The organism is Parajatrophihabitans canadensis, from assembly GCF_053764775.1.
This window is the reverse complement of the sequence record NZ_CM132445.1, coordinates 3,486,743-3,602,085: the sequence shown is the minus strand read 5'-3', so window position 1 is coordinate 3,602,085 and position 115,343 is coordinate 3,486,743. Positions and strand designations below refer to the sequence as shown.

Sequence of the window (115,343 nt, the reverse complement as noted above, 5' to 3'; positions counted from 1 at the left end):
CGATCAAATCGCAGAACGTCAGGATGCCCTGGCGGGTGAAAGGGTCCGCTGGACCGGCTGGCACCGGTACGGCCACAGTCGACCAAGACTTCACGCTGCACATGATCGACACCCCTGGGCACGTCGACTTCACCTACGAAGTTTCTCGATCGCTCGCGGCGTGCGAGGGCGCGGTCCTTCTGGTCGATGCGGCTCAGGGTATCGAGGCGCAGACGCTGGCCAATCTCTACCTGGCTCTGGAAAACGACCTGCAGATCATTCCGGTCTTGAACAAGATCGATCTGCCTGCCGCGCAACCTGATCTGTACGCCGCCGAAATCGCGCACATCATTGGGTGCGAACCCGACGATGTGCTGCGCGTATCGGCTAAAACGGGACAAGGCGTCGAGCAGTTGCTCGACGTCATCTGCCGCGACGTACCGCCGCCTGTCGGGGATGCCAACGCGCAGGCCCGGGCAATGATCTTCGATTCGGTCTATGACATCTACCGGGGCGTGATCACCTACGTCCGGGTCATCGACGGCAAGATCACCCCCCGCCAGAAGATCAAGATGATGTCGACCGGGGCTACCCACGAATTGCTGGAAGTCGGCGTCATCTCGCCGGAGCCGGTCCCCTCACAAGGACTCGGTGTTGGCGAGGTGGGTTATCTGATCACGGGTGTGAAAGACGTCCGCCAGTCGAAGGTCGGCGATACCGTGACGGACGCCGCAAAGCCCGCGACGCAAGCTCTCGGCGGCTACCGCGATCCGAATCCGATGGTCTATTCAGGGCTGTTCCCCATCGATGGTTCGGACTTTCCCCTGCTGCGTGATGCACTGGATCGCCTGCGGCTCAACGACGCCGCTCTCGTTTACGAGCCCGAATCATCCGGTGCCCTCGGATTCGGGTTCCGCTGCGGTTTCCTGGGTTTGCTCCACCTCGAGATCACCCGTGATCGGCTCGAGCGCGAGTTCGGCCTCGACCTGATCTCAACCGCGCCGAACGTCGTCAACCGAGTCGTGCTCGAAGATGGCCGGGAATTCATTGTCACCAATCCTTCTGATTGGCCTTCTGGCCAGAAGATCGCCGAGATCCACGAGCCGGTCGTCAAGGCGATGGTCATCGCTCCCAGCGAGTACATCGGGGCAATCATGGAGCTCTGTCAGACTCGTCGGGGCAACCTCATGGGGATGGACTACCTCTCCGAGACCCGGGTCGAGTTGCGTTACACCTTGCCACTGGGCGAGATCATCTTTGATTTCTTTGACGCGCTGAAGTCACGAACGCGTGGGTACGCATCGCTCGACTATGAAGAGGCCGGCGAGCAAATCGCAGATCTGGTGAAGGTCGACATCTTGCTGCAGGGCGAGGCCGTCGATGCGTTTTCCGCGATCGTCCACAAGGACAAGGCTTATGCCTACGGCACGATGATGACGACCAAGCTTCGAGAGCTGATCCCACGCCAGCAGTTCGAGGTGCCGATCCAGGCCGCGATCGGTTCCCGCGTGATCGCACGCGAGAGTATCCGGGCGATACGTAAGGACGTCTTGGCCAAGTGCTACGGCGGTGACATCACCCGTAAACGCAAGTTGCTCGAAAAGCAAAAAGAGGGCAAGAAGCGTATGAAGATGGTCGGTCGGGTCGAAGTCCCGCAGGAGGCCTTCATCGCCGCGCTCTCAACCTCCGAGTCGCCAGAGTCGTCGAAGAAGTAGTCGTCGAAGAAGTAGTCGTCGAAGAAGTAGTCGTCAAAGCAGTAGCCGGAGGTTCGGACGCCGATTGCCCGAGCAGGCCGGCTTCGCCGGACAACGTGGCCTTCCCGCTCCGATCAGATCTCGATGACGATCTTGCCGAGTAGGTTGCCCGACTCCATTGCTGCCAGACCCTCGGCAACGTCTGCCAATGGCAGCGTGCGATCGATCCGTGGCCGGATGCCGGTGGCAGCCATGAAACCCATCAGATCGAGTAACTCCTGACGCGTCCCCATGGTCGAGCCGACAACCTGCAACTGCAGGAAGAAAATCCGATTGAGCTCGGTCGGAGCCACCATCCCTGAGGTTGCGCCGCAGATGACGATTCGCCCACCCGGACGCAGCGATCTGACCGAATGGGACCACGTCGCGGCGCCAACTGACTCCATCACCGCATCGACCCGATCGGGCAGGCGTGCACCGGAGGCAAACGCCTGATGTGCGCCGAACTCGAGGGCCGCGGCCTGCTTTGCTTCGGTACGGGCAGTTGCCCAGACTTGGAATCCAGCTGCTCTGGCGAGCGTGATACAGGCAGAACCGACGCCACCCGAGGCGCCCTGAACCAGCACGGTTTGCCCTGGCCGAAGCTCAGAATTGACGAACAGCATCCGGTAGGCGGTGAGCCATGCGGTGGGAAGGCAGGCAGCCTCGCCGAAGGTGAGATCGGCAGGCTTGGCAACCACATTCCGGCTCGGCACGGTAACTAGCTCGGCGAGGGTGCCCTGGTACTTCTCGCTCAACAGCGTCCGGCGCGGGTCGAGGGTGTCGTCGCCTGACCAGCCTTCGTCGTTGATGACAGAGTGCACCACCACTTCGTTTCCAGTTGCGGTGTCGATGCCTGCGGCGTCGCCGCCCAGAATCATCGGCAACTGGCCTTCGCTGATCCCCACGCCGCGAAGCGTCCACAGATCGTGGTGGTTCAGGCTGGCCGCCTTGACCTGCACGGTCGTCCAGCCCGGCTGGACCTCGGGCTCAGGTCGGTCGCCGACGACCAAACCATCAAGCGGGGTGTCTGAGTTCAGGGCGGAGGCATAGGCGGCACGCATCGCTCGACCATATCGTCTTGGCGTGCAACCCCATCTGTGTTTAGAACCTCATCTGGCTCACCACCGAAGCCGCTCGCCCTCGACGCGTGAACCCTCCTGTTTGATCTGGCGCAGTCCCAGCGACGTCTCGACGTTGCGGACGCCTTCGATACCACCGATTGAATTAGTCACGTATCTGTAAAGGTGATCCAGGTCGCTGCACCTTACCGAGGCCATCGCATTGGAGCCTCCGGTGATCGCAGCTGCGAATGCCACCTCGGGATGGTCCCGCAGCGACTCCCCGGCCCGTTCGAGAGCCGCAGGCTCGATCGTCAACCACAGGTAGGCCGAGATCGGGTAGCCCAGCATCGCCGGCGCCAGGTCGACCTCGAAACGGAGTGCGCCGGACTCGACCATTGCCTCCAGCCGACGTGTGGTGCGGCCTTCGGTCAGCGCACACCGCCTGGCCAGTTCGGTGACGCTGATCCGGCCGTCGCCCGAGGTGGCGGCGATCAGCGTTCGGTCGGTTTCATCGACCTCGCTGGCTTTGTCCGAGCGTGCGGTCTGATCCAGAAAGGGCATCTGCAGATCGTCCGGACGGCTTGCTTTCTTCAGATCCGGCTTGAGATCCGGCTTGAGATCCGGGCCTCCGCTCAGCAGGCGTCGACGCTGCTCGTCGCTGAGCAAGCCGCCGAACCCCGTCCAGTCGTCCGGTTTTCCTCCTCGGAAGATGTGGAGGACGGCATGCGCCGAGATACCGAGCACCTCGGCCGTTCGAGGCAGCTTCTGTAGCAGTAATTCGTCCCCGCCGGTGTCGTCCATGGTCCGAACCGAACAGACGATCTCCGAGCCTGCGGCGACGAGGGAGACCCACGAGGTGTCCCTGCGGCGCGCCAGTGCGTCCGCTACGGATGATGCATTGCCGGGGCGACAATGGACCCGGACCATGTACGCGGTACGGATCCGATCGGCTCCGGGCGCGCCGATCACCCGAAGCAGGCCGGCCTCTCGTAACCGGCGGTACCGCCGCGCTGCAGTCTGTTCACTCACTCCCACCACCTCCCCGATAAGTCGGAACGCGGCCCGGGGATGCAGCTGCAGGCAGTGCACTATCTGGCGGTCAATTCCATCAATCTCAAGATCACTGGCGGTTTTCATCGCCATGAGGTTGGTCATGGCGGAAATGTACCCGGTCGCCGACAGCACTGGTCTGTTGTCGTACCCGACGAGCAAGCTGTACGAAACGCCGCCGGAACAGGGCGACGAACCGGGCTTGCCGAGCCGGACGTCGAACATCGTCGGCATCGAAAAAGGAGTGCTCATGCGTAAGTGGTGGCCATTGGTGGCCGTTAGTCTCGGGACGTTCATGCTGCTGGTGGACATCACCATCGTCAACGTCGCGTTGCCGGCGATGGCGGCCGATTTGAAGACCTCCTACACGTCTCTCCAATGGGTTGTCGACATCTACGCGTTGGCCCTGGCAGCCCTGCTGCTGGCGGCCGGTACGGTTGCTGATCGCGTCGGGCATCGGCGCGTCTATCTGATCGGCCTGGGCCTGTTCGCGCTTGCGTCGTTGGCGAGCGGGTTGTCTCCCAACTCGGGGTTCCTGATCGCGGCCAGAGGGCTGCAGGGCATCGGCGGCGCGGCGATGTTTGCCACGACCTTCGCGTTGTTGAACAGCTCGTATCAGGGCCGCGATCGCGGCACTGCCTACGGCATCTGGGGCGCAGTCGGCGGTGCATCCGCAGCAATCGGTCCGATCGTTGGTGGCCTGCTCACCGAATGGTTGTCGTGGCGCTGGATCTTCTTTGTAAATCTGCCGGTTTCGGTGATCACCGTGGCGCTCGTCCTGACGGTTCTCCAGGCGGATCGGCCTGAGGGCAAGCGAACCAACCTCGACCTGCCGGGTCTGCTCACCTTCGGCCTGAGCACCGGTGGCCTGACCTACGGCCTGATCGTTGCTGGCGAAGACGGCTGGGGCTCGGCAGCCGCCGTCACCTGGTTCGCGATCGCGGTGATCTCGGCCGTCGTGTTTGTTGTCGTCGAGCGCCGGGTAGCAGCACCGATGCTGGATCTGCGACTGCTCGGCAATGCCTCGTTCAGTGGCTCGCTCATAGCGGGCTTCTTCCTCAGCGGGGCCGCGTTCGCCGGGCTTGTCTACAGCTCGATCTGGCTTCAGTCAGTGCTGGGAATGAGCCCGATTCAGGCTGGCCTGGCTGGTGGCCTACCGCTGAGCGCTGCGGCGTTCGTGGTGAGCGCGGCTGCCGGGCAGCTGTTGCATGATCGCAATCCCGGTCTCGTCATCGGCGTCGGGCTGCTGTTCATCGGAGCCGGTGGTGTCGTCGAGGCCATTCAGCTGCATGGCGATGCGGACTGGACGGCACTGCTGATCGGCTTGATCTTGGTGGGGATCGGAGTGGGTGCGGCCATCCCCGTTCTGAGCTCGACGGCGATGTCGGCCGTGCCCTTGCAGCGCGGAGGTATGGCCGCCGGCGCGGTCAACACGGCACGCCAGCTCGGGCTCGCGGTCGGTATTGCGGTGCTTGGCAGCGTCTTCGCCAGTCGAATCGGCGCCAGCTTCGCAGACAGCGGCCTGCCCTCGGCCGAGAAGCTTGGCCATGCGGTCGCGGGAGGTCAGGGCCCGATCGTGTTGAACAGCCTTCCGCCTGCTCAGCGACCGGCCTTCGATCAGGCCCTGCACACCGCATCTTTGTCCGGCCTGAGCTGGGTCATGGGCATCGCAGGAGCCGCGGGACTTGTCGCGGGAATCATTGTGCTGCTCATGATTCGGCCAACTCGGTCAGCGTCGGCTGTCGCCGGGCCGACCGAGCATGGCCATTCGGCGAGAACCGAGCTCGTCGAGTCCTGACCGTCAGCTGAGCATGCCAGCGGGAACGCTATCCAACGCCCGCTCGATCGCGGCAACAAGTTCCCGAGCCGCGTCAGCGTCGAGTTCCAACGCGATGCGGCCGGAGGGCCCTGCAGTGGGGTCAGCGAAGTCGATGTTGAGGGTGTGAACGGACTGCGCATGCACCGGATGATCGAAATAAACGGTGGCGTCTGTCAGCGCGAACCAACCATTGCGACCCTTCGCGCTGCCACTCAAGACTGCGTGTTCCGTGGAATATGTGCACATTGTGTGTGACTCCGATCAGGCGAGGTGCTGGGCGAAGAAGGCGTCGATCTTGGTGTAACCGTCGGTCGCAGCTTCGACTCGGTATGCGGGCCGATCGGTTCCGAAGAAACCGTGTCCGGCACCCTCGTAGGAATGAAAATCGTGCTGCTTGCTGTGACCGGTAAGCAGTCGATCGAGCTCGGCCACCTGATCGGGTGACGGGTAGGTGTCCTCGATGCCGAACATCCCGAGCAGAGGGCAGCTGAGGTTCGCCAATTGATCTTCCAGGCCCTTCATCTTGACGGGGAAGCCATCTGGTGCGGTACCCACTACGAATGCGCCGTAGCAATCGACGGCCGCGTCGACGTGCAGGTTGCAGGCGGCGAGGACCGTTTGCCGCCCTCCCGAACAGTGCCCGATCAAGCCGACCTTGCCGTTCGAGGTCGGCAGCGCACGCAAGTAGTCGACTGCTGCTCCGACATCGCCCACCAGGCGGTCGTCCGGAACTCCGCCTCTGGCCCGCGCGGCTGCCGCGGCATCGTCAGGGTCAGCTCCGGGAGCGTCGCGCCAGAACAGGTTGGGTGCGACCACGTTGTAGCCGTCGACGGCGAAGCGTCGCGCGACCTCCTTGCTCCACCGATCGAAGCCAGGCATGTGATGAATAAGCACGACGCCGCCACGACCACCCGGGGGCGTCGCGTCGGCCGGGACTGCGCCCGGAATGGCGTTCGAGTCGGTGTCCGGCTGAGCGAAGTAGGCCGAGATCTCGTCACCGTCGGCGCCGGCCAGCCGTATCTCCGCGGTACGAATCGAATCCGTCATGCACGCTCCCAAAGTTCATTGTCAGTAGCCATCTAGGCTGGCGACATGGTGAAGCTCCGGACGCTGTTGCGTAGACGTCCGTTGCTGGCATTGATCGTTCTCATCCTGCTACTCGTGATCGGTTATGCGTCACGTGCCCTCGATCACAAGGACAGCGGGACCGCGAGTAAGACAGCAGGGACAAGCTCTGAGTCTGTCGCCGCCGGGCCCGCGCGTTCGGCAACCGGCACGTTGTCAACGTTGCCTTCTCAGTCGACTCATAAGCAATCGGAGCACGAGACGACGTTGTCTGCGCTGCCGGTCCAGGCGCGCGATACCGTCGCCTTGATCCAGCGTGGCGGACCTTTTCCTTACAGCCACGATGGGATCGTCTACAACAACCTCGAACGACACTTGCCGATCAAGCCGACGGGTTACTACCACGAGTACACGGTGGTAACGCCTGGCTCGACGGATCGTGGAGCGCGACGGATCATCACCGGCTCGGCAGGTGAGTTCTACTACACCTCAGATCACTACGCCTCGTTCGTCACGATCGACTTGTCCCGTTGATCGTGGGGACCTCACTCCGCCCAACGCGGCACCCGTTTCGCGGCAAAGGCGGCAATGCCTTCCTGCGCCTCCGGGCTGGCAAAGTAGCGGGCGGAGAGCTTGCCCATCGCGTCGAAATCCTGCGCCATGCTCAGGCCTTCTCGCCCGCGGCGCAGCATCACCTTGGTTGCCGCGAGCGCCTTCGGCTCGCACTTGCGCAACATGCTCGTATAGCGGCCTACCTCGCCATCAAGGTCCTCGCTGATCGAGTTGAGCAGTCCAATGTCACGTGCTCGCTGCGCGCCGAACGTCTCGCCGGTCAAGAACAATTCGTGTGCCTGGCGCGGGAGCAGCCTAGGCAACAATGGCACCGAGATCACCGCCGGGACGATTCCGAGTCGAACCTCGGTGAAGGCGAAGTCTGCGGCAGGGATCGCGATGGCCAGGTCACACGCCGCAAGCAGGCCTATTCCGCCGGCCCGGGCCCTGCCGTTGACCCTGGCGATGACCGGTTTGTCGAACTCCCAGATTCGCAGCAGCAACGCGGGAAAGGCAACGATGGGTTGTTGCTCGGCGGGAACATCGGCGACCTGGGTCAGGTCCATACCCGAGGAGAACGCCGGTCCGGTGTGAGACAGCACCACCGAGCGGACGTCCGGATCGGCGTCAGCGCGATCCAGATGGCGCCCAATCTCTGAAATCAGCTGTGCTGACAATGCGTTTCGCCGTTCCGGGGAATTCAGGGTGATCGTCGCGACGGACTCGGCGACCTCGTAGGTCGACATGGGAGAGGCCTGAGCGCCGGTATCGGCGCCGGCATCGCTCGATGGTGTATCTGCCATGACTCCTCTTAGTCCCGAATTCGGTGCCGGTTTCATCACTAACCGGCGAGTCGGTCGTGCGCCGGTCCCTCCGGCATTCAACACTGGTGTCATGCCCTCCGCACTGCCAATCGGCGATCCAGCGCCAACGGATGGCCGATTGAGCGAATCTGCCCTCCTCACCCTGCGCGGCCAGGATCTGGGCTTCTACATCCACGTGCCGTTCTGTGCCAGCAGATGCGGCTATTGCGACTTCAATACCTACACGGCCGAGGAGCTCGGCAGCGGAGTGAGCCGTGGCTCCTATGCGGACACGGTGCTCGCTGAGATCAGGCTGGCCCGCGATGTTCTGCCTGCCAGCGCCCCGCCGGTTGCGACCGTTTTCTTCGGCGGCGGGACCCCTACCTTGTTGCCGGCCGAGCACCTGGGCTTGATCCTGCGCGAGATATCGGAAGAATTCGGGCTCGCGCCTGACGCCGAGATCACGACGGAGGCAAATCCGGAATCCGTCACGCCCGCTTACCTTGTTCGTCTGCGCGAGGCCGGTTTCACACGAATCTCCCTGGGAATGCAATCGGCAGTACCTCATGTGCTGTCTGTGCTCGATCGAACCCACCGGCCGATTCGAGCCATCGAGGCAGTGGCTGACGCGCGAGCGGCCGGGTTCGAGCACATCAACGTCGATCTGATCTACGGCACACCGGGGGAGAGCGAGCTCGACTGGCAGCAATCACTCGACACCGCTGTCGAGGCCGGTCCCGACCACATCAGCGCCTACGCGCTGATCGTCGAGGACGGTACCGCCCTGGCCCGCAAGGTCAAGTCGGGGACGATCGCCGCACCCGATGACGACGTGCTCGCCGACCGTTACCTGCAGGCCGACGACGCCTTGGCTCGACACGGCTTTTCCTGGTATGAGGTTTCGAATTGGGCGAGAACGAGGGCGGCCGAATCGCGGCACAATCGCCTGTACTGGTCCGGAGCGAACTGGTGGGGCGCTGGGCCTGGCGCACACAGTCATGTGGGCGGTGTGCGGTGGTGGAACGTTAAACATCCCACCAGGTATACGGCCGCGCTCGATGCGGGCCGAAGCCCGGCGGCGGGTCGAGAAACACTCGGCTTGCGGGCCCGGCTGACCGAACGGCTGATGCTCGAAGTGCGGATGCGTGACGGGCTCGATCTGACCTCGTTGCCCGAGTCGGCGACCCGACAGGCTGAACAATGTGCAAAGTGGGGTCTGGCGGACCGGGCGGCGATAGCTTCCGGGCGGCTGGTCTTGACCCAGCGGGGCCGCTTACTCGCAGATGCTGTCGTGCGGGACCTGCTCGAAGTCGTCTGAGGCGTCATCCGATTCGTGCGAGTCGTCCGAGTCGTCCGAGGAGTCGGGGGCGTCTGACGGGACGTGCCCCTCGCTGGACCGTCGCTCCAACAGAACTGTCGTAGCCGCTTGGGAGAATCCCCATGTGACCGTTGCTGCTTTCGCTACTCCCGTGGCTGCTGCCGTCCTGGCCTTCGCCGGTTCGGTGGTCGGCCAGTGGTGGGCACGGCGATCGGCGAAAGAGCTTGATCACTGGCGTCGTCGCGAAGAGACCATGCGCCTGCTGCGCTGGGCAGTCGAGCTGATCGTCGATGAGAATGCGCTCAAGAGCGATGCCGGTGTAGCAACTCTGGTCGCCCTGAGCAGCTCGGAGCTGCTGCAACCTGAGGACAAACAGCTGCTCGTGGCGTTGACGAACACTCTCGTAGAAACGGAGGTGAGCACTTACGATGAAAGCGATACGGCCAGCCCTACCCAGTACGCAGAAGTTTCAGGGGCCTCAGAGGTTTCCGAGGCCGCGGATGTTTGAGGAGGCGGTGACTTTGTTGGCTCACGGCGACCGCACACCCGACGCCGACGTCTCTGATAGCGGCCGGAACGGCAAGAGCGTGACGGTGACCCGATCGCAAATCAATGCCGCACGACTCAATGTCATGTTTCGGCGTGATCTAGGCATGCCGGTGCCACCAGCGATGGAGGCAATCGCGAATGCCCGCCCCGCCCGCCGCGAAAAGCCGATAGTCAGAGCGTCTTAGGCCCCCTAGCCGCCCGCCGTCGGTCAGCTGTCCTTCTTGGTCGCGCTTTTCTTGGGCCGCAATTCGTCGAGGTCAAGCACCCTCACATGCAGGGTGTGTCGTTGTTGCAGCGCCGCCCGGACCGCGCGATGCAACCCGTCCTCCAGATAAAGCTCGCCATCCCACTGCACCGCGTGCGGGAACAAATCGCCATAAAACGTCGAATCCTCGGCAAGCAGTTTGTCGAGTGCGAGTTCACGCTTGATCGTGGTCAGCTGATCCAGCCGAACGGATCGAGGCGGAACGTTCGCCCAATCGCGAGATGAGAATCCGTGGTCTGGATAGGGCTTACCGTCCCTTACCGCCTTGAAGATCAGAAGATCACCTGCCGAACCCCACATCACATCGTGTAAAAGCCGCGTCTCAGACCCCGCACCTTACCGCCCAGGGGTTCCGACGGCTGGTTACCGACGAGTTAGGTTCCTGTACATCTAAGCTGAAGCGAGGTTTCACCGAGATCGTGCAGGCGAGACCGTTAGGGCAGACCGTGAGGAAGGGGATGACATGAACGTCGATGATCGCAAGCTCGAAGTGCTTCGGGCAATCGTCGAGGATTTCATCGCCACAAACGAACCGGTCGGAAGCAAAGCGATCGTGGACAGGCACAACCTCGGGGTGTCGCCGGCGACGATTCGCAACGACATGGCCGCCCTGGAAGACGAAGGACTTATCCACCAGCCGCACACTTCGGCCGGTCGGGTGCCGACCGATGCCGGCTACCGGATGTTCGTCGACCGGTTGACATCGTTGAAGCCGTTGTCGGCCGCCGAGCGGCGGGCCATCGAGAAGTTCCTGAACGACGCCATAGACCTGGACAGCGTCCTGCACAACGCTGTTCGCGCGCTTGCTCAGCTGACCCGAAATGTCGCAGTCGTGCAGTACCCGTCGCTGTCGCGGTCGCGGGTGCGCCATCTCGAAGTCGTACTCCTGTCGCCGACCCGATTGATGCTCGTCCTGATCACTGACACCGGACGGGTGGAGCAACGGGTCGCAGAACTTGCCGGCCCGGTCGAGGCTGACGACGTCGCGGATCTGCGGACCGTGCTGAACGCCAAGCTGATGGGCCAAAGACTTGCTGACGCACCAGGGATCGTGACGGACCTGCCGTCGTTGGTCCCGGCGCACCTGGCTGGTCTGATCGCAACGCTGAGTTCGGTACTGCTCGAGGCCTTGGTCGAGCACCCATCCGAAAGGATCGTGCTCGCCGGCTCGGCCAATTTGACCGAACACACCCTAGATTTTCCGGCGATCCGCCCGGTACTCGAGGCGCTCGAGGAACAGGTCGTGCTGTTACGTCTGCTCGATCAGCAGACGACCACTGCTGGCCAATTGACGGTCCGCATCGGCAACGAGAACAACTACGAGGGATTGCAGACGGCGTCGGTCGTGTCAGTGGGCTACGGCTCGAGCGGGATCTCCTTGGGCGGCGTCGGAGTGCTCGGGCCTCGACGGATGGACTATGCGCACACGATGGCACGCGTAGCGGCTGTCGCTCGTTATGTAGGCGACATGCTTGCCGAGAGCTGAGCGAGCCTTCATCACGAGTTCATAAGGGGATGCTGCCGTGGCGTTGTCCGTGAGCCTCGCCGGAACCGCCACCAAGGCAGCCACCTTGCCGGCAAAATACCTCGCCGCAGCCGGCCTGACCGCTGCGAGTGGCGAGTCCGTCTTCATCGCGAAGTCGTTCGCGGAGGACCCGTGGGTGCAGCTGACGCTCGCCGGCCTCGTCCTCGCCTCTGCGCTGTTGTGTGTGCCGTTGGCGCGGCTCAGCACTCGAGGCAGTGGCGAGCGGCTCGGTGCGTCGAGGATTATCGTCAGCGCGCTGTTTTTGCTGTCGATGAGCGGCATTCTCGCCTTGACCGTCGTACCCGGCGGCGGCTGGGCTGAACTACTGCACGGCAGTTACGGCACTCGCCAATCGCTGGCGGCGGTGAAAATGGCCTTGGATCCTCGTGACAATTACGGTCTCCAGAACTGGAATCAAGGCGTGGACGGACCGCTGAACGTAGCGCTGTACGTCCCAGCTGGGCTTTTCGGCGCGCTGGTATTTCGGCGGCATCGAATCGCGCTCGTCGTCGGCCTCGGCCTGCTTTCCTTCGTCATCGAGTGCTACCAGGCCTACACCGGGACGCGTATCGGCTCCATCGCCGACGTACTCTCCAACTTCGGTGGCGCCGCGCTTGGAGTGCTGACAATCGTCATGATCGCCTCGCCGTTTGGTGGCGAGCACACTCGCGCGGGAGGGCGTGCTGAACTCGGTAGGCAGGCATGAGACGGTTGCCACGAAGGTGAGGACACGCCGAACCATCTCGCGCACGGGAATTAGCACCGCACGCGTTTGAGTTCCAAACCGGTATGCGGCCACTTTCTCGGAATCACACATTTTGGCTCGCAGGCATCGCACTGCTGGTCGTGATGGCTGCTTCTGGGGCACCCTCCCCGCTATATGTCGTATATCAGCAGAAGATGGACTTTTCGTCCACAGTGCTTACCGAAATCTTCGCGATCTACGCTCTGGCGCTGCTCACAACCCTTCTCACGGTCGGGTCGTTGTCAGATTTCGTCGGCCGCCGGCCGGTACTGCTTGCCGCGCTTGCGCTGGAGGTAGTCAGCCTCGCGCTGTTCTTGCCTGCGGATAGCGTCGGGTGGCTACTGCTGGCGCGAACCGTTCAGGGCGTAGCAACCGGAGCCGCTATCGGTGCCTTGGGCGCAACCCTGGTTGACACTCAGCCAGCAGGGTCGCAGATCGGATCGCTGATCAACAGCGTGGCGCCCGGGCTCGGCTTGGCGTTCGGCGCCCTTGGTGCGGGCGCCTTGGTGCAATTCGCACCGGCTCCGACCACCGTGGTTTTCGTCGTTCTGATGATTCTGGTCGGGCTGTGCGCCGTCGGCGTGCTGGTGATGCCGGAGACGGCCACCCACCAGCCGGGCGCCGTTGCGTCGCTGCGTCCGCGGATCCACGTTCATCGCGAGGTCCGAGGCGTCTTTCTGGCCGCGTTACCCGCTTTCGTCGCCAGCTGGGCGGTCGGTGGGCTCTACCTGTCCCTCGGCGGCTCAGTCGCCGACGCCGTCTTCGGCCTGCACAACCATCTGGTGTCGGGCGTCGTCATCGCCGCCATGACTGGCACCGGCGCGGTGGCGTCGATCTTGCTTCGGGCTCAATCCCCGGCGCGAACTATGGTCATCGGCACCAGCGTTCTCGCCGTCGGCCTGGCCGGGACCGTGCTTGCGATCTCCGAGACCAGTACCCCAGTCTTTTTCCTGGGTACGGTCGTGGCTGGATTCGGATTCGGGGCCTCGTTTCTCGGGGGTCTACGTAGCGTGCTCAGCCGAGTCGCGGCCGATGACAGAGCGGCAACGCTGGCAGCCATCCTGACCGTTAGCTATCTCGCGTTCAGCGTGCCTGCAGTGGTGGCCGGAATCACCGCCACCCACATCGGCCTTCGTGACACCGCGCTTTGGTACGGGGCGGCAGTCATTGTGGTCAGCCTGCTGGCGTTGGCAGCCCAGGCTGCCCAGCGCCGGCGGACCCAACCAGAGGCGGTCCCTCCGCGGGTCGGTCTCGCTCACCGCTCACTCTGACGAGAACGCTCGGCATCAACAGCGCAAGGGTCCGATCGCCGAAGTCCGAGGCGTGCGCGAGTACGTACACTGAGTTGTTGGCACTCAGTTCTTCTGAGTGCCAATAACTGAGTCCAACTGCTGAGTGCAAACAACGATGGAAAGTCCACCTTTCAGACTGAATGAGGTTCGCTGGTGTCAAGCCCAGTTCGGGATTACTACGCCTTGCTCGGGGTCGGGCAGGATGCAACGGCCGAAGAGATCAAGCGTGCGTATCGCAAACTGGCTCGAGAACTGCACCCCGACGTCAACCCTGACGCAGGCGCTCAGGACCGTTTCAAAGAGATCACTGCCGCCTACGAGGTGTTGTCGGATCCGGAGAAGCGCCGGATAGTCGACCTTGGAGGCGACCCGTTGTCGCCCGGTGGTGGCCAGGGTGGTGCGGGCAGTCCGTTCACCGGTTTCGGCGGCTTCGGCGACATTTTCGAAACGTTCTTCGGTGGTGCGGGCGGTTCAGCAGGTCGTGGTCCTCGCAGCCGCGTCCGCCAGGGTGCCGATGCGCTGCTGCGGATCGAGCTGACCCTGAACGAGATGGCCTTTGGCGCGAAGCGCGATATCGCCGTCGAGACCGCGGTCATCTGTCAGACCTGCCACGGCGATGGCTGCGCACCGGGCACCTCGCCGCGGACCTGTGACACCTGTGCCGGCCGAGGTGAGGTGCAATCCATGCAGCGCTCGCTCCTCGGGCCTGTCATGACGAGTCGGCCGTGCCCTACCTGTGGTGGTACCGGCCAGCAGATCCCGTCGCCGTGCCCGAACTGCTCCGGCGAAGGTCGCGTGCGTGCTCGCCGGACGATTTCGGTCGACGTGCCCGGTGGCATCGAAGACGGCATGCGGATCCGGATGTCGGGTCAGGGCGAGGTTGGTCCGGGCGGCGGCCCGGCGGGCGATCTCTACATCGAGGTCAGCGAGGAGCCGCACGAAGTATTCACGCGCGAAGGTTCGGACCTGCACTGCACGATCGGCGTGCCGATGACCGCGGCCGCCTTGGGTACCGAGTTGCCGCTCGCGACCCTCGACACAGATGAAACGGTCGAGATCCGTCCCGGCACCCAATCAGGCGCCGTGATCACCCTGAGGGGTCGTGGCGTGCCCCGGCTGCGCAGCACGGCACGCGGCGATCTGTACGTCCACATCGAGGTGCGTACACCGACCAAGTTGGATGAGAGTCAGGAGCGGCTGCTGCGCGAACTGGCAGAACTTCGAGACGAGGAAGTCAGCGTGTCGCACCCTCGCGGCGGACTGTTCTCGAAGGTCCGCGACGCCTTCAACCCACGGTGACAGCAAGTCGATGACGCTGGCGCTGTACCTCGTCCCCGAGCTGGATCCGCAGCTCGGGCCGGGCGACGTTGTCGAACTCGAAGGCGCAGAGGCGCGGCATGCCGCGAGTGCGAAGCGCCTGGTTATCGGCGAACATGTCCTGCTCGCCGATGGTCAAGGCGCGATCGTCGAAGTCGTGGCCGTCTCGGTTCAACCGGAGCGAATCCGCTTCGAGATCCGTACCCGCGGGTTCGACCCGGAGCCGGATCCGAGATTTGTCGTGGTGCAGGCGCTGCCAAAGGGTGACCGCGCAGACCTCGCGGTTGAGTCGCTCACCGAGCTCGGTGTGGACGAGATCGTGCCCTGGTCAGCCTCGCGCTCGATCAGCGTGTGGCGCGATGCCGACAAGATCGACAAGGGCGTGACCAAGTGGCGCAGAACAGCACGCGAAGCAGCGAAGCAGAGCCGTCGGGCGAGGATTCCGACAGTGGCCGGGCTGGCTTCGACCCCAGACATCGCGGCCCTGATTGCGGCCAGCGACGCCGCATTCGTGCTGCACGAATCCGCGACGCGATCGCTCGCACAATGCCCACTGCCCAAGACCGGCGCGATCGTCCTCGTGGTCGGGCCCGAGGGCGGGGTGTCGGAGCAGGAGTTACAGGCGTTCGGCGATGCAGGAGCTGCGGTTGTCCGGTTGGGCGATACGGTGCTGAGAACATCGACCGCAGGTGCGGCCGGGTTGGCCGTTTTGTCGGTGTCGACCGGGCGGTGGAACCAGCCCGCTAACGTGGCGACATGAATCCTGACTGCCTTTTCTGCAAGATCGTCGCGGGCGAGATTCCGGCCACCATCGTCTATGACGATGCCGGCACGCTTGCCTTTGCTGACCTCAACCCGCAGGCTCCGACGCACGTACTGGTGGTACCCAAGCAACACTTCGTCGACCTGACCGACCTGGCGGCTGACCCGGTCGCAGCCGCGACGATGCTCGGCGGAATTCGCGGGACGGTCACCGCTCTCGGCGTTACGGCGTACCGGACGGTTTTCAACACCGGCGCGGCGGTCGGACAATCGGTCTTTCACGTACACGCCCACGTCCTGGCCGGACGGGCCTTCACCTGGCCGCCTGGCTAGGCCGCAGAGAGGCTCAGAGCGAGGATCGGCTCGGCGATGCGCGTCAGTTTTAAAGCGTGCTGGGGAATGCCGCGTTCCCGGGTAAACTTTGACACATCAGAGGTTATTCACACCGGATGAGAAAGCAGCGCACACCACTTGTCGGAACCCAGTGTTGCCGGTCGTAGAAACTCCGCCGGAATTCAGAACGGTGCAGGCAATCACAGTGGCGCGCAGCCGCGGGTCTCAACTCGCTTCGTGGTTCCAGGCCAGGCCGCCATGGTCGGCCTGCTCGGACCGAGGGACGAACTCCTGCACGTGATGGAGGCTCGGCTCGATTCCGATATTCATGTTCGTGGCAACGAGATCACGGTGACCGGCGATCCCGGTGACAATGCGCTCGCCATAAGGCTCTTCGAGGAGTTGCTCCAGCTGATGGAAACCGGGCACAACTTGACCCCGGACGCCGTAGGCCGCTCATTGGCGATCCTGCAGGCAGACACCGAGGATCGCCCCGCCGAGGTGTTGAGCCTCAACATCCTGTCCCGACGCGGCAAGAACATTCGGCCGAAGACCGTGAACCAGAAGCGGTACGTCGACGCCATCGACGAGCACACGATCGTTTTCGGCATCGGCCCAGCAGGTACCGGCAAGACATACCTTGCCGTGGCCAAGGCGGTGCAGGCTCTGCAGGCCAAGCAGGTGAATCGGATCATCCTCACCCGGCCGGCAGTTGAGGCCGGTGAGCGGCTCGGCTTCCTGCCCGGGACACTCAACGACAAGATCGATCCCTATCTCCGCCCGCTCATGGACGCGCTGCACGACATGCTCGATCCCGAATCGGTTCCGCGCCTCCTGCAGGCCGGAACCATCGAGGTTGCACCCCTGGCGTATATGCGCGGTCGCACGCTCAACGATGCTTTCGTGATCCTCGACGAGGCGCAGAACACCACCGCCGAACAAATGAAGATGTTCCTGACCCGGCTCGGGTTCGGGTCGAAGATCGTGGTCACCGGCGATATCACCCAGGTCGATCTGCCGACTGGCACGAAGTCCGGATTACGGGTTGTCCGTGACATCCTCAGCGATGTGGACGACATCAACTTCGCCTACTTGGATGCCAAGGACGTGGTCCGCCATCAGTTGGTCGGCGAGATCGTCCAGGCTTACTCTCGGTTCGACGACGCCCAGTGACCGCGGAATAGTGCCAGGCAACCCACCTTCTACGGACGACCAGAGCTAAGACGGGCTGAGCTGACCAGTGAGCATCGAAGTCAACAACGAATCCGGTGTGACGGTCGACGAAATCGCGATCGCCTCCGTCGCGAGGCACGTCCTGGAGTCGATGGGTATCAATCCCATGGCCGAGCTGTCGATCCTCGTGGTCGATCCGGAGGCGATGACGACTCTGCACAAGCAATGGATGGATCTGGACGGTCCGACCGACGTGATGGCCTTCCCAATGGACACCCTTGACGACAAGCCCGGGCTTGAATCCGATCCTGGGCCGGCCTTGCTCGGCGATGTCATCCTCTGTCCTGACGTCGCTGCCGGTCAGGCAAAGTCCGCCGGTCACAGCACCGAGTCCGAGCTTCTTCTGCTCACCACGCACGGCATTCTGCACCTGCTCGGTTACGACCACGGCGAGCCGGACGAAGAGCGGGAGATGTTCGAGCTGCAGGCCAAACTGGTGAATGGTTGGGCCGCCGCCAACGGCAAGGCACGCGTCAACACGCCGCTGCCCGGTACCGGCGGCGAGGAGCGATCCAGCGGATGACAGCCCCGAATCTGGCGCTGCTGATCGTTGCCATCTGTTTGGTGCCGCTGGCTGGTGGCCTGGCCGCGATCGACGCAGCGGTTTCTCGCGTGTCCGCGGCGAGGATCGACGAGCTGGTCCGCGAAAATCGCCGTGGCAGCGCCTCGCTCGCCAAGATCGTCGCAGATCGGGTACGACACACGAATCTCTTGTTGTTGCTGAGAGTTGCTGCCGAACTGACGGCAACGGTTTTCGTCACCCTTGCAGCGGTGGCAGAATTCGACTCGCATTGGCCCGTCATCCTCGGCACGATCGCGGTGATGGTCGTCGTTTCCTACGTCCTGATCGGGGTCGGGCCCCGGACTCTTGGCCGTCAACATCCGTACACGATCGCACTGGCCGGAGCCAAACTGGTCTTGATCCTCGGCCGCATCTTCGGCCCGCTCGCGTCGCTACTCATTCTTCTGGGGAACGCGATCACACCGGGAAAGGGTTACCGCGAAGGGCCTTTCTCGTCCGAGGCGGAGCTTCGTGAGCTCGTTGACATGGCCGAGGCGCGGGGTGTGGTCGAGCGTGGCGAGCGAGAGATGATCCAGTCCGTTTTCGAGCTCGGCTCGACGATCGCACGTGAGGTCATGGTCCCCCGGACCGATGTGGTTTGGATCGAGAGCACCAAGACCGTTCCGCAAGCATTGGCGCTGGCGCTGCGATCAGGCTTCAGCCGGATTCCGGTAGTCGCTGAAAATATCGATGACGTAGTCGGCGTCGTCTACCTGAAGGACCTGATCCGGCGCGCCCAGGATCCTGAACGGGCGAAGCAGACGAAGATCGACGAGGTCATGCGGACGCCCACCTTCGTCCCAGAGTCCAAACCGGTCGACGAACTCCTGCGCGAGATGCAGGCCCGCAACTCCCACATGGCGATCGTCATCGATGAGTACGGCGGCACTGCGGGTCTGGTGACCATCGAAGACATCCTCGAAGAGATCGTCGGCGAGATCCGGGACGAGTACGACGTCGAGCGGCCGCCGATCGAGGAACTGCCCGACGGCGCCTACCGATTGACCGCGAGGCTCCCGGTGGAGGATCTGGGTGAGCTGTTCGATGTGGAGTTGCCGCGCGGAGATGACGTTGAAACCGTCGGCGGTCTGATGGCCCAATTGCTGGGTCGAGTACCGATTCCAGGTTCGTCGGTGGACGCCTTCGGCTTGCAGCTCACCGCCGTCAACGCCGGCGGCCGCCGAAATCGGATCGACACAGTGCTTGCCTCAAGATTGCCAGAACCCGACGCTGAGAAAGACGAAGATGACTGACCAGCCTGACCCACAAGGGAAGTCCGGTACCGAGCTGGATCCGGAGGACGCCAAGCTGGTGACGCTTGCCCGGGCAACTCGCGCTCGCAGCTCAGCCAGACAAGGGGCCGCGGTGCGAGACACCGACGGACGCACCTATGCGGCTGCCTCAGTTGCCCTACCGTCGCTCGAGCTGTCCGCCCTTCAAGTGGCTGTCGCAATGGCTGTGTCATCCGGCGCGCCCGGGCTGGAAGCCGCAGTGGTAGTTGCTGATCAGCCCGGCGACTCGGCCGGAGCAGGCGCGGTGCATGATGTGGCGCCCGCGGTGTCGATTTTCTTCTTCGACATCAACGGTAACCCGGCCGGCTGAGCCTCAATCTCCGAGCTCGGCGCGGTCGCCACTTGCTCAGATGCCCGCCCGGTGCGTCCAATTGCCATTGAGCAACGTGCCGGCAACAGGCATCGACCGCAGCTGATCGGCAGAGGCCGTAAACGGATCCAGATCCAGGATTGCCAGGTCGGCGGGATCGGCGGCCCTTACCGTCGCGCGAGCGGGGCCGGTCCCGCCGATTGCGCCGCCGGTCGAGGCGTGCAGCGCTTGTTCAAAGCTGATCTGTTGCTCGGGATGCCATGGCTGCCGACCGTCCCGGCTGCGATGCATCGCGGCAGCGATAGCGTGCCACGGGTCCAGTGCGGCGACCGGAGCATCGGAGCCGAGCGCCAGCTGTGCACCTGCTTCGATGAGAGCCCGCAGCGCAAATGCCCGGTTGGTCCGACCGGCCCACAATCGATCGGCGACATCCCGGTCGTCCAGGGCGTGCTCGGGTTGAACGCTCGCGATCAGACCGAGTTCGGCGAACCGGGGTAGGTCTGCGTCATCGAGCAACTGCGCGTGTTCGATACTTCCAGCAGCCGCGGTCTCGGCGAACGCTTCGATGGCCAGGGCGTTGGCGTGATCGCCGATGGCATGCACCGCACACTGCAAACCGGCTTGGGATGCCTTCCGCATCAACGGGATGAGTTCGGCGGGTGGTACCAGCAAGAGCCCCGTCGGATTCGCGCTGCCAGCCAAACCCGGGTAGGAATCATGACAATAGGCGGTACGGGTATTGAGCGAACCGTCGGTGATGACCTTGAAGGGCCCCATCCGCACCAGCGCATCGGTGTCGCCAATGACATCGCCGGTACGCAGGCCTCGCGCGATGGCCGCGTCGAGCTGCTCGGTCCACACTCCGCAGACGACCTTGAGATTGCGATTGCCGTCGCGGACGCGTCTCGTCCAGGCGTCGAGGGGCCACGGCTTCTCCAGATCGACAATGCCGACAACGCCGCGGGAGGCCGCAGCAAGGGCAGCCTCCAGAGCCCACTGGTCCGCATCGTCGTCACCGACCATCGACAGCTGTTCGAGTACCCGCATCGCGGCACCTTCGCGCAGCAGCCCGGTCGGGTCCGCGGTCAGTCCGTACAACGCGAGGGCAGCCGAGTTCAACCAGACGGCATGAAGGTCGCCGCTGACCATCGCCGCAGGCTCCGCGCCCGTGACCTCATCGAGCAGGTCGCGGTGCGGTGCGTCCGTCCAGAGCGCGTCGCGGAAGCCATAGCCGACGATCGACACTGCACCGTGACCACTGGTCCGCTGGGCCGGGCCGGGCCCGGCGGCGCGATGGGCCGCGACGAGCCGTACAACCTCAGCGGCCGACCTAGCCTCCGCGAGATCCAACCGTCGCTGGGCCTGCGCCCACTGATCGAAATGCACGTGATGGTCCCAGAGGCCCGGGACGACGAACCGCCCGTCGAGATCGATCGTGTCGAGCGACGCCGACGGGTTGTGGGAGGGGGCGGCCCCGGCGCAGAGCTCACTCGCCCGGGCGGCGAGGTCGGTCCCGATGGCCACTATCCGACCCTCGAAGACAAGCAGGTCTTGCGGCGCCGCGGCCGGGTTCAAGCGCGCAGAATGAAGCAGCATTGGTTCGGAGATGGTCACGAACCTACCTCAAGCGCGGGTTTTGATTGCGGGGCCTGCCGATGCCCTCAACGGCCTGCAGTCCTTGCGGAATTCAGATGCGGAATTCCGATTATGTGTCGGCTGGGAGAATGGTCATGTGACTGACCTCGGCGAGACGACCAATTCTGGCTTTCGATCAGGCTTCTGCGCGTTCGTCGGACGACCGAACGCCGGCAAGTCCACGCTCACCAATGCCCTGGTGGGTTCGAAGATCGTGATCACCTCGGATAAGCCGCAGACCACCCGTCGCGCAGTGCGAGGTTTGCTCAACCGGCCTGACGGACAACTGGTCATTGTCGACACGCCCGGCCTGCACCGGCCGCGGAACCTGCTCGGCGAGCGCCTCAACGACGTGGTGCGAGCCACCCTCGCAGACGTTGATGTCATCGGATTCTGTGTACCGGCAAATCAGAAAATCGGACCCGGTGACCGTTTCATCGCGGCGGAGTTGAAAGAACTGAACGCGCCGACGATTGCTGTGGTGACCAAGACGGACACGGTGGCCAAAGCGCAGATCGCGCAACAGCTTATGTCGATCAGCAAGCTAGGCGATTTCGCGGACATCGTGCCGGTTTCGGCCTACCGAAACGATCAGGTCGACCTGCTGGCCGACCTGTTCTTCGCGAAGCTGCCCCTTGGCCCACAGTTGTATCCCGCCGACGTGAGCACGGACGAAACGGACGAGGCTCGGATCGGTGAACTCATCCGCGAGGCCGCTCTTGCCGATGTTCGTGAGGAGCTGCCGCACTCGATCGCGATCACGATCGAAGAGATGAACCCCCGCGAGGTTGCGCCCGGCAAGGCGCCACTGTTGGACATCTTCGCGACTCTGCATCTCGAGCGTTCAAGCCAGAAGCCGATCATTCTCGGCCCCGGGGGAACCCGGCTGCGCGATATCGGCATCGAAGCTCGTCGAGGCATCGAGCAGTTGCTCGGTCAGCGCGTTCATCTTGACCTGCATGTCTCGGTTCTCGGCGAGTGGCAGCGTGACCCGAAGAAGCTCGATCGGCTGGGGTTTTGAGGCGTGATATCCCTTGTTGAATAAATACAAATCCGCCTTCGTTCGTCCGGGGGCGCGCTCCTTCGTCACCGCCGGTTTCATCTTCCGGTTTCCGATGGCGATCTACCCGATCGCCCTTGTGCTCATCATCTCCGGCCGGACGGGCGAGTACGGATTTGCCGGCGTCGTGAGCGGTGCATACGTGATCGGTGGTGCCATCGGCAATCCGGTTGCCGGCACGTTGGTAGACCGGCTCGGACAACATCGGGTACTGCCACCGTTTCTTGCGGCACAGCTTGCAGTGACGGCTGTCATGACGGTGCTGATCTCGAACAACGCGCCCTTGTGGACGCTGCCCGTGCCCTCGGCGCTCATGGGCCTCACCCTGCTCAACGTAGGTGCGCTGACCCGGGCGCGCTGGTCGCACCTGTGGCCGGGGGACGCGCCTGAGCGTTCCACCGGGTACTCAGTGGAGTCCACGTTGGACGAACTGATCTTCGTCCTCGGTCCATTGACGGCGACGGTACTGGCTACCCACGCCCGTCCGCTGGTCACGCTGGCAATTCCGCTCGTGCTCGTCGCCTTCGGGTCGATCTGGTTGACCCGCCTGCGCGATACCGAGCCCCCGGTGACCGAGCGGGTCGTGGGTGAGCCGCGCGATTTCGCCCTCAGGCACCGCGGGATGGTTCTGATCACCCTCGTCATGGTGTTCATGGGTGCGGTGTTCGGCAGCGCCGAGGTGGTCATGGTGGCCTTTTGTGGCCAGCACGGCAGCCGAGCCAGCGCCGGATGGGTCATCGCGTGTTTCGCCGGGGGCAGCGGTCTTGCTGGGCTGCTCTATGGAGCTAGGCATTGGCAAACGCCATTGCTGCGTCGGTTCGTGATCAGCTCAGTGATCTTCGGAGTGCTGCCGTTTCTGTACTTCGCGGCGACCAGTGTGCTCACGCTGGCCTTCTTCACGGCGATCATCGGGCTCGGGATCGCGCCGACCCTGATCAGCGGGTTCGGACTGGTCGATTCGATCGTCCCGGCCCGCTCACTCACCGAGGGACTGACCTGGATCGGTACCGGACTCTCGGTCGGCTACGGCTTCGGTGCAGCGTTGGTCGGCGGAATTGCTGACGCACACGGTGCCCGGCCGGCCTTTGCCGTTCCGGTAACCTGCGCGGTCATCGCCGCCGGATTCGCCCTGCTGCTGTCGGCTCGGCTCGGCTCGTCCGACGCGGCGGCAGCTGAACCGGCCTTGGTTGGCTGAGTTTGCTCGAATGAAGTCGGCCTGCTGACTTTGGTTCAGCCGCTGGCGTGACGCCGGTGGCAGCGAACGCGAGCGTATGTGAGTAGACTGTTATGTGTAGCCCGCAGAGTTCTGCCTCGGGCTGCGTTTCGTCGATTACCACGCGCCGCGACCCCCATGGTCTGCGCCGGGCAGGACGATCTCTTCCTATTTTTCGGAGTTGTTTCATGGCGGAATCCCGCCCTCGTACCACCGTGCCCGCGATCAGCAGGCCCACCACCGATAATCCTTTGACTGCCCTTACCACCGCGACCGCCACTGGCGACGCGCCCGTTACCTTCGCCGAACTCGGCGTTCCCCAGGTGTTGGCCGACGTATTGGCCGCCCAGGGAATAACCACTCCCTTTCCGATCCAAGCTGCGACCTTGCCGGACTCGCTCGCAGGTCGCGATGTCCTCGGCCGCGGACGTACCGGTTCCGGTAAGACCTACGCCTTCGTTCTTCCGATCCTCGCTCGGCTTGCGACCAGCGGCACGCAACGCCGTCCGAAGCGACCGAGGGCATTGATTCTTGCTCCCACTCGCGAGCTGGCGAGTCAGATCGAAGCCTCGGTCGCACCGCTCGCCGCGGCGCTCTCGATGCGTGCCATGACCGTGTTCGGCGGCGTCGGCGCAAACCCGCAGATCAACTCGCTCAAGGCGGGCGTCGATGTGCTCGTCGCGTGCCCCGGCCGTCTGGAGGACCTGATGTCGGGCGGTCACGTGAGCCTGGACGGTGTTGAGATCACCGTTTTGGATGAAGCTGATCACATGGCTGACCTCGGCTTTCTGCCCGCCGTCCGCCGCCTGCTCGACAAGACTCCGAGCAGCGGGCAACGGATGCTCTTCTCCGCGACCCTCGATGCCGGGGTGGACGTGATCGTCCGACGCTTCTTGACGAATCCGGTTACCCACAGTGTGGATTCCGCCCAGTCGCCGGTTGCGAAGATGGCCCACCACGTGCTGCATGTTCAGCACGACGACAGGTTGCCGGTGCTGGTCGACCTGACATCGGCGCCGGGTCGGACGCTCGTATTCACCCGTACCAAGCACGGTGCCAAGAAGTTGACCCGCCAGCTGATCGCCTCCGGCGTCCCCGCTGTGGAGCTGCACGGCAACCTCGCTCAAAACGCACGGACCCGAAACCTATTGGCTTTCGCCGATGGCACCGCGAACACCCTGGTTGCTACCGACATCGCCGCTCGCGGCATCCACGTCGATGATGTCTCGCTCGTGGTGCACGCCGACCCGCCGGTAGAACACAAGGCATATCTGCACCGATCAGGTCGGACGGCCCGCGCCGGCGCAGGTGGCACCGTGGTAACCCTGATGACCGATGACCAGGTTGCCGATGTACGCGACCTGACGCGCAAGGCCGCGATCCATCCCACCACCACCCGCCTTCGTCCCGGCCATCCGTTGCTGGCCGAACTCGCTCCTGGCGAGCGCACCTTCGTGACGCCACCGGTGCAGGTCGCGCCCGCTGATAGCGGACGTGGCGGCGAGCGTCAGCGCAGTGGTTCTGGGCAACGCAGTGGTTCTGGGCAACGCAGTGGTTCTGGGCAACGCAGTGGTTCTGGCCAGCATGGCGGGGCTCCCTCGACGCGAGGTACCGGGGGAGGCCGCGGTAAGGGCGCAGCCCGGAGCGGCGCCGGGGGTTCGTCCTCGGCTTCGCGCCCTGCACGTACCTACTCGACGAGCAGCAGTCCGGCTGCACCCCGTACCAGCGGGGCTGCGGCGTTTTCGGCCGGGGCCCGTCCGCGCGGCCACCGATCCGCTGGCTGACCCCAACGCAAAACCCCGAATTGTGTAGCGCTCGGCACCGTCACGGTGCCGAGCGTTACACAATTCGGGGGGCTTTTCTGAGACGATGGAGTAGTGCCCCTCTACCGCGACGAAGCAGTGGTTCTGCGCGTGCACAAACTGGGCGAGGCGGACCGGATCGTCACGCTACTTACCCGGCGACACGGCCGAATCAGGGCGGTCGGCAAAGGGGTTCGCCGAACCAGCTCTCGCTACGGCGCTCGACTCGAACCAGGCAGCCACATCGATGTGCAGTTGCACACTCGCACCGCGGAGCCTGATGCCGACCACGGACATCCGCGCTCACCTGGCCTTGACCTGGTAACGCAGGTGGAAACCGTCGAGAACTACGGGGCAAAGCTCTCATCGGACTATTCGGCCTGGACGGCAGCGGTTGCCATTTGCGAGACCGCCGAGCGGTTCACCGCCGAAGAGGGCGAGCCTGCCCTGCGCCAGTACCTGCTGCTCGTCGGAGCGTTGAAGTCCTTGGCGCGCGCCGAGCACGATCCCTCATTGATTCTCGACGCATTTCTCATCCGATCGATGTCGCTCGCGGGCTGGGAACCGGCTTTGAAGGAATGCGCTGTGTGCTCAGCACCGGGCCTGCACGCGGCATTTCATATCGCCGCCGGCGGGGCTGTCTGCCCGAACTGCCGTCCGGCAGGCAGCGCGCGGCCTCAGTCGGAATCGCTGGAGCTCATGGCGGCCCTGCTCTCCAGCGATTGGCCGGTCGCCGACACCGCGTCCGCGACGGCCTGCCGCGAGGCCAGTGGGCTGATCGCCGCACATCTGCAGTGGCACCTGGAGCGGGGAATCCGGTCCCTACCCCTCGTCGATCGCTGAGCGGCGGTCCGCTCGGACTACGGTTGGGCAATGTCTGCGAACTGGCCACCGCCCCCACCGCACCCATCTGGAGCCCGCCCGCCGGCTATTCCGTCCGAGCTCGTGCCCAAGCACGTCGCCATCGTCATGGACGGCAACGGACGATGGGCTAACCAGCGCGGCTTGCCACGCACCGAAGGTCACCGCGCCGGTGAAGGTGCGTTGATGGATGTGCTGTTCGGTGCGATGGAAATTGGCGTGAAGGTGATCTCGGCGTATGCCTTCTCTACCGAGAACTGGCGACGCTCGCCGGACGAAGTACGATTTCTGATGGGCTTCAACAAAGACGTCATTCGCCGCCGACGCGATGAACTCAACGACCTGGGCGTACGAATCCGGTGGGCCGGCCGGCGCCCGCGATTGTGGCGAACGGTGCTCAGCCAACTCGAGGATGCCGAGCAATACACCAAGGACAACGATCGATTGACCCTGCAGTTCTGCGTCAACTACGGTGGCCGGGCCGAGATCGTCGACGCTACCCGCAAGATCGCCGCACTCGCCGCACTCGGTCAACTCAAGCCCGACAAGATCGACGAGAAGATGTTCGCGCGCTTTCTCGACGAGCCTGACCTGCCAGACGTCGACCTGTTCATCCGATCCTCTGGCGAGCAACGGACCTCGAACTTCCTGCTTTGGCAGTCCGCTTATGCAGAACTGCTGTTCGTCGACACTCCATGGCCAGACTTCGATCGGCGCAATCTTTGGCAAGCCTGCGAGAACTACGCGCGCCGAGATCGCCGCTACGGGGGAGCCGTCAATCAACCGGTGCCCGAGGTTCCTACTGACGGGCAGGCAGTCCCCAGCCGGTCGCGAGCGGGCCGGTCGCGACTGGGCAGGGCGAATTCATGATCGCCGTGCTGCACTTTCGGCCCGCCGAGGACATCGAGCTGTTTCGAGAGCGCGGCCGAGTGGCTTTGGCCGCGCTGGCGGCGCGGCCGGGATTCATCCAGGGCAGCCTCGGCCGAGCAACTGATGACGAGTCCGCGTGGATCATGATCAGCGAATGGGAATCGGTCGGCGCCTATCGCAGAGGGCTCGGCGGCTACGAGGTGAAGTTGGCCGCCACCGGGCTGATGGCGCAGGCCATCGACCAGCCCAGCGCCTTCGAAATGCTCGTGACGATCGGCGCGGACGGCGCGATGACCCTTCGAGCCAGTGACCGAGCGCCCGACGCGGACTGGGTGGCCCGGGTTGCGGGCCAAGGACCGGGCCAGCAAACGGAACAGCAAATGGAACAGGAAACGGACGCTGGAGTGGAGCCGAACGACAGCGTCTGAGACAGTTGCCCAGGCAACAGTTAGCTGTCTGAACAATATTTGTGCGTTCAATGAGGCGGGACGACCGCGCGGAGGTGACTAGGTGTCGACGACCCGTGCCGGCGCCGCCTCGGTTCCGGTAGCCGCATACGCCCCGGTGGATTCTGAGGGCACCGAGCGCCGTGGCGGACCGTGGACGCGTCGGTTGAGTGCCGTCCCCGACGCGACGATTGTGATCTTCCTGTGTGCGGTCGTGGCGGTCGGACCGCTGGCCACCTTCGGTCAGTTCCGAAAGCTACCGGTGCTCTGTCTATTCGTGGCGGCCCTGTTCGTCGGTCGGCGCCTGTTGCCTGAGCCGATGACCGCCGAACGGCGTTCGGCTCGCTGGTCGGCGGTAGCGGTGATTGTGGCGATCGCGTTCGTCCTGGTCAATCTGGGGTACACCTCCGAGTACTACATCGTGGTCCGCGATCCCGCCGTTTATACGCTGCGGGCGATCTGGATGGTCCACCACGCGTCGCCGAACATCCCCAACGGTGATGCGGTAACCGGCGCGCAGGACGTGTCCGGTGCTTACGTCGATACGAGCGGTTTCTTCCAGGTCGGCAATCATTGGGAACCGCAGGGCTCCTCGCTTGTTCCTGGCCTCTTCGCCACAGGTGGCTGGTTCGCCGGCGAGAGCGGTGTGTTGGCCGCGAACCTGGCCGTCGGCGGGGTCGCCCTGATGAGTGTGTACGCCTTCGGCCGCCGCTTGCTTGGACCGGCCTGGGCGCTCGTTCCGATGATCGCGATGGCCACCTCACTGCCCATGATCGCGTTCAGCCGGTCAAGTTATACCGAACCGACGGCACTGATCCTCGGTATCGGTGGGTTGGTGTTGTTGCGGGCGGCGCTCAAGTCTCCAAGTCCGCTGCGCTCATCGGCGGCGGGTGTTGCGCTCGGTGCGACCTTCCTGTCCCGTACGGACGGCTTGATCTTCCTGCTGGGAGTTATTTTTGCCCTCGGGCTCGTGGCGGCCTTGGCCCGGTCAGCCAGCCGCCGCCGCGAGTTACATCAGTGCCTGCTGTGGGTGCTGTTTGGCGCCTCGGTGAGCGTCGGGCTGGCGTTCATCGATCTTGCTCGTAACAGCGCGACCTACGAGATGACGTCGTGGGGTCAGATCAGGGATTTGACGGCTCTGACCATCGTCGTGGCGCTACTTGCGGTCGGGTCCAGGTTCTTGCCCGGTCTCGAAGGCCTGCGGGCCAGGCTCGGCGGTAGCAGTTCGAAGTGGGTGTCGTGGACAGCGGTCGTGGTGTTGCTCGGGTTCGTCGCAATGGCGCTTCGCCCGCTCTTCTACGAGCGCCATGTCGCGGCGTCCGCGGCCATCGCAACGCGGCAGGCTGCGAATCACTTGGCGGTTGACGGCACCCGTACCTACGACGAGAACACCATCAGTTGGTTGGCGTGGTACTTCTCCTGGCCGGTCGTGGTGCTGGGAGCAATAGGCGTCTCGCTGCTGCTGGTTCAGGGTTGGCGGCGTCGCGACGTCTGGCTGACCGCGGTGCTGAGTGTGCAGGGCGCCGCCAGCCTGCTCTACCTCAATCGGTCCTTGATCACGCCTGACCAGATCTGGGCAATGCGGCGATTCCTACCAATAGTGATACCGCTCGGATTGGTCGCAGCCACCGGCGCCTTACGGATCTTCGGGCGGCGGTTTCCACGGTTATGGCCGATGGCTCTCATCGCGGGGCTGTTGGTGGCGACGGCGCCGCTGCTGTTCCTTCGACCGGTCGTCTCGACAACTCAGTACGCCGGAGCGCGGGCGTTCGTCGATTCGGTGTGCGCGCGGGTCGGTGATGATCATGTAGTCATCGCTGACAACACCGACGGCGGCCGGATTTTCCTGCCCGCATTGCGAATCAAATGCGGAGTGCAGGCGGTGCTGTTGTCCGAGTCGACACCGCAGACCTTGTTAGCGGTACGGTCGAATTGGACCGACAACCGTCCGATCACCGTTGTCTCATTTGTCGAAACGGCCGTTCCCTGGACGACGCCACAGCAGAATCCCGTGCTCGCCGGTGCATTTCCGGTGTGGGATGAGCCGTTGACCAGTCGACCCAAGAAGACCATCATTCGCACGATGTCGGTGTATCTGGGCGATTTGCAGCCGGACGGACGGGTCGCACCCAGATCCTGAGCACGATACGAGGTTTGCCAGGCCGATATCCTTGAGGGAAAGCAACGCTCGAATCGTCGGTAATGGAGTCCTCTCGTGCCCGTGGATCGCAATGATTCTGTAGTCAGCCTCGCGAAGCGTCGTGGCTTCGTCTTTCCGGCTGCCGAGATCTATGGCGGGACTCGGTCGGCCTGGGACTACGGTCCGCTCGGTGTCGAACTCAAAGAGAACATCCGCCGTCAGTGGTGGCGCACGATGGTCACGACCCGTGATGACGTGGTCGGGTTGGACTCGGCCGTGGTGCTCCCGCCGGCGGTCTGGGAGGCCTCGGGCCACGTAGCGACGTTCTCCGACCCGCTGACGGAGTGCACGAACTGCCACAAGCGCTATCGCGCAGACCACCTGATCGAGGAGTTCGAGGCGAAGAAGGGCCGCAAGCCGACGGCGGCCGACGGGAGCGCCGGTGGCGAATGGACGCTCGATGACATTGCGTGCCCGAACTGCGGCAACCGGCACACTTGGACGGAACCGCGCGAGTTTTCGGGCCTCATGAAGACCTATCTGGGCCCGGTCGAAGATGCCTCGGGCCTGGCGTACCTACGTCCGGAGACGGCCCAGGGAATTTTCCTGAACTTCAAGAACGTGATGACGACCGCCCGCAAGAAGCCGCCGTTCGGCATCGCGCAGACGGGCAAGTCGTTTCGAAACGAGATCACCCCAGGCAACTTCATTTTCCGAACCCGCGAGTTCGAGCAGATGGAGATGGAGTTCTTCGTCCCGCCGGGCACCGATGAACAGTGGCACGAGTACTGGCTGCAGGCGCGCTGGGACTGGTATATCGGCCTCGGGATCAACCCGGAGAACCTGCGCTTCTTCGAACACCCGAAAGAGAAGCTGTCGCACTACTCGAAGCGGACCGTCGACATCGAGTACCGCTTCGAATTTGGTGGCTCGGAGTTCGCCGAACTCGAAGGCATCGCCAACCGGACCGATTTCGACCTGACGACGCACTCCGAGCGTTCGGGAACCGACCTGAGCTACCTCGATCCGGAAACGAACGAGCGCTACCGGCCATACGTGATCGAGCCGGCGGCTGGTTTGACCCGGGCCACGCTGGCTTTTCTTCTCGATGCCTACGCCGAGGACGAGGCTCCCAACACCAAGGGCGGTGTCGACAAGCGCACCGTGCTCCGGCTCGACAAGCGGCTGGCGCCGGTCAAGGTCGCAGTGCTGCCGTTGTCGCGCAACGCCGACCTCTCGCCCAAGGCACGCGATCTGGCCGCGACCTTGCGTCAGCATTGGAATGTCGACTTCGACGACGCTCAGGCGATCGGAAAGCGCTATCGCCGGCAGGACGAGATCGGAACGCCGTTCTGCGTCACCGTCGACTTCGACACGCTGGAAGACCACGCCGTCACCGTTCGGGAACGCGACACGATGACTCAGGAGCGGATCTCCTTGGACAAGGTCGAGGGCTACCTGGCCGAACGGCTGATCGGCTGTTGACCGATCAACTGGCCGCGGTTGCCGGTCCGCTCGAATTGGGCGATCGGATCACGGTGGACCCACCAGTTGTGCTCGCTCCGCTGGCCGGTATCACGAATGTCGCCTTTCGACGGCTGTGCCGGGAGTACGGCGCCGGCCTCTACATCTGCGAGATGATCACGTCCCGGGCACTCGTCGAGCGCAACCCGAAGACGATGCGGATGATCTCTTTCGCCGAGGACGAGCGACCGCGCTCGATGCAGCTCTATGGGGTTGACCCGTCGGTGGTGGGGCAAGCGGTGCGGATGATCGTCGAGGACGATCTCGCCGATCACGTCGATCTGAACTTCGGCTGCCCGGTGCCGAAAGTGACCCGGCGCGGGGGCGGTTCGGCCCTACCCTGGCGAATCAATCTCTTCGATGATCTTGTCAAAGCTGCGGTCCAGGCCGCGGGCGGTCAGGTTCCGGTGACCGTCAAGATGCGCCTTGGCATCGACCATGACCACCTGACGTATCGCGAGGCCGCGCTTCGCGCACAAGACGCCGGCGTGGCCTACGTCGCTCTGCACGGGCGCACCGCAGCAGACTTCTACGGCGGCCAGGCCGATTGGGAGCCGATCGCCGAACTTGCCTCGTTGCTCGATATACCCGTGCTGGGCAACGGCGACATCTGGGAAGCTGCCGATGCGGTCCGCATGGTCCGCGAGACAGGGTGTGCCGGCGTCGTCGTCGGGCGAGGCTGCCTCGGGCGTCCATGGCTGTTCGGCGATCTGGCCGCCGCGTTCGGTGGAGCGAGTGAAATCCACCTGCCCGACCTCGCTCAGGTGGCGCGCGCCATGCTGCGGCACGCCGAATTGCTCGCGGAATGGCTCGGCGCGGAACGCGGCGTGATCGACTTCCGCAAGCACGTCGCCTGGTACCTGAAGGGCTTCAACGTCGGCTCGGAACTACGCCGATCGATGGCGATGGCGTCCGCTCTGAGCGAGCTGGATGAGCTACTTCACCAGATGGACCTCAGCCAGCCGTTTCCGCTCGAGGTGCTCGGCCGACCTCGGGGTCGCACGTCTGGAGCCCGCTCGGTGTCGCTACCCGAGGGCTGGCTGGCAGATCGCGGGTCTCGCGTCGTTCCCTTCGGTGCCGAACTCGCTGATTCGGGCGGCTGACTCCCGAGATGCGGATCACCGTCCGCGCGTAGGGTTAGGACCCAGGCTGTGTCGTAGCCGACATTCGTTGGCCAAATTGCACACCTAGCAAGGGCCGAAAAGGCTTACCTGGACTAGTCTAATTCGACTCTCTTATCCGACTCGCTTCTCGATCGAAACCCGGCGGTGCGTGCGATGACGAAATTTGTTTACGACTTTTCTGAGGGCAACCGAGACCTCAAGGACTTGCTTGGCGGTAAGGGCGCAAACCTTGCCGAGATGACGAAGATGGGTCTACCGGTGCCCCCGGGATTCACCATCACCAGCGAAGCATGCCAGGCCTATCTGGCCAGTGGTCGTGAGCCCGAAGAGATGGCGGCCGAAGTGGCCGAGCACCTCCAGGCCCTCGAGGTGAAGATGGGTAAGAAATTGGGTCAGTCCGATGACCCGCTACTCGTCTCGGTGCGCTCTGGGGCGAAGTTCTCCATGCCCGGCATGATGGAAACGGTCCTCAACATCGGTCTCAACGACCAGTCGGTACGCGGGCTAGCCGCCCAGGCCGGCAACGAGCGTTTCGCCTTCGATTCCTATCGGCGACTGATCCAGATGTTCGGAAAGACCGTGCTCGACATCGCCGGCGAACACTTCGAGGACGCTCTGGATTCGGCGAAGACCGCCAAAGGTACGAAGAACGATCTCGACCTGGACGCAGAGGACCTCCGCAAGCTGGTCGAGACATACAAGCAGGTCGTCGTCGAGCAGGCCGGGCGCGAATTTCCGCAGGACCCACGGGAACAGCTGACGTTGGCCGTGCGGGCCGTCTTCGAATCCTGGAATGCGCCTCGAGCGATCCTCTACCGCCGCCAGGAGAGGATCCCCGCTGACCTCGGTACGGCGGTGAACATCTGTTCGATGGTATTCGGCAACGTCGGCTCGGATTCGGGCACCGGCGTCGCCTTCACCCGCGACCCGGCCTCCGGCGCCAAGGGCGTGTACGGCGATTACCTGCAGAACGCTCAGGGTGAGGACGTCGTAGCCGGCATCCGAAACACCCTGTCGCTGGCCGACCTGGAGACCCTCGACAAGAAGTCCTACGACGAACTCATGTCGATCATGGCGCAGCTGGAAGAGCACTACCGCGACTTGTGCGATATCGAGTTCACCATCGAGCGCGGCAAGTTGTGGATGTTGCAGACCCGCGTGGGCAAGCGCACCGCGGGAGCAGCTTTCCGGATAGCCACGCAGCTCATCGACGAAGGTCTGATCGACGAGAACGAGGCGTTGCAGCGGGTTACTGGCGCGCAGTTGGCGCAGTTGATGTTCCCGCACTTCGACGAGCGGGCATCGACGCAGAAGATCGCTCAGGGCATGAACGCTTCACCCGGCGCTGCCGTGGGCAAAGCGGTTTTCGATTCCTATACCGCGATCAAATGGAAGCGCAGTGGCGAGCAGGTGATCCTGGTCCGTCGCGAAACGAACCCCGATGACCTCGACGGAATGATCGCTGCCCAGGGAATTCTCACCAGCCGGGGCGGTAAGACCAGTCATGCTGCCGTGGTCGCGCGCGGCATGGGCAAGACCTGCGTCTGCGGCGCCGAGGGTATCGATGTCGATACCAAGGAACGCCATTTCACCACCAAGGACGGCACGATCTACCCCGAAGGCACCCTGATCTCGATCGATGGCACGTCAGGCGAGGTCTTTCTCGGGGAGGTGCCGGTGGTCGACTCCCCGGTTGTGCGCTACTTCGAGGGCGAGCTCGATCCCGACAGCGCAGACGCAGACGATCTGGTTCGCGCCGTTCACCGGATCATGAAGGTCGCGGACGGATCGCGGCGGATGGCGGTGCGAGCGAACTCCGACACCGAGGAGGACTCGGCCCGGGCCCGCCGGTTCGGCGCTCAAGGTATCGGTTTGTGCCGTACCGAACACATGTTCCTGGGCGATCGACGCTCGCTCGTCGAGGCGCTCATCCTCGCTGATACCGACGCCGAACGGGAACGTCAGCTCGCTGAACTGCTTCCGCTGCAGCGTGACGATTTCCTCGGCATCTTCGAAGCGATGGACGGCCTACCGGTAACGATTCGGCTGCTCGACCCACCGCTGCACGAGTTCTTGCCGGACATCACGGAGCTCTCGGTTCGGGTGGCGGTCGCCGAGTCGCGGGGTGAACCGCGTGAAGGCGACTTGCGGATGTTGCAGGCCGTGCACAGGTTGCACGAACAGAACCCGATGCTGGGACTTCGAGGCGTTCGGCTGGGCCTGGTGATCCCCGGATTGTTCGAAATGCAGTCCAGAGCGATCTTGGAGGCTGCGGCGCTGCGCGTGCAGGCCGGTGGTGTCCCGCGCGTAGAGATCATGGTGCCGCTGGTGGGCGCTGTCCAGGAATTCGAAGCCATCAAGGACGACATCATCAAGGTCGCCCGCGAGGTGCGCCAGGAGACCGGCGCGCACCTGGAGTTCTTGATCGGCACGATGATCGAGCTACCCCGAGCGGCGTTGACCGCCGGTCAGATCGCCGAATCCGCGGAGTTCTTCTCCTTCGGCACGAACGATCTGACCCAAACGACGTGGGGCTTCTCGCGCGATGACGTCGAAGCCGCGTTCTTCTCGCACTACCTCGAGAAGGGCATTTTCGGCGTATCGCCGTTTGAATCGCTCGACCGTGAAGGTGTCGGTGAGCTCGTGCGGATCGCCACCGAACGCGGCCGTGCCGTCCGTCCGGGCCTGAAGTTGGGCGTTTGCGGCGAACACGGCGGCGATCCGGACTCGGTGCACTTCTTCCACGAGGTCGGTCTGGACTACGTCTCGTGCTCGCCGTTCCGGATTCCGATTGCGCGGCTGGAAGCTGGTCGGGCAAACGGTGGCGGCGGCAGCGACTCTCGCTGAGGTGGTGGTGAGCTCCTGCGGCGCACAGGCCGTACGGGTAATCTCGCAGGGGTGTCTGGTCGGTTTTCACGTATGGCTGCTGCGGCGGGGGCTGCTGCCCGCGCTGCGGTCGAGCATCGTCGTGACGGCGGCGCCAGCGACCGCGGTGGCTCGATCGATCCGGGTGTCGAACACCGCAGCCGCCGAAAGGCCGATCAAGCCGCCGAACCTCACCACGAGGAGATCGATCGGCGGCGGCTGATCGGGCTTGCCATCGGGCGTCGCGAAGGCCCAACTGTGTTGCCGGGGACAGCGGTGTTACAGCGCATCCTTGCCGACTACGGTCTGCGGTCGATCATCGACGATGATGGCGACCTTGCCGTCCGGTGGGAGAACTTCAGCGTCTACTTCTTTCACTACGGTCAGGACCAAGAGGTCCTTCAGGCCAGGCTGTACCTCAACCGTCGTTTCGACGTGGAACTGAGGCCGACGTTGGCGCTGGTGCTCGACGACTGGAACCGCAGCAAGCTGTTTCCGAAGGCCTACACGGTTCTCCCCGACGACGGCCTGGTCGGTGTGTGTGCTGAGCAAGCCTTTGATTTCGAAGGCGGCACCAGCCACGAGCAGCTGAAGTTCACAGTCGGCATGTGGCTGCAGAACCTGCAGCAGTTTGCAGAGTGGATCGAGGAGCACGTCTGAACGGCCCGCGCGGCCATGCCGATCGAGCCGATCGAGCCGATCAAGCCGATCAAGCCGTTCGAGACACCGGCCGTACCTTCGGCTACAGCCCGTCCGATGCTCAGCGGTTGGTTGGTGAAGCGGCCAAACGCGGCCAGTACGCCCCTATCGAGGTGACCGAGGCAGCCGATCGCGGCGAATTCCAACGCGACCGGGCGCGTGTGCTGCATTCCTATGCGTTTCGCCGGTTGGCGGACAAGACGCAGGTCGTTTCGCCGGGCCAGGACGACTTTCCCAGAACTCGGCTGACCCATTCCCTCGAAGTCGCGCAAATCGCTCGGGAGATCGGCGGTTTGCTTGGCTGCGATCCCGACATCACCGACACAGCCGGCTTGGCACACGACCTGGGGCATCCGCCGTTCGGTCACAACGGCGAAGACGCGCTCAACGAGGTCGCCGAGGACTGTGGAGGTTTTGAGGGCAATGCCCAAACCCTGCGGATCCTGACTCGGCTGGAGGCGAAAGTTCTCGATCCCGAACAACGTTCTGCCGGTTTGAACCTGACCAGGGCGAGCCTGGACGCGGTCTGCAAGTACCCCTGGCCACGCACCATCGAAGCCCGCAAGTTCGGCGTCTACACCCAGGATCTGCCCGCTTATCGATGGCTACGTGACTCTCGCCCGGATGGCCAGCGATGCCTCGAGGCGCAGGTGATGGATTGGGCCGATGACGTGGCTTATTCCGTCCATGATGTCGAAGACGGCGTGCACTCCGGCTACATCCGCATCGGCGAGCTGGATGATTCGGAGCTGGCCGAGTTGTGCGTACTCGCCGCGCAACACTATTCGCCGCTCGCCCCCAGGGATCTCGAATCGGTGCTCGCCGACCTTCTCGAGCTCCCAGCACTGCGAGATCTGACGGGCTATGACGGTAGCTATCGCGCGCAGGTGGCGTCGAAGCGGGCAACTAGCGAGCTCACAGGCCGATTCGCAGGCGCCGCAGTGGCCGCCACCCGGGCCGAGCACGGCACCGGTCCGCTCGGTCGGTACGCAGCCGATCTCGTCGTGCCCCCGGTCGTGGCCGCGGAATGTGCGTTGTTGAAGGCGATCGCTCTTCGCTACGTGATGCGACGCCCGAAGGTTGATGACTTGCTGGCCCACCAGCGACGGGTGCTCGCCGAGTTGGTGGGGGCGCTACTGTCCGCGGGGGAGTCGGCGTTGTCAGAGGTGTTGCGGCACGACTGGCGTCTAGCTGCCGATGACGCGGCACGGTTGCGGGTGGTCATCGACCAGGTCGCCCAGCTGACCGATTCGGCGGCTATTGCCTGGCATGCTCGGCTGGTACGCCCGCGCCGATAGCTCGGCCCGGTCGGTGCTGCCGCATAGACTGAGGCCATGGCCGGACGGATTCGCGACGAGGACATCGCGGAGGTCCGCGAGAAGTCCCGGGTCGACGACGTCATCGGCGAGCACGTTCAGCTGCGCAACGCAGGCGGTGGAAATCTCAAGGGCATCTGCCCGTTTCACGATGAGAAGTCGCCGTCCTTGTCGGTTTCGCCAGCACGGGGCCTCTATCACTGTTTCGGCTGCGGCGCCGGCGGCGATGTCATCAAGTTCGTCCAAGAGATCGAGCATCTGTCCTTCACCGAGGCGGTCGAGAATCTCGCCAGCCGAGCGGGCATCCAGTTGCGCTACGCCGAAGGTGGCAGTGGCCCGCAACGCCAGCCCGGTCAGCGAGCTCGCCTGGTGGAGGCCCATACCCTGGCGGCCGCATACTATTGCGACCAGCTCCTGTCGCCGGAAGCCCAACCAGCTCGTGACTTTCTGGCTCAGCGGGGGTTCGACGCCACGGTGGCCAAGCAGTTCGGTTGCGGTTACGCACCGTCCGGGTGGGACTCCCTCACCAAGTACCTGCTCGGCCGCGGCTTCTCACCGGCCGAACTGAATCTGGCCGGACTGGCGAAGGAATCGGGCCGCGGCTCGATGATCGATCGGTTCCATCGCAGGCTGCTGTGGCCGATCAAAGACATCAGCGGCGAGGTCGTCGGGTTCGGGGCGCGGCGGATCCACGACGATGACAAGATCGAAGCCAAGTACCTCAACACTCCCGAGACTCCGATCTACAAGAAGAGCCAGCTGCTCTACGGCATGGACGTGGCCAAGCGCGAGATCGCCAAGCAGAACACCGCCGTGGTCGTCGAGGGCTACACCGACGTGATGGCGTGCCATCTGGCCGGCATCACGACCGCTGTCGCCAGTTGCGGTACCGCATTTGGCGCGGAGCACATCAACGTGATCCGCCGGCTGTGGTCGAGTAACAGCGCTGAAGAGGCGCAGGCGAAAACCAAGGTGATCTTCACCTTCGACGGCGATGCCGCCGGTATGAAAGCGGCAGAGAAGGCTTTCGCGGACGAGCAAAAGTTCATGGCGCAGACGTTTGTGGCGATCGAACCGACCGGTAAGGACCCGTGCGAGCTGCGCCAGGCCGGCGGTGATCACGCCGTCCGTGCCTTGATCGAAGGCAACCGGCCGTTGTTGCGCTTCATGTTGGAGACGTTGATCAAGCGCTATGACCTCGACACGGTCGAGGGTCGCGCCGCGGCGCTCAACGAGGCGATTCCGTTGGTCGCACAACTCAAAGACCCTGCGCATCGGGTCGGCTACGCCGGTGAGGTTGCCAAGCTGGTCGGCGTCGCCAACCCCGACGACGTGTTGGCTCGGGTTCGTGGTCTCGTCCGCACGAATGAGCGCGGTGGCAATCAGGCCCGACAGCAGCCTCGCGGCGGCTCTGAACGAGCGTCGACAAACGGCAATCGGGCCGATTACGCCAACAGACAGGGTTATGGCAACAGGCAGAACGCGACGCAGGCGCCGTCCCAACGCGTTCAGCCGTCCAACGGTGCCCCTCCTTCCCAGGGTGCCCAGTCCTTCCAGGGTTCACAGTCGTCGGCGCCATCGCCGGTTGGCGTGGCGCCGAGGGTCGCCCAAACCGAGCGAGAGGTGATCAAGGCGGCACTACAGCTCCCCGATGTGGTCGCCGCGCAATTCGATGAGCTTGGCTCCGGCGCGTTTTTGGTCGCGGTTCACCAGCAGTTGCAGACCGCGATCGGCGCGGCCGGCGGTGCGGCGACGGCCACCGGGGGCCCGCTGTGGGTCGAACGCGTCTCAGAACATCTGCCGCCTGATTCTGAGGCTCGGTCCATGGTCAATGCCCTCACTGTCGAGCCGCTGCGATCTGGAACGGACGCGCAGAGTCGCTATGCCGAAGCGATGGTGAACAGCTTGGCTGAACAGGTCGTGGCCCGGCAGGTGGCAAACCTGAAGTCCAGGGTGCAACGATTGGACGCCAATGCCGATGCCGACGAGCAGGGCAGGTTGTTCGCGGAATTGATGCAGTTGGAACAGCGCCGGCGAGAGCTGCGCCTGCGGGCAATCGGAGGAGAGTAGTGCGTTTGTTGTCCTTTTCGGATAGGTGGATTCGTCCGCCTGCTGATCTCCGCAAGATGTTCGCCGGTCATGAGCGGGCCCTTGCCGTTGCCGATGTGCGTGATGAATCACAGCCGGTCGTCGTCGCGACGAACGTCGGTTTGTGGGTTCCCGAGTCGGTGTCGCAGGTTGGGGCGCCAGCTGAGCCGCCGGCAGGGTCGGGTTGGCGCCGGATCGGCTGGGATCGTGTGGTGAAAGCCAACTGGGCAGATGACAAGCTGGTGGTGATCGAGGGCGATCTCGCTACCGACTCGGACTTTGCCGGGTTGGTCACTGACCGACTGCCGATCAGCCTGGCGCTCACCGAACCGCGCAACCTGCCGGCCGTGGTCCGAACTCGCGTAGAGACGAGTATCGCTCGCTCGGAACAGGTCAATCTCCCGGGAGGCACCGGTCGAATCGTCGCCCGTCGGGTGCCCGGGGTAGATGGCCTGACCTGGACTGCCCGGTTCGATAGCTCGACGCCTGACACGCCTGCTGATCGTGCCGTATTGCTGAACTACCTGGCCAGAGCGACCAGCGCGCCGACCGAGTAGCGGTCGTCTGGGCGCCCAGCTCAGCTCAGTTTCGTGACGTCGACATTCACTGTCATATTCGAGCGGGCAGAATCGGTGACGATAACGCCTTTCAACGGCGGCACATCACCGTAGTCTCGGCCGCGTGCGACGACCAGATACCGGCCGTCGACCCACTGGTCGTTGGTCGGATCGAAGTCGATCCAACCGAGCTCCGGGACGAATACCGACGCCCACGCGTGCGAGGCATCTGCGCCCTGCAGTTTTGGTCTCCCTGGTGGCGGTGAGGTCTCGAGATAACCGCTCACATAGCGGGCTGCCAGCCCGACCGAGCGCAGGCAACCCACTGCGAGGTGGGCGAAATCCTGACAGACGCCGGTTCGTTGCCGCAGCAACTGCTCGATTGTGGTCGCTACGGTCGTCGATCCAGAACGGTATTGAAAGTCGGTGTTGATGCGATGACAAAGGTCGGCGATGACCTCGCCGGCCGCCCGTCCCGGCGTGAAAATCTCTTTGGCGTAAGAAGAAACTGCAGTCGAGGGCTTGATTCGAGTCGATGGCAGGCAGTATTCGACTACCTCATGGTGCTCTGGTAGCTGACCACGCAGCTGCTCCCAGCTGTAGTCATCCAATGCAGTCAGGACGGCTGTCGAAGGAGCTTCGCGGCTGACTTCCAACTCGCTGCGGGCCGTGACGGTGAGGCTGGTGTGTCGGCGTCGCACCAGGTAGAACGTAGAGATATTGCCGAAGTAATCGACGTGATCGCTAATGTCTGATGGCGGCGGCACGATTTCGAGCGTGGTGTTCAGGCAGCGTTGACCAGTTTCGTCGCCGGGTTTGAGATGGGCGCGGCCATAACTGCGTTCGACCGGCGACTGATACGCGTAGCTCGTTCGGTGAACGAGTGAATAGCGAGTCACAGGCTGCCGTCCAGTGGCTGCAGTCGGCCCTGTTTGGTGAAGTACGTGCCCTCGATGAGTTGATGAGCGGTATGCAGATCGTCGAGCACGCCGTCGAGCAGCCCGGCGAGCTCCGTCCGCGATGTAGCCTGGCTCGAGTTGCTGAGGGTGGCTATATCTGCGCCGGTGAGCCGCGATTTTGCTCTGCTGATGACGGCAGCGAGCTCGGGTGCAGTCGGGGGAGTTGGATGATCAGAAGAGGTCTGGGCCAGGTCGGCCTCGAGCCGGTCCAGTTGAAATGCCAGCGCTCGCGGGTTGCCGGTGTCACAGAGCAGGAGCTCGAGCACGGTGTCGACCCCGGCGTGGGCGGGATAGCGCCGCCGATGTGTGATGATGCTTTCCGCTGCAATCAGGACGGATTCGGTGATGAGGTTCTCGGCTGCCGCCGGGTGCGGATCGACCAGGGAGTATCGAAGCAGTCCGGTGATTTGAAGCGCCCGCTCCACGCGACGGCCGGCATCGAGCAAGTACCAGCCGGTGTCTCGCACCATGCTTTCGGCCACCAGGCCCGAAAACGCCAGCATCGCCTGCAGCAGCCGAGCTAGATCGGCGGAGGTGGCCTCGAGGGACTGCGAGAGTCCGCCGCTCGCTGTCACGGGCAGCAGGCTGCGATCGAGCCCGCTCAGCACCGTCCAGGTATCGGCCGACAGCTGATCGCGTACGGCATTGGCCAGGCCGCGAATCCGGCTCAGATCGTGCGCGAGAGTCCCAGGCCGGGAATCATCAGCGATCAGCGAGCGAATCTCTGCTTCGGGCGCGCTCAATCTCGCGCCGGCGCCGTCCCCGACAAACCCGGGCCAAGTGCCTGTTACGGAGGTCAGTGTCTGCAGTAGCGTGGCCAGACATCGCGCCAACGCCGCGTTCGGAGCTGGGTGCAGGTCCCGCCAGCGATTGTCGACGACGCGAATCAGTCGGCTCACGCTCTCGGCACGCTCGGTGTAGCGGCCGAGCCAGTAGAGGTCTTCGCCCACCCGCGGCGATACGGCTGCCGATACCGTCTCAGGACCGGTCAGCCCAGCGCGCTGTGACTCGTCACCTTGCTGCGGCGAGGCGCTAAGTACCCACACGTCTTTGCTGATCGCACCTAAGGCGTGCGAGATCACCAGTGAGTCCCGCTTGAGCGGCGCGCGACTGAGACCACCGGGCATGAGCTCGTACGAGCCTTCGTCGGCGACCGCGAAGGTCCGAAGAACGAACGGCCGAGGATCGAGGCCGCCCGGTTGCCAGGTCGGCACGGTGCTCATCGCTAGCGGTTCCTGACCGACCCAGTTGTATGGCTCGGCGTCGATCTGAGCCGCGAGCTCGTTGCGCCGGCCTTGGGGCAACTGCCAGCCGGCTTGGGTGCGGCTTCCGACCGATCGCGCGAGTGGTTTGAGCACCAGGTGGTCGAGATTGGCCAGCACGTGGCTACGCGACACCGCATCCCCACACCACCAGGTCCGCGCCGATTCGAGCTGAAGCGATTCGCCACGCAACACTTGGCAGATCTTCGGGAGGAACGGAAACAGCCCGGGATTCTCCAGTACCCCTGCGCCGAGGGAGTTGACGATCGAGACGGAGCCGTTCCGGGCCGCCTCGACCAGCCCGGGCACGCCCAGCTGGGAGTCGGGCCGTAGCTCCAGCGGGTCTGAGTACATGCCGTCGACCCGGCGCAGGATCACGTCCACCCGCTCCAGTCGGTGCAGCGACCGTTGCCAGACGCGACCGTCGCGGACGGTCAGGTCGGCGGCGACGGTCAGCGGCAAGCCCAGCAGAGATGACAGGAAAGCTTGATCGAAGGCGGTTTCGCTGTCAGGACCGGGGCTGAGCAGCACGACCCGCGGTGTGTGCCGTTCATCTTGGCCGTGCTTGGGCGCGATGTTTTGTAGCGCTCTTCGCAGGGTGTGGAAGAAGGGGGCGATGCGATGCACACCGGTGCCGCGATAGAGCCCGGGGAGGGCACGGGACAGCACACTCCGGTTCTCCATCGCGAAACCGGCGCCCGAGGGTGCTTGCGTCCGATCTGCGAGTGCCCGCCAGTTGCCGTCGGAGTCCCGGGCTAGATCGGTGGAGCTGAGGAAGAGTTGCCGCGGTCCGGGTATCCGAATCCGGTCCGCATCGCGGATGAAGCCTTCGTGACCGAACACGACTGCCGGTGGCAGCAGCCCTTCACGAATGAGGCGGCGTGCACCGTAGAGATCGCTGAGAACCTCGTCGAGTAGCTCCGTGCGTTGAATGACCGAAGGCGCTAGCCCTGCCCAGTCGTCCTCGTCGATGACCAGTGGAAGAACATCGAGATTCCAGGCGGGCTGCATCGCTGCCCCGTGAGCGCGGTAGCTCACGCCATCGTCTTCGAGCAAGCGAGTAATCGTGGTCTGCCTGGAAGTCAGACCCGCTGGACCCAAGTCGTTCAGCGCCGCACCGACGCCCCGCCACGATGGCCGAAGTTGCCGTTGCGCATCGAACATCTCGTCGCGCATCGGCTTCGCACGGCTTCCGTCGCTTGTTCGACCCGCTTGGGGCGCTGTGGGCTCGAAAGGTAGCTCGCCCTGGCCGCGCGGAGGCCCGTAATAGGCTTCATCCCACACGCCGGGAAGGTCTGCGGGCAGGCCCGAATGCTCTGCTCGCGTCACACCGGGCATCCTACGGAAACGACGCGCTGCCGCCCCTTGTCGGTCGAGGTTGACGTCTCAGCCGCGATATCGGTGACCGTTCGCGCCGCCTGAGTTGGTCGCACTGGCCGAGTAATCCGACGGGTGGCCGATCAACGGAATTTTGCCAGCGAGCTTTCCGCGCGCTCGCCCCGCTATATCGTTGGCCTGGGCCTGAAGGACGCCAGCCGTAGCTTGAACGGTCTGGCTGCCGGCGATACGGCGGCCGACTGCGACCAGTTGCTCGTAGCGCTCCCGGCCCGCCCTGGCGCCAAGGACATAACCGACAAGACCACCGACGATGAACGAGGCTTTCATGCCTGCCGCCTTTCTCTGTGCGTCTGCCAGTCGCTGTACGTCTGCCAGTCTGCCACCGCCGTAAGGGGGTTGCGCGGGGGAGTCGGGGAATGAGTTATCCTTCTACGCGCTGCCCCACGCGTCCCCGGACGGGCGGGAATGCCGGTAATCCCCCATAGCTCAATTGGCAGAGCATTCGACTGTTAATCGAAGGGTTTCTGGTTCGAGTCCAGATGGGGGAGCATTTGCGGGGGGTCTGCCTGTGGCGGGCCCCCCAAATCACTATTTAGTCAGTAAATAGCAGTCGGGTGTAACGGGTACGGTGCAGAAATATGGCGCAGATCGAGCGGACCCCAGAAGGGTTTGGGGCCGAGACTAAGCCGAAATTCTGCCCCGATGGCCACCCACTGAAGGGCGGCCGGGTGTTGCTTCAACGAGACCCGATGACAGCCGAACGGGGCTGACTCTGCCGAATGTGCGGCAATGAGTGGCGCGAGGACCGCGACGGCAACAAAGTGTCTAGGTCCCCTTGACTAGAAGTGTCTAGGGTCTATAGACTAAAGTTAGACCAGCGACGAGCAGACACGCAAAGCGATCAAGGAGCTGACCAGCGCTGGTTGGATCGAGCTGCGCAGCGACGGACGGCACGCCAACTACCGCTGCCCGTGCGGTGAGCACCAGTTCCCGCTACCTGTCAGCCATCGCATGGTGTCAGCTGGAGTGATGGACAAGATGCGCAAGCTAATCAAGATCTGCAAGGGAGCGTGACCGGGGTGGAAACCTACACGGTACGGGTGGCCCGCGAGGGTAAGTGGTGGATGGTGCGCGTGCCCGACATCGACGGCCTCACCCAAGCCCGCCGGTTGTCCGAGGTTGACGACATGGCGAAGTCGCTCATAGCGATCACGCTGGACGTGCCCGAGGACTCGTTCGGGATCAGGACCGAGATCGAAGCGATCGAGGACATTCGGGTGACCGAGTGGCTCGATGCAATCAACGCTGCCGAGGAGGCCGCCGAGGCCGCGCTAGCCAAGGCGCGCGAGGATAAGCGGTCTCTCGCCAGAGCACTGGCCGAACACGACGTGCCTGTGCGCGACATCGGGACCGCCCTGCATGTCTCGTTTCAGCGCGCGCAACAGTTGGTCAACTCGAAGTAGGATCGGGCTACCAGCAGGTCCCGCTTGCCTCTTGGCCGGCGAGGTAGACCCGTTCGTAAGCCTTGATTGAGCCGCAAAACCCGTCGAGAACTCCCGTTGCTAGAGCGTCCTGCATCGGTGCGCCCGGAGCGATTGGCGTCCACACTCCGTCAGCAATGGCGACGGCCTGCTTGGTGTTGTCCATCTCGTACCAGCTTCTGACCTGGTCAGGCAACGTCTCGACCGCGACGACCTTCGGGTATCCCTTCGGATAAGGCGGCGGGGTCGGGGTGGGCGTCGGCTCGGGCGTTGGAATCTCAGTAGTCGGTTCAGGCGTTGGCGTGTCAGGCGTGGACGCTATCGCCGTTGTTCGCACCGAACTCCCGCTTGACGGCCTTCAGGGCGCAGTTCGGTGCGAACAACGCAGACGACTAGCGCTGGGTCGCGGCTTCGGCGGTCCAGTACTCGTTCAGGGCGTTCTGCAGCTTGCTGGCGAAGATGAATATTCCGATGATCGGAATCCAGCTCCAAAAGCCGGTCAATGCCGAGACTCGCTCCGGCATTCCGGCTTGAACACGAGCTGCCTTGACATCGTTGCCGAGTAGGAACGGGTTGAGAAAGCCAACGAAGATCGCGATGATCAGCGCGACCGGGCCGCCGAGACCGATGCCGGTGTGCTTCTTGATCTCGCTGTGGGTCTTGAAGATGTACACCAGCCAGTAGATGCCCAGCGTGATGATGCTGAGCAGGACGACGTTGATTCCGCCGCGCTGCTTGCCGATCGGGCGAGGGGGCGCTGAGGTGGTGGGGCTCGTGAAGTCGGTCATGTCTGCCTTGCGTTAGTCGGAGATGGGCGACGACAGCATGACAGGTTGTTAGGTTGCCGTAAAGGCAAGATCGAAAATGCGGTCCGCGTCCCGTTCATGAGGCAGGCTTCCGCGGCCGCATCGCGCGATATGGGCCGTCATCGCCGCAGCCTTGGGCGAAGGGCTGCATCAGACGTCGAGATCGATGCGGCGTGGCAGGTGATCACTGAGCTGGCGCAGTTCGGGACTATCGATCGGGGCTGCGACCGTAACGGATGGGAGGAGCTACTCGGAGCTTCGACGACGAGACCAAGAACGTTCTACTGCGAGCGCTCGAACTCCAGGCCCGGGCCGATTTGATCGGGGTTGATTTAGGAACACAATCGACGCACCCGCGATGAGGTAAACCCGCGTGTTGGACGAGATGGGACCGCAGGTTTACGCCGCGGAGATGGCGTCGGCGGAGGCGGGTTCGGGAACGAGACCCGTGAAGATGACTTCTTCGGCGACATCGCGGAGCTTGCGGTGTGTGGTCTGGGATGCCTTCCGCAGCAGGGCGAAGGCCTGCTCGTCGGTGCAGCGGTCCTGACACATGATGACGCCGAGGGCGATGCCGATGCGCCGGTTCGAGCCGAGTGCTAATTCCATGTTCGCGGCCCTCTCGCCGGACGAGGCGGCGCTGAGGCTGAGCCCGGCGTGATCAGCCAGGATCGACCCGATCGTTAGCAGCTCGTGGGTGAAGAACCCGGACTGAGCGGAACCAAGCACGAGGGCGTAGACGCCCGCGTCGGTGAGTAGCGGGAACGCCGTCATGGACAAAGCGGGCATGCCTAAGCCGAGCTGCGCCGCGCAGTAGTTCGGCCAGCGGCGTTCGGATCGAAGATCGTCGACTCGCACGGCCGATGATAGGTGCAGGCAGTCCCATTCGACGCCGGACCGCGAAGCACTCACGACTTCGTTGGTGTGCTCGGCCGCCTCCGGGTCTGTTGCGGCCCTCAGCCGCATCTGGTCGCCTGGTTCCAGCGTCCACAGCGCGGCCGAGTCGCAGCCGGTGATTGTCTTGGCCAACTCGACGATCCGCTGGCCTGCGGCGCTCAGGTCGGTCGCCGCCGACATTTCCTGAGCGATCCTCGCGAAAGTACGCGCGGCTTCGAATTCGTCTCTCATTCCCATCGCCTCAAGTTTCCCGGATGACGAGTGCGGCCTTTTTCTAGACCGGTCTTGCTGCGCTGCATGCCGAGAGAACCACTAATCAGCTCGATCGTCAAGTCAAGCGATCATCGAGCTTCTCGACGGGCGTTCTGGTAGTTTGCCGGAATGGAGCGTCACAATCCGGAAGAGCTGAAGAAGGCCACCGATGGGCTCCGCGAGCTCATCCTCGCCGCCGAGCACTACCGCCACGTCGTCGCGGACGACCTCGGGGTCGGTACCACCGAGTCGCAAGCCGTCAGCTACCTCTTCGTCCGCGGCCCCATGGGACAAGGCGAGCTGGGCGCTCTCCTGGCCTTGAACACGTCGAGCATGACCGCCCTCGTCGACCGGCTCGAACGCAGCGGCATCGCCGAGCGGCAGCCACACCCATCCGACCGGCGCCGCTTCATCATCCGACTCACCGCCTCGGGACGGCAACGCGTGACCAGGACCAGCGAGTGGCTCAGCAACGCCTTCAAGAGCATCCCGCCGGCACGCCTTGCCGAGGTCACCGCATCGCTGCACACCATCACCGACGACCTACGCAACAAGGCCCTGCCAAACGCCGCACCCACCGAAGCTCCGCGAACCCAACCGTGAACCCCGGTCGCGACCGCGGAGAATCGACGTCGAGTTGAGTGCGTCTCCAACTCGATGAGCGGACACTGAGTACATGACCGCGATCCAGCCGGAGTTATGGGTCGACGACGGCTCCTCGGCGCTCACCTTCTACGCAGATGCTTTCGGCGCGAGGACGCTGCACGTAGTCGGGGACGGGGACGACATCGTTGCCCAGCTCGCGATCGGTGAAGCTGTGTTCTGGATCGCCACCGCCGGAGCGAGTTCAGAGCGGCTCGTACCGCGCGCGCTCGGCGCTTCGACCGGCCGAGTGTTGCTCATCGTCGACGAACCCGCAACTGTGCAAGCCCGCGCGGTCAAGGCAGGGGCAATCGAGAAGTCCCCAGTGACGGACGAACACGGCTGGTTGGTCGGTCGAATCCATGATCCCTTCGGCCACGAATGGGAAATCGGCAAACCGCTGGCCGCATGGCCTCCCGCCGACCGCTGACGGTTACGCGTGGCGGCCGATTTCAAGCGCGCGCCGCGGCACCGGCCCGAGCTGGCGATCGAAACGGACATACGGGTCGACCACTAAAGCCGCTTCAACACGAACCATTCAGGCGGGATGAGGTTCGTTCGTCTGAGCGGCGGCATGCTGGCTGATGGCCAGCTGCCGGAGCCACCCGGGTCCCATCCGCCAACCGTGCACGCCCGGCGCCGGCTCGAGACGGAGGATCGAGTGACTGCGTCGCCCCCCGACCCGGCCGCGTTGCTGCGGTCCAGGAGCTACGTGGCGCTTCTGTTGCTTGCCGCTGTCATTGGGGCGCCCGTCTCGGCTGCGGCCTACTTCTTTCTTGCGCTGGTCAGCAAGCTGCAGGGCTGGGTATTTACCAGTCTCCCGAAGGGTCTCGGTTTCCACGCCGAACCCCTGTGGTGGCCCGTTCTGCCGCTGTTTCTGGCCGGTGTACTGGTCGGTCTCACGATCCGGTATCTGCCAGGCACCGGTGGCCACTCGCCAGCCGACGGGTTCAAAGCAGGCGAAGGCCCGCCGTCGGCGATTGAGCTTCCTGGCGTTCTCCTCGCGGCCGCCGCGTCCTTGAGCCTCGGCGTCGTCCTAGGACCTGAAGGGCCACTGATCGCCCTCGGCGGCGGCCTAGGCGCACTCGCGATTCGGCTCATCAAGCGGGATGCTCCGGCTAGAACCCAGGCTGTGGTCGCCGCGGCGGGCAGCTTCGCGTCAATCAGCACAGTGCTCGGCTCACCGCTGACCGGGGCGTTTCTGCTGATGGAGGCGTCCGGGCTCGGCGGTCCGATGATGGCGCTGGTGTTGATACCTGGCCTGCTGGCAGCCGGAGTTGGATCACTGATCTTCATCGGCCTGGACGCCTGGACCGGTCTCGGCACTTCTTCGTTGGCGGTTCCGGGGCTACCCCACGTCGGCTCACCCACGCTCGGCGAGTTCTGCTGGGCGGTCGTGATCGGCGTACTGGCCGTCCCGGTCGGTATCGGGATCAAGTGGCTCGGACTGTTCTTGCGGCCTCATGTCGAGCGGCGACTGCTGCTCCTCACCCCGGTGGCGGGTCTGGCGATCGCGGGTCTCGCGATCGCGTACGCCGCCATCACCGACAAAGGTTCCGCCGACGTGCTGTTCTCCGGCCAATCCGACCTCGGCCCGCTCATTGCCAACAATTCCAGCTACGGCGTGGGGGCGTTACTGTTGCTGCTTGCCTGCAAGGGACTCGCCTACGGACTGTCACTGAGCAGCTTCCGCGGCGGCCCAACCTTCCCCGCCATGTTCATCGGCGCAACCGGTGGCATCGCGCTGTCCCACCTACCGGGCCTGCCGGTCGTATCTGGCGCCGCGATCGGCATCGGTGCGATGACCGTAGTGATGCTCAGGCTCCCGTTGACTTCAGTGCTGCTGGCCACCTTGCTGCTGTCATCCGACGGCCTGGTAGTCATGCCGCTTGTGATCGTGGCCGTAGTGGTGGCTTACGTCGTCTCAGCGCGGTTCACCCCGATCCCGGCCACCACACGAGCACCTGGTCATCTGGCGCCCGAGTCACCTGACTAGGTGGCGAGCGACTCTCCGCGCGCTGACATCAATGAGCGAACATGCACTGGCCCAATCAAGCCAACGTGCAGATCTCCGGATACCACCACGATGCAACCTGCGCAGCCGGTTCAGTCGTCGGTGAGTTGTGCGCGATGTCGTTGGGCTTCCTCGATCTCATCTTTCTGGTCGTCGGTGAGTTTGCGGGTGTCCCGGAGTTCGACGAAGGGCTGTACATCTTCGGGTAGTCCGGCTTCGATGACGCGCTGGTGCTCGGCTTCAGCATTGAATTCGGCGCCGAGGAGAATGGCAATGTTGGTGATCCAAAGCCAGACGAGGAACACGATGACGGTCGCCAGGGATCCATAGGTTTTATCGTAAGAACCGGAGAATGAAACGTAGAGGGCGAAAGCTCCGGAGGCAATTAGCCATATGATGACGGCAAGAACGCCGCCGGGAGTGATCCAGCGAAAGCCGGGTTGTTTCACGTTTGGGCATGCCCAATAGAGAAGCGAAAACATCACGCTGACAAGAACGAGTAGGACTGGCCATTTGGCTATGTCCCAGACGAGGACGGCCGTGTGGCCAATCCCGAGGGCTTTACCGAGCTGGGTGGCGATCGATCCGGTGACGACGACCATAAGGGCGCTGGCGATGAGCATGACCATGATGACGACGGTGACGGCAAGACGAACGGGTGCGGTTTTCCAAATTGGTCGGCCTTCATCGACGTTGTAGATCTGGTTGGCGGCGCGCATGAAGGCGGCGATGTAACCGGAGGCGGACCAGACCGCGATCACGATGCCGATGATCGCCGCGATACCTGCGGTGCCGCTCCTGCCCTGGGCCTGCTCGACGACGGTATTGAGGAATGACTTGACGCTGCCGGGAGCTAACTGGTCAACGTTCTCGAGAACCGTTTGAGTTGTGGCACGGCCCATCAGCCCGAGCAACGATACGAGCACGAGCAGCCCCGGGAAGATCGCCAACACCCCGAAGTACGTCAGCGCTGCGGCGCGGTCGGTGATGTTGTCGTGCTTGAACTGTTGCAGGGCCCGCGTCAGGATGGCCCGCCAGCCGGCGGACGATATTTCGCTGGGCTTGTCGGGCGCCTGCTTCGGCGCGGTCACGGTCGCACCGCCGGAGCGATCGGCGACGTTGTGGCTGCGAGTTCGCTGGCTGCCGTCGGGATGGTGTTCCACGGTCGTCTCCGTTTGCGTCTCGGTGTCGGTGTCGGTGTCGGTGTCGGTGTCGGTGTCGGTGGCCGTGGCTGCGGGTCGATCGTCGCTAGTGGGCCGGTAGGCGTGGGTGCTCTCAGGTGTTCGCGGCACTGTCTCCACCGGTTCCGGTGTCCGTTCCGGCCGGGTGGCGGGACATGACGAGGTGCCGGCGAGGCCACGATGTGCTGTAAAACAAGAGGTTTTGCCCGTGACAGCGCGAAATTGCGTCGCACGTATGGTCACGAACGAAAGTTTGAGAACCGACGCTCGCCAGCCCAGTGAGTTACGTGCCTTGGGATGGCTGATGGCTTAGCCAATGGTGGTTCAACTGTCTGCGGTTACAACCTAAGTCACGGGTAGTGGGTGAAGTCAAGCGCCCGACCATATTGCGCAGATCTGATAGGTGCGACGGCCAGCCGCAGTGGTTCTGCTCTGGCGTTCCCACCGCTACTCTGGCCGCGGAGCTCGCCGGTTCGGTCGGGGGTATTCGAGATCTCCGGTCAGCAGCACGTCTTCAGCGATGTCATGTAGCTCGCGGTGGCTGCCCTGACTGGCGGTTCGTAGCCAGTCGAAGGCGTCGTCTTCGGTCATGGCGTGTCGGCTCATCAGGATGCCGACGGCGGCGCCGATCCGACGATTGCTGGCAAGGGCCAGTTCCAGCTGGGCAGCGCGGTCGCGGTCGATCACTGCCTCCATCGCGATTGCGGCGTGCGCGGCGAAGATCGCTCCGAGTGGTCGAATGTCATCAGGAAAGGCCCCGGTCTTGCCCGAATAGAGGTTCAGAGCGCCCAAGGTGTCCTCCCGCACGAACAGCCGGTACGCGAGCATGCTGCGGATGTCAGTCTCCGCGCTCATCCGGCTGCTGAACGCGGGCCACCGAAGGTCGGTGCTCAGGTCCTCGGACATGTAGGTCTCGTGGTCGATGATCGCGTCGACACAGGGTCCTTGTCCGGTCTCGTACTGGATCAGATCGACCAGCGGGGGTACGTCATCGCTCGCGGCAGGTGTCACGAACTCGCCGCGGCGGACGACGGTGATGCCGGCATGTTCGGCGCCTTCGATCACGTGCACTGCCAGCTTGCACATGACTTCCAGGGTGTGCTGCAGCGTGTCCTCGGCCTGCAAGAGCCGCGCCAGGACCGCGAAATCGGCAGCTACATCATCGCCACCGGGAACACCGTCAACTAGGCCGTCAGCCACATCGTCAGCAACATCGTCAGCAACATCGTCAGCAACATCGTCAGCAACATCGTCAGCAACATCGTCACCCATGAGGCCCCCAACCACTCAGTCGATCAACTGCCTCTTCGCTCCGATGCTAACCAGGATGGCGTGTTGCCCACACCGCATTGTGCGGCCCGGATTTCCGGTTACACCGCCTTCGGCCGAGATATCGGGCCGCACAATGCAGTCCGAGAAGGCTAAGTGGCCACGGGTTCGCGTTGGCAACGTGCGTTCACAGGGTCAGGTCCGGTCGCCGCGCGGTCGGCGTGCCGCTGCACGATGATGGGGTTCGCGTCGTTGGTCATTCGTATCTCGGCGATGTCGCGGCCGCATCTCGTGCAGACGCGTGATCGTTTGCTGGGCATCTGGATACTTTCGAACACTTAGTACCGATATACGGGGAAGCGCGCCGATAGCTAACGAAAATCGCACATGGTTCGGCCCGGGCACTCACCGAATGCCCGGGCCGTTGTGCCGAAGTTAGCGGAAAGCTCCAGGGCCTGACGCGCTTTTATCGGCTACGTCACAGCGGCTCAGCTTCGACTGCGCAGCGTCGAACGCCGTCCGTCTGATCGTGTTCTGCTGGACGGCTTCCAGCGACGTCGGCAGAGTTGGCTCGCTAGTCCAGTTCCTCCAGCAAGGTATCGAGATTGACATGAACCTCGAAGATCCTTTTCGGGTCGTCTCTGGTGGGCGAGTCCTTGATCGTGATAATCGGCGCGGAGCCAAAGTTCACCAAGATCTGAAAGCCCTTGGTCTGCGTGCGTTCGGTGGCGCCGACGGTGAGGATCTTCCCGTGTTCCATCCACTTGGCGACGACCGGCGCGAACTCAGCAGCACTGACCCCGACGAACAACAACGTGGCGGGCAGGCCATCCATCGTGACGTAGGCACCCATGAGCCCAATTCTGCAGCATGCCGCCCGGCCGCGCTTCCGCGCGGTTGCAGTCCACCGTCCCGGGAGCCTGCTAGCGGTCCCAGGCGAGAGGCAGGCTGTTCAGACCGAGCATGCCGCCCCTGGATTCGGTGTAGGTCTTCGTCTCGTCGATACGGTACTCGGGAATGCGTTTGTGCCACTCTTCGTAAGCAATCTTCAATTCCAGCCGGGCCAGATGTGAACCGAGGCAGCGGTGCGGGCCGACGCCGAAGGTGATGTGCGAAAGGTTCTCTCGATCGAAGTCCACCTGATCCGCATGGGGAAACTGCTCGTCGTCACGTCCGGCCGCCGTCAGGCTCAACCGGAATCGCTGACCAGCCTTGACCGGGCAGCCGTTGACCTCCGCGTCCGCCATCGCAGTCCGGCCGATGTTGACAATCGGATAAAAACGCAGCAGCTCCTCGACGGCATTCGCGGCGATTTCGGGATCGCGTACCAGTCTTTCCCGATCCTGCGGGTCGGTCGCGAGGTGATGAAAGCCGTAGCCGAGCTCTGCGGTCACGGTGTCGAGTCCGGCCTCGAACATCAGCAGGTAGAACGAGAGCAGATCTCGATCGTCGACGTATTCTCCATCGATCTTCCAGCTCATTGCCTTGGAGATCAGGTCCTCGCCGCGCTCGGCCTCAGGGATCTTGCGACGCTCGGCGATGATTTCGGCGAAGTAGTCGATGACCGTAGTCTGCGCCGCGACCGATTTCGCATACGCGACAGCGGGGTCATCGTCCTTGGCGTGCAGGATGTCGGTCTCCCATTTGAGGAACTGGTCCAGTTGCGTGACCGGCAGACCCATGACATGGGTGAGGAACATCGAGGTCGGAAAGCGCAGCGAGAACTCGCTGATGAAGTCGCATTGCCCGTTGTCGATAAAGCCATCGATGAGCTCGTTCACTCGAGACCTGATCGAGCTGTCCCATTGCGCGACGTGTGCGGGTGAGAAGAACGGGCCGAGCACGCGCCGCCATTTACCGTGGTCGGGGCCATCAATAGCCTGTGGCACCAGGGTGAACGCGGCAGGCTTACCAGTCGCGGGATCGTAGGCCTTGCTGTGGAAGACATCAGCCTGTTGGGCAAGTTCGCGGATATCGTCGGTCCGGGTGAAGATGATCTGACCGCCTTGCACCGTGAATGCTCGACCGGCCTCGCGCAGCCGGTTGTATTCATCGAAGGACGTGAGGGGTTCGCGGTCGTTGCGACCTTGGCCGATGATGTCCGTGGGCGGGTACAGCTTTGCGATCTCGTCGTCGCGGACGTCGATCTCGGACGATTGAGTCACGGGTCCTCCGGAGGTTGCAAACCTACTGACGATTAATCGCACGCGAGAGACAACTAGCGATTGCGATACCATACGCCGGTAATGCGTTACTGCCCATGGCTTTGTGAAGAAATAGGCAGCATCCGACGAAATTCCGACGATCGCCATTCGCGGCCGAAGAAAAGGCCGTCGCCTCACATCTTGAACAAGATCACCCGACGAGAATGACGGAGGCGCCACCAAAGTCGCCGACACGTAGCGGCTAGCTATCTGATCATTTTCATGCCGTGCAAGAACCGCACAAAGCGCCCATCTTGTGGGACGCTGTTCTCCGTCGAACGTTCGGTGAATGGATCCAACGATCTCTTCCCGCAGCACGTGAGGGAGCGGCGATGTCTGAGGTCGTTGAGGTCCGAGCCACGCCCGGTGGTCCAGGGTCGTCGCCGATCAGCGCAGTGAGCCGGCGACAGATGAACGTCGTCTTCGGGACCGTCCTGCTCGGCATGCTGCTCTCCGCCCTCGATCAGACGGTCGTCTCGACGGCATTGCCCACCATCGTCGGCGACCTCGGCGGCGCGGGCCACATCTCGTGGGTGGTCTCGTCGTACCTGCTTGCTGACACGATTGCCACCGTACTGGCCGGGAAGTTCGGCGACCTGTTCGGGCGAAAGCTGATGTTTCAGTTGTCCGCAGGGTTGTTCGTAGGCGCATCGGCTGCCTGCGGGTTCGCCGGCAACCTGACCTGGCTGATCGTCTGGCGTGCCGTGCAGGGTCTCGGCGGAGGCGGCTTGGCGGTGACCGCGACCGCGCTCATCGCCGACGTGATCCCGTTGCGCGAGCGCGGTAAGTACCAGGGCGCCTTAGGTGCGGTGTTTGGCGTGACGACTGTTCTCGGGCCATTGCTCGGCGGACTCTTCACCGATCACCTCTCCTGGCGGTGGGCCTTCTACATCAACCTCCCGCTGGGCATCCTCGTCATCATCCTGGCGAGCGCGACCTTGCCGCGGGCACGTACCACGGGCCGGGTGAGCATCGACTACCTGGGAATCCTGTTCATTTCGTTGGGCGCATCGGGTTTGACGTTGGCGCTCAGCTGGGGAGGTACCGAATACCCGTGGGGCTCGGCCACCATCATCGGGCTGTTCGCGGCATCGATAGTCGGCCTGGCATTGTTCGTCTGGGCCGAATCCCGAGCCGTCGATCCGATAATGCCGCTGCGGCTCTTCCAGTCTCAGGTCTTCAGCGTGTGCGTGGTGCTGGCGTTCATCGTCGGATTTGCCATGCTCGGCGCCATGACGTTTCTCCCCACGTATCTGCAGTACGTCAAAGGCATTTCGGCAACGGGATCGGGGGTACGAACGCTGCCGCTGGTGCTGGGGCTGTTGGTCACCTCGTTGATATCTGGCACGTTGGTCGGCCGAACTGGCCGCTATAAGGTGTTTCCGGTCAGCGGAACTCTCGTGATGGCGTTCGGCCTGTACTTGCTGTCCCGAATGGATGCCGACACCGGTGTCCTGACCATGTCGGTCGACATGCTGATCCTCGGCGCAGGCATCGGACTATGCATGCAGGTGCTGACGATCATCGTCCAGAACACGGTGGATTATCGCGATCTCGGCGTGGCAACCTCCGGAGTTACCTTCTTCCGAACGCTAGGAAGTTCCTTCGGAGCAGCAGTGTTCGGAACGATCTATTCCAACGTGCTGCACTCATCGCTGCCGAGGGCGATCGAAGCGTCTCCCGGAGTCAACCCCGCCTCCGTTGCAACCCCGAAAGATCTGCACGCGCACCCTCCCGAGCAGATCGCGCCAATCGTTGATGCCTACGCCCATGCCATGCACGTGGTGTTCCTGGCGGCGGTGCCGATCGCGGGTTTGGCCTTCGTGCTCTCACTGTTTCTCAAGGAGGTTCCGCTACGGCAGTCCTCGCGTGCGGGCGCAAACGATGTCGGCGGCGGCTTCGGCATGCCCGAATCCTCGGACAGCAGCCAGCAACTTCAGACAGCAATCGCCCGCCTGATCCGGAGCAACGGTCGCAAGCAGCTCGCGACGTTACGCGAATCCTCAGGCACGGAACTGGACGTGGCCAACGGCTGGTGCGTAGGTCAGGTCCACGTTCGCCAGCGGCTCGGCATCAACACCGGCCTGGAGACGATCGCGCAACGCGTCCGCGTGCCCGCTCCGGTGCTCGCTCCGGCGTTTCAGGCCGCCCGCGACGCGGGTTACCTAACCGGCGCGGATGACAATCTGGAACTGACTGAGGCGGGACATCGCGAGCTGGACAAGCTCATCGCCACTATGCGCAGCTGGTTGGCCGCTGAGCTCGCCGACTGGGGAGGAGACGATGACGAGCAGCTCAGTAAGGCGCTGACCGAACTCGCTCGTGGCTTGATCAACGAAGACCCTCAGCTGCTGCCGACGGGTAGGCCGAGGGAAGCGATCTCCAGCTAGCAGCCCGGCCGCCGACGGACGGTCGGACGTTCGACCTGCGGCGAGTAACGTGCCGTGGCTACCGTTCGACTCCGTTCGGGTGCAGTCTTGAGACATAGCACGGCAGTTGATCGCACAGCACCGAACAGGACGGTTGGCATGGAGAAACTCTCGCTCACGGCGCTCGTCCGCCAGCACCTGACGACTGCCAGAGCAGCGACAAGCGGTCGAAGCGCCCACACGATCTACGGCGGTCACGAGCATGTGCTGCGCCAGACCATCATCGCCCTGACGAAGGGCAGCGTTCTGGACGAACACGAGAACCCAGGCGAGGCGACTCTGCAAGTGCTGCACGGCAGAGTGCGCCTCAGCACACGAGACGCCAGCTGGGATGGCTCAACCGGCGACCATCTGGTCGTTCCGCCGGATCGGCACGGTCTCGAAGCCGTCGAGGACGCCGTCGTATTGCTCACTGTCGCCAAGCGCTGACATGGCTCAGGCTCGCGAAGGTACGAAGGCGGCGAAGCATGGATTCGCCGGCGCCGAGGGATTCGTGCCGCGGACTACAGACCTTCGTCGACTGGCCGAGGCCGCAGCGAGCTGTGAGGGTTGCGACCTGTATCGGACTGCGACGCAGACGGTGTTCGGGATAGGCCCTAAGACTGCACAGCTGTTTCTCGTCGGCGAACAACCTGGCGATATCGAGGACAAGGAGGGATTGCCGTTTGTCGGCCCTGCTGGTCACCTGCTCGATCGAGCACTCGATGAGGCCGGCATCGACCGAACCACGGTGTTCTTGACCAATGCCGTCAAGCACTTTCGGTGGCACCCGGACGCGCGTGGCAAGCGCCGGATACATCAGAAACCTGACGCTGGGCACCTAAGGGCGTGCCGTCCGTGGCTGAGCTCGGAGCTCGCCGCGGTCGGGCCGAGGGTAGTGGTAGCGCTCGGCGCGGTTGCGGCCCAGGTATTGGTCGGCCCACAGTTCCGAGTCACCAAAGACCGCGGGAAGCCGATGCCCTGGCCAGCTGACAGTCCAACTGCGACCCTGGTAGCGACCGTGCACCCCTCGGCCGTACTCAGAGCAGACGACCGGCAGGCGGCCCTGCGCGATTTCGTCCGAGACCTCGAAGTGGCTGCGCGGCTGTTGAGCTAGTTGTCCGGGCCGGCGGACGCGCGGGGCGCGCAATACCCGATCGGCAGTAATTCACTCGCGAAAAGGCGCATCAAGACGCATGCTGGGTCCTCCTACCTAGCACAACATTCACTTCTCACTCGGAAAGCGTGATCAGCATGACGCTAGCCAGTCGGGCCGAGGCTCTATTCGTTAGCAGCTTGCAGCCCTCCGACCAACCGTCCGCTCGCGAGGTCGTCGTGGCCATTCGCAGAACTCGGCGAACGCATGGCGGCGTCGCCGGTTGCTCCGTCGACTTTGCCGCCGAATATGGTGAGCATCCCGAGGAGGCTGCCGAGCGTATGCGATGGGCACTGTCTCTGGCCGAGTCTCTGGCCGAGTCCCTGGCCGATATGGCGGCCGCCGCTTAGTCCGACCGCCGCACAGTCACCGGTGGCGGCATCATGATCACATGAAACCCGCCACCGACCTGATGTCGCTGCTCGACCGGTTGGATGCCCTGCAGCGAGATGCCGGTGGCGAGCGACTGATGATCGGCATCACGGGCGCCCCCGGGGCCGGCAAGACCAACCTCGCTCGCACGCTCGTTGCCGGTCTGGCGGAGCGTGAAGTGCTCGCAGTGCACGTCCCGATGGACGGTTTTCACCTCGCAGATGTCGAACTGGCTCGATTGGGGCGAGCTGAACGCAAGGGGGCACCGGACACTTTCGATCCAGGTGGCTACGTCGCCTTGCTCCGCCGATTACGCGCTCCGGACGGAACGATCTGGGCGCCCGCCTTTGACCGGGACATCGAGCAGCCGATCGCCGGTTCCATTGCGATTTCGCCTGACGCCAGCGTGATCATCACGGAGGGCAACTACCTGCTACTCGACGATCTGCCCTGGATCCAGATCCGGCAGCTTGTGGATGAAGTGTGGTTCTGCGAGGTTGATCGAGAAGTCCGCCTTGCTCGGTTGCAGTCACGCCATGAGCAGTTCGGCAAATCAGCAGCCGATGCCCGACGGTGGGCCAGTGGCCCGGACGAGGCCAACGCTGAGCTGGTGTTGGGTACTCGGCATCGGGCCGATCTGATCGTCTCCGGCGCATTCCGTGACACGATGCCAGAGTGAAGCTGAAGCTCGATCTGCACGACATCTACAACCGTGGCGGCGAGATCGACCGCGCACTGCGCGACATCATGAACGAAGCGGTGGTCAAGAAGGCGCCGCTCGTCGAAATCATCCCAGGTAAGGGTTCCGGGCAGCTGAAGAAGCACGTTCTCCGGTTTCTCGACCAGAAAGAGATCAAAGCGATGTACCACCGCGTCGAGAAGGATTCCGACAACTTCGGACGTGTGTTCGTACACTTCCGCTGGAAATAGCCTCCCGGGTTGCAACGGTAGGCCGTTCGCGGCGTTGCTGGCGGGTTCAGCTAGCGGTCCGGACTCGCGCCTGCAAGTGCCGTGAGCGTGGAGCCGGAAACACGATGGACAGTCCAGGCCGACATCGGCTCTGCGCCGAGCGAGGCATAGAACTTCAGCGCTGGTTCGTTCCAGTCAAGCACTGACCATTCGAGCCGGCCGTAACCTCGTTCGACGCAGATTCGCGCCAGTTCAGCAAGCAACTGCCGACCGTAGCCGCACCGGCGATGTCCCTCGTCCACAACGAGATCTTCGAGATAGACGCCGTGCCGCCCGGTCCAGGTCGAGAAGTTGACAAACCAGATTGCGCAGCCGACCACCGAGCCGTCCCCATGCTCGGCTACCAGCGCGTAGACCGCCGGGGCGGGCCCGAACAGTGCCGTGTGCAGGCTCGCCTCGTCGGCCTGAACGGCGTCGGGCTCGCGCTCATACCGGGCCAGCTCACGGATCAGCTCCAGGATCGCCGGTGCGTCCTCGGCGACGGCCGACCGGATCAACTGGCGTCTCCCGGGCCCGGGCCGGAAGGGTTCGAGGTCGGACCGTCAGGATCGGAGCCGGAGTCTCCCGGGCCCGGTTGCCTGGACAGGTACCGCTCGAATTCGGCGCCCAGTTCGTCGGCGGTAGGTAGCGGCATCCCGTCGGCGACCAGGCCGCTACCTCGGCCGGCCACGATCTCGTCGTATTGCTTCTCCAGGGCATGCACCACGTTTGCGACCTCCTCCGAACCGGCGACCTGCTCGTCCACGCCCGCCCGGATCGCGTCGCCGGCCTCCTGTAGGGCGTCAGACGGCAGCTGCAGGTCCGCGGCGCGGGCGACGTGATCCAACAGCGTGACCGCCGCGTCCGGGTAATCAAGATGCGCGAGGTAGTGCGGCACGTTCACCGCGAAACCCATCGACGCGACGTCGGTCTCAGCCATCCGAAACTCGATCAGGTGACCAGCGCTCGCAGGGACCTGCACCGTGCCCAGCCAGTTGCTGTAGTCCGCAACCAGCTCACGGGGGCTGCCGTGCGCGATCACCGTGGTAGGGCGAGTGTGTGGCACCCCCATCGGAATTGAATTGAGGCCGATGACGAGCCGAACGCCTAGTTCTGCGACGATCACCGCGACAGCCGCCGCGAAGCGCTCCCATTGGGCGTCGGGCTCGGGGCCCGCCAGGAGCAGGAACGACCTACCTTGAGCGTCCTGCACAGCGTGAACCGCGAGTACCGGTGCCTTGAAGCTTTCCCAGTGATCGGTAGCAAAAATCATCTCCGGGCGGCGAGCGCGGTAGTCATAGAGCTGGTCTACGTCGAAGGTGGCGACCACCTCGGAATCCAGAGTTGCCAGCAGATGTTCCCGGGCCAGCCGAGTGGCGCCACCAGCATCGACGAAGCCATCGAGTGCCTGCACCAACACTGGGTCGCCCAGGGCCGGCGTCGTCGTCCACTCGAACAGTTCGCTGGGATCCAGCACCTAGTCTCCTCAAATCCATCCATCTGATGTCGGACTGCTCTGTCGGGTCAATGGGGTCGGCTTCGTCAGCCGGCCGTAACCCTCACCTCTAGTTTGTCACTCCTGGAATGCTCGGTTGTGGGGCCGGTGTTCCCAGTAAGGTTGCTCGAGGTGGTTTCAGCCCGGTAGGTGGGTCCCGGTAGGTGGGTCCGGTTACGTGGGTAGCTCCGGAGCACGATCACGCCAGAGGGAGCGGTTATGCACGGCGAGTTCAAGGTTCCGTCCGGCAAGCTCGTTGTCGTCGACCTTGAGGTCGATAACGGCGTGCTGCACAGCGTGCGGCTTTCGGGCGATTTCTTCCTCGAGCCCGATGAGGCCCTTAGTGCGATCAATGATTCCTTGGACGGTGCGCCCGCGGGCGCCGCAGCGGTCGATCTGGCCAGCCGTGTGACGAGCTCGTTGCCGCCGGGCACGACGATGTACGGATTTTCGGCGGCCGATGTCGCGACCGCGGTCCGGCGTGCGCTGTCAGCGGCCACCAGTTGGACCGACCACGAGTGGCTGTTGATCCACGAGCCGCCTCAGTCGCCGCAGCATCACATGGCCCTGGATCAGGTGCTACTCGAAGAGGTGGCGGCGGGTAGACGGCAACCGACCCTACGGATCTGGGAATGGGCCGGACCCTGCGTCGTCATCGGGTCCTTCCAATCCGTGCGGAACGAGGTGGACGAGGCGGCCGCGGCCCGATATGGCATCGAGGTAGTACGCCGCATCAGCGGCGGCGGTGCGATGTTCGTCGAACCAGGCAACACGATCACGTATTCGCTGTACGCCCCGCCATCCTTGGTCGAAGGCTTGTCCTTCCAGGATTCGTATGCGTTTCTTGACGATTGGGTACTCGGCGCGCTTGGCGAGCTGGGGATCAAGGCTTGGTACCAGCCCTTGAACGACATCACCTCACCAGGCGGCAAGATCGCCGGAGCGGCCCAGAAGAGGCTTGCGAACGGCGCCGTGTTACATCACGTCACGATGGCCTATGACATCGATGCCACCAAGATGACCCAGGTGCTGCGAATCGGTCGCGAGAAGCTGTCGATGAAAGGTACGCCGAGTGCGGCGAAGCGAGTGGATCCGTTGCGGTCACAGACCGGTTTGCCCCGCGAGACGATCGTCGAGGCGATGATTGGGAGTTTCAAGAACCGGTACGGCCTCAGCACAAGTGAAGTCACAGAACCCGAACGGGACAGGACAACCGAGTTGATCAGGACGAAGTTCGCGACACCGGAATGGATTGGCCGCATTCCGTAATCGTCCCCACTGTATGAGGGAGTTCGCATGGTGTTTGAAGAACTGGGCAAAGTCGGGGTTTGGCGTGCCGCTCGTCAATTGTCGCCCGAGCTCGCTCGATCGATCGAATCACTCGGCTACGGCACGCTGTGGATTGGCGGGTCGCCCGATGGAACGCTGAACATCGTCGAAGAGATCCTCGATGCAACGACAACGCTCACCGTTGCCACCGGCGTCGTCAACACGTGGAAGGACGATGCGTCCACCGTCGCCGCGTCCTACCACCGGATCAACGCCCGGCACCGGCACCGGTTCTTGCTCGGCATCGGCGTGGGCCATCCCGAAGCCACCGGCGAGCGTTATCAAAGGCCCTTCGAGGCTTTGGTTCATTACCTCGACGAACTCGACCAGGCGCAGGTGCCGGTCAGCAGCAGGGTGTTGGCAGCGCTGGGCCCACGAGTGCTGAAGTTGTCGGCCGAGCGGTCCGCTGGCGCGCACCCTTACTTGACGACGCCCGAGCACACCCGTCAGGCTCGGGAGATCCTCGGCCCCAATGCCCTACTGGCGCCGGAGCAGAAGGTCGTCCTTGAGACTGATCCCGACCAGGCTCGCCTGATCGGTCGACCCGTCGTGGAGCCATATCTCAACCTGGTGAATTACACGAATAACCTTCGTTCGATTGGCTTTACCCATGCCGACCTCGCAGATGGGGGAAGCGACCGACTGATCGACGCGCTCGTTCGGCACGGTGATGCGGCGACGGTCGCAGCGGGGCTCAGGGAGCACTTGGCCGCCGGCGCTGATCAGGTCGTGTTGCAGTTGTTGACACCGTTCGGAGCCGATCCCGTTCCGGGCTACGCCGCCCTGGCCGCCGTCCTGCTTGGCTGATCGGCCGCCCTCAGACGGGTCGATCCGCGCTCAGTCCCGTTCATCGTTCATATCCGGGCTCTGCCAGACTGGGCTGGTGAGTCATGATGATCCGACCTCGGCCGCGGACCCGGCCGCAGACGTAGTCGGCGCCTCCGATGCCGGTCATCAACGGCCGCGTCGAATCGGGCTGCTCGCCGCCGTCGCCGGTACCGCCCTGTTGCTCGACATCATCACCAAGGCTCTGGTTGTTGCCCATTTGCGGCCCGGGGACTCGCCCCGTTTTCTCGGCGGTGTGATCTACTTTTCGTTGATCAAGAACTCCGGGGCGGCGTTCGGGATGGCGAGCGGTATGACTGCCGTCTTCGCGCTCGTGGCCGTGGGTGTCGTTGTCGCGATCATTCGCATCACACCTCGCCTGCGTTCGGTTCCATGGGCCGTCGGAATCGGCCTGGTACTCGGCGGTGCGGTAGGAAACCTGCTTGATCGCCTGTTCCGGGCGCCTGGCGCCCTGCGGGGAAGCGTGATCGACTTCATTTCGGTGTTCGGCCCCGATGCGGAGCATTTTCCGGCCTTCAACATCGCCGACTCCGCCATCACCGTCGGAGCCGTCGTCATCGGGCTCACTGCGGTACTCGGTATCGGCCTCGACGGCCACCGAAATCCCTAGCCTTCCGCCCGTCCCTACCGAATCGTGTAACGCTCGGCATCGATACGGTGCCCAGCGTTACACGATTCGGGGGCCGGCGGCATTAGCGATCTCGTTTCGGCATCGCCGAAACTCCTTACCCACTCAGCGAAATCAAAACCAAGCCGATTACCTGCGGGCGCGACGAGCGGCCTGCTTCTCGGTCGATGCACCGGCAGTTTGCAGCGCGCCGCCCGACGTCTCCAGGTGTGCGCGCACGAACCAGTGAAACTGCTCCAACTGCTCGGCCTGTCCGATCAACATGTCCTGGGTTACCGGATCGGGCTCGTCAGTGGCTTCGATGGCCTTGCGATGTGACTCCACGACGCCGGCGTAGACGAGATCCAGCGCGCCTAGATGATCAATCGCGTCGGCACGCCCGATGTCGTAGTCATCCCAGGTACGGTCAGCCACGAGAGCACCGGGAGTGCCCTTCGGCGATCCGCCGAGCGTTGCGATGCGTTCTGCCGTTTCGTCTGCCATGAGGCGGACTGCATCGACCTGAGGATCCAACATCGTGTGAACGGCGATGAAATGCGGGCCAACTACGTTCCAGTGCACGTGCTTGAGGGTCAGGCCGAGGTCGTTCAGCGCATTGAGACGGTCCTGCAGCAACGTAATGATTTCTGAGGCATCGCTGGGTGAAATGCCCGGAACCGTGAATTGCGGGTTCGGCTTGCGGGCGGGGCGGCGGGTTGCGGCCATTCGAAGGGCTCCTTCGCAGATGGTGCACAGATGACGCCACCGATTAGCTAGGGAATTCGGACCCACCAGCCACTCGATGCGATCTGCAGAGCGGCTTCCGGTTTGAGCCTGTTTTCCAAACTACCAGTGCAGGGACGATTTCGCCGTTCAGGACGGCGGATAGGTCCCGGACCGCTACCGGTAGCTGGAGGCAGGTTTTCGTCCAGTCAGATTGCTGAACGCCGTCGCTCGCGCGTCAGGATGCCATCGACGATCAGGCCCAGGCCTATGCCGAGCATCCAGATGTCCTTGGCGATCGTGGTGCCTTGCTGGGTCGGGCGGGGGGAGCCGGGGGAATGCATTCCCGGCGTCCGCCACCACATTCCGAGCAATGTGCCGGAGAAGCCGGTGAGCGCTGCACCCGCGAGCGCCGGTGGCACGACGGGCGCCAGCAGCGCACCGCCCACCGCCATCTCACTGATCGCAACGAGCTTGAGAAACGGCTGAGGCGCGACGTTGGACAGTGCTGGATACGCACCGGCGGCCATGCCGTGCAGTGCCGCGGCGGTTTGCTCATCGCCCCTGAGCTTTCCGATGCCGGAGTTGAGGATGAACGCGCCGGTAGTGACCCGGAGCGGCATCCGACGTAACTTGTTTGACAAACTCATCGAGGAAACCTCCTAGAACCCCACGTTAGTCGCTGGGCCCGTTCGAATTCGAACGGGCCCAGCGACATTGAAGGTGTGCGGCGGCGCGAGTCCTCGCTGAGGCGTCAGGCGTCTTTCTGAGCCGGCCGATCATCTGGTCCGGGCGTTGATGGCGGCCATTGGGATCAGCAGCGCGATTGTGAGTCCGACTGCGAGGTTGGTGACACCGAGTGCGATCTGAGAGTGCAGTCCGGCGGCGGTGGTGAACGGTAACAAGGTCGCGAGTGCCGTGATCATCGCGGCGAGCCAGCCGTAGTAGAGGTTCGGACGTGGCGCGACGTGCAGCATCCCGTCAAAGAGCCCGGCGGCGAGCAGGGCGATACCGGCAGCGCACAGGCCATAGGTCGTTGCGACGATCGGGGTCAGGGTGGATCCGGACGCCATGAACACCGGAACATGCAGGATTCCGTGCGCCACCACCAGGCCGGCCACACCCGCCAACGCGGCGATGACCGCGGTTAGCGCGGCACCGACCCAGTACCGCAACTGGTCGAGGCGAGGCTCGGCGACGCGGGGTGCTTGGCGCGATGTCCGATCGCCGATTGACATTTCCGAGTTGCTGTTGGGTCCCGTAGACATCAACGGGTAGACGGCGGTCGCGTTGGTGCCCGATTCGCTCGAGTAGGACGTGGGATTGAGCGAGCCTGGGTTGAGCGAGGTGGTGGTCATGGCCTTTTCCTTTGCTGTCGGTCGCGGCCCGGTGCCGCAATGACATCAGTCTGGATTCGCGGGCCTGACCGCGATGTCGGCCAATCCGCCCAGCTAGCAGCTGATTCCGCCGTCCGCCGATTGGGGGACATGGATATCAGCCGGTCGATCGGACGAGCGGCGGGCACCGCTGGCGCTCGGTTGGCGAGATCTTTAGGTGGTCAGCGCGGATGGTCCTCGCTGAGCCAGACACTCCAAGGAGCCGATCATGTCCACCACCACCACCAACTCGAAGGTCCCAACGGGACGGGTTGCCACCGCGTCCGTCCTCTGCGCCGCCGCGCTCGTCGGCGCGACCGTAGCGATCATGATGGCCTTCGGCCCGCATCACGCGGCGCACGCTGCCGTTCCGCAGCGGCCCGCCTCCTTGCCGGCCACAAACACGACGCCGACCCCACCGCCGAACATCGTTCCAGTGGCCCCGGTGAACCCGCCGGCCGTGACTCCCTCAGCGGCGGTGGCCTCGCTGCAGCGCCAGCTCGCGCAGCTGAACTACTACGAAGGACCGATCGACGGGACGATGAACACCCAGACCCAGCAAGCCATCGAGTACTTGCAGCGTGACGCCGGCCTGCCGCAGACCGGGCAGCTCGACAGCGCAACGCAGACGGCATTGAGCGCCATGCTCGTGCACGGCAACAACCAGATGGCCGGCTGAGTCCGACTGTGACGCGTTCAGATACCTGTTCGATGGGACCCGAGCTGGTGGCGATCTCTATACTGCAATCCCACCAGTTCGGGGAGGTTCCCGTGCCCTCAGGCACCGAGATCAAGGTCGTCGTTGTCGACGATCACCCTTTCTTTCGTGACGGTGTCAGCCGTGGTCTGCAGAACAGCGGCCAGATACGGGTGATCGGTGAGGCAGGTGACGGACGTGAGGGCCTTGAGGTCATCACCCGTGAGCAGCCGGACGTTGCGATCGTCGACTATCAGATGCCGGATATGGATGGCATCGACCTCGTCCATGCTGTCGTGCGCGATGGCCTGCCGACCCGAATACTCCTACTGTCCGCGATAACCGACAGTGCCATCGTCTTTCGCGCCGTGCAGGAGGGGGCCGCAGGCTATCTCTCGAAGGACGCGCGGCGCGCCGAGATCGTAGACGCGGTGTTGCGCGTGGCGAAAGGGCACACCGTCGTGCCGCCGGGGCTGGCCGATGGGCTGGTCGAACAGATTCGGATGCGGGCCCAGCCGGACGTGCCGATTCTCAGTGAACGCGAGCGCCAGGTCCTCGAGGCTTTCGCGCGCGGACTATCCATCCCGCAGACCGCTGCGGAACTCTTCATCGGCACGAGCACCATCAAGACCTACACCCAACGTCTCTACGAAAAGCTCGGCGTCTCGGACCGGGCCGCAGCAGTGGCTGAAGCCATGCGTCGCGGTCTGCTCGACTAGGACATCACGACGTGCGCGAGGACCGTCGAGTCGCAGCTCTGGTGGCGACGCCGGATCTGTTCTCGATTCTGGTAGCGCACGCCTACCGCGGGGTTCGGGTCCAGTTTCTGCTGCGGTTTCTGTTACTGACGTTCATGATCCTGGTCATCATCTTCGTTCCACCGGCCGACGATCGTGGGGCGTGTTACCTGGTCGTCGGGAGCTATGCCCTGTGGACGCTGGCTCTGGCCGTTTGGACCAGTCGCGGCGGGGTAGCTCCCGTGACCTGGATGTGGGTTGCGTTGCTCGTCGACGCGATCGCACTCGGCACACTCACGTTGGTTGCGGGCGCCTCGGCCGAGCAAAGTTGGACGGCGGACCTCCTCGTCAACGGGCTCTTTCTGATCCCGATGCTGGCTGCGACCCAGCTCAGGCCCATCGTCTGCGCTGCGGTGGCGATTCCGACCATCCTGGTTTACTTCGTCTCGAGCCTGGCGACCAAGGCTGCCAATACCGAACCGCTGTCCTCGATCCTGTTGCGGACGTTCGTCATCGCGGGACTCGGCGTCGGGTGTGTGGCGCTGTCGCGGGTCCAACTGTCACGGGTCTTCACCATCGGCGGCCTGGCTCGGGAGCGAGCTGACCTGCTGGCCAATCTGATCTCGGTCGAGGCGCGGGAACGCACTCGGCTGGCCGAACAACTGCATGACGGTGCATTGCAATACATTCTCGCCGCCAGACAAGATCTCGAGGATGCGCGGGAAAGCGGCGATCAGCGTGCGTTCGATCGGGTCGACGAGGCCCTGACACAGTCGGCTACGTTGTTGCGCTCGACCGTCTCGGATCTACATCCCGCGGTGCTGCACGCCGCCGGTCTGGTTCGCGCGCTGCAGGATCTTGCCGCCCGCGAGAGCGAACGAACCGGCACTGCGATCGGCGTCGAGGTCCGCGGCTGGGAAGGTGCGGATCGGACGGCTGAGCAGCCGCTGCTCGAGGAGCTGCTCTTCGGCACTGCTCGCGAGCTACTGGCCAACGTCGCCAAGCATGCGCAGGCTTCCTCCGTCCGGGTCGTGCTCGAACGAGGCGTCGGCGAAGCGGAGGCCAACGTCAGGCTGGTGGTCGCCGACAACGGCCGCGGAATCGACGAGGCAACAGCCTCCAGCCGGGTAGCCGAAGGTCACGTCGGCCTCGCATCATTGCGGGCAAGAGTGGCAGGCGCCGGCGGCAATGTGGAGTTCGGTCCGGGTGACCCCTCCGGCACGGTAGCGACCGTGACGGTCCCACTGGTCCTTATGAGCTGAGCTATGAACTGAACGCGATTTGTGGGGCTGACGGCAGCATGTCAGTTATGTCAGACTCCTTCCAGTCGCGGTACGCAGGCCGCTGACCGGAAGGGGGCCAGCACCGTGAGGTCGGCGACCACCGTCCGGATGTATGTCGTGATGTCGGCGTTGATAGTAGGCAGCCTGCTGATCGTGCTGTTCATCTCGATTCTCGTGGTGTCTGATGATCGGGCGAAGTTCTCAGGCGGCTCCTTCGACGCGATCGAGCGGGCGCTGCAGTCCGCGGGCCTACATATCTGCGACACCGTGGACGTCCCGAACGGCCAAGCCAACCAGGCTGCGCAGAGTCGGCAGTATGACGTCGCATTCAACTGCGCCACCGCCGACAGCGGCGATACCGGTGAGGTGGTCGCAGATCGATATACCCATCGCGACGACCGCGATGACGCGATGCGCAATCTTGAGGTGCTCGTCAGACCGCGGGGCAACGGCGTCGCGTACACGTACGGAACGTTTTCGATCTACGTGTTCGGTCAAAGCGATGACACGGTTCAGAACACCATCAATCTCCAACTGCGAAAGATCGGTGCGAAATGAGCAGGCGATCCGGACCGGTGCGGCTCGGCGTGCTCGCCCTCGCGATGATCAACGTGGCCGCCATCGTCAGTGCCCGCAATCTTCCGGTCATGGCTGAGTACGGCTGGTCGATGCTGGCGTTGTTCGCGTTGTCGATCCTGGTGTTCCTCATTCCGATGTCCATGGTTGCCGCTGAATTGGGAACGGCTTGGTGTCAGGAGGGCGGCATCTACGCCTGGGTGCGAGAGGCCTTCGGTGGCCGCACCGGCTTTCTCGCTGTCTGGTGCGATTACGCGGAGAACATCGCCTGGTTCCCGACGGTGCTGTCCTTCATGGCGGCCACCCTGGCCTACGTCTTCGAGCCGAGCCTTGCCACGAACAAGATCTACCTGGTCACGGTGATGTTGATCTTCTTCTGGGCGACGACGTTGATCAATCTGCGTGGTGTCGAGACTTCGAGCATGATCGGTGCGGTCGGAACGGTGCTTGGCTCGATCCTGCCCGGGCTGCTCGTGGTCATCCTCGGTGCTGCCTTCCTCCTTCGCGGTAACCAGTCAGAGATACCGTTCTCCGGTCATGCGCTCGTACCCGACCTTCAGGTGAACAACCTTGCGTTTCTGGGCGGCATCATCCTGTTGTTCACCGGCATGGAGATGGCGGGCTTTCACGCTCGTGAGACCCGCAATCCCGGCCGGGACGTGCCGCGCGCGATCCTCTTCGCGGTGGCGGTGATCGTTGTGTTCTCCGTCCTCGGCTCGCTGTTCCTGGCGTTTGTGCTTCCACAGAAGCAGATCAGCCTGGTCTCCGGCACGATGCAGTTGTTCCAGAGTGTGCTTGACCGGTTGGGTGTGGGGTGGTTGTTGCGGCCCCTTGCGCTGGTGGTTGCGCTCGGCGGCATCGCCCACCTGACGCCGTGGATTCTCGGTCCGGCCAAGGGGGTTGCGCAGGTGGCGCGCGAAGGTTTGGCGCCAGCACGACTGGGAGCGGTGAATCGACATGACGTGCCCGTCACATTGTTGATGATCCAGGGGGTGGCCGGCTCGCTGTTCGCACTGCTCTTTCTGCTCGTGCCCAGTGTCAGCACGTCCTATTGGATGCTCTCAGCCGTCACCGCCCAGATCGTCATCGTGATGTATGCGCTGATGTTCGCCTCGGTGATTCGACTCCGTTATATCCAGCCCGACACGCCACGTCCGTATCGGATACCGGGCGGAAAGGCCGGGGTATGGCTGGTCGGGGGAGTGGGTCTGCTCGGCTGCGTTGCTTCGTTCGCTCTCGGATTCATCCCACCGAGCCAGCTCAAGACAGGCTCGCCTGTTACCTACGTTGGGCTGCTCGTGCTCGCGGTCATTGTCCTGTCGCTACCCCCGTTTGCGTTTGCCCTTACCCGTCAGGTGCGGGCTGAACGCACCGCCGGCACCCTCGCGGTCGAGGCGGGCTGAGGACGCCGTCACAGGTGGCTCTCGGTTCTACGCGCCAGCACAGACCGCGACGCAGTGCAGGTTTGACCTTCCGCAATGCCAACGCATTGGATACGGTACTGAAAACAATGAGGCTGGATTCGTCATTTCGATGCCGAAGCGGGCCGCCGTCCGAATCGCCGTCCACAGAATGTGTGCCCAGATTCCTTCGGCTTGTACAGAGAGAGGCAACCATCGTGAAGGTTTGGGTCGATCCGGAGCGCTGCCAGGGCCACACGTTGTGTGCGATGCGGGCACCGGCCATCTTTGAACTGAGTGATATCGACGGTCATTCGACCGCAATTACGACAGAGGTGCCCGCCGACCAGGAGGATGCCGTGAAAGAAGCCTTCGGGTCGTGCCCCGAACAGGCAATCGTGCTGTCGTAGTCACCCAATTCCTGTCAACGAACATCTTGTATCCGCACACCGACCGGTCTCAACATCTCATGTGACCCCGATCTGAAGGACTGAAGATGGCCGACGAGCAGCGCAAGGAAAAGCAGTTTCATTTCGACCGCCACGCGCCGGGTTACCGACACGAGTTCGAGTCGATCACTGAGACGCTCCAATCCAAGTGTCCTGTTGTCTGGTCTGACACTTACGGTGGCCACTGGGTCGCAAGCGGGCACCAGGAAGTGTTCGATATCGCGCGCAGTGCTGATGTGCTGTCCAATGACCACGACATCCGCGGCGAGCGCCGGGGCTACCAGGGCATCACGATCCCGACGACGTCGCAATATCAGGGTGGCTTTCTGGAGATGGATCCGCCGGAGCAGCGGCACTATCGTCAAGCACTCAACCCGTATCTGTCGCCGGCCGCGGTTGCCCGTTGGACGCCGTTTGTCGATGAGATAGTGCGAGCTTGCCTCGACGAGCAGATCGAAGGCGGCCAGATCGATTTCGTCGATGACCTGGCCAACATCGTCCCCGCCGTTCTCACACTGGCGATGATGGGTCTGCCGCTCAAAGACTGGCCCATCTATTGCGAACCAGCTCACGCGCAGGTCTACACACCCCCGGATTCGCCGGACATGGCTCGCGTCATGGAGGGCGGGATGCAGATGCACATGCGTCTCGGTCAGGCCATCGTCGAGATCCGCGAGAACCCCCGCCCGGGCATGATCAGCGCATTGGTCAATGCCCAGATCAACGGCAAGACACCGTCAGATGAGGACATCGCCGGCGCCCTCACGCTGCTGATCGGCGGCGGTTTCGATACCACGACGGCCCTGACTGCGCACACCCTCGAATGGCTGTCACAAAACCCTGACGAGCGTAAACGCCTGAGCGAGGAGCGCGACTCGATTCTCGATACGGCCACCGAAGAATTCCTGCGGTTCTACACGCCCGCGCCCGGTGACGGGCGCACCTTCAGCGCCGATTGCGAGATCGCGGGGACGCAGTTCGCCGAGGGTGAGCGGCTGTGGATCTCCTGGGCGATGGCAAACCGCGACCCGAAGGTCTTTCCGGATCCGAACTCGATCGACATGGAGCGCAAGAACAACCGGCACAGTAGCTTCGGCCTGGGCATTCACCGTTGCATCGGCTCGAACATGGCTCGGATGACGTTCAAACGCATGCTCACTGAGGTGTTGGACCGGATGCCGGACTTCGAGTGCGACCCGAGCGGAGCCGTGCATTACCCGACCGTTGGCGTCATCAACGGCATGCAGCATCTGCCGGCGACCTTCACGCCGGGTTCGAGACTCGGCGCCGGCCTGGACGAGACGTTGGAGATGCTTCAGCGGGCCTGTGACGAGCAGCGACTGGCCGAACCCGTGACGGTACGGAGCGCAGAAGCCCGTATCGATCATTGATGCCTGCGTTGCGGGCGGACACGCGCAGTTCGACCTGAGGAGTGAGAGCTGTGCCTTCACCGCTCAAAGCGGCTGACCTCTACCACACCGGCTTCATGGTTCCCGATCTCCCGGCCGCTATGCAACGCATGACCGCGTTGGCCGGATACCGGTTCACGGTCCCGATCGACGGCAAGATTCCGATCTGGACCGTCGCGGGCGAGATGATGCTCGAGGTTCGTTTCGTGTATTCGATCGATGCGCCGCATATCGAGCTGATCCAGCAGTTGCCGGGGACGCCGTGGATGCCCGCACCCGGCAATGCCGCGCACCATCTCGGGTACTTCGCTGATGACCTAGCGGCGACAGCTGACCGGATGATCGAGGCTGGCTTCGAGATGGAAGCATGCGGCATAGTCGACGGCAAGAAGCCCGCGGCCTTCGCTTTTCTCAAGGACGCCGCAGGCCTGCGGATCGAGATCGTCGATCGGGCTGGGATGCCGGACTGGCCAGGCATGATTCGAAACCTGACACCTACTGAATCTCAATGATGGAGGAGTTGCACATATGACCTCTGCACAGGTGACCTCTGCACCGGAACGGGTCGCGTTCATTACTGGGGGCGCGGTCGGGTTCGGTCGGGCGTTCGCGACTGCGCTGGCTGATGACGGCGTGCGTGTGGTGCTTGCCGACATCGATCTCGCCGCCGCCGAGGCAACGGCGAAGGAACTCAGGGGGACGGGCGCCCAGGCCTTGGCCCTGGAGTGCGACGTCGCCGACGAAGATGCTGTCGATTCAGCGGTGGCAGCCGCCGTGAACGAATTCGGTGGCATCGATGTGCTCATCAACAATGCCGGCAAGCACTTGCTGAAGTACAACCAACCGTTCACGGTGCTCAGTCGTGCCGACGTCCGTGCACTGTTCGACGTGAACGTGATCGGTGTCGTGAACTGCTCGGTTGCCTGCCGGAGCTCGATGGCGGCACGCGGGGGTGGCTCGATCGTCAACATCTCGTCCATGGCCGGTCATATGAGCTCGTCACCGTACGGCGTGTCGAAGCTGGCCGTGCGCGGGCTCACCGTGGCGTTCGCGACCGAATTCGCGGCCGACAACATTCGGGTCAACGCCATCTCGCCCGGGCTCATGGCCACCGAGAACGCGATGGCAGAGCTGCCCGCTGAGATGATCGACCAGATCATCAACGAGCGTCAGTTGATCCATCGGCAGGGAACGATGGACGACATCGTGTCCACCATGCTGTTCCTGTGCTCGGAGCGGTCAAGCTTCATCACCGGTGAAACGATCAGGGTCACTGGCGGTACGCCGCTGTACCTGTGAGCATGCCCGCCCACGCCCCTAGGTAGTCTGTTCGAGGTCCGCCGCGAAGGCGGACGCACGACAGGAAGGCATTTCAGGGGCGGTAGCTCAGCTGGTCAGAGCAGGGGACTCATAATCCCTGGGTCGTCGGTTCGAGCCCGACCCGCCCCACAATCCTAGTAAATATAAGGCCTCCACGCTTATCAACAGAGGTTCGCAATCCCGCACACAGGCATTACAGACGAGTACACTCGACGCATGCCGAAGGTGAAATCGCCCGCTGTGGCGCCTCTCGTCGGGCTGCTGCCCGACTGGCGGATCTCGCTGCGGGCCCGTGGGCGGTCGCTCGCCACCATCGCGTCGTACCTGTCGGTGGGGGAGTCGTTCACCGACTATCTCGCCGCCAACGGGATGCCAGACGGGGCGGGGACGATCGCTCGCGAGCACGTCGAGCAGTACTTGGCCGACATGCGCGAGCGCGGTCTGTCGCCGGCCACCGTGGCCAAGCACTACCGCTCATTGCAGCAATTGTTCAAGTGGCTCACCGACGACGGCGAGATCCCGCGCTCGCCGATGGAGCGGATGAGCCCGCCCTCGGTTCCCGAGCAACCGGTTCCGATTCTCGACGACGCGGCGCTGTCGGCATTGCTGGCTACGTGCAAGGGCAACACCTTCGAGAACCGTCGTGACACTGCGATCATCCGGTTGCTGCTCGACACCGGGATGCGGGCGGGTGAGCTGTGCGGACTGCGCGTCGAGGACGTCGACTTCGAGCATCAGGTCGCGCTCGTCGTCGGTAAGGGCGGGCGCAACCGTGCCTGCCCGTTCGGGTCGAAGACCGCCGACGCTCTGCGCCGGTATTTGCGCTTCCGTGGTCGTCACGACGCCGCGGACTCCTCGCCGTTCTGGCTCGGCAAGAAGGGACGAATGACCGACTCAGGGGTACGTCAGATGCTCGAACGGCGCTGCGTAGACGCGGGGATTCCGGCCGTGCACCCGCACCAGTTTCGGCATACGTTCGCCCACGACTGGCTGGCGACCGGTGGGCAGGAGCACGACCTGATGCGACTGGCCGGTTGGCGTTCGCGGGAGATGGTCGGGCGCTACGCCGCCTCTGCGGCGGACGGACGGGCGCGCGACGCGCACCGACTCAAGGCCCGCGGGGATCGGCTCTGACGTGGCGAACCTTCGAACATGTATGACATACTCGACGTGACTGGGATACGGGTTGTGCGTTCCGGCCGTCGACACAAGGTCGGAGTCGCGCACATCGTGGCGGTGATGAACGCGGTGGATCCGATCCAGGTCGGCGATCAGTTGTTGTTCGTCGGAGTCGATGACCGCGGCGTCGAACTGGAGATTATTGCGGTGCCAGACGACAGGAATCCTGAGACGCTGGCCGTCATTCATGCGATGCCGACCGAGTTCAGAAGGGGACACGGCGATGGCGAGAAAGACGAAGACTGAGTACGTGATCGGACCCGACCTCGACCTGGACGAGGAAGCGTTCATCCTCAAGGACGGGCGCCGGCTAACCAACGAGCTCGCTGAGCAGATCGCCGAAGAGACGTTGGCCGAGGTTCGTCGCCGCAACCTGATCCCGGGCGGCAAGTCCTTGTCCGGCGGCTCGGTGCATTCCCCGCGCGTGCAGTTCAGGGTGCCGGAGGAGTTGCGCACGCAGGCAGAGCAGGTCGCCGAGGATGAGGGTGTCAGTCTCTCTGCGTTGGCTCGGCACGCGCTTGAGGACTACGTACGTTCGCGCGCCTCCTAGCGCGCTGACCGTCGTCGCGCCTGCGCTGCTGCTCTGGACATCCGCAGCATGTGTGCCTGCATCAGTTGATCGGTGCGCCGAGCGCGTTCCTGCGCCGACAGCGCGCCCTCCGGGTCGGCCTCGCGCTCGAACTTCGCGCGGAGACCCCGTCGTGCCGGCTCGGTTGCTGCGGTTCGGTCGCTCGTGCGACCCCACCGCTCAGCAGCGGCGATGCGTGCGATCAACACGCGATCGTTCCCGTGGCGCGTGCGTTTTCCCTGTTCGTTGTCCATGTCGAATCCTCGCCGCGCGCAGCACCTCGCTGCCGACGGAGCGCGCAGGTTCGCCAGGGCCGTCTATAGGGGCAGGTGAAATTTCGGGCCCGTTAGTGCCACTCTCGGCGAGGCGGATTTTATGAATGGCTTTCGGCGCTGCGCGGGCATGGGGTAACGAGTGCCCTGCCCGACGTAAACCCCCGTCTGAGCCTGGTTAACCCGGTTGTTCGGGAGCCAAGATGACAAGATCGTGCGGTGTCCTATGACCTCGCCGTCTATGTCTCGCGTCCGGCTGAGCCAGCAGAGTTGTTGGAGACCGTGACCGGGACCCGCGACCTGGCGCTCGATGGATCCAGCTCATCGACCGGTGACTCGGTGGTCGTCGTCCGAGGCGTGCGGGCTCGTTACTGCTTCACCGTCGGGGGCCCCTTCCGCGTCGAGGCCGAGGACGTGCCCTACGACGTCACGGCAGCGGTGCTTGGCGTGAGCCACATGTACACGGTCATGGTTGAGGGCTCGGCACCGACGGACGTGCCGTATGCGGTGCGCTTCGCACGCCGACTGGCACAGACTCTCGGCGGTGCCGTTGTGGATCAGCAGGCAGACGAGGTGTGGAGTCGTGGGTCCGCGCGCGTCGCGGCCAAGCCGAACAAGGATCAGCGCATCGCGGAGGTCGACCTCCGCTGGTATGTGCAGACCGAAAAGCTCAGCGCTGGTTCGGCCGCCGCGTACGTCGAGCTCGCTCGAAAGTTCCTGCCCGAAGCGCTGCCCAGTCGCTTCGGCGAGTACGAGCCGTTCCAGCACAAGCTCGCCGAAGTGGGCGACGAAGGCTTCGACTCCGCTTGGCGCACTGCCACCTCGCTGCTGTTCCTCTCCGCGAGTACACCGTGCATCGGAGGCTCGATGTGGGCTGGCCCAGCTGACGCTCATCCCCGCCGGGTCTGGACGATGAGTCTGTCCGTACACGCCCAGCCGCTGGCCGACGAGCTGTGGCGGGACGCGCTGCGTCGTCTCTTCGTCGGGCTCGCTGAAAGACTCGGCTGCTTCTACGCGTCGGCGGAGGTCACCCGCGGACACCTATGGAACGGACGGAGTTCAGGGGCTGACAGCCAAACCGAATGGCCGATCATGCCCGTCAGCCGAACCGGGTGGCTGGGTTTGCCGCCGTATCCGATGTGGTGGGCGTGGTACGGCGGCCCGTACCTGGATGCGGTGTCTGGTCCGCTCGACGATGCACCAACAACGGCGAGTCCCTCCGGACGGTTGCACGAATGGACCGACCTGCCAGCGGACCGCGATCAGCTTGCGGCCCTCGCAAGACCTCGTCGGCGCTTTCGCCGAACCGGCGAATGGATGACGCCGAACCTGCTCAGCACGATCGCGCCAAGCGACGGACGTACGCGGCCTACGCCGCTGAATCCGGCGGCCTGGATACCGCCCGAGCTGGTCTAGCGCACCTTCACCTGCTGGTTTGCGCAACCGCCTGCGGTCTGTGGTCGGCTGCGCGGCTTGAAGCAAATAGGACTTATTGACCAGGGTGCATGAGGTGTGTCGAGTTTGATCTTGGGTTACACGGTTCGCTGCGACGTCGCGGGTGCCGTCGAGATGTCAGACCCGGCCGTCGAACTGAGCGCCTTCGTCGGGCGGCGTTGACAGGCTGCAGATCCAGCTGGCGTTAGCAGATCGTGGTTGGCATGGACGGTATGTCGTTGCTCTCGTTTAGGCCCGACCCACTACCCGGACGGGTCTCGGCAACGGTTGCCCAGCCGCACGCGGGTGCCCGCCACGACGGCAGGGGCACGTGCGATATCGCACACCATGGCCGCCGCTGGGATGTCGCAATTTCCCGAAGATATGTGCCCACGCCGGCTCAGCCTGAGTTTGAATATCCCCAGTGGCCTCGTGCTGGTTTGGCGGGCTCATCTAGCAGAGTAGAAAGCATTGTCCGCAGCAAGTCATCGCACGCCGACGACCCAGAGTTCCGTGTACTGGAAGTCTGGGAATCTATGACCAGCTAGGGCGATTTCTTTTTCCGCGTCTTGGTGGCCGCCTTTGTCCCGCGCATCAGGTCTTGGATCATCTCGACCATCAGCAATGCCCGCTGCGGCTCGTCGTTGAGCAAAGCATGGGCGCGGGGGTTGCGCCATGCCGCGACAACGCCTTGGCACAGCATCATGTGGCCACGCTGTTCGCTGTCATCCGTCTTGGACTTCAAAGCGTTGAGCCGCAGCAGCGGGTTCTTCAGCGAGAAGACATTGGTCATAAGCTCGTCGCCGTCGTCGGTTCGGCCCGTACGTGCGCGGATGCACTCGCAGAGAGCCTTTACGGCGGACTCGACGGCGTCGGCGAAGTGCTTCGAAACGAAACGACTGCGTGTCGCAAGGCGAAGATCCTCGTCCATAATTCGCCGGTCGAAATGGGCTAGCAATGCGTCGTGCGCATCGAGTGGCAGCGGCGCGCGCGCTTGCTCCGGCAGGGCAGACGGCCTCGGTGAGGCGAACTCGGCGAGGTCGCTGCTGATGCGCTGGCCGAGTGAGTGGACCTCGTAGATCGGGTTCAACGGAATCAGCGCGGATACAGGTGCTTCGCCATGCTCGCGAAGATTTGATCGATCTGGTCCGCCGTGGCCTCAGCGGGAATATGAATTTGAATGTCGAGGTGCACATTCGGCCCGTGGTTCGCGGGTGGTGGCGGCGGAGGAGGAGGGGTGACGCCGCTGTCGCTTGCCGGCTTGGCATCAGCCTTAGCTGGCGCGACCTTCTTCACTGGCGTCGCGCGCAGCTTTGACGTGCTCGCCTTGCTTTCGGCCTGCGAGTTCGGGTCGGGAGGCGTCCTCTGCGCGATCATGGTGTACGTCGCTGCCATCTGCCCGGCGTTCGAAGCGCCGAGACCTTGGTGAGAGAACCAAGTATTGATCTGTGCCTTGTCCGGCTTGTCTTCAGCGTCTTTGAACGCGAGCAAGTCTTCGGGGTATACAGCGTCGAGAATTGTTTGACAAGCCTCTGCATAGCTCGCGTCGATACGCCACTTTTGCCCGAGTGGCGTCAGGTTTCCCTCGCCGTCAAATATGCCAAGCCTCTCCATCGGCCGCAGTACATTGTTTCGAGCACTGTCGGGCGCCATGCTCAGTAGAGAGGCGACGACGACAGGCGAGAACTTCGTCGAAGGCGCGTTCGCTGCCCGCGCGCGAAGCACGGTCCAGGGTTTTGCCCCGACCTTCGGATAGACCTTCTTCTCTACTGACGCCATAGCTCGACTCCTCAGCAGTCTGGACTCCAGACGCTAAGCACCCGCTGTGACAATGGCGCGAAGGCGCGCCGCCGTGTTCGCTGTCGGCCGAACTCTTCGGCATCCAAGGGGACGGATCGGCGAGGGGCTTCAGGCTGCCCCCTCCTCCGATCCGTGCCATCCCGGACGCGGACGGACGAAGGGTCGCACATCATCGGTCTGAGGTATACGGAAGGCGACAGTCTTGATGTCGACTCGGCTGCACGGGAGTGGGCCTCGCGGTGAGCTTCACGACAGACGAGGATTCGGTGCCGTAAGGACCGTGGCCAGCCCCGAAATCCCTGCAAACAATGGGCTTCGCACAAGGGTGAGGCCAGTAGAACTCATAATCCCTGGGTCGTCGGTTCGAGCCCGACCCGCCCCACAAGTTCAGCCTCACAAGTTCAGCCCTACAGGGCCCGGATTTACTCCGATTGATGGTTCCGAGTTCGGCGAGCGGCTGAGGCACATCAGGCGGGACGATTCCAGTCTGCCGGTTCTAGCCGGTGGTGTGCCGGCTCCGTTGCCGAACAGAGCAGGCTGACAGGGCCCAGGCAGAATCAGTGTCATGCGCCTTGGTATCGCCCATCACCTAGGCTGGGCTATCGCCGTCACGGCCTCTGCGGGCCACGAGGTGGTTGACCGCCGACGGATAGATCTCATCGAGCCTGGCTTGCCGGCGGCGCCGATCCACCACGAGGGCGGCCCGCACCTTCTCCACCGGTCGGCGGAACCTCTGGACGACGACGCTCTCGCAGCGTTGGTGACAGTGGTGCGGGCGTCGGCTGTGCGGGCCGCGTCGGCGGCAGTGGACAAGCTCGCGTCAGAATTGCCGCAACCGATTTTCTCGATGTCAGTTCGGGCCTGGCCGTCCGATTTCCCCAACGACATCACCGTCCTGCGCCGTGTGCCGTACGAAAGCCGCGCCGATTCGGTCATGTACTGCCAAATACTGGCTGAGCTCGCACGCGAACGTGGCTGGGTCGTCCACCTCTACAACCACAAGGAAGTCGAGGACGAAGCGGCCCGCAGCCTGGGTGAGCGTGCGGACGAGGTGCTCTATGGCCCGCGCGCGACGTGGGGGGCACCGTGGTCAAAGGACCATCGCATGGCTCTCGCGGCAACGATCATGTCGACCTGAGCGAACGACGAGACCGACCGACTCCCTTCGTCGTCTACCCCAGTCCCGATCTATCGTCCTTCGACCGCAAAAAGGAGGTCCGCGAACTGCGACGCGGTCTGCTTCCGCGACCAGTCGCGCTGGAGCTCGCACAGCACCTGCACCCAGCTCGTCGGTTTGGCACCGGCCTGGACGATCCGCTCAAGGGCCGCCCGGTGCGCCTCGACGGAGGTGCCGCCCACGGCATCGACGATCGGGTAGACCTCATACCCTTCCCCGATAGCGTCGAGCGTGGGGAAGGTCAGGCAGGCTTCGGTCCACAGGGCGGTCATGAGCAGCTTCTGTCGACCGGTTGCTCTGACCGCTTGGACGAACTCTTCGTCTTCCCAGGCGTTGATTGTCGTGCGATCGAGAGACTTCGTCCCGTCCAGCACGTCAGCCAGTTGGTGCACGGTTGGCTGATTTGCACCGGTGTTGACGTTTACCGTGGACAACACGATGGGAAGGTCGTAGAGCTTCGCTGTCCTGGCGACTGCGACAATGTTCGTCACCAGCGTGCGGCGATCCATCGAGGCGATCGAACCCACCTGGACCGGCTGGTAGTCGATGATGATGAGGGCCGCGTTCTTCGGGGTAAGCAGGTGATCCTTCTGCTGGTCACGCATCGCCTCGCTCGTCACCGCGCCTTCCCCCTTGCTACGAAGCTTGATCCGGCGCGTCGGGCCTTTAGCCAACGGTGAAAGGCAATGCCGGGCCATCCGGCAGCAACGATGGCGAGCAACCCCCGAAAGATCAACGATGTTCGTATCGACATGATGATGAACCTCTCTGTTCGTACGGTCAGTGACTGATCACCAATTCGTCAGGTGATGCTGACTACCCGATCGTCGACCTGAATCCAGAGCGATACATCGGTACTTCTTGCGCGCGCGTTGCGGATAACACGACGTCACGCATGCGGCTCAAATGCCTTCGCAGCAAGCGAGAACCTAAAGCGTGAGGCCGTGGAGCTGCGAGTAGGGGCTACTGCCCGTTGTCTCTGCGACGCTGAGCTGTCGGCGCATCAGGGCTCGTGAGGATGACAAGCTGCTGGGTCGCTCGGGTCATCGCGACGTAGCGGTCGACACCTCCCTCGATGCCCCTACCGAACGACTCTGGGTCGAGGACGATCACCAGGTCGAATTCAAGCCCTTTCGACAACTCCGGTGTCAGCGAACGAACGCGAGACGTCGATCGGAACGTCGGATCGCCGATTACGCAGGCGATGCCCTCCTCCTGCGTGGCGAGCCAGGCGTCGAGGATCGGGCCCAGCTCCGAAGCTGCTGCATGGACGACGGGGACACCGGTGCTACGGATCGAGGTCGGTACGTTCGCATCCGGAAGCACGGCTCGGATCACCGGTTCGGCTTCTGCCATGACCTCCTCCGGAGTGCGGTAGTTGACGCTCAGTGAAGCCAGAGCTATGCGACTCAGCCCGATCCGCTCGAGGCGTTCCTGCCATGACTCCGTGAAGCCATGTCTGGCCTGGGCACGGTCGCCGACGATAGTGAAACTCCGGGATGGACAGCGCAGCAGCAACATTTGCCACTCTGCGTCGGTCAGCTCTTGAGCTTCGTCGACAACGATGTGAGCGAACGGCCCCGCGAGCCGATCCGGATCGGCGCTGGGCATTGCGGTCTCGTCGACGAGAAGGGTCTCGGTGTCCTCGCCGCGCAGCATCGACATCACCAGCATCTCGGAGTCATCGGCGGCGATCAGGTCGTCGACAACCTTGGTCATCTGCTCACGTTCAGCGGCGACAGCAGCATTATGCCGACGCTTACGGCGTGAAACCTCCGGGTCGCCGAGGCGCTGCCGCGCTGCGTCCAGGAGTGGCAGGTCAGACACCGTCCAGGCTTGGGGGTCTGTGCGCTGCAACGCGCGTACGTCATCGGCGCTGAGCCAGGGAGCGCACTTGCGCAGATATGCTGGTACCGACCACAGGTCTCCGACTAGATCGGCCGCCTCGAGCAGCGGCCACGCGCGGTTGAATGTTGTGAGCAGTTTCTGGTTCTGCAGCAGGGACTTTCGGATCAGGCCAGGGGAGGCATCGCCAGCTTCATCGCCAGCTTCATCGCCATCTTGATCGTGCTTGTCGATGAGAATCGTAAGCAGCTCCTCCCAAACCAGGTCGCGCGCCTCGTTGTGGGGCGTACCCGGTTCGGCTGCCTGAAACGCCTCGGCCCAATCATCAGCGCTCAGCCAGATCTCGGTCTCATCGGTGGCGACCGTCATCGGTTTGGCAGGGGGCTCTTCATAAAACCTGACGGCCGTCTCAATCGCTTTGACGAGGCTCGCGGACGACTTCAGCCGAGCAACGTTCGGGTCGGTTTCGGCCCGCGCCGCAGCTCCCTCGGTGACTAGGTCTCGCAACGTGCAGGTCTGTACTCCCTCCTCTCCGAGGCTGGGCAGCACATCAGCGACGTAGGCAAGGTAGGGCTGGTGCGGACCGACGAATAGCACGCCGCCGCTTCGGTAATCCCCATGGTGGCCGAAGCGAGGGTCGGAGTAGAGCAGGTAAGCCGAGCGGTGCAACGCGACGACGGTCTTTCCGGTCCCGGGACCGCCGTCGACGACGAGAGCACCGCCCGATCCCGCGCGGATGATGGCGTCCTGGTCAGCCTGAATTGTGCCGAGCACGTCGCGCATCCGGGCCGATCGGTTACTACCCAGGCTGGCGATGAACGCGGACTGGTCGTCGAGCGACGCCACGTGCCCTTCAAATCCGTCTGTGGTGAATACCTCGTCCCAGTAGTCGCTGATGCGGCCACCGGCCCAGCGGTACCTGCGGCGGCTTGCCAAACCCATCGGGTTGCCGTGGGTCGCCCCGAAGAACGGCTCGGCCGCGGGGGAGCGCCAGTCGAGCAGGAGCCGACGGCCCGTTCTGTCGGTGAGCCCGAGTCGCCCGATGTAGACGGGATCCGAGTCCTCTGCGCTCACGATGTGGCCGAGGCACAGATCCAAACCGAAACGACGCAGGGCGCGCAAGCGGGCGGTCAGCCGGTGGACCTCCATATCCCGGTCCATCGCCGCCTGCCCTTCGCGACCTGGAACCTTGCGCTCGGCATCAAGGCGGTCGGACAGCTCGGCGATCGTCTGCTCGAGGCTCTCGGCGATGGCCGCGAAATGCTGCTCGTCGCCGGCGATAAGCGCCGGGTCGGTCTTCAGGCTGAGGTGGTCGGGCAGGTTAAATACGCTAGTGGTCAAGGGTTTCAACTCATCAGCTCCGACCTGAACTTCCGTGGGTTCCACCTTCGGCCAGCGATTCTGCGGCATGACCCGGGTCTTGCCGCAAGCCCCCGGGTGCGCTATATGTTGATAGTGGCGGGGAGTGGAAATCTCCCTGCCTTTCTGGTCCCAGCTGCCTTCTGCCTTTCTGGTGCCAGCTGACTTTTGACGAGCCTGCTTGTCGCGTGGTTCCGACGGAAGCCGATTAGTCCCGGTGATTCACGATGTTGAGCACGTTGCCGTCTGGCGCCCGGACGAAGAAGCGGCGCACACCCCACGGCTCGTCAGTCAACGGGTGCACGATCTCGTAGCCGAGTCGCAGCGCTTCTTCGTACGCTCCCTCCACGTCGTCGGTGTGGATCGAAACGACGGAATCCTCGGGCGCAGACGCGTCGCGTGTTACGAGCTGTACGGCTGCCCTTGTCGTGGGGGAGGCGTAGCGGGCTACCCACCCCATGTTGAACTCCTCGGTGCTCAGTCCGAGATAGTCGGTATAGAAGCTCTTCGCTGCCTCGATGTCGGATACTCGAAGGTTCGTCATAATGCTGGTCGCGTGCATCTGGTCCTCCTGGCTGCAGTGGGTGTCCATGATCATCGTCGGAATGCCTGGGCATGTCGATCGGCGAGTCACACACCGGGAGTGCCCGAGCACACTCCGTAACAGCCTGCTGCAGACAACGGAAAACGTGTCCGTTTATAGCAGGCCAGACCAATCCTGTTGAGGCGCCGGATGCCTTACAACATCAAGCTGTTCACCATGCACTCCTAACTTACGACTGGCTCGGACGGCCTCCTATTCGTCGTCATGGCCACCGATAGCCTTCGCAATTCCGCCGTCTTGGCGACTCTGCATCGAGAGAGTGATTCCCGGATATGAAGCCCCGTACCAGTCCTGCCCATCTGGGTCGGAGCACTCGGCAACGTACCCTCGCTGGCGCTACCTGTGTGTTGCTCGCCGCGTTGGCGGTCGTCGCCGTCGAGCAACGCTCCGCGGGTGCAGCCACGTCGTTCACTGCGGGTGATCTTGTGATCTACCGAGTGGGGGACGGGAGTTCGACGCTCTCGTCGAGCAGCGCGGCGGCATTCCTCGATGAGTACAGTCCATCCGGCTCGCTCGTCCGGTCGATTTCGCTACCGACCGCTACGAGCGGAAGCAACAAGGCACTGACGGCAAGCGGTTCGGCCAACTCCGAAGGCATGATCACGCTGTCGCCGAACGGGCAATTCCTCGTTGCCACTGGCTATAACGCCGCTACCGGGACGTCGAACATCGCCGACACGACGGCGGCCAGCAAACCTCGTACGGTCGCGATCGTTGGAACTAGCGGCAGCGTCGACACCTCGACCGCACTCACCGATTTTTCCGACGGCAACAACCCCCGCAGCGCTACCACGGTCGATGGCACCCATGTCTGGGTCGGTGGGGCCGCGGGCAGCGTTCGCTACGCCGCAGTCGGAGCCACCACGTCCACCGCGGTCACCAGCAGCACATACAAGAACGTCCGGCAACTCAGTGTCTACGACAACCAGCTGTACACCTCAGCCGACCCCAGCAAGGCGTCGGTGACCATCGCGAAGATCGGCTCCGGACTGCCCACCGCTGGCAGCCTCAGCCCCACCAACCTGCCGTTCAGCTCAGCTCCGAGTCAGCCGTATGCCTATTCGATGCTGACTCTGGGCACGGGGAGCGCTCCCGACACCATGTACGTCGCCGACAACAGCGCGGGCGCCATCGTCAAGTACGTCCTCAGCGGCAGTTCCTGGGTTACCCGGGGCTCGGTCAGCGTCGCCAACGTAACCGGCGTAACTGCCAACGACGTAAACGGGACGGTTTCGATCTTCGCTACCTCCAGTGGATCCAACGCAACCGCTGGCACGCTGTACTCGATCGTCGATGCAAGCGGCGCAAACGGCTCGATGAGCGGCAGCGCAAACCTGATCAAGACCGCACCGACCAAGCAGGCATTTAGGGGAGTCGCCTTCGCGCCGGGCACGGTGATCGGATCGGGGGGGACGTCAACGCCTCCGTCGGTCCCAACGATCAGCACCGCGCACACCGCTCTACCCGCGGCGCTAGGCGATTCGACGAACCCAACGCTGGCCTTGACGGTCGGCGACTCGAGCTATGACCCAACCCAGCTCACGGTCACCGCGACGTCGTCCAGCCAGTCGGTGGCGCCAGCGGCAGGCATCAGCATGAGCGGATCCGGGGCCGACCGCGTACTAGCGATTACCCCAGCGACCATTGGCTATTCCACGATCACCCTCAAGGTGACCGCACCTGATGCGAGCACCGCAACGACGACGATCAGCTACGCAGTGTCGGCCAACCTCGGCGATGCCAGCGACCGTTACTTCGACGGATCCGGCAACCTCTCCACTGCAATCGACGTCGGTGATGGCTACATGCTCGTCGCCGACGACGAGAACAACATCCTGCGTCTCTACCAGCAGAGCCAGTCCGGAGAGCCGGTCAAGACCTTCGACTTCACCAGCCAGCTGCCGTCGGGAACGGCCGAGGTCGACATCGAGGCGTCTGCACGGGCAGGCAATACCATCTATTGGACCGGCTCGATGGCCAACAGCAATGACGGCGACTTGGCGCCAGAGCGCAACTCGGTATTCGCTGCGACCATCAGCGGGTCGGGCGCCTCGACTACCTTGACTTATCAGGGCAGCTGCAGCGGGCTGCGCAGCGACATGATCAACTGGGACCAGACCAACGGCCACGGTCTCGGCACCAATCACCTCGGGCTCGCGGCATCGGCGGCCTCAGGCGTGGGCGGCCACGACAGCGACGCCCTTGATGTCGAAGGCCTCGAATTCGCCTCGGGCAGCACAAGCACCGCGTACGTCACGTTCAGGGCGCCGTTGCAACCTACCAACAATCGGCATCTCGCACTCGTCGTGCCGGTGACGAACCTCGACGCGCTCACATCGCACGGCAACCCCGGAACTACCCATGCCACCTTCGGCGCCCCGATGTTCTGGGATCTGGGTGGCCACGGCATCCGCGAGATTCGTAAGAACGCCGACAATCAATACCTGATCATCGCTGGCAGCGCTGATGACTCGAACTCCTCCTTCGCCCTCTATTCATGGGACGGAAATCCTGCCCACCAACCGTTGCTGTCACCCACCGCGCTACCGCTGGTGCCATCGGGTGCGAGCCAGGGGTCCTGGGAATCGATCGTCAACGTCCCCGACCCGCTGATCAACGGCGCGCCGGTACAACTCATCGAAGACGACGGTGACGCGGTTTGGTACAACGACGGAAATACTTCCAAGGACGGCCTGCCGGCCGATATCCAGAAGGACTTGGGCCGCACCTTCACGTTCGTTGCTCCGGTGTTGCCGTCCAGCACGACCGCCATCGCCGCCTCGACAACGGTCTCGGCGATCGGGCAGTCAATCACCTACACCGCAACGGTGAGCGGCGCATCCGGCACCCCCACCGGGACGGTCACCTTCACCGACAGCGGCACGCCGATCTCGACCTGCTCGGCCGTCGCGCTGAGCGCGTCGCAGACCGCGACCTGCGCGGTGACCTACCCCGCAGCGGCCCAGCATCTGATCAAGGCCTCATACAGTGGTGACGCCGCATTCGCCGCGTCGACGTCCACCGTGCTAACCGAGTCCATCCAGCCGTGGACCCTTACGATCACCGCAGACAACCAGTCCATAGCGTTCGGCGACGCCGATCCGGCGTTCAGCTTCACCGCGGGCGGCCTGATGGGTTCGGACACTGTGACAACGCCTCCGCACTGCACGGCTGCTGGTGTCCACACCGCAGTCGGTGCGTACCCAATCACCTGCACCGGTGCTGATGCGGGCCCCAACTACTCCATTCACTACGTCGCAGGCACGCTTACCGTCACGAAGGCGACGGTCATAGTTACCGCGGAAGCGGACAACAACCCGATCGTGACTGGACAATCGGTAACCATCAGCACGACGGTTGCCGCCAACGACACGGGGGTAGCTCCCACCGGAACCGTGTTCTTCGCCGGAGACGGCGTGGCGCTGCCGGGGTGTGGAACGGTCACGCTGAACGCAGGGACTGCATCCTGCGTGATAGCGGGCGGACTCGTTGCCGGCTCGTACCCGATCCAAGTCACGTACCAGGGAGACGGTTCGTTCTTGTCCGGCAGCAGCTCGCCCGATCTGCTGATCCTGCAGGTGAATCCGGCAACAACAACCACAGCACTCACGAGCGATGTTGCTAACCCTGTCAGCGGGCAGGCCGTTGACTTCACCGCCGCCATCGCGGTGACTGCGCCGGGTTCCGCTAACCCGGCACAACCGAACGGAACGGTCGACTTCCAGGTCGACGGCGTCAATCTGCCCGGTTGCGGCGCGACCACGGTGCTTGGTGCGGGTGTCGCCGTCTGTCACGTGCCGAGCGGTTTCCTACCCCCGACCCAGTCAATCACCGCGGCGTATTCGGGTAACCCGAATTTCGCCGCATCGGTTGCGACACCACTTGCCCAGAATGTGACGCCAGACAGCACGACGGTTCAGGTGAGCGCCAGCGTGGAAGCTCCGCCGGTAGATGTGCCGGTGACCTTCACTGCGCTGATCGTGCCGGACGCTCCCGGCGGCGGCGCACCGAGTGGCACCGTCACATTCACGAACTCGACCGGGCCGATCGAAGGCTGTGCAGCGGTGCCGGTCTCCACAACCGCGCCGTACACGGCCACCTGCACCACGACCGAGCCCAGCCCGACATCCGACACGATTACCGCGAGCTATTCCGGCGATACCCCGTTCGCGGCCGCGGCCGGGAGCCACACGATCACCGCTGTTGCCGGAGCCGCTGCCGCCGTAGTCGTCAGTCCGCAGGCGGCGTCGATCACGGCAGGCGCCTACCAGAGCTACACGGTTACCGGTACGGATGCGCACGGCAACGACCTGGGCGACGTCAGCGCGTCGGCAGCCTTCACGATCACACCCGACGGCAGTTGCACCGATCACCGTTGTACGGCTGCGATTCCTGGCCCGCACACCGTGACGGCAACGGACGGATCGGCTAGCGACATCGCCATCCTCACGGTCACGACTGCCTCGAACGCCCAAGTGTCACGGGACGTCATCGGCGTAGGCGATTCCCTCTCTCAGTACGGCATGGACTTTCTGGCCAACGGTGACCCGGACGGTGACCCGGGCTTTGACACCACTCCGCAAACCAAACAGCTCATCAGCTTCGACGCGACCGCGGATGCGACGGGCATGGCGCTGTACAGCCCGGACGGCACACCGCTTGATCCGACGGTCGTCCTGCAGCCCGGTACGTCACCGGTGCTGCGCCCGAACAGTTCCCGGTCTGCGATTTCTGCCCTGCTGGCCGACACGGACGGCACCCAGATTCAGTTCGCTCGCTCCACCCAACTGCCCACCGCTGCCGATCAGTCCGCTGCAGGTGCAAACGGATGGGGCGGCCTTCGAGTGATCCGTTACGCCACGGACAAGATCGAGATTGCCGTGGACAAGGCTGCCACGAACGCCCCAGCCGGGCTGTCGGCGGCCGAACTGGTCAAGATCTATGACGGTACCTACCAGACGTGGGGTCAGATTCCAGGCTATGTAGGCCCAGCGCCAGACGAGCCGATCGTTGCGCTGTTGCCGGCCGCCGGATCCGACGTCCGGCTCGCATTCGACGCCGACCTTGCTGCGGCGAACGAGGGGGTAGCCGTCAGCTACGCCAGTTCTGTCGGCACCGTAGGAGAGAATGACTACACCGCGATAAGCGATAGCGCATCGCCGGCGAATACGATCGTCCCCTTCTCGGCTGGGACGATCAGCTTGATAGGAACTGGCTATCTCGGCGATACGGCATCAGCTGCGGTTGGTGGTCTGAGCGCGACGGCGCCCGACAGTTCGCCGTCCTACAGCAAGGCGGTGCAGCTGTACGTCATCGTGCGTGACAGTGATGTCGGCGCGATCGCGCCTTGGCGCTCCGGCTCTACCGTCAACTGGGTGCACACGCTCTTCCTTGGTCCGAACAGCCTGGCCGCAAGGATTTCGTTCGCGAGCTTGCTCCCTGCAGCCGGGCTCACAGCGGCCTACGAAGACCTGGGTGACCTGGTTCAGTAACGTCCGCACGAGCGATGGCCTTGCTCATGTAGCTGTTCCGGTTCAGACTGCGAGTATGAGCCAGCGCATACTCGAACAGCTGTCACCGGACGAGTGTTTCGGCCTTGTGGCCAGCACTCACGTGGGCAGGCTCGTCTACATCGATGAGCTCGGTCCCGTCGCCTTGCCCTTCAACTACGCAGCGGTTGGTCGGGAAATCATCTTCAGGGTGGAGGCTTCGACCATGAACCACGTGATGAGTCAGGCCGCCCTAGCCTTCGAGGTCGATCACGTGGACGAGGAGCATGGGACGGGCTGGAGCGTCCTACTGCGGGGCAGCGCGGCGGAGGTGCCGATCGAGAGGGTGTCCGAGTTGCTGCATCGGGCGCATGGCGAGGTTCCCAAGCCCTGGGCGGCTGGCATCCACAACACCTGGATAAGACTCTCTCCAGAGACAGTGACCGGGCGTCGCCTCGGCGAGAAGCACGACGACCTGTCCTACTGACTGGACCAACCAGGCTCTCGCGTTCCGTTCGCGGGAGCTTCAGTCGGGCGTGCCGGGGTGCAAGATCGTCAAGGGGACGCCGTCGGGTCATCAACTTCCGGAGAGGTAGGGCGGCATCGCCCCCGCGGCATACCGGGTATCGGCAACACCTGCCCGGAAGGCAGCCTGGGATTGCGCCGACGATGTGAACCTCCAGTCGGTGCGGATGGGCTTTCCGTTGACGTAGTGGACTCCGTTGACATTGTTGTCGAACCAGGTGAAGCCCACCACTCGTCGGTCGTTGGCTAGACCGCTGAGCGTTTGGGCCGTCCATTCCACCTTTCTGCTGGCCTGGTCGGCACCCGGTACCGATTGCGCCGATCCCGTTTCGGCGACGTAGATCGGCTTGTTTCCGGAGAGTGTCTCGAGCTCGGCAAAGGTCTTGCCGAAGGTCTGCTGGTAGGTCGCAGCTTCTGACGGTTGGTACTGGTAGCCCGACATCCCGACCCAGTCCACGTAATTGCTACCGGGGTAGTCCTGGGCGATTGTGGTGAACCCGCCGCCTCCGCTGCCGTCGGCGTTCAATGAATCCACCCGCGAAGGTGTGTAAGCCCAGATCGCATACTGGTTTGCCCCTACGCTGTCGAAGATATCCCAAACGTGCCGCCACGCCGCGATGTAGAGCGACGGCGAGTTTCCGGTGGTTCCAGCACTCCACGGATACCAGTTCCCATTCATTTCGTGGTCAAAGCGGATCACGACCGGCAGCTTCTGGACAGCGATACCTGCCGCAAAGGCGCGTAGGTAGCTGTCGTAGCTGCCGCCCGCGATGCCAGAAAGTGGGAACTCGCCAGCGGCTGCTCCGGTAGACATCCACGTTATGACCGGGAGCGCGTTACGCTGCCAGGCAGCGGTGACCTTGGTAAACGGGTAGGAGCTGTCGAAGTTCTCAAACCACTCGACCATGCTCGGTGCCTTGCCTGCGGCCAGATCCAACGTGTCGAACAACGTGGGATCTGTAGGCAGGCCGTCGGCAGCGAGCCCGAAGTACTTCTGCGCTGGGGTGACGAGTTGTGCCTTCGTTGGCGGGTTCGGGGTCGGCCAGCTGAAGGGATCGACCGCATTCGAAACAGGCCGTGACCGGTCGACCGGCAATTCCGAGCACGCGATTCCATCGCCGTTGTGGGCTCCGGCAGGCCCGTCCAAACCCCCGGGGTCGGACAGATTCGCCAGGTACGCAGACTGCGCGTCCTGCTGCCAGCGGAACCGGGCGCAGTTAGGGACGGAATCCCTCTGATAAACCGCGTCGTAGCTGTAGATCTTTTGGGGCACGGTCACAGTGACAACCTTCTGCTGTGTCTTCGCCGGTAATACCTTCACCTTCGTGACGGTCACCTTCGGTGCCTTGACCGGTGCGTGGCTCTTGGATTTCGGGACGTAGGGCGTCCGCGGCATCAACTGATTCTTGTACTCGACCTTGTCAGGTGGGGCACCCCAGTTGCGAGCCACCGGGGAGAAATAGATCAATGCGCCGACCCCGGCGAGCGTGACCCCGACGATCGCACTGGTCACCCGAGACGTTGCGTTTCGTCCTAGCTTGGCTGCCATCTCAGCCTCCGCCCGACGAGGTCGACGGCGACGGCTTGATCGATGATGATGCTGAAGCGGGAAGCGCCGAGGTGACCGGCGGATCCGGGCTGGGCCTGGGTGAATTCGGAGGTGTTGCCGTAGGGCTAGCGGCAGCTGCGGTCGGCGTCGGAATCGGGGTGACGGCAGTTCCAGTCAGGTCCGTACCCGAGGATTCGTCGATCGACCCGTCGTCGGGCGGCGTTTCGGTCGTGCTCGGAGACGGTGCCGGCGTCACCACCTTGGCCACAACTGGCCAGGGAATGCCTGGCGGATCCATGGAGCTGGTGACAACACCAGGTTCTGGCATGACGCCGCCGCTGTAGCGGGTGTCGGCAATCGCAGTCCGGAACGCGGCGGCTGCCACCGGTGACGAATTCCACCTCCAGTCCGTCTCCGTCTTGACCCGTTTGTGCGTCGGCCCGCTCGGAACGGTGTGCACGTTGGGGACATAGTTGTTGAACATCACGAAACCAACCACCTGCGAATCGTCGGCAAATCCGTCGAGCGTCTGGGTGAACCAGCTCGCCTTCTTGTTGCCGTAGTCGACCTTGGTGGCGAAGGTTTTCTTTCCCTTGGCGCTGGGGGTCGTGATTGCTTCGGCAGCGCTGGTCTCGGCAACGAAGATGGGCTTTTTTGTAAGCGACTTGAGCTTGCCGAAGGTGTAGCCAAAGGTCGATGAATACGAGATCGGACCCTTCGAGCCGTAGCTGTAGCCCGACATCCCGACCCAGTCAACGTACTTGTCACCTGGATAGATGGAGCCGAAGCTCGGATACCCCGAGCCTGGGGTATCCCGGACAGGAGTCCAGGCCCAGATGACGTACTTGTTGGCGCCCGCAGCCTGGAACACGTTCCACACGTGCTGCCAGGCAGCGATGAATTGTTGCCGGGTGTTGCCGTGCGACGTTGCGCTCCACGGGTACCAACTCCCGTTCATCTCATGAGCGAAACGAAGCACCAGCGGCAGCCCGGTCTGTACGACCTGGGCGGCCCATGTAGCGAGGTAAGCATCCCAATTCCCCGCGATGATCTTGGTGAGCGTGTAGGCCGACTGATCCTTGTTATTACCGCCCTTGGCCTCCGGCATCCAGGTCAGCACCGGTAGCGCGCCACGGTCCCACGAGTCGGCGACCTTACGGCCGTTCAACGCATAGGGATGGTCCCAGGTGTCGAACCACTCGACCAGGCTCGGGGCCTTGCCGACGTCGAGGTCGAGACCGTTGAAGGCCGCGACATCGCCAGGCAACGCGTCGTTGGAGAAGCCGAAGTACTTCTTGGCCGGCGCCAGCAGTTCGGCTTTGGTCGGGACGGTCACCGTCGGCGTTACCTCAGCATCCACGGCTTGCGAGCGTGCGCGGCTCGGATCAACAGGCAGTTGATTGCAGGCGATTCCGTCACCGTTGTGGAATCCGGCCGGACCGTCCAGCCCGCCGGGGTCCGAAAGGTTCGCGAGATACGCCAACTGAGCGTCCTGCTGCCACTTGAAGTCCCAGCAGTGTGGCAGCGGCTTCGGAACCGGCTGTTGTAGAAAGCGCTGCAGGTCGATGATCTTGTTGACCTTGATCGCCACCCGCACCGGCGGATGGACGATATCGACGGTTGTCGACTTCACGGCCGGCGGGTAGGCGTACCGGGTCACGGTTGAGGCATTCGGCGAGGGTGTCTGCCACACCGGTCGAGCCACCGTCCGCGTCTTCGCTTGCGGCTCAGCAACGCCACCTAGGCCGCCCTGGGAGAGGTAGAGCGCGGAGGCCATCGCAAGCAACGAAGCGCACGCTACGGCGACGGTGGTGACTTTGGAAGCGTGCAGCTTATACGGGAAGGACGTCATAGAAGACCCCCACGACGATGATGGCGGATGCAATGACATAGGGGACGAGGCCGCGGGGGTCGCCGTCTTGAGACGGCGCCGTGCCTGTTGTAGACGCCTGCGGCGCCGTGCCTGTTGTAGACGCCTTCGGCGCCGTGGCCAACGTGGTCGTCCCCATCGGGCTTCCCGGCTCCCCGGTCATCACGCCCGTTCCTGGGGCGCGATTCGTTGCGGTTGCGCCACCGCCCTGATCGGCGGTGTAGGCGTCGGCGCGGGTGCCCCAACTTCCGACGTGGGCCAACCTGAAGAAACCGTAGATCCGGATGGGCATCAGCACCAGCGTGCTGAACAGGATGTAGAAGGGCATCCAGAAGAAGTCGATCGGTACCTCGCCGATGTGGCGCGCCTGGCGCAGACACATGGCGAGTGCGGAGGTCAGGATCGTCAATACAACAATGATCAAAAAGGCGTTTCCGTGCAGGTGCAGCAGACCTAGATAGAGGTTGTCGCCGGTATGTCTGATCGAGCGGATGACCCAGGCGATCGCAGTGCAGAGCCACAGGAATGGCAACAGAATGTCGCACACAAAGAAGAACGCGAGCACCGGCGCATGCACCAGCATCCAAGGCAACATCCGAAGCGTGTTGTACTGGCTGCCGCGCGCCCAGCGATATTGTTGTTTGATCAGCTTCTTGAAGTGGGTCGGAGCATCGGTGTAGACGAGGCTTGTCGATTGGTAGACGGTGCGAAAGCCCTGTTTGAGGGTCAGATTCGTCAGGGTCCGGTCATCAGAGACCTCGAGAAAGATGCCGAGGAACTTCGCGTGCATGAATTCCGCCATAGCCGCTACGAGAATGCTCCTGCGAAAGGCGATCGTCCGCCCGGGTAAGCAGCCCACGCTTCCGAGCACGCTCTGCGCCGGCATCGAGTACAACGCCCTGCTGTTCTCCAACCAGTCGGCCCAGCGCGTGAGAAAGCTTCGGCGGGGGTTGAGTATCCGTTGTCTCGTGGTGACGCCGCCGACTCGCGGGTCGGCGAACGGTTTGACGAGTTCGGCATGAGTGCCCTCGGTCCAGACGGTGTCGCTGTCGACCAACAGGACAATGTCGCCGACGGAGTGCTCGACTCCGACCCGCACTGCGTTCCGCTTGCCCGCGATCGGTGTCCAGGTCCACTCGACCAAGGGCGCGAAGTCGCTGCACACCTCCTCGAGGCCGGGATTGCGCGGACCGTTGATGACGACGATCGTCTGGGTTGGCTCTTGGATGACGATCCCGTTCAGCACGGAACGAAACAGATCAAGCGGTTCGTCAACGACTGGAATGACGACGCTGGTTGTCGTGGCGTGCGGTGCTGTCCACGGGTGATACCGCCTGGACAGCATCACCTTCACCAACCAGATCAGCCACGTCATCACGACAAAGACGGAGAAGAGGTAGAGCCTGGCGTTGTCTTGGAGGCTGTGCCTGAGCTGCAGGGTTCCAATGAGCACCGTTCAGCTGCCTTTCGTTACTGTCATGAGTGGCGCGACCATCGGGGCCAGCCACGCCGAGAACGCGGCCGTAAGGTGGGTGTCATCCCGGTACACCAGCAGGTTGCCTACAATCGCGGGGCAGGTAGCTGTTGTGCAGATCCAGGGGAGTGGATCGACTGCGGTGAAGCCTGACTTCGTAACCTCTGCGGCCACCTCACGATGACGACTGGGAAAGCTGTAGGCCTTCTTGGTGCTGAAGGTGCAGTCGGCGACGGAGTTCAGATGCTGGGCGACGCATGATGGCATGTCGTAGGCGGGTATCGGCACGTCCTGCAAGAAGACGACCTTCGCCTTCGTTGTGCTGCGCAGGGTGTCGAGCGTGGTAACCGTGGCCTGCCCCCAACGCTGCGGGGAGACATCGGCGGGCACGACGTTCTCCGAACCGCTCATCACTACCAGATCCGGTTTCAGAGCCGCGATGCGTGCGAGCACCTGCGTGCGCCAGGTATCGCATTCGGTGTAGGTACGGTTCAAGGTAGAGCTGAAAACGGTGATCTGTGCGGCCGGACACGAGGATTTCGTCCAGTCGATGACTTTCCAATGCGCAGCCAAGCCAGCCTTGTTGAATGCCGGCAACCATACGTCCGCGTGCGAATCGCCCACGATCACTGCGGTGTGCGAGCCGGCTGGATCACCATAGATGCAGGGGCCTTGATTGATTACGGCGAACGCGGCATGGCAGTTCGTCCCGTCTGCGGGGGGCAGATCGTGGGCTGCGCGATCTGGCCTCGGCGTGAGGTTGCTCGGCGCAGTCCGTACGCCGACGCCCGAAGCGACGGCACGCTGCATCTCCTTGACCACGGTTGGCGTTGCAGCCTCGGCCTGCACGACCTGAACTGCGGCACCCGTTCCCACTACTGAGGGTAGATGTGCGACCACCAATGCAACCGTCGTGATCACTGCCCCTGAGATCAAGCCTCCCATGATGAAGCCCTGCCAGTTGAGGCGAGCCAGATGACGCGACGGGTCCTCGATCAGGACGAAGGACAGGATTGCGGCGATGACTGAAAGCCAAACCACAACAACACGTGCAAGCGTGTCCAGGGAGTGTCCGAGCACCATGGGTGCCAAGACGAGCATCGGCCAATGCCAGAGATACCACGAGTAGGAACTGCGCCCTAGGCATTGCATCAGCGGACCGCCGAGGAGCCTGCGTTCGACGGTGAGTCGTGGACCGCAACCGCAAGCGATGAGCACCGCTGTGGCGCCGACCGGATAGGCAGCAAGGGATCCGGGGTATGCGGTTGAGTCGCTGAAGGCAAAGGCCGAACCGATCATCGTTGCAAGGGCGATCCAGGCTACGGGATTGGCGATCTTGCGTGGGATCCGTGCGAAATAGGTAGCGCCGAGCGCTACCAATGCCCCGAGCCCGAGTTCCCAAGCCCGCGTCAGCAGGGAGAAATACGCCCACGATGCCGACGATTTCGTAATCGTAACCGAACAGTAGTAGGAGAAGGCCACCAGTGCGAGAAGTGCAGGCCACAGCAGGGCATTTCGATACCGACGCCCTATAAGACTGACCATTACGATGAGCAATGGCCATACGACATAGAACTGTTCCTCGACCCCGAGCGACCAGAAGTGTTGCAGCGGCGAGGCAGTGTCGTCCTGGTGAAGGTATTGCGTGCCCTCAATGGCGAGACGATAGTTTAGCCCGTAGAACGTGGTATAAAGCCCATCGATGGCGATGGACCGTACCTGAAGTGCAGGTGCGAAGAACCTTGCGACAACTACAGTCGCAATAACTACGACCGCTGCGGCTGGCAGCAGCCGCTTGATCCGCCGAGTGTAGAAGGTCGGTAGTGCGCGGATTCCTTCCTTGCCGACCGAAGAAAGGAGTTGCCGGGTAATGAGAAACCCTGAAATGACGAAGAAGACATCGACGCCCACGAAGCCGCCACGGACGCCCAGGTGCGCGTGATAGAGCACCACGACCACGACGGCGAACGCTCGCATCCCCTCGATGTCAGGACGGAATTTGCGAGGTATCGGTCGTGGCGCCGCCCGCGTGGCTTTGCGCGTTACTACGCCGGCCGGTCGTTTTCTCTCGAGTACACCGGTCATGTGCTCAGCCGGTTCACTGTGCGATCGTGCATTGTGGTTGGACCATGATTACGCCCCTGGGGCAGTATTGGTGTCCTGTCTGGCCTCGGTTTGGCCAATCCACCGCGGCGCCCTCATTGGCAGCCACCTGCTGGTGATACGAAACGCTAGTTACGCGGTGTTGCCGAACGATGACGATCGGTATAAGCGAACATTTCGTTTGCCCAGCCAGTTCTCAGAAATTAACGGGGACCTGATGCGAGCTGATTACTGCGGCAGGGTCCAGCGTTGCGCCGGCGTTGAGTTGCAGGCATAGACCTGTAGTCCGGTACCTGGCGTCAGGCTGGCGCGCGGCACATCAAGGCAGAGACCCGATGCTGGATTGATAACTGCACCACCCGCCTGGGCGGCCCATTGCTGGTCGGCCAATCCGGTGCAGGTGGCCAGTGCGACCGGGCTGGCCGGGGCAGGCGCACCCATCACCCCAAGGCAAGATCCAAGGATCTGAAGCGTTCCGGTACCCGTTGGTACGGTTACGAACTGAGCCGGCGTCAGATTGCAGGTATAGGTCTGAACAGCGGTTCCGGCGCGTGCAGACCCCCCGCGGGCATCGATGCACAGGCCGCCGTTGCCGACGGCCTGGCCGCGGCTGTGCATGAGGGGTCCGAGATCGAAGCGCTGACTGCCGTAGGCCGTGCAGGTGTGCAGGCTCAGCTTGTTGCCAGGCACCGGATCGGTAGGTGCGGCAAGGCATAGCCCGGACTTCCGGTTCTGCAGTGTCTGATCGGCCAGCCATGCCCATTTCTGGTAACCGATGTTCTGACAGGCGGCAAAGCCAACCTTTGACCCCACGGCAATGGCGGTGGCCTGTAAGCAATCGCCGCCGGCGCGGGCCAAGGTGCCGTCACCGGGGATCCAGAACTGTTGGCTCGTCGCCGTCGAACAGGTCTCGAGCACCGCCGTGCCGCCCGCGCTGCCGAGGCACAGGACGCCATTGTGAATGTTGCCTATCGGGGGTGTGGTGTTTGCACTAATCGCAACCTGCTGTCCGCCGCTACCGTCATCAGCGGTGATCGCATAGTTGCCTTCTGCGGCCAGCTGTGAGGTAGGCGCAAAGGTGACTGTCTGCTCAATGACTTCGCCGGGTTGCAGCGTCGTGCCCTCAGCGACTGGTGTTGATACCGTGAAAGGCGCTGCTGGTGGCGCAGCCTTACTCAAGGTCAGGGCAACCGTCCCGGTATTGCCGATGTCGAATGTCAGGCTTCGACTCTGTCCGATGGGCACCTGTCCGAAGTCAAGGCTGGCGGGTGCGAGGCTCAGGTGCGCGACACCGCTAACCGCCGTGGCCGACAGGGCAATCGACAGCTTGCCTCCGCCTTGCCAGAAGATGGTGGTCGTAGCGGCGAAGCTGCCCGCCGAGGTCGGCTGCACCGTCGCCGTGAACGTGATCGCGGCGCCCGCCGCGATGACTGTGTGATTTGGCGGCAGTCCGGCGAGTGAGAATGGTGCCGCGGGGGTGCTCGTGTTGAGCACTTCTACTGGCGTCGTCCCGGTGTTTCGGAGCGATACCCCGGCCTGCACGGCGCTTCCGATTGCCACCTGTCCGAAGCTGATTGCGCCCGGATCCGCGGCTAGTCCTGGCGCCGTTCCGACGCCGTGAACATCTACCTCGACGCTGCCCACCGCTGCGGTCGCGATGCTCAGCAGACCGTTTGCAGCGTCCGCGACCGCCGGTGTGAAACTAAGAGGAACTTTCAGGATCTGTCCGGCAATCAGGTCAAGGGGCAGTTGTGGAGCGCCCGCACCGACCGCGAACGGTGGGTTCGTTGCGAGCCCGGTGATGTGTACGGCGGTGTGGGCGGTCAGTGTCGCGGTCGCGGTTGCTGTCTTGCCCACCGCGACGTTGCCAAAGCCCACCGGAGGTGCGCTGATGACGGATGCCGCCGGGCGTCCGAAGCCGAGCACCCGGCCGTCCCTGGTGGCCACGTACACCCGTCCGCTGTCAGTGGCCGGCACTACGAACTTGGCAACCGTGCCGACCGGGGCTGCGTACCGAAGGTGCAGAGCGCCGCCGACGGGTACCGCGTCGTAGGCGAGCAATCTGCCACCGGTACCGGTGGCTCCCGAACTCTGCACCACCCAGACCAGAGCCGAGCCGGCGCTGGACCCGGACGAGGTGACGACTGGCGAACCCGAGGTGTAGCCGAAGGTTTCTGCGCTGGTACCCGCAACGCTGAGCGTCGGCACGCCGGAACCGTTGGCGTTGACGCGTAGGGCGCGCAGGTTTCCATTGGTCTCGACGATATAAACGTAGCCACCGCTACCGGGCCAGACCGCCGGATGCCCCCACACCCCTTTGAGCTGCACTACGCTCAAAGCCGCGTCGGTGCCCGCCGGACCTTGACCGGTGCCACCCAGGTTGTCGCGGTCAAGCAGGAAGACGCGACCGTCTTTGCCTACCTGGATCAGCAGGTGGGGATGAGATGGAGTTCCGAAGCTCGCCGGAAGCGCCGCGGGGCCGCCCGAACCGAGATCGGTGTCGTTGCGATCAAGTTGGGGATTGTTGACCGGACTGAAGAAGTCCTTCGGCGTCATGGTCCCATCAGCGGCGACCGATAGTCGAACAACGGATTCGGCGAACTTTGTCGGCGGGCTGCCTCCGGGTCCGACCCCGGGCGACGCGGCGGAGAATCCGTTGCCGGTAGCGAAAATAACTCGTCCTGGACCATCGGAGACGAGGCCGCCGCCGGACTGCCAGACGCCGCCGCCGGAATTGGTGGAACCAGCCTCAGTCGTCCAGATATGTACCTGTCGCGAGGTCGTTTCAACCGATGCCACGTAGCCGACGTACGGCAGATAGCTGCAATGGCTGGCAAAACCTAGATAAACCCTGCCGCCCATGAGGAGGAGCCCAGCGCGCTGTCCGGCCTGCGCCGGATCGAACGGCCGAAATGGGTCGTTGTCCGGAGCGCCCGCAATGGTGACCGGCCAACCTGGCCGCATCACGCCAGTGGTCGCGTCGATCGCGGCGAGCCGCCATCGCGGATGATGTACGTCAGGACCGTCGTTGACCTTGCCGCTGGCGTAGATGGTATTGCTCGCCGCGTCGTAGACCGGTGTCGACGTGATGCCGATGTCGGGGGTGAGATCACCGCAGCCGCTCGTTGCCGCGGGCCAGGCGGGGCCCAAGGTGACCGTCCAGCGGACGGCGCCGGTCGTTGGATCCAGGCCATGGAGCTGGTTCTCCTCTGTTGCCACGACCAGCGTGCCACCGGCCAGCAACGGCTGGGCATACACCTGGTTCGCGGTTGCCCCGGCAGGCCGCGGAAGCACCGTGGTGAAGACCGAGCCGAAATCCGATGAGCTGACCGCGGCGGGCGCCAAACCCGGCTCGTTCGGATCCCAACCAGTGCGCATCGAGTCGTAGGAGACCGTTGTCTCATCAGCCGATGCGGGTGCGCCGACGGTCGATGCAGCGACCGAGACGACCACCACCAGCGTCGCGACGATGAGACAAAGCGTGCGGTGCGCGAGCTGTCGGTCCATCGATGTCCCAGAGTCTTCTCGATGAGAGTGCCGAGTGCTAACGAAGGTAGCGAGCCCGTATGTCCGTCCCATTACGGCCGTGCATTTGCTCACCTTGGCTAGCGCTCATCGGGCCGAGCAGTAGTAACGTCCGATCTTTGAGCGCAGTTCTTTCAAAACCACCGGCGTGAACGGAGAGCGATGAGCACGCCACCGGCCTCCGACACGGCCCTGCGGCCGCCTATGGAAGCAGGCGCCGCCCGGCTGATCGTCGTGGTGCTGGCCTTCTCGAGCATCCTTGTCTCGCTCATGCAAACGATCCTCGTGCCGCTGCTCGGACAGCTACCCCACCTCTTCGATACTTCCGCCTCGAATGCGTCGTGGGCCGTCACGTCCACGCTGTTGGTCGCCGCGATCGCTACTCCCATCAGCGGGCGGCTGGGGGATATGTACGGCAAGCGGCGGGTGTTACTGCTCTGTCTTGTCCTGCTCACGGTCGGCTCGATCGTCGTCGCGTGCACCTCGCAGGTCGGCCTCGTCGTGCTCGGGCGCTCCCTGCAAGGCGCGGCGTCCAGCATCCTGCCGCTGTCGATTGCGATTCTGCGCGACGAGTTGCCCTCAGAGCGAGTTCCAGGCGCAGTCGCGCTCATCAGCGCCAGCCTCGGGATCGGTAGCTCGCTGGGGCTGCCGGTCGCCGCTCTCGTCGCGCAGCACTACAACTGGCACCTGATCTTCGTCGGTACGGCGGTGCTCGGCGCGTTCGCATTCGTAGCCGTTTTCTTCGTTGTGCCCGAATCCGAGATCCGACGGCCCGGCCGCTTTGACGTGCTCGGGGCGATCGGTCTCAGCACCGGGCTGTTGTTTCTGCTGCTGGTCGTCAGCAAGGGCAATTCCTGGGGTTGGACGAGCCCGCTGGTGATCGGCCTCGCGGTGGCCGGCGTCGCGGTTCTCCTGGTCTGGGTACGGTATGAGACCACGCTGCAGCAGCCGCTCGTCGACATCCGGGTGTCTTCGGCGCCGCCAGTGCTGTTCACCAATGCTGCCTCTGTACTGGCCGGGTTCGCGCTGCTCGTGACGGGGCTGGTCATTCCGCAGTTGTTGCAGGCGCCGAAGTCGACCGGATACGGGCTCGGTCTGTCTATGGTCGGCGCCGGCCTGTGCCTTGCGCCGTCGGGGCTCGTGCAGATCCTGTTCTCGCCGGTGTCCGGCCGCATCGTGCGGCGCTTTGGCGGCAAGGTCACCCTCATCCTCGGCTTGTCGACTCTTACGCTCGGTTTTGCTGTGGCGTTGCTGACGATGTCGAAGGTGTGGCACCTGGTCATGGTCTCGATCATCAATGGCGTCGGTGTCGGGTTGTCTTTCGCGTCGATGCCAGTGTTGATCATGGGAGCAGTACCGGTCAGCGAATCTGCCGCCGCCAACGGTCTGAACACACTCTCTCGGGCCGTCGGTGCCTCGGTTTCGAGCGCTGTCGTGGGGGTTTTGCTGGCGAGCCTGACGATGGAAGTGGGCGGCGTCGCGTTTCCGACCCGGGGTGCGTTTCGGCTGGCGCTCGTAATCGGTGCCGTCAGCGCCTTGATCGGTGTGGCGCTGGCTACCTTCATCCCGCGACCACCGCCGGTTGCCGAGGCGCTGAGCCTGGCCCGCACTTCTTCGGACGAGCCTGCGCGGGTCGTGACAGCCGACTAGACGTGCCGAGTGTGACCGATCGACGAGCGGTGCTCTGGTCATCGACGCGGGCCTGTGTAAGGCTTGAGCCTCAACTGAGAGACGGATCGGGAGGCAGCGCGTGGCTGGCACCTTCGCGTCGCTGCACATTCGAAACTTCCGTCTCTACCTCATCGGTATGAACATCGCGTTCAACGGTTTGTGGATGCTACGTGCCGCGCAAGCCTGGCTGGTCCTCGAGCTGACCCACAGCGGGGTTGCCCTCGGCCTCGTCACGGCACTGACATTTCTTCCGATACCCATCGTCGGTTCGTGGTCAGGCGTACTCGCAGACCGATATCCAAAGAGAAATGTCATTTACACGACGACTGGTCTGATGGGTTCGATCGCCTTCGTGATGGGCGTGCTGGACGTCACCAACACCATCTCGCTCTGGCAGGTTTACATCCTGGTTTGTCTCTTCGGAATCGTCGCTGCTGTTGATACCCCGACGCGGCTCTCCTTTGTTGTCGAAATGGTCGGACCCGACGCCCTGGCGAACTCGGTGGCGTTGAACAGTGCCTCAGTGAACGCCGCCCGGTTGATCGGCCCGGCGATCGCCGGGCAACTCATTGCGACCGTCGGAACCGGCTGGGTAATCCTGACCTATTCCGTTGCCGCCGCCGTCGCCATCGGGTTCTTGAGCAGCATTCGAAAGGACGAACTGCAACCGGTGCCCCTCGTGGCCCGAGCCAAGGGCCAGTTCAGCGAAGGCATCCGTTACGTCCGCGGCCATGCTGAGCTGCGTCTTGTCTTCGTGACAATGTTGTTCATCGGAACGTTTGCCACAACACAAGACACGTTGCTTCCACTGATGGCCACCGATGTGTTCGACGGTTCGGCCCGGCTCTATGGCTTACTGACCGCCGCGCTGGCTGCGGGCACGCTCACGGGCGCGCTGGTCGCCGCCAAACGTGCCCGAGCCGACGTCCCATGGTTCACGATCAGTTGTTTTGCCTACGGCGCGATCTGGCTCGTGGCATCGGTCATGCCGACCGTGCTCGCCCTGGTGCTGGTGTTGCCGATCCTGGGAATGGCGCAGATGAGCTGCATCACCGGCGCGAACGCCATCGTTCAGCTGAGTGCGGTACCGGAGATGCGCGGACGGGTCATGGCGCTGTACATGACCGCGTTGCTCGGTGGCGCGCCCGCCGGTGCACTGATCGCGGGCTGGCTCTCCCAGACGTGGACGCCAAGACTGGGTCTCGCTACGGCCGGAGTGATGTCGATCGTGGCCGCCTTGCTGGGCCTCGCGGCTTACCGAAGGGTGGCTGAATCGCCTGATCCAACGATGGTTCGTGCGGCCGCGGCGGCCTCTCCAGTAGCTGATCCGGCGCCGTAGGCACTTTCTCAGCCCCGGCTGCTCGCGCCGATCGGCGCCGTCAGATCGTCCAAATCTTCGTCGGTTGATTGGCTGAACTGCGCGTTGTACAGGCGGAAGTACGCGCCGCGCGCCTGGAGCAATTCTGCGTGGGTGCCCTGTTCGACGATCTGGCCGGCCTCCATCACCAGAATGAGGTCGGCGTCGCGAATCGTAGACAGACGGTGTGCGATGACGAAGCTGGTACGTTCGGCGCGCAACGCGGCCATTGCGCGTTGCAGTAACGCCTCCGTCCGGGTGTCGACAGAACTCGTGGCTTCGTCCAGGATCAGCAGCGACGGTTGAGCCAGGAACGCTCGCGCGATCGTGATCAGCTGCTTTTCTCCGGCACTGATGTTGCTCGCTTCCTCGTCGATGAGGGTCTCGTAGCCGTCCGGCAGGCTGTGTACGAATCGGTCTACGAAAGTTGCCTTGGCAGCGGCCAGAATCTCATCGTCGGAGGCGTCTGGCTTTCCGTAGGCGATATTCTCCCGAATGGTTCCACCGAATAACCACGCGTCTTGCAACACCATGCCGATCTCACCGCGAAGTGTTTCGCGGCGCATCTCGACGATGTCGACGCCGTCTAGCGTGATCCGGCCGCCGTCGAGTTCGTAGAACCTCATCACCAGATTGACCAAAGTGGTCTTGCCTGCACCGGTTGGTCCGACGATTGCGACCGTATGGCCAGGCTCGGCAACGAGGGACAGATCATCGATGAGAGGCGTATCTGCTACGTAGCGGAACGAAACGTGCTCGAATGCGAACCCGGCCATGGGGGCTCGCGACCGTCACTGCCGGTACCGGGTCAGCACTCTGCTCGTCAGCGTCGAGCAGGTCGAACACCCGCTCGGCCGAGGCAACACCGGACTGCAGCAGGTTCGCCATCGAGGCAACCTGCGTCAGGGGTTGCGTGAATTGCCTGGAGTACTGGATGAACGCCTGCACATCGCCGAGACTCATCGCGCCGGACGCGACGCGCAGGCCGCCGATCACGGCGATGGAGACGTAGCTCAGGTTCCCGATGAACATCATGGTCGGCATGATGATTCCGGAGATGAACTGGGCCCCGAAGCTCGCTGTGAACAGCTGCTCGTTCTGCTTGTCAAAACTGTCCTGAACCTCTTGCTGGCGGCCGAATACCTTGACCAACTCGTGCCCGGTGAAGGCTTCCTCGATCTCGCCGTTCAACGCTCCGGTGTGTCGCCACTGGGCAACGAACTTCCGCTGCGAACGCTTCGCGATCTGTTTTGTCACGATCATTGAAAGGGGTACGGCCACGAGAGCGATCAACGCCAACAGCGGCGAGATGATGAACATCATGCTTAGTACGCCGATGACCGTGAGCAAGGAAGTGAGCAGCTGGCTGAGAGTCTGTTGCATGGTCTGGGCGATGTTGTCGATGTCATTGGTGACTCGGCTCAGCAGCTCACCGCGCGGCTGGTTGTCAAAGTATGGCAACGGCAGCCGGTTCAATTTGGTCTCGACGTCGGCTCTCAGTTGCCAGATCATGCGCTGGACGAGGCCGTTGAGTAGAAAGCCCTGTAACCACGACAGGATGCTGGCGGCGACGTACAGGCTCAGGGCCAGCATGAGCAGATGACCCAGTTTCGTGAAGTCGATTCCAGATCCTGGGGTCACGTGCGTGTGCGACAGCAGATCAGCGAGGTGACCGTTGCCGGTTTGACGGGCGTGGTCCACGGCCTGCTGGGCTGTCGTGCCGGCCGGCAGTTGCTTGCCGATCACTCCGGCGAAGATGACGTCTGTCGCGCGACCGAGTATGCGCGGCCCTAGAACGGTGAGCGTGACGCTGAGCACGGCGAGGGCCACTACCACGATCAACTGCAGACGATGCGGACGAAGCCGGTCGAGCAGCCGTCTGGCCGACGGCGAGAAGTTCATCGATTTCTCGGCTGGCATGCCGGCGCTCATCCACGGTGGTCCGGCGCTGCGCGCGCCTTGGCCCGCGGCGGGCAGGCGTTTCGGAGTAGTCACGCTGCCGCCTCGGCCGCGAGCTGGGAAGCGACGATTTCGGCATACGTTGCAGAGGTGCGCAGCAGCTCGTCGTGACGACCAACTCCAACGATCGCGCCGTCTTCCAAGACGATGATCTGGTCAGCATCGATGATCGTCGAAACGCGTTGAGCGACGATCACCACTGCCGCTTCGGCCGTCACTTCGGCGAGAGCAGCGCGTAGCCGAGCGTCAGTCCCGAGGTCGAGGGCCGAAAACGAGTCATCGAACAGGTAGATCTCGGGTCGGCGCACGAGCGCCCTCGCGATCGCCAGCCGTTGCCGTTGGCCTCCCGATATGTTCGTCCCGCCCTGGGCGATGGGCGCCTCGAGCCCACCGGGCATCTGCTGGACGAAATCACGCGCCTGGGCAATCTGGAGACACTCCCACAAGTGATCGTCGGAGGCCGTCGGATTTCCATAGCGAAGGTTGCTGGCAACGGTTCCAGAGAAGAGATACGCCCGCTGCGGGACGAGGCCGATGCGTGATCGCAGGACTTCGGGATCAAGCTCACGAACGTCCACGCCGTTGACGAGCACGCTTCCCTTGGTGGCATCGACGAGTCGCGGCACCAGCGACAACAGCGTGGTTTTGCCAGCGCCGGTGCTGCCGATGATCGCGGTGGTTTGCCCGGCGCTGGCACGAAAGCTGATATCGCGCAGTACTGGGGCTGCGGCACCGGGAAACTCGAATTGAACCGCCCGCATCTCGAGTTCAGCGGCTTTGGTCTGGAACTTGGTAACGGGCGTCTTCGCGATCTTCACCGATGATTCGGTCTCGAGTACTTCAGTGACCCGTTCGGCACAGACAGCGGCCCGGGGCACCATCATGAGCATGAACGTTGCCATCATCACCGACATCAGGATCTGTACCAGGTAGCTGAGAAACGCGGTCAGTGCCCCGATCTCGATCTGGCCCGAGTCCACCAGCTTTCCGCCGAACCACAGCACCGCGACACTCGAAACGTTCAGCACAAGCATTACCACTGGGAAGATTGTCGCCATGAGCCTGCCGGCGCGGACCGAGGACTCGGTGACCGCAGTGTTCGCGGCGGCGAATCGTTTGGTCTCGTAAGGCTCTCTGACGAAGGCGCGGACGACTCGAACGCCGGCGATCTGCTCGCGGAGAACGCGGTTGATAGCGTCTATGCGCGTCTGCATCATGCGGAACTGTGGCACCATCTTCCAGATGATCGCCGAAATGGCGACGACCAGAACGGGCACGCTCACCAACATCAGCCAGGAGAGTTGGACGTCCTGGCGCAGAGCCATCACGATGCCGCCCACGCACATGATGGGCGCGGCAACGAACATCGTGCAGGCGAGCACGACAAGCATCTGTATCTGCTGTATGTCGTTGGTGCTGCGGGTGATGAGCGATGGCGCGCCGAATTGGGCCACCTCGCGCGCCGAAAAGTCAGCGACCCGGTGAAAAATCGCCGCCCGCAGGTCGCGGCCGAACGCCATCGCGGTACGGGCGCCGTAGTAGACCCCGCCGATTGAGCAGACGATTTGTACCGCGCTGACGGCGAGCATCCAACAGCCTATGGAGAGAATGTAGTTGGTGTCGCCACGTGCGATGCCCTTGTCGATGATGTCGGCATTCAGGCTCGGCAGGTACAAAGAGGCCATCGTGCCGGCCAGTTGAAGCAGAACAACCGCCAACAGCGGTCGTCGATAAGGTTCGAGCTGCACGCGCAGCAGTCTGATCAGCATCGGCTACCTCTGGGTGGTACGGACTGTGGCACGGACTGGGGCGTTGCCTTGGTGCTCGATTCGCTGCGCGACGGTTCGTCGCCGACCGGGTGCAGCCGCACTCCGTCGAGGATCACCGATACGATCTGCTCGGCCGTCAGGGTGTTGCCGGCGGCGATCAATGGATGCGAACCGGCGAACGTCAGCAGCCGAAGCATGCGCGCCACTTCGAGCGGGGGCAGCCGGAGATCATCATGGTCTGCTGCGAGTATTCGGATCAAACCGTCATAGATCAAATCATTTATCGGGCGCGCGGAGGCGCGGTCGATTTGCTCGGGCGGCTCGGTCATCCGCATTGCCGTCATCAGGTCCAGAACGGTGATCAGCTGCTCTTGCAGAATCTCCACGGCTAGAACGAGTCGGGTCCTCAGCGGTGCCGTGACGTCGATTCCGGCGAGCTCGGCCAGCACCCGTTCGGGATTGCACGCAGCCGTAACGGCCGCCCGCAGAAGGGCGTCCTTGTCTTCGAAGACCCGGAAGATCGTGCCTTCGGCGACGCCTGCTGCCGTCGCAATCTGACGGGTCGTCACCGCTGATCCGTATTCACGCAGCAGCGGAAGCGTCGCAACGATGAGGGCGTCCCGCCGGGCGTCAGGCGGCATCGGCTGGGCGCGGGACATGGACTGAGACTATGTGAGTGAGCGCTCACTCACAAGCCGAAAGCGCAGCAAGTTCGGCGAGCCGCGACCGATCAAACGACTCGGGTGAGCTGCAAATACGAATCGGCATAGAGCGTGCTGGTCGACGGGTGCGTGACATTCTGCGCCCAGAGCAGCCGAACCTCGCCAGCGGTTGCGCCGGTACGGATGATTCCGGTCGGCGTGGCGGCGAGTTTTACGGCGGCACCCACGCCGCCCATCGAAACGGCCTCGGAGCCGTTGACGGATCGTTTTGGTTCGCCGGTCGCGGTTGCGGCGGTCGTGCCGAGGCCATCTGGTGTCCACACGATCGTGGCATCGGCCGGTACCTGCCAAGCGAGTCTCAGGTCTGCGGCCGGGTCGCTGGACCAGTTGAGAAATGCGCTGAATGTGTATGTGGAATTGGGTGTAAGGGTGAGCCCGAGATCATTGTCACTCTGTAGCTGTGCCCAACTGACAACGTGTTCGTCGACAGGCTTGCGAGCAAACAGCGTCGGCGCTACCGGGGTGCCGGCGACCTGCAACTGCTTGGCTGTGAATGAGACCGGGTGCCCGGTGAAGTCGAGGCGCCCGGTTGCATCGGTGTAGGTCGCAGCGACCTGGCCGGCGCTGCCGAAGGTCAGCAGCTTGTCCGTGTAAATCAGACGCACGTTGGAATTGACGAACGAGCACAGCGCGATGTCCTCTCCCCAGGAGATCTGGAAGCGGGTGATCTTCGTCTTGAGGTCGGCGTTGCAGGTCTCGAAATTCATATGCTGATGAATCGTGTCGACCGGGTTTGGCGAATCGTAGTGTGCGGTTATCCAGCCGATCTTGTAGAAGTCGGCCTTTGGCACGTTGAACGTCGTCCCCGGATGGTTGGTGGCCGCTCCGGCTTCGTGGGGGCCGGCCTCGAGCCACTGCTGGATTTCGAGTAGCGCTCCCTTGTGGTTCTCGCCGGTTTGGCGCCACACGGTCGCCGGGTTGTTGATGTTGAAGCCAGAACCGACCAGACCGTCGTCGTCCGAGTCCCAGCGAGTCTGGGCCTGCATCCGGATTCGCTGTTTGGACTTGGAGTCGATCTCGATGCCGCCGGTGTTCGCGAACACGGTGAGGGCATGCTCGGCAGCGTCGCCGATCTCTGTTGCCGAATTGGCGGAAGCCGCTCCCGTGACGGCTAACTTGCCGGTGATCGTGTCGCCGGTGTCGAGCACGTACTGCGGATATGGGTCAGCCTCCGCGGCGCTGGCCTCGCCCGGCTTCAGCAGGGCCACGCCCGCGGCTCCGACGGCAGTAGCGCCGGCGAGCTTGAAGAACCGCCGCCGACTCGATCCGTCCCCTTCTGGCCCGTCGATTGCGGGAGCCAGCATGGACAGTGCGGCACTGTCGGGACGCGGCGAGTCCGCTGTCGCACCTCGGGTCGCGATGGTCCGCTGAAGTCTTTCGATCTCCACTTGCTGGTCTCGCAGCAGCTGGGCAAGCTCTTCGATCCTGGCATCTGCCGTCATCTCGGGTCCCTTGGTCGGTGGCGACTACTTCGTCGCAGAATGTCACGCGGAGTAATTATCGGAGCCTAAGAAGTCAGCGATGTAACAATTCTCGCTTACGATGAGTAGTCGATTGTGGGAGCAAAATCGCTATGGCTCGGGCTTCAAAGCCTGCAAACTAGGTTCATGGTGAGTGCTTCAACGACCACGGCGGGCCCCCGGGTCACCGTTCTGCACACCGCCGATCTGGACGGCGTTAGCCTGCGCGCAGCGCGGACGTTGCTCGACGACGTCTTCCACCCAGACATGTCAGATGCCGACTGGGAACACTGCCTGGGCGGCCTGCACGCCATGGTCTGGGACGGCGCGGAATTGATCGCTCATGGATCAGTGATTCAACGCAGATTGCTGCACCGCGGCCGGTCGCTGCGCACCGGCTACGTCGAGGGGGTCGGCGTTCGTGCGGATCACCGCGGTCGCCGGAATGGGGCCGCAGTGATGGCAGCGCTCGAACGCGTGGTGTTGGCGGCGTACGACCTGGGAGCGTTGGGCTCGACCGATGAAGCCGTCGGGTTTTATACAGCGCGCGGTTGGAAGTTGTGGCGAGGACCCACTTCAGCGATGACACCGACCGGGCTGACCAGGACGCCCGCCGAGGACGGCTGGATCTATGTCTTTCCGGCGGCGGCCTCGGTTGACCTCGCCGGCGAGCTGAGCTGCGACTGGCGCGAGGGCGACGTCTGGTAGCTGAGCCACGGACGTTGGCTCCTGGCGAATCGTGTAACGGTCGGCATCCATACGGTGCCGAGCGTTACACAATCGGGCAGGATGGGATCGGTCCAAGGACGACGAAGGGAATCGCCATGACCGAACAAACCCGCGATGATCAGAACGACGGGCGCCGCGTGGCGTTGATTACCGGCGGGTCGCGAGGTATCGGTCGGTCCGTGGTCACGAGACTGGCTGCGGACGGATTCGATATCGTCGTGAATTACGCGGGAAATCAGGCTGAAGCCGACCAGGCAGTCGCCGAGGTGTTGCAACTAGGCCGCCGCGCCTTCGCCGTTCAGGCCGATGTGGCCGATGAGAACGCGATCGCTCGGTTGTTCGACCGCACCGAGAGCGAACTAGGCGGTGTCGATGTTGTCGTCAACGCCGCCGGACAAATGATTCTCGGACCAGTGGCTGAGTTCGACCTGGCCGCGCTTGATCGAATGCATCGGACGAACATCAGGGGAACCTTCGTCATCAATCAGCAGGCAGCGAAACGTGTCCGCGCCGGCGGGGCGATCATCAACTTTTCCACGAGCGTCGTGAAGTTGGCGCTGCCGACGTATGCCGCTTATGTCGCGAGCAAGGCGGCCGTGGAAGGGCTCACCCTCATCCTGGCTCGAGAGTTGCGCGGGCGCGATGTCACGGTGAACGCAGTGGCGCCCGGTCCGACCGCCACGGCCCTGTTTCTCGACGGCAAAGATGAGGAGACGATCGCGCGAATGGCAGCGCAACCTCCACTGCAACGCCTCGGGCAGCCTCAAGATATTGCTGAGGTCGTCGCCTTTCTGGCCGGCCCGGGCCACTGGATCAATGGTCAAGTGATCTACGCGAACGGCGGCATCGCCTGATCGAGGCGTGATCAACGCAACCCGTATACGTCCGAGTCGCTAGGACGACCCCCTCGTATACCGCTCTCCTCGGGGGGCTCGTCGGGGACTGGTGGCCGACGGGTGGGGGACTGGTGGGCTAAGTACGTCACATGAACTCGGTTTCCTGGCGATCAGCGGTTAACGTCAAAGGCACATATCTGCCATGTAGTTGGCGACGCCGGAACCTGGCGTCCACTGCCCCCCCAAGGACTAGAGGTAAAACGTGTCTGACCCAGTTATCGTAAGTGCGGCTCGTACCGCTATTGGTACGGCTCGAAAGGGCACCCTGGCCAACACCTCTGCCGAAGATCTCGCCGTTCTCATCCTCGACGAGACCGTGCGACGCTCGGGCCTGGACCCGGCACTCTTCGATGACGTCATCTTCGCCGAGTCGATGTACGGCGGTGGCGACCTCGCACGTTATGCGGCTGTCGTTAACGGCATGATCACCGTCCCCGGACAGGCTCTGAACCGGCACTGCGCGGGCAGCCTCACCGCGATCGGTAACGGCGCCGCTGGCATCAAGTCCGGTATGGAGCGCGCGATCGTCGCCGGTGGCGTCCAGTCGTCCTCGACTTCGCCCGTCCTCAGCAAGCGCGTCGCCGGCACGGTTGACCAGTTCGAGCCGTGGTTCCCGCCGACGCACCCGAACTCCGAGCTCGCCCCGATCGCCGACGTGTCGATCTTGGTCGGCCAGAACACCGCCAACGAAGCGGGCATCACCCGCGAGGAGATGGACCGCTGGGCGTGGCGCTCGCACCAGCGTGCCGCGGACGCGATCGAGGCCGGCAAATTCGTCGACGAGATCGTTCCGATCAAGGTCCAGGCCGCCGATGGCTCGATCGTGGAGTTCGCGGTCGATGAGCACCCTCGCCGGTCCAGCACGCTGGAGAAGCTCGCGACGTTGAAGGTCCTGCACCCCGAGATTCCCGGGTTCTCGATCACGGCCGGCAACTCCAGCGGTGTGAACGACGCCGCTGCCGCAGTTGCCCTTACCAGCGCAGAGTTCGCCGCATCTGAAGGCCTTACGCCGATGGCCAAGGTCATCGCCTGGGCCGCCGCCGGCGTCCACCCGGCGCGGATGGGCTTCGGCGCGCTCGATTCGATGCAGAAGGTCCTCGATCGCGCGGGTCGCACGACCAAGGACATCACACTCTTCGAGATCAACGAGGCGTTCGCATCAGTTCCTGTCGCTGCCTGCAAGCTGTTCGACCTGGACGAGGAACTCGTCAACTTCAGCGGTAGCGGCTGCAGCCTGGGTCACCCAGTGGCCGCTTCAGGTGCACGCATGATCAACACCCTCATCTATGAACTCCAGCGTCGCGGCGGTGGCCTCGGTCTCGCATCGATGTGCGCCGGTGGCGGCATGGGTGGCGCAGTTCTGATCGAGGTCTAGATCGCCGATCCGGTCGCGATCGCCGTCAGCGTGAACGGCGTCGATGGTTAGGCCACTCATCGGGGGCTAGCGATCGACGGGGCCGCCGACACATCGCAGAATGGTTCTGGGCTCGGGCGTCAAACGAAGAGTTTGATTGCTCCGGCCCAGGACCATTCTGTTTTCAGTGGTTGTGATGCTGGCCGAGTCGAAGGCTTGAGCTAATCTGCCAATATGAAATTCGGTTTCTCGCTCGGGGGCCTGAGTCCTCGGTTCTATCCTGCCCTTGCCCAAGAAGCCGAAAGTCTCGGTTTCGAGTCGGTGTGGGTCCCTGAACATCTCGTGTTGCCGGCCGAATTGCCTGCGACCTATCTGTACACCGAGTCCGGCGAGGCACCGATAACGGCGAGTACCGCCGTCTACGACCCGTGGGTTTTACTTGGCGCAATCGCGTCGATGACCGAAACCATCCGTCTGGGGACGAACGTCTATGTGCTGCCCTTGCGGCATCCCATCATCACCGCACGGTCTGTTTTGACGGTCGACCGGATTTCGCATGGCCGCGTGACCTTGGGCGCCGGTGTCGGCTGGCTCAAGGACGAGTTCGACATCGTCGGTGAATCAGCGAGCAACCGCGGCAAGCGGGCAGATGAGATCATCCCCTTGCTGCGGCGGCTGTGGAGCGAAGAAGTCATAACTCACAAGGGCACGTACTACGATCTGCCGCCCCTGCGATTCGAGCCCAAGCCCTTTCAGAAACCGTCCATACCAATCGAGATCGGCGGTACGTCGCCAGCCGCATTGCGGCGAGCCGGGGCGCTGGGCGATGGCTGGATCGAGATCGGTGCACCGGACGGCGAGACCTTCACGTCGATGCTCGGTGTCGTCCGTGAGGCCCGAAAGACCGCCGGTCGCGAAGACGAGCCGTTCATCGTCAGCGCGAGCGCGGACAGCAATCTGGACGCTGTCCGCCGAATTCGTGAGCTGGGAGCGGATAGGGTCATCACCGGGCCGCGGGGCTATGAAGGGCGTCCCACCAAGCAGACCTACAGCGACGCGATGGCGCGGTTTGCCGACGAAGTCATCAATAGGCTCTAGCGAGTCCAGGAACTGCAGGACCGAGGTGTGATCGAATCGCTCGCTTGCGCCCTAACCGCCAGCGGTCCAAGGTGAAACGACGATGCACGGCACTCGGAGTCCCGCCGATAGGTAGGCCGAGTGCGTCCTGGTAGACGTTCCAGCTGACACCGGCGGCCTCGAGGATCCTGAGTGTCCGGTTTGGCAGCTTTGAGGGATGCGTCAGCTAGCCTGGTTCCACTTCGTCGAGCGGTACTTCGCTGTCGGCCAAGCGTGCCGGATCCACGATGACCCGCGAGGTGATCAGCTGCTTGATCGAGTCGGTGACGTCCCAGACGTTGACGTTCATACCCGCGAGCACCCGGTTGTCGGCGAGCCAGAAGGCGATGAATTCGCGCCGTTCCACATTGCCGCGGAAAACCACGCGGTCATAGCCACCCGGTTCGACGTAGCCGACATATTCCATGCCGAGGTCGAACTGGTCAGTGAAGAAGTAAGGCAGCTCGTCGTATGAGGCGACTTGCCCGAGCATTGCGGCCGCCGCCGTGGCTGGCTGCTTCAGCGCGTTTGCCCAGTGCTCGACACGGATGTGCTTTCCGAACAAGGGGTGAAAGGCGTTGGCCACATCGCCGGCAGCGAAGATGTTCGGATCGCTCGTGGTCAGAGAAGCGTCTACGACAACGCCGTTGTCGACCTCGAGCCCAGCTGCCTCGGCCAGCTCGGTGTTCGGCCGAGCGCCTATCGCGATCAGTACCAGGTCGGCATCGACGGTGCTGCCATCGGCGAGCCGAACGCCGCTCGCTCGTCCGTCTTCAGTCAGGATCTCAGCGAGGGAGGCGCCCAGGCGCAGGTCGACGCCGTGCTGGCGATGCAGCTCGGCAAACACCGCGGCCACCTCCGGTCCCAGCACTGTAAGGAGCGGTAGCTCAGCCGACTCGATGACTGTTACTTCCAAACCCGCCTCGCGGGCGGTCGCGGCCACTTCCAGACCGATCCAACCTGCGCCGATCACGACCAGACTTGATTTCTGACCGAAGCTTGCCTTCAAAGCTTCGGATTGATCGATAGTGCGCAGATAGTGCACCGACCGTGCCTCAGCACCAGGCAAGGTTAGTGTCCGGGGGTTCGACCCGGTCGCGAGCAACAACTTGTCGTAGCCGAGCGTGCTGCCGTCGGCGAGGCTCAACACACGTGCCGTGCGATCAAGGCTCACCGCTTGAGTTGCCAGCCGTAGATCGACGTCGTGGTCGCTGTACCAATCCTTGGGATGGACGAACGCGTCGCCCCGGGCTGCCTTGCCCGCTAGATAGCCTTTGGAGAGTGGCGGACGCTCGTACGGTAGCTGATTCTCTGCACCGATCAGGATTAGCTCACCGGCGAAACCCAGATCTCGTAAGGCCTCTGCTGCTTTGGCTCCGGCAAGGCTTGCACCGAGGACGACGAAACTCTCGGAATCATTCACTGATGCACCCTCTTTCGCGACCGACCTTCAGCGCATTCGATTTCGACCCTACCCGCCGCCGCATTCGTCGGCTGGAGCTGTTCATGCTGCCGCACCTGGGTAGTTCGGGTCGGGATACACATCGACCTCGCCGGCTTTGACCGCAAGCCAAACCGGCGTTCCCTCCGCGAGGTCGAGGTCTGCGACAGCATCGGCGGTAACGTCCACCAGTGCCGACGGCGAACCGGCGACCTGGATTCGGACGCGGTCGGCGAGCAACTCCAACCCGCTGACGGTTCCCGGCCAGATGTTGCGTGCGCTGGAATTGACGGGTGGGCTCGTGTGCAGCGCAATCGCGGTCGGTCGAATAGCGGCTAGCACCCGGGCCCCGCCGGCGGCGACCAATACCCCGCCTGCGGCGACCATGACCCCGCCTGCGGCGACCAATACCCCGCCGCCGTCGATCGTCACTCGGATGCTCGTCTGGTCGGCGGCACTGACCGTAGCGCCCAGCGCGCCCGGGTACAGGTTCAAGCCGACAAGGCGAGCTACGTACTGGGTTGCAGGACGCCGCCCTACTTCCGCGGGGGTGCCTTGCTGGACGATCCGGCCCTCCTCGAGCACAAGTAGCCGATCGGTCATCACCATGGCCTCCAGGGGATCATGGGTGACGATTAGCGTTGGGCCGTCGAACGCCTTCAGGTGCCTTCGTAATTCGGCGCGTACCTCTAGCTTGGTTCGAGCATCTAGGGCGGCTAGGGGCTCATCCAACAACAGCATGCCGGGATTTGACGCAAGCGCTCTGGCCAGCGCCACGCGCTGAGCCTGTCCGCCGGAAAGCTGGCCCGGTTTCCGGTCCGCGAACTCACTGAGACCGAGCCTGCTCAACCAGTCGTCGGCCAATCGTCGAGCGGCGCGCCGACCTTGACCA

Annotated in this window: 101 protein-coding genes, 2 tRNA genes and 2 pseudogenes (2 of these 105 running past the window's edge); 66 read left to right on the top strand and 39 right to left on the bottom strand. The window is 63.5% G+C overall.

Annotated elements, in window-relative coordinates; all coding sequences use genetic code 11:
- On the top strand, positions 1-1,694 hold the 3' portion of the coding sequence (lepA, locus tag ACSMXN_RS17385; protein ID WP_022913070.1) for a translation elongation factor 4. The gene continues 193 nt to the left of window position 1, outside the view; the window shows 1,694 of its 1,887 coding nt (coding positions 194-1,887); the start codon falls outside the window, past its left edge; it ends in the stop codon at positions 1,692-1,694.
- A gap of 113 nt (positions 1,695-1,807) precedes the next feature.
- Here lepA and ACSMXN_RS17380 read toward each other — a convergent pair whose 3' ends face one another.
- Together ACSMXN_RS17380 and ACSMXN_RS17375 are read right to left on the bottom strand one after the other, a co-directional pair.
- The gene (locus ACSMXN_RS17380; RefSeq protein ID WP_022913069.1) at positions 1,808-2,776 is read right to left on the bottom strand and encodes a zinc-binding dehydrogenase; all 969 of its coding nucleotides are present in this window, start codon (positions 2,774-2,776) and stop codon (positions 1,808-1,810) included.
- Positions 2,777-2,833: 57 nt separating this feature from the next.
- Complete coding sequence (locus ACSMXN_RS17375) at positions 2,834-3,931, bottom strand: AsnC family transcriptional regulator (protein ID WP_022913068.1); 1,098 nt, start codon at positions 3,929-3,931, stop codon at positions 2,834-2,836.
- Here ACSMXN_RS17375 and ACSMXN_RS17370 point away from each other — a divergent pair.
- Entirely contained in the window at positions 3,930-5,624 is a 1,695-nt protein-coding gene (locus tag ACSMXN_RS17370) for a DHA2 family efflux MFS transporter permease subunit (protein ID WP_022913067.1), read from the top strand. The genes ACSMXN_RS17375 and ACSMXN_RS17370 overlap by 2 nt on opposite strands.
- Positions 5,625-5,627: 3 nt before the next feature.
- Here the strand turns inward: ACSMXN_RS17370 and ACSMXN_RS17365 are convergent, their stop codons facing one another.
- Positions 5,628-5,891: a DUF6295 family protein gene (locus ACSMXN_RS17365; RefSeq protein ID WP_022913066.1), complete on the bottom strand. Its 264-nt coding sequence runs from the start codon at positions 5,889-5,891 to the stop codon at positions 5,628-5,630.
- 15 nt (positions 5,892-5,906) lie between these two features.
- Positions 5,907-6,692: a dienelactone hydrolase family protein gene (locus ACSMXN_RS17360; protein ID WP_022913065.1), complete on the bottom strand. Its 786-nt coding sequence runs from the start codon at positions 6,690-6,692 to the stop codon at positions 5,907-5,909.
- Positions 6,693-6,737: 45 nt separating this feature from the next.
- Here ACSMXN_RS17360 and ACSMXN_RS17355 point away from each other — a divergent pair, with 45 nt between their 5' ends.
- On the top strand, positions 6,738-7,244 hold the full coding sequence (locus ACSMXN_RS17355) for a ribonuclease domain-containing protein (protein WP_022913064.1): 507 nt from the start codon (positions 6,738-6,740) through the stop codon (positions 7,242-7,244).
- An 11-nt stretch (positions 7,245-7,255) separates the two neighbouring features.
- Here the strand turns inward: ACSMXN_RS17355 and ACSMXN_RS17350 are convergent, their stop codons facing one another.
- Positions 7,256-8,065: an enoyl-CoA hydratase-related protein gene (locus tag ACSMXN_RS17350; protein ID WP_022913063.1), complete on the bottom strand. Its 810-nt coding sequence runs from the start codon at positions 8,063-8,065 to the stop codon at positions 7,256-7,258.
- Positions 8,066-8,156: 91 nt separating this feature from the next.
- Here ACSMXN_RS17350 and hemW point away from each other — a divergent pair, with 91 nt between their 5' ends.
- Positions 8,157-9,383, top strand: a complete 1,227-nt coding sequence (hemW, locus tag ACSMXN_RS17345) for a radical SAM family heme chaperone HemW (RefSeq protein WP_027139382.1) — start codon at positions 8,157-8,159, stop codon at positions 9,381-9,383.
- A 124-nt stretch (positions 9,384-9,507) separates the two neighbouring features.
- A complete protein-coding gene (locus ACSMXN_RS17340; RefSeq protein WP_155958342.1) occupies positions 9,508-9,891 on the top strand; it encodes a hypothetical protein in 384 nt (127 codons plus the stop codon).
- A 249-nt stretch (positions 9,892-10,140) separates the two neighbouring features.
- Here the strand turns inward: ACSMXN_RS17340 and ACSMXN_RS17335 are convergent, their stop codons facing one another.
- Positions 10,141-10,473 carry a type II toxin-antitoxin system VapB family antitoxin gene (locus tag ACSMXN_RS17335; RefSeq protein ID WP_027139381.1) on the bottom strand — a complete coding sequence of 111 codons (333 nt, stop codon included), beginning with the start codon at positions 10,471-10,473 and terminating at the stop codon, positions 10,141-10,143.
- 187 nt (positions 10,474-10,660) lie between these two features.
- On the opposite strand from ACSMXN_RS17335, the gene hrcA reads away from it, so the two are divergent.
- The 10 genes from hrcA to ACSMXN_RS17285 all read left to right on the top strand — a co-directional run bounded on the left by hrcA (position 10,661) and on the right by ACSMXN_RS17285 (position 19,568).
- The gene (gene hrcA, locus ACSMXN_RS17330; protein ID WP_022913058.1) at positions 10,661-11,683 is read left to right on the top strand and encodes a heat-inducible transcriptional repressor HrcA; all 1,023 of its coding nucleotides are present in this window, start codon (positions 10,661-10,663) and stop codon (positions 11,681-11,683) included.
- A gap of 37 nt (positions 11,684-11,720) precedes the next feature.
- The gene (locus ACSMXN_RS17325; protein ID WP_022913057.1) at positions 11,721-12,428 is read left to right on the top strand and encodes a VanZ family protein; all 708 of its coding nucleotides are present in this window, start codon (positions 11,721-11,723) and stop codon (positions 12,426-12,428) included.
- An 83-nt stretch (positions 12,429-12,511) separates the two neighbouring features.
- Positions 12,512-13,738 carry an MFS transporter gene (locus ACSMXN_RS17320; protein WP_022913056.1) on the top strand — a complete coding sequence of 409 codons (1,227 nt, stop codon included), beginning with the start codon at positions 12,512-12,514 and terminating at the stop codon, positions 13,736-13,738.
- Positions 13,739-13,912: 174 nt separating this feature from the next.
- On the top strand, positions 13,913-15,058 hold the full coding sequence (dnaJ, locus tag ACSMXN_RS17315) for a molecular chaperone DnaJ (protein ID WP_022913055.1): 1,146 nt from the start codon (positions 13,913-13,915) through the stop codon (positions 15,056-15,058).
- Between the two features lie 10 nt (positions 15,059-15,068).
- A complete protein-coding gene (locus ACSMXN_RS17310) occupies positions 15,069-15,836 on the top strand; it encodes a 16S rRNA (uracil(1498)-N(3))-methyltransferase (protein WP_022913054.1) in 768 nt (255 codons plus the stop codon).
- Positions 15,833-16,171, top strand: a complete 339-nt coding sequence (locus ACSMXN_RS17305; protein WP_022913053.1) for a histidine triad nucleotide-binding protein — start codon at positions 15,833-15,835, stop codon at positions 16,169-16,171. The genes ACSMXN_RS17310 and ACSMXN_RS17305 overlap by 4 nt, the downstream gene beginning before the upstream one ends.
- A 180-nt stretch (positions 16,172-16,351) precedes the next feature.
- A complete protein-coding gene (locus ACSMXN_RS17300) occupies positions 16,352-17,344 on the top strand; it encodes a PhoH family protein (protein ID WP_051148866.1) in 993 nt (330 codons plus the stop codon).
- A gap of 67 nt (positions 17,345-17,411) precedes the next feature.
- Entirely contained in the window at positions 17,412-17,927 is a 516-nt protein-coding gene (gene ybeY, locus ACSMXN_RS17295) for an rRNA maturation RNase YbeY (RefSeq protein ID WP_022913051.1), read from the top strand.
- The gene (locus tag ACSMXN_RS17290) at positions 17,924-19,219 is read left to right on the top strand and encodes a hemolysin family protein (protein WP_022913050.1); all 1,296 of its coding nucleotides are present in this window, start codon (positions 17,924-17,926) and stop codon (positions 19,217-19,219) included. The genes ybeY and ACSMXN_RS17290 overlap by 4 nt, the downstream gene beginning before the upstream one ends.
- Positions 19,212-19,568, top strand: coding sequence for a cytidine deaminase (locus tag ACSMXN_RS17285; RefSeq protein WP_022913049.1), 357 nt, complete (start codon positions 19,212-19,214; stop codon positions 19,566-19,568). Before ACSMXN_RS17290 ends, ACSMXN_RS17285 begins: the two co-directional genes overlap by 8 nt.
- 36 nt (positions 19,569-19,604) lie before the next feature.
- Here the strand turns inward: ACSMXN_RS17285 and ACSMXN_RS17280 are convergent, their stop codons facing one another.
- The gene (locus tag ACSMXN_RS17280; RefSeq protein WP_027139378.1) at positions 19,605-21,182 is read right to left on the bottom strand and encodes an amidohydrolase family protein; all 1,578 of its coding nucleotides are present in this window, start codon (positions 21,180-21,182) and stop codon (positions 19,605-19,607) included.
- Between the two features lie 118 nt (positions 21,183-21,300).
- Between ACSMXN_RS17280 and era the strand changes: the two genes are divergently transcribed.
- The 14 genes and pseudogenes from era (at position 21,301) to ACSMXN_RS17210 (ending at position 39,768) form a co-directional block, all read left to right on the top strand.
- A complete protein-coding gene (gene era / locus ACSMXN_RS17275) occupies positions 21,301-22,224 on the top strand; it encodes a GTPase Era (protein WP_027139377.1) in 924 nt (307 codons plus the stop codon).
- 16 nt (positions 22,225-22,240) lie between these two features.
- The gene (locus ACSMXN_RS17270) at positions 22,241-23,458 is read left to right on the top strand and encodes an MFS transporter (protein ID WP_155958341.1); all 1,218 of its coding nucleotides are present in this window, start codon (positions 22,241-22,243) and stop codon (positions 23,456-23,458) included.
- A 206-nt stretch (positions 23,459-23,664) separates the two neighbouring features.
- Positions 23,665-25,260 carry a DEAD/DEAH box helicase gene (locus tag ACSMXN_RS17265; protein ID WP_022913045.1) on the top strand — a complete coding sequence of 532 codons (1,596 nt, stop codon included), beginning with the start codon at positions 23,665-23,667 and terminating at the stop codon, positions 25,258-25,260.
- A 93-nt stretch (positions 25,261-25,353) separates the two neighbouring features.
- Positions 25,354-26,121: a DNA repair protein RecO gene (recO, locus tag ACSMXN_RS17260; RefSeq protein ID WP_022913044.1), complete on the top strand. Its 768-nt coding sequence runs from the start codon at positions 25,354-25,356 to the stop codon at positions 26,119-26,121.
- A 30-nt stretch (positions 26,122-26,151) separates the two neighbouring features.
- Positions 26,152-27,009, top strand: coding sequence for an isoprenyl transferase (locus ACSMXN_RS17255; protein WP_022913043.1), 858 nt, complete (start codon positions 26,152-26,154; stop codon positions 27,007-27,009).
- Positions 27,006-27,332: pseudogene (locus ACSMXN_RS17250) on the top strand (antibiotic biosynthesis monooxygenase family protein); the annotation flags it as partial. The gene ACSMXN_RS17255 and the pseudogene ACSMXN_RS17250, both read left to right, overlap by 4 nt.
- 187 nt (positions 27,333-27,519) lie before the next feature.
- Entirely contained in the window at positions 27,520-29,595 is a 2,076-nt protein-coding gene (locus tag ACSMXN_RS17245) for a hypothetical protein (RefSeq protein WP_022913041.1), read from the top strand.
- 75 nt (positions 29,596-29,670) lie between these two features.
- On the top strand, positions 29,671-31,080 hold the full coding sequence (locus ACSMXN_RS17240) for a glycine--tRNA ligase (protein ID WP_027139376.1): 1,410 nt from the start codon (positions 29,671-29,673) through the stop codon (positions 31,078-31,080).
- Positions 31,074-32,222 carry a tRNA dihydrouridine synthase DusB gene (gene dusB, locus ACSMXN_RS17235; RefSeq protein ID WP_027139375.1) on the top strand — a complete coding sequence of 383 codons (1,149 nt, stop codon included), beginning with the start codon at positions 31,074-31,076 and terminating at the stop codon, positions 32,220-32,222. The genes ACSMXN_RS17240 and dusB overlap by 7 nt, the downstream gene beginning before the upstream one ends.
- Before the next feature lie 174 nt (positions 32,223-32,396).
- Positions 32,397-35,090: a pyruvate, phosphate dikinase gene (ppdK, locus tag ACSMXN_RS17230; RefSeq protein WP_022913038.1), complete on the top strand. Its 2,694-nt coding sequence runs from the start codon at positions 32,397-32,399 to the stop codon at positions 35,088-35,090.
- A 72-nt stretch (positions 35,091-35,162) separates the two neighbouring features.
- Positions 35,163-35,768, top strand: a complete 606-nt coding sequence (locus tag ACSMXN_RS17225) for a YbjN domain-containing protein (protein WP_022913037.1) — start codon at positions 35,163-35,165, stop codon at positions 35,766-35,768.
- On the top strand, positions 35,717-37,105 hold the full coding sequence (locus ACSMXN_RS17220) for a deoxyguanosinetriphosphate triphosphohydrolase (RefSeq protein ID WP_455407609.1): 1,389 nt from the start codon (positions 35,717-35,719) through the stop codon (positions 37,103-37,105). The genes ACSMXN_RS17225 and ACSMXN_RS17220 overlap by 52 nt, the downstream gene beginning before the upstream one ends.
- 36 nt (positions 37,106-37,141) lie before the next feature.
- Positions 37,142-39,193, top strand: coding sequence for a DNA primase (gene dnaG / locus ACSMXN_RS17215; protein ID WP_022913035.1), 2,052 nt, complete (start codon positions 37,142-37,144; stop codon positions 39,191-39,193).
- Positions 39,193-39,768, top strand: a complete 576-nt coding sequence (locus ACSMXN_RS17210; protein WP_155958340.1) for a hypothetical protein — start codon at positions 39,193-39,195, stop codon at positions 39,766-39,768. Before dnaG ends, ACSMXN_RS17210 begins: the two co-directional genes overlap by 1 nt.
- Before the next feature lie 20 nt (positions 39,769-39,788).
- Here ACSMXN_RS17210 and ACSMXN_RS17205 read toward each other — a convergent pair whose 3' ends face one another.
- From ACSMXN_RS17205 to ACSMXN_RS17195, 3 genes are read right to left on the bottom strand one after another with little or no spacing between them, the layout of a single operon-like run.
- The gene (locus tag ACSMXN_RS17205) at positions 39,789-40,667 is read right to left on the bottom strand and encodes a transglutaminase-like domain-containing protein (protein WP_022913033.1); all 879 of its coding nucleotides are present in this window, start codon (positions 40,665-40,667) and stop codon (positions 39,789-39,791) included.
- Positions 40,664-43,318 carry a circularly permuted type 2 ATP-grasp protein gene (locus ACSMXN_RS17200; protein ID WP_196811253.1) on the bottom strand — a complete coding sequence of 885 codons (2,655 nt, stop codon included), beginning with the start codon at positions 43,316-43,318 and terminating at the stop codon, positions 40,664-40,666. The genes ACSMXN_RS17205 and ACSMXN_RS17200 overlap by 4 nt, the downstream gene beginning before the upstream one ends.
- A gap of 57 nt (positions 43,319-43,375) precedes the next feature.
- Entirely contained in the window at positions 43,376-43,654 is a 279-nt protein-coding gene (locus tag ACSMXN_RS17195) for a hypothetical protein (RefSeq protein ID WP_022913031.1), read from the bottom strand.
- 148 nt (positions 43,655-43,802) lie between these two features.
- On the opposite strand from ACSMXN_RS17195, the gene ACSMXN_RS17190 reads away from it, so the two are divergent.
- Positions 43,803-43,875: transfer RNA gene (locus ACSMXN_RS17190), tRNA-Asn, on the top strand.
- A 531-nt stretch (positions 43,876-44,406) separates the two neighbouring features.
- Positions 44,407-44,790, top strand: a complete 384-nt coding sequence (locus tag ACSMXN_RS17185) for a hypothetical protein (protein ID WP_027139372.1) — start codon at positions 44,407-44,409, stop codon at positions 44,788-44,790.
- 7 nt (positions 44,791-44,797) lie between these two features.
- Here the strand turns inward: ACSMXN_RS17185 and ACSMXN_RS17180 are convergent, their stop codons facing one another.
- The 3 genes from ACSMXN_RS17180 to ACSMXN_RS17170 form a co-directional block, all read right to left on the bottom strand.
- Entirely contained in the window at positions 44,798-45,145 is a 348-nt protein-coding gene (locus ACSMXN_RS17180) for a hypothetical protein (RefSeq protein WP_022913029.1), read from the bottom strand.
- A gap of 55 nt (positions 45,146-45,200) precedes the next feature.
- Positions 45,201-45,596 carry a DUF4234 domain-containing protein gene (locus ACSMXN_RS17175; protein WP_022913028.1) on the bottom strand — a complete coding sequence of 132 codons (396 nt, stop codon included), beginning with the start codon at positions 45,594-45,596 and terminating at the stop codon, positions 45,201-45,203.
- 417 nt (positions 45,597-46,013) lie between these two features.
- A complete protein-coding gene (locus tag ACSMXN_RS17170) occupies positions 46,014-46,748 on the bottom strand; it encodes a GAF and ANTAR domain-containing protein (protein WP_455407608.1) in 735 nt (244 codons plus the stop codon).
- A 144-nt stretch (positions 46,749-46,892) separates the two neighbouring features.
- On the opposite strand from ACSMXN_RS17170, the gene ACSMXN_RS17165 reads away from it, so the two are divergent.
- From ACSMXN_RS17165 to ACSMXN_RS17155, 3 genes are all read left to right on the top strand, one after another.
- Complete coding sequence (locus ACSMXN_RS17165; RefSeq protein WP_455407607.1) at positions 46,893-47,366, top strand: MarR family winged helix-turn-helix transcriptional regulator; 474 nt, start codon at positions 46,893-46,895, stop codon at positions 47,364-47,366.
- Positions 47,367-47,439: 73 nt separating this feature from the next.
- The gene (locus ACSMXN_RS17160; RefSeq protein ID WP_022914683.1) at positions 47,440-47,835 is read left to right on the top strand and encodes a VOC family protein; all 396 of its coding nucleotides are present in this window, start codon (positions 47,440-47,442) and stop codon (positions 47,833-47,835) included.
- A gap of 231 nt (positions 47,836-48,066) precedes the next feature.
- Positions 48,067-49,401, top strand: coding sequence for a chloride channel protein (locus tag ACSMXN_RS17155; protein WP_035944389.1), 1,335 nt, complete (start codon positions 48,067-48,069; stop codon positions 49,399-49,401).
- 110 nt (positions 49,402-49,511) lie between these two features.
- On the opposite strand, the gene ACSMXN_RS17150 is transcribed toward ACSMXN_RS17155, so the two are convergent.
- The 4 genes from ACSMXN_RS17150 to ACSMXN_RS17135 form a co-directional block, all read right to left on the bottom strand.
- Positions 49,512-50,510 (bottom strand): YihY/virulence factor BrkB family protein, encoded by a 999-nt coding sequence (locus ACSMXN_RS17150; RefSeq protein WP_196811391.1) that lies wholly within the window; start codon positions 50,508-50,510, stop codon positions 49,512-49,514.
- Positions 50,511-51,047: 537 nt separating this feature from the next.
- Entirely contained in the window at positions 51,048-51,872 is an 825-nt protein-coding gene (locus tag ACSMXN_RS17145; RefSeq protein WP_022914686.1) for a GAF and ANTAR domain-containing protein, read from the bottom strand.
- 571 nt (positions 51,873-52,443) lie between these two features.
- A complete protein-coding gene (locus tag ACSMXN_RS17140; protein WP_022914688.1) occupies positions 52,444-52,722 on the bottom strand; it encodes a hypothetical protein in 279 nt (92 codons plus the stop codon).
- Between the two features lie 70 nt (positions 52,723-52,792).
- Positions 52,793-54,034, bottom strand: a complete 1,242-nt coding sequence (locus ACSMXN_RS17135; RefSeq protein WP_022914689.1) for a cytochrome P450 — start codon at positions 54,032-54,034, stop codon at positions 52,793-52,795.
- Positions 54,035-54,405: 371 nt separating this feature from the next.
- Here ACSMXN_RS17135 and ACSMXN_RS17130 point away from each other — a divergent pair, with 371 nt between their 5' ends.
- The 6 genes from ACSMXN_RS17130 to ACSMXN_RS17105 all read left to right on the top strand — a co-directional run bounded on the left by ACSMXN_RS17130 (position 54,406) and on the right by ACSMXN_RS17105 (position 58,939).
- The gene (locus tag ACSMXN_RS17130) at positions 54,406-56,463 is read left to right on the top strand and encodes an MDR family MFS transporter (RefSeq protein ID WP_027139776.1); all 2,058 of its coding nucleotides are present in this window, start codon (positions 54,406-54,408) and stop codon (positions 56,461-56,463) included.
- A 138-nt stretch (positions 56,464-56,601) separates the two neighbouring features.
- Positions 56,602-56,931, top strand: coding sequence for a LuxR family transcriptional regulator (locus tag ACSMXN_RS17125; RefSeq protein ID WP_022914691.1), 330 nt, complete (start codon positions 56,602-56,604; stop codon positions 56,929-56,931).
- Position 56,932: 1 nt separating this feature from the next.
- Complete coding sequence (locus ACSMXN_RS17120) at positions 56,933-57,598, top strand: UdgX family uracil-DNA binding protein (protein ID WP_022914692.1); 666 nt, start codon at positions 56,933-56,935, stop codon at positions 57,596-57,598.
- A 137-nt stretch (positions 57,599-57,735) separates the two neighbouring features.
- A complete protein-coding gene (locus ACSMXN_RS17115; protein ID WP_081649277.1) occupies positions 57,736-57,987 on the top strand; it encodes a hypothetical protein in 252 nt (83 codons plus the stop codon).
- A 41-nt stretch (positions 57,988-58,028) separates the two neighbouring features.
- Entirely contained in the window at positions 58,029-58,688 is a 660-nt protein-coding gene (locus ACSMXN_RS17110; protein ID WP_022914694.1) for a nucleoside/nucleotide kinase family protein, read from the top strand.
- Positions 58,685-58,939, top strand: coding sequence for a Smr/MutS family protein (locus tag ACSMXN_RS17105; RefSeq protein WP_022914695.1), 255 nt, complete (start codon positions 58,685-58,687; stop codon positions 58,937-58,939). The genes ACSMXN_RS17110 and ACSMXN_RS17105 overlap by 4 nt, the downstream gene beginning before the upstream one ends.
- 50 nt (positions 58,940-58,989) lie before the next feature.
- Here ACSMXN_RS17105 and ACSMXN_RS17100 read toward each other — a convergent pair whose 3' ends face one another.
- Together ACSMXN_RS17100 and ACSMXN_RS17095 are read right to left on the bottom strand one after the other, a co-directional pair.
- Positions 58,990-59,475 (bottom strand): GNAT family N-acetyltransferase, encoded by a 486-nt coding sequence (locus tag ACSMXN_RS17100; protein WP_022914696.1) that lies wholly within the window; start codon positions 59,473-59,475, stop codon positions 58,990-58,992.
- A complete protein-coding gene (locus ACSMXN_RS17095) occupies positions 59,472-60,434 on the bottom strand; it encodes a PAC2 family protein (protein WP_022914697.1) in 963 nt (320 codons plus the stop codon). Before ACSMXN_RS17095 ends, ACSMXN_RS17100 begins: the two co-directional genes overlap by 4 nt.
- A gap of 237 nt (positions 60,435-60,671) precedes the next feature.
- Between ACSMXN_RS17095 and ACSMXN_RS17090 the strand changes: the two genes are divergently transcribed.
- From ACSMXN_RS17090 to lspA, 3 genes are all read left to right on the top strand, one after another.
- Complete coding sequence (locus ACSMXN_RS17090) at positions 60,672-61,721, top strand: lipoate--protein ligase family protein (protein WP_022914698.1); 1,050 nt, start codon at positions 60,672-60,674, stop codon at positions 61,719-61,721.
- A 27-nt stretch (positions 61,722-61,748) separates the two neighbouring features.
- A complete protein-coding gene (locus ACSMXN_RS17085) occupies positions 61,749-62,588 on the top strand; it encodes an LLM class F420-dependent oxidoreductase (RefSeq protein WP_022914699.1) in 840 nt (279 codons plus the stop codon).
- 76 nt (positions 62,589-62,664) lie between these two features.
- Complete coding sequence (gene lspA / locus ACSMXN_RS17080; protein ID WP_022914700.1) at positions 62,665-63,237, top strand: signal peptidase II; 573 nt, start codon at positions 62,665-62,667, stop codon at positions 63,235-63,237.
- A gap of 147 nt (positions 63,238-63,384) precedes the next feature.
- Here lspA and ACSMXN_RS17075 read toward each other — a convergent pair whose 3' ends face one another.
- The 3 genes from ACSMXN_RS17075 to ACSMXN_RS17065 all read right to left on the bottom strand — a co-directional run bounded on the left by ACSMXN_RS17075 (position 63,385) and on the right by ACSMXN_RS17065 (position 65,315).
- Positions 63,385-63,960 (bottom strand): Dps family protein, encoded by a 576-nt coding sequence (locus tag ACSMXN_RS17075; RefSeq protein ID WP_022914701.1) that lies wholly within the window; start codon positions 63,958-63,960, stop codon positions 63,385-63,387.
- A gap of 206 nt (positions 63,961-64,166) precedes the next feature.
- On the bottom strand, positions 64,167-64,607 hold the full coding sequence (locus ACSMXN_RS17070) for a hypothetical protein (protein WP_027139780.1): 441 nt from the start codon (positions 64,605-64,607) through the stop codon (positions 64,167-64,169).
- Between the two features lie 129 nt (positions 64,608-64,736).
- Positions 64,737-65,315, bottom strand: a complete 579-nt coding sequence (locus tag ACSMXN_RS17065; RefSeq protein WP_022914703.1) for a DUF6069 family protein — start codon at positions 65,313-65,315, stop codon at positions 64,737-64,739.
- 247 nt (positions 65,316-65,562) lie between these two features.
- Between ACSMXN_RS17065 and ACSMXN_RS17060 the strand changes: the two genes are divergently transcribed.
- From ACSMXN_RS17060 to ACSMXN_RS17000, 13 genes are all read left to right on the top strand, one after another.
- Complete coding sequence (locus ACSMXN_RS17060; protein WP_022914704.1) at positions 65,563-66,012, top strand: peptidoglycan-binding domain-containing protein; 450 nt, start codon at positions 65,563-65,565, stop codon at positions 66,010-66,012.
- Positions 66,013-66,044: 32 nt separating this feature from the next.
- Positions 66,045-66,749, top strand: a complete 705-nt coding sequence (locus ACSMXN_RS17055) for a response regulator transcription factor (RefSeq protein WP_022914705.1) — start codon at positions 66,045-66,047, stop codon at positions 66,747-66,749.
- Between the two features lie 11 nt (positions 66,750-66,760).
- Positions 66,761-68,029, top strand: coding sequence for an ATP-binding protein (locus tag ACSMXN_RS17050; protein WP_022914706.1), 1,269 nt, complete (start codon positions 66,761-66,763; stop codon positions 68,027-68,029).
- A gap of 105 nt (positions 68,030-68,134) precedes the next feature.
- Positions 68,135-68,608 carry a hypothetical protein gene (locus ACSMXN_RS17045; RefSeq protein WP_155958490.1) on the top strand — a complete coding sequence of 158 codons (474 nt, stop codon included), beginning with the start codon at positions 68,135-68,137 and terminating at the stop codon, positions 68,606-68,608.
- On the top strand, positions 68,605-70,029 hold the full coding sequence (locus ACSMXN_RS17040; RefSeq protein ID WP_022914708.1) for an amino acid permease: 1,425 nt from the start codon (positions 68,605-68,607) through the stop codon (positions 70,027-70,029). The genes ACSMXN_RS17045 and ACSMXN_RS17040 overlap by 4 nt, the downstream gene beginning before the upstream one ends.
- 215 nt (positions 70,030-70,244) lie before the next feature.
- Complete coding sequence (locus ACSMXN_RS17035; RefSeq protein ID WP_027139783.1) at positions 70,245-70,436, top strand: ferredoxin; 192 nt, start codon at positions 70,245-70,247, stop codon at positions 70,434-70,436.
- Between the two features lie 86 nt (positions 70,437-70,522).
- Positions 70,523-71,866: a cytochrome P450 gene (locus tag ACSMXN_RS17030; RefSeq protein ID WP_022914710.1), complete on the top strand. Its 1,344-nt coding sequence runs from the start codon at positions 70,523-70,525 to the stop codon at positions 71,864-71,866.
- A gap of 50 nt (positions 71,867-71,916) precedes the next feature.
- The gene (locus tag ACSMXN_RS17025) at positions 71,917-72,396 is read left to right on the top strand and encodes a VOC family protein (protein ID WP_022914711.1); all 480 of its coding nucleotides are present in this window, start codon (positions 71,917-71,919) and stop codon (positions 72,394-72,396) included.
- A gap of 16 nt (positions 72,397-72,412) precedes the next feature.
- Positions 72,413-73,183, top strand: coding sequence for an SDR family oxidoreductase (locus ACSMXN_RS17020; protein WP_022914712.1), 771 nt, complete (start codon positions 72,413-72,415; stop codon positions 73,181-73,183).
- A gap of 76 nt (positions 73,184-73,259) precedes the next feature.
- Positions 73,260-73,333, top strand: a tRNA-Ile gene (locus ACSMXN_RS17015).
- Positions 73,334-73,420: 87 nt separating this feature from the next.
- Complete coding sequence (locus ACSMXN_RS17010; RefSeq protein ID WP_022914713.1) at positions 73,421-74,338, top strand: tyrosine-type recombinase/integrase; 918 nt, start codon at positions 73,421-73,423, stop codon at positions 74,336-74,338.
- A gap of 96 nt (positions 74,339-74,434) precedes the next feature.
- A complete protein-coding gene (locus ACSMXN_RS17005; protein WP_196811392.1) occupies positions 74,435-74,629 on the top strand; it encodes a hypothetical protein in 195 nt (64 codons plus the stop codon).
- Positions 74,607-74,933 (top strand): ribbon-helix-helix domain-containing protein, encoded by a 327-nt coding sequence (locus tag ACSMXN_RS17000; RefSeq protein ID WP_022914715.1) that lies wholly within the window; start codon positions 74,607-74,609, stop codon positions 74,931-74,933. Before ACSMXN_RS17005 ends, ACSMXN_RS17000 begins: the two co-directional genes overlap by 23 nt.
- Here the strand turns inward: ACSMXN_RS17000 and ACSMXN_RS16995 are convergent.
- The gene (locus tag ACSMXN_RS16995; protein ID WP_022914716.1) at positions 74,930-75,205 is read right to left on the bottom strand and encodes a hypothetical protein; all 276 of its coding nucleotides are present in this window, start codon (positions 75,203-75,205) and stop codon (positions 74,930-74,932) included. The genes ACSMXN_RS17000 and ACSMXN_RS16995 overlap by 4 nt on opposite strands.
- A 237-nt stretch (positions 75,206-75,442) precedes the next feature.
- Here ACSMXN_RS16995 and ACSMXN_RS16990 point away from each other — a divergent pair, with 237 nt between their 5' ends.
- Positions 75,443-76,639 carry a hypothetical protein gene (locus ACSMXN_RS16990; RefSeq protein ID WP_022914717.1) on the top strand — a complete coding sequence of 399 codons (1,197 nt, stop codon included), beginning with the start codon at positions 75,443-75,445 and terminating at the stop codon, positions 76,637-76,639.
- 562 nt (positions 76,640-77,201) lie between these two features.
- Here ACSMXN_RS16990 and ACSMXN_RS16985 read toward each other — a convergent pair.
- Positions 77,202-77,588, bottom strand: a complete 387-nt coding sequence (locus ACSMXN_RS16985) for a TIGR02391 family protein (protein WP_155958491.1) — start codon at positions 77,586-77,588, stop codon at positions 77,202-77,204.
- A 164-nt stretch (positions 77,589-77,752) separates the two neighbouring features.
- Complete coding sequence (locus tag ACSMXN_RS16980; RefSeq protein ID WP_022914720.1) at positions 77,753-78,436, bottom strand: hypothetical protein; 684 nt, start codon at positions 78,434-78,436, stop codon at positions 77,753-77,755.
- Between the two features lie 586 nt (positions 78,437-79,022).
- On the opposite strand from ACSMXN_RS16980, the gene ACSMXN_RS16975 reads away from it, so the two are divergent.
- Positions 79,023-79,595 carry a hypothetical protein gene (locus ACSMXN_RS16975; RefSeq protein WP_022914721.1) on the top strand — a complete coding sequence of 191 codons (573 nt, stop codon included), beginning with the start codon at positions 79,023-79,025 and terminating at the stop codon, positions 79,593-79,595.
- 50 nt (positions 79,596-79,645) lie between these two features.
- On the opposite strand, the gene ACSMXN_RS16970 is transcribed toward ACSMXN_RS16975, so the two are convergent.
- The 3 genes from ACSMXN_RS16970 to ACSMXN_RS16960 all read right to left on the bottom strand — a co-directional run bounded on the left by ACSMXN_RS16970 (position 79,646) and on the right by ACSMXN_RS16960 (position 83,400).
- Positions 79,646-80,254 carry a hydrolase gene (locus ACSMXN_RS16970; protein ID WP_022914722.1) on the bottom strand — a complete coding sequence of 203 codons (609 nt, stop codon included), beginning with the start codon at positions 80,252-80,254 and terminating at the stop codon, positions 79,646-79,648.
- Positions 80,255-80,597: 343 nt separating this feature from the next.
- Complete coding sequence (gene helR / locus ACSMXN_RS16965) at positions 80,598-82,829, bottom strand: RNA polymerase recycling motor ATPase HelR (protein ID WP_051148991.1); 2,232 nt, start codon at positions 82,827-82,829, stop codon at positions 80,598-80,600.
- A 217-nt stretch (positions 82,830-83,046) separates the two neighbouring features.
- The gene (locus ACSMXN_RS16960; RefSeq protein WP_027139785.1) at positions 83,047-83,400 is read right to left on the bottom strand and encodes a VOC family protein; all 354 of its coding nucleotides are present in this window, start codon (positions 83,398-83,400) and stop codon (positions 83,047-83,049) included.
- 314 nt (positions 83,401-83,714) lie between these two features.
- On the opposite strand from ACSMXN_RS16960, the gene ACSMXN_RS16955 reads away from it, so the two are divergent.
- Together ACSMXN_RS16955 and ACSMXN_RS16950 are read left to right on the top strand one after the other, a co-directional pair.
- Complete coding sequence (locus tag ACSMXN_RS16955; protein WP_081649272.1) at positions 83,715-88,934, top strand: Ig-like domain repeat protein; 5,220 nt, start codon at positions 83,715-83,717, stop codon at positions 88,932-88,934.
- 55 nt (positions 88,935-88,989) lie between these two features.
- Positions 88,990-89,418 (top strand): pyridoxamine 5'-phosphate oxidase family protein, encoded by a 429-nt coding sequence (locus ACSMXN_RS16950; protein WP_022914727.1) that lies wholly within the window; start codon positions 88,990-88,992, stop codon positions 89,416-89,418.
- Positions 89,419-89,508: 90 nt separating this feature from the next.
- Here ACSMXN_RS16950 and ACSMXN_RS16945 read toward each other — a convergent pair whose 3' ends face one another.
- From ACSMXN_RS16945 to ACSMXN_RS16925, 5 genes are all read right to left on the bottom strand, one after another.
- Positions 89,509-91,005: a glycosyl hydrolase gene (locus tag ACSMXN_RS16945; protein WP_022914728.1), complete on the bottom strand. Its 1,497-nt coding sequence runs from the start codon at positions 91,003-91,005 to the stop codon at positions 89,509-89,511.
- A gap of 1 nt (position 91,006) precedes the next feature.
- Positions 91,007-92,857 carry a glycosyl hydrolase gene (locus ACSMXN_RS16940; RefSeq protein WP_022914729.1) on the bottom strand — a complete coding sequence of 617 codons (1,851 nt, stop codon included), beginning with the start codon at positions 92,855-92,857 and terminating at the stop codon, positions 91,007-91,009.
- Positions 92,838-94,328, bottom strand: a complete 1,491-nt coding sequence (locus ACSMXN_RS16935) for a glycosyltransferase (RefSeq protein WP_022914730.1) — start codon at positions 94,326-94,328, stop codon at positions 92,838-92,840. The genes ACSMXN_RS16940 and ACSMXN_RS16935 overlap by 20 nt, the downstream gene beginning before the upstream one ends.
- 3 nt (positions 94,329-94,331) lie before the next feature.
- Positions 94,332-96,434: an SGNH hydrolase domain-containing protein gene (locus tag ACSMXN_RS16930; protein ID WP_022914731.1), complete on the bottom strand. Its 2,103-nt coding sequence runs from the start codon at positions 96,432-96,434 to the stop codon at positions 94,332-94,334.
- Between the two features lie 246 nt (positions 96,435-96,680).
- Positions 96,681-99,959 (bottom strand): ricin-type beta-trefoil lectin domain protein, encoded by a 3,279-nt coding sequence (locus tag ACSMXN_RS16925; RefSeq protein WP_022914732.1) that lies wholly within the window; start codon positions 99,957-99,959, stop codon positions 96,681-96,683.
- Between the two features lie 180 nt (positions 99,960-100,139).
- Between ACSMXN_RS16925 and ACSMXN_RS16920 the strand changes: the two genes are divergently transcribed.
- Entirely contained in the window at positions 100,140-101,627 is a 1,488-nt protein-coding gene (locus ACSMXN_RS16920) for an MFS transporter (RefSeq protein ID WP_027139786.1), read from the top strand.
- Between the two features lie 100 nt (positions 101,628-101,727).
- A complete protein-coding gene (locus tag ACSMXN_RS16915) occupies positions 101,728-102,987 on the top strand; it encodes an MFS transporter (protein WP_022914734.1) in 1,260 nt (419 codons plus the stop codon).
- Positions 102,988-102,995: 8 nt separating this feature from the next.
- Here the strand turns inward: ACSMXN_RS16915 and ACSMXN_RS16910 are convergent.
- The 4 genes and pseudogenes from ACSMXN_RS16910 to ACSMXN_RS16895 all read right to left on the bottom strand — a co-directional run bounded on the left by ACSMXN_RS16910 (position 102,996) and on the right by ACSMXN_RS16895 (position 108,897).
- A pseudogene (locus ACSMXN_RS16910) lies at positions 102,996-104,925 on the bottom strand (ABC transporter ATP-binding protein).
- A gap of 71 nt (positions 104,926-104,996) precedes the next feature.
- Positions 104,997-106,733, bottom strand: a complete 1,737-nt coding sequence (locus ACSMXN_RS16905; protein ID WP_022914735.1) for an ABC transporter ATP-binding protein — start codon at positions 106,731-106,733, stop codon at positions 104,997-104,999.
- A complete protein-coding gene (locus tag ACSMXN_RS16900) occupies positions 106,727-107,392 on the bottom strand; it encodes a TetR/AcrR family transcriptional regulator (protein ID WP_022914736.1) in 666 nt (221 codons plus the stop codon). The genes ACSMXN_RS16905 and ACSMXN_RS16900 overlap by 7 nt, the downstream gene beginning before the upstream one ends.
- A gap of 71 nt (positions 107,393-107,463) precedes the next feature.
- Complete coding sequence (locus ACSMXN_RS16895; protein WP_022914737.1) at positions 107,464-108,897, bottom strand: hypothetical protein; 1,434 nt, start codon at positions 108,895-108,897, stop codon at positions 107,464-107,466.
- A gap of 165 nt (positions 108,898-109,062) precedes the next feature.
- Between ACSMXN_RS16895 and ACSMXN_RS16890 the strand changes: the two genes are divergently transcribed.
- The 4 genes from ACSMXN_RS16890 (at position 109,063) to ACSMXN_RS16875 (ending at position 112,992) form a co-directional block, all read left to right on the top strand.
- Complete coding sequence (locus ACSMXN_RS16890) at positions 109,063-109,623, top strand: GNAT family N-acetyltransferase (RefSeq protein WP_022914738.1); 561 nt, start codon at positions 109,063-109,065, stop codon at positions 109,621-109,623.
- 116 nt (positions 109,624-109,739) lie between these two features.
- Positions 109,740-110,498 (top strand): SDR family oxidoreductase, encoded by a 759-nt coding sequence (locus tag ACSMXN_RS16885; RefSeq protein ID WP_022914739.1) that lies wholly within the window; start codon positions 109,740-109,742, stop codon positions 110,496-110,498.
- Positions 110,499-110,742: 244 nt separating this feature from the next.
- Positions 110,743-111,915, top strand: coding sequence for a thiolase family protein (locus tag ACSMXN_RS16880; protein WP_022914740.1), 1,173 nt, complete (start codon positions 110,743-110,745; stop codon positions 111,913-111,915).
- A 213-nt stretch (positions 111,916-112,128) separates the two neighbouring features.
- On the top strand, positions 112,129-112,992 hold the full coding sequence (locus tag ACSMXN_RS16875; RefSeq protein WP_022914741.1) for an LLM class F420-dependent oxidoreductase: 864 nt from the start codon (positions 112,129-112,131) through the stop codon (positions 112,990-112,992).
- A gap of 205 nt (positions 112,993-113,197) precedes the next feature.
- Here the strand turns inward: ACSMXN_RS16875 and ACSMXN_RS16870 are convergent, their stop codons facing one another.
- Together ACSMXN_RS16870 and ACSMXN_RS16865 are read right to left on the bottom strand one after the other, a co-directional pair.
- Positions 113,198-114,433 carry an FAD-dependent oxidoreductase gene (locus ACSMXN_RS16870; RefSeq protein ID WP_022914742.1) on the bottom strand — a complete coding sequence of 412 codons (1,236 nt, stop codon included), beginning with the start codon at positions 114,431-114,433 and terminating at the stop codon, positions 113,198-113,200.
- A gap of 81 nt (positions 114,434-114,514) precedes the next feature.
- Positions 114,515-115,343, bottom strand: partial view of an ABC transporter ATP-binding protein gene (locus ACSMXN_RS16865; protein WP_022914743.1) — the 3' portion only. The gene runs 377 nt beyond the window's last position; only the last 829 of its 1,206 coding nucleotides appear in the window; its start codon lies beyond the right edge, outside the window; its stop codon occupies positions 114,515-114,517.

What these genes read in the sequence shown, in the direction of transcription:
- ACSMXN_RS17380 (WP_022913069.1), bottom strand. Translation starts at nt 2,776, where the DNA reads ATGCGTGCCGCCTATGCCTCCGCCCTGAACTCAGACACCCCGCTTGAT.
- ACSMXN_RS17370 (WP_022913067.1), top strand. Translation starts at nt 3,930, where the DNA reads ATGGCGGAAATGTACCCGGTCGCCGACAGCACTGGTCTGTTGTCGTAC.
- ACSMXN_RS17375 (WP_022913068.1), bottom strand. Translation starts at nt 3,931, where the DNA reads ATGACCAACCTCATGGCGATGAAAACCGCCAGTGATCTTGAGATTGAT.
- ACSMXN_RS17365 (WP_022913066.1), bottom strand. Translation starts at nt 5,891, where the DNA reads ATGTGCACATATTCCACGGAACACGCAGTCTTGAGTGGCAGCGCGAAG.
- ACSMXN_RS17360 (WP_022913065.1), bottom strand. Translation starts at nt 6,692, where the DNA reads ATGACGGATTCGATTCGTACCGCGGAGATACGGCTGGCCGGCGCCGAC.
- ACSMXN_RS17355 (WP_022913064.1), top strand. Translation starts at nt 6,738, where the DNA reads ATGGTGAAGCTCCGGACGCTGTTGCGTAGACGTCCGTTGCTGGCATTG.
- ACSMXN_RS17350 (WP_022913063.1), bottom strand. Translation starts at nt 8,065, where the DNA reads ATGGCAGATACACCATCGAGCGATGCCGGCGCCGATACCGGCGCTCAG.
- hemW (WP_027139382.1), top strand. Translation starts at nt 8,157, where the DNA reads ATGCCCTCCGCACTGCCAATCGGCGATCCAGCGCCAACGGATGGCCGA.
- hrcA (WP_022913058.1), top strand. Translation starts at nt 10,661, where the DNA reads ATGAACGTCGATGATCGCAAGCTCGAAGTGCTTCGGGCAATCGTCGAG.
- ACSMXN_RS17320 (WP_022913056.1), top strand. Translation starts at nt 12,512, where the DNA reads ATGCGGCCACTTTCTCGGAATCACACATTTTGGCTCGCAGGCATCGCA.
- ACSMXN_RS17310 (WP_022913054.1), top strand. Translation starts at nt 15,069, where the DNA reads ATGACGCTGGCGCTGTACCTCGTCCCCGAGCTGGATCCGCAGCTCGGG.
- ACSMXN_RS17305 (WP_022913053.1), top strand. Translation starts at nt 15,833, where the DNA reads ATGAATCCTGACTGCCTTTTCTGCAAGATCGTCGCGGGCGAGATTCCG.
- ACSMXN_RS17290 (WP_022913050.1), top strand. Translation starts at nt 17,924, where the DNA reads ATGACAGCCCCGAATCTGGCGCTGCTGATCGTTGCCATCTGTTTGGTG.
- ACSMXN_RS17285 (WP_022913049.1), top strand. Translation starts at nt 19,212, where the DNA reads ATGACTGACCAGCCTGACCCACAAGGGAAGTCCGGTACCGAGCTGGAT.
- ACSMXN_RS17265 (WP_022913045.1), top strand. Translation starts at nt 23,665, where the DNA reads ATGGCGGAATCCCGCCCTCGTACCACCGTGCCCGCGATCAGCAGGCCC.
- ACSMXN_RS17255 (WP_022913043.1), top strand. Translation starts at nt 26,152, where the DNA reads ATGTCTGCGAACTGGCCACCGCCCCCACCGCACCCATCTGGAGCCCGC.
- ppdK (WP_022913038.1), top strand. Translation starts at nt 32,397, where the DNA reads ATGACGAAATTTGTTTACGACTTTTCTGAGGGCAACCGAGACCTCAAG.
- ACSMXN_RS17225 (WP_022913037.1), top strand. Translation starts at nt 35,163, where the DNA reads ATGGCTGCTGCGGCGGGGGCTGCTGCCCGCGCTGCGGTCGAGCATCGT.
- dnaG (WP_022913035.1), top strand. Translation starts at nt 37,142, where the DNA reads ATGGCCGGACGGATTCGCGACGAGGACATCGCGGAGGTCCGCGAGAAG.
- ACSMXN_RS17195 (WP_022913031.1), bottom strand. Translation starts at nt 43,654, where the DNA reads ATGAAAGCCTCGTTCATCGTCGGTGGTCTTGTCGGTTATGTCCTTGGC.
- ACSMXN_RS17175 (WP_022913028.1), bottom strand. Translation starts at nt 45,596, where the DNA reads ATGACCGACTTCACGAGCCCCACCACCTCAGCGCCCCCTCGCCCGATC.
- ACSMXN_RS17170 (WP_455407608.1), bottom strand. Translation starts at nt 46,748, where the DNA reads ATGGGAATGAGAGACGAATTCGAAGCCGCGCGTACTTTCGCGAGGATC.
- ACSMXN_RS17165 (WP_455407607.1), top strand. Translation starts at nt 46,893, where the DNA reads ATGGAGCGTCACAATCCGGAAGAGCTGAAGAAGGCCACCGATGGGCTC.
- ACSMXN_RS17160 (WP_022914683.1), top strand. Translation starts at nt 47,440, where the DNA reads ATGACCGCGATCCAGCCGGAGTTATGGGTCGACGACGGCTCCTCGGCG.
- ACSMXN_RS17145 (WP_022914686.1), bottom strand. Translation starts at nt 51,872, where the DNA reads ATGGGTGACGATGTTGCTGACGATGTTGCTGACGATGTTGCTGACGAT.
- ACSMXN_RS17140 (WP_022914688.1), bottom strand. Translation starts at nt 52,722, where the DNA reads ATGGGTGCCTACGTCACGATGGATGGCCTGCCCGCCACGTTGTTGTTC.
- ACSMXN_RS17130 (WP_027139776.1), top strand. Translation starts at nt 54,406, where the DNA reads ATGTCTGAGGTCGTTGAGGTCCGAGCCACGCCCGGTGGTCCAGGGTCG.
- ACSMXN_RS17125 (WP_022914691.1), top strand. Translation starts at nt 56,602, where the DNA reads ATGGAGAAACTCTCGCTCACGGCGCTCGTCCGCCAGCACCTGACGACT.
- ACSMXN_RS17120 (WP_022914692.1), top strand. Translation starts at nt 56,933, where the DNA reads ATGGCTCAGGCTCGCGAAGGTACGAAGGCGGCGAAGCATGGATTCGCC.
- ACSMXN_RS17115 (WP_081649277.1), top strand. Translation starts at nt 57,736, where the DNA reads ATGACGCTAGCCAGTCGGGCCGAGGCTCTATTCGTTAGCAGCTTGCAG.
- ACSMXN_RS17110 (WP_022914694.1), top strand. Translation starts at nt 58,029, where the DNA reads ATGAAACCCGCCACCGACCTGATGTCGCTGCTCGACCGGTTGGATGCC.
- ACSMXN_RS17090 (WP_022914698.1), top strand. Translation starts at nt 60,672, where the DNA reads ATGCACGGCGAGTTCAAGGTTCCGTCCGGCAAGCTCGTTGTCGTCGAC.
- ACSMXN_RS17085 (WP_022914699.1), top strand. Translation starts at nt 61,749, where the DNA reads ATGGTGTTTGAAGAACTGGGCAAAGTCGGGGTTTGGCGTGCCGCTCGT.
- ACSMXN_RS17075 (WP_022914701.1), bottom strand. Translation starts at nt 63,960, where the DNA reads ATGGCCGCAACCCGCCGCCCCGCCCGCAAGCCGAACCCGCAATTCACG.
- ACSMXN_RS17070 (WP_027139780.1), bottom strand. Translation starts at nt 64,607, where the DNA reads ATGAGTTTGTCAAACAAGTTACGTCGGATGCCGCTCCGGGTCACTACC.
- ACSMXN_RS17065 (WP_022914703.1), bottom strand. Translation starts at nt 65,315, where the DNA reads ATGACCACCACCTCGCTCAACCCAGGCTCGCTCAATCCCACGTCCTAC.
- ACSMXN_RS17060 (WP_022914704.1), top strand. Translation starts at nt 65,563, where the DNA reads ATGTCCACCACCACCACCAACTCGAAGGTCCCAACGGGACGGGTTGCC.
- ACSMXN_RS17055 (WP_022914705.1), top strand. Translation starts at nt 66,045, where the DNA reads ATGGGACCCGAGCTGGTGGCGATCTCTATACTGCAATCCCACCAGTTC.
- ACSMXN_RS17040 (WP_022914708.1), top strand. Translation starts at nt 68,605, where the DNA reads ATGAGCAGGCGATCCGGACCGGTGCGGCTCGGCGTGCTCGCCCTCGCG.
- ACSMXN_RS17030 (WP_022914710.1), top strand. Translation starts at nt 70,523, where the DNA reads ATGGCCGACGAGCAGCGCAAGGAAAAGCAGTTTCATTTCGACCGCCAC.
- ACSMXN_RS17020 (WP_022914712.1), top strand. Translation starts at nt 72,413, where the DNA reads ATGACCTCTGCACAGGTGACCTCTGCACCGGAACGGGTCGCGTTCATT.
- ACSMXN_RS17010 (WP_022914713.1), top strand. Translation starts at nt 73,421, where the DNA reads ATGCCGAAGGTGAAATCGCCCGCTGTGGCGCCTCTCGTCGGGCTGCTG.
- ACSMXN_RS17000 (WP_022914715.1), top strand. Translation starts at nt 74,607, where the DNA reads ATGGCGAGAAAGACGAAGACTGAGTACGTGATCGGACCCGACCTCGAC.
- ACSMXN_RS16995 (WP_022914716.1), bottom strand. Translation starts at nt 75,205, where the DNA reads ATGGACAACGAACAGGGAAAACGCACGCGCCACGGGAACGATCGCGTG.
- ACSMXN_RS16985 (WP_155958491.1), bottom strand. Translation starts at nt 77,588, where the DNA reads ATGGACGAGGATCTTCGCCTTGCGACACGCAGTCGTTTCGTTTCGAAG.
- ACSMXN_RS16980 (WP_022914720.1), bottom strand. Translation starts at nt 78,436, where the DNA reads ATGGCGTCAGTAGAGAAGAAGGTCTATCCGAAGGTCGGGGCAAAACCC.
- ACSMXN_RS16975 (WP_022914721.1), top strand. Translation starts at nt 79,023, where the DNA reads ATGCGCCTTGGTATCGCCCATCACCTAGGCTGGGCTATCGCCGTCACG.
- ACSMXN_RS16960 (WP_027139785.1), bottom strand. Translation starts at nt 83,400, where the DNA reads ATGCACGCGACCAGCATTATGACGAACCTTCGAGTATCCGACATCGAG.
- ACSMXN_RS16955 (WP_081649272.1), top strand. Translation starts at nt 83,715, where the DNA reads ATGAAGCCCCGTACCAGTCCTGCCCATCTGGGTCGGAGCACTCGGCAA.
- ACSMXN_RS16950 (WP_022914727.1), top strand. Translation starts at nt 88,990, where the DNA reads ATGAGCCAGCGCATACTCGAACAGCTGTCACCGGACGAGTGTTTCGGC.
- ACSMXN_RS16945 (WP_022914728.1), bottom strand. Translation starts at nt 91,005, where the DNA reads ATGGCAGCCAAGCTAGGACGAAACGCAACGTCTCGGGTGACCAGTGCG.
- ACSMXN_RS16940 (WP_022914729.1), bottom strand. Translation starts at nt 92,857, where the DNA reads ATGACGTCCTTCCCGTATAAGCTGCACGCTTCCAAAGTCACCACCGTC.
- ACSMXN_RS16930 (WP_022914731.1), bottom strand. Translation starts at nt 96,434, where the DNA reads ATGACCGGTGTACTCGAGAGAAAACGACCGGCCGGCGTAGTAACGCGC.
- ACSMXN_RS16925 (WP_022914732.1), bottom strand. Translation starts at nt 99,959, where the DNA reads ATGGACCGACAGCTCGCGCACCGCACGCTTTGTCTCATCGTCGCGACG.
- ACSMXN_RS16920 (WP_027139786.1), top strand. Translation starts at nt 100,140, where the DNA reads ATGAGCACGCCACCGGCCTCCGACACGGCCCTGCGGCCGCCTATGGAA.
- ACSMXN_RS16905 (WP_022914735.1), bottom strand. Translation starts at nt 106,733, where the DNA reads ATGCTGATCAGACTGCTGCGCGTGCAGCTCGAACCTTATCGACGACCG.
- ACSMXN_RS16900 (WP_022914736.1), bottom strand. Translation starts at nt 107,392, where the DNA reads ATGTCCCGCGCCCAGCCGATGCCGCCTGACGCCCGGCGGGACGCCCTC.
- ACSMXN_RS16895 (WP_022914737.1), bottom strand. Translation starts at nt 108,897, where the DNA reads ATGACGGCAGATGCCAGGATCGAAGAGCTTGCCCAGCTGCTGCGAGAC.
- ACSMXN_RS16890 (WP_022914738.1), top strand. Translation starts at nt 109,063, where the DNA reads ATGGTGAGTGCTTCAACGACCACGGCGGGCCCCCGGGTCACCGTTCTG.
- ACSMXN_RS16885 (WP_022914739.1), top strand. Translation starts at nt 109,740, where the DNA reads ATGACCGAACAAACCCGCGATGATCAGAACGACGGGCGCCGCGTGGCG.
- ACSMXN_RS16875 (WP_022914741.1), top strand. Translation starts at nt 112,129, where the DNA reads ATGAAATTCGGTTTCTCGCTCGGGGGCCTGAGTCCTCGGTTCTATCCT.